Source organism: Paenalcaligenes hermetiae, from assembly GCF_039543645.1.
GTDB lineage: Bacteria > Pseudomonadota > Gammaproteobacteria > Burkholderiales > Burkholderiaceae_B > Paenalcaligenes > Paenalcaligenes hermetiae.
This window is the reverse complement of sequence record NZ_BAABKD010000008.1, coordinates 115,343-230,685: the sequence shown is the minus strand read 5'-3', so window position 1 is coordinate 230,685 and position 115,343 is coordinate 115,343. Positions and strand designations below refer to the sequence as shown.

The following is a 115,343-nucleotide window of genomic DNA, read 5'->3' as shown; positions in this document are numbered from 1 at the left end:
TAGGGAGCAAAGAGAGCGGCATAGTTAGGGCGCCGGTTGGCGATCTCCCCAGCGACCAAAAAAGCCATATCTAAAGCCCCGCTTTGTAGCTGCTGTAGCATTTGGGCTTCATTACCTAATTGTCCCGATGGATAGACCCGCACGCGTAGCTCGCCTTGTGTTTTTTCTTGGACTTCTTGTGCCAGTGCCTGGGCGGAAATCGACCATTGGTGAGAGGGAGGAGTAATTAGACCTAAACGCAGTTCCGCGGCGACGGCCGAGCCAACAAATAGCGAGCTACTAAGGCATAAGTAACCAAAAAAGGCATACCATTTTTTACGCATGAGATTTCCTTTGTGTTAGGGCGAGGGGATAAAGACTAAAGAAAGCGCTGGCAAAAGCACTAAAAGGGCTATCACAGCCAGAGCAGCAAATAGATACGGCAAGGCTAAACGAGCAATACGCTCCGCTTTAATGCCAGATAAGGAAGACGCCACAAATAGCGCCGAGCCAATCGGAGGGGTTAATAAGCCTAGGACTAAGCTTAAGCATAGTACGACGCCAAAATGAAACGGGTTGATGCCATAGTGATCCATAGCAACCGGTAATAGCACGGGCACAACTAAAATAATAATAGGAATAGGATCCATCACCATGCCCATGATAAGTAAAGCCAGCACCACTAAAAATAAAAAAACGGGTGGGCTACTTGTAACCTGTTGAATCCAATCGGCAAATTGGGCAGGTAGATTCTCAAACGTGATAACCCAACCAAAGACATGCGAGGCAGCAATGAGCAATAACACCACTGCTGCATTTTGAGCGGCACGGATTAATGCTGGACCAATAAATGCGAAATGCAGCTCTTTATAGATATATTTACCAACCAGAATGGAGACAATACAGGCAATTGCCGCGGCTTCAGTCGGTGTGGCAATCCCACCAAGAATACAACCAATAATGATAATAGGTATCATTACAGCAGGTAGGCTTTGAAAAAGCGCTTTACAGCGCTGTTTACTATTTTGGTGCTCAGTGTATGGATACTGATGCTTTTTTGCTAAAACACCAATAATAGCGAGAAAAGCAAGACTTAGCAGTAATCCAGGAACAATGCCAGCTAAAAATAAATCCCCAATCGAAATTTGTGCGATGACGCCATAGATAATAAAAAGCATCGAGGGTGGCATAATAGGGGCTAACAAGCCCCCAAGGGCAGTGATGGTAATAGCAGTATCTTTTCGATAGCCGGCTTGCTGCATTTGAGGAACAGCAATGCGAGCCATTATCGTGACTTGAGCCACAGTAGAACCCAAGATAGAAGCCAGCATCATATTGGCAAGCAGGTTGATATACGCTAAGCCACCTCGAACTGAACCAATGCATGCGGCAGCAGCGGCCATGAGACGGCGAGCTATCCCACCCTCGTGCATGCATTCGCCCAGCAAAATAAAAAGCGGCAAAGCCAGCAAACCATAATTTTCTAGTCCCCCAAAAAACTGCAGAGGGTAGGAGCTGAGCAGCACCGTATTGTCTGACGTATAAATAAATAAGAGCGCCGTTATCGCTAAGACAAAAGCCACGGGTACGCTTAGCAGTAACAGTGTAAAAAAACTAATTGCTAACATGGGAATGCTCTTGACGCAGTCGAGTCATGGTATGACACCAGTTAGCCAGACTATGGATGAAGCCGCTAACAGCAAAAATAGGTAGGATTAACCATGTCCAAAATTTTTTTATCCCAAGGGTCATGGTGGGCTCCTCATAGACAAAATTAAACTCTGTGCTTGAAAAAGCAGCCCAGTCTAACCGGTGTTTGACGATGAGCTGATAAGGCTCAAAGATCATGATCAGTAAAGCCAAAAATACCGCAAAAAAAAGCATCAATAAGGTATCTACGCACAGATCTAAACGATATTGCGCTGATTGGCTTAAGCGATCTTTTAAAAGGGTCATGGCAATAGTAGTGCGGTAGTGGATACCTGCTGCCGCTGCCAGTAGTGCCATCCAGACCATAGCGGTGACAGCCGCCTCGTCAATCCAATAAATAGGAATGTTATTGAGACGGGTAATGATATTGATTATCAATAACAAAAAAATAAAAGCCATAAAAGAGCCCGCTACGAATAACTCCGTGCGAGCAAGGCGCTGACTAAATCGATAAAGTGTGAGCATAGTCACATTGTAATGCGATGACAGATGAAAAAAAAGGTTTATGCCAAAGCATAAACCTTTTTTAGTAATGTGGTCGGGGCGGCGGGATTCGAACTCGCGACCCTCTGGTCCCAAACCAGATGCGCTACCAGGCTGCGCTACGCCCCGAAAGACTTAACTATAGCATGACTTAAAATAAAAAAGCAAGCCTTTTGTGAAAAAAGTTTTTTATCTGTCATCCCCCCCTGTTTCTGGGGGGAAAGACTATGGAATGATAGCAATCCCAAAGCGAACTTGTGATTGGCTGCGTTGGTTGTAATGCAAAAGCGTTTCGCCGTAACCTTTGTAGTATTGAGCGTAGAGATAACCATTCATATTAAGAGGGGTGCGCTTTAAAGGCCAAGAAGCATCCACTTGGGTGGTTTTACGGTTGTGCTTACCACGTTGATAGGTACCGGTTAAAGCAAGACCGTAATCTTGTTGCCAGCGTAGTTTCCATTCCACATTGCCCATATAGTCACGGTAGTCTGGGTTATCGCTGCTGACGCCAAAGTATTTCTTTACGCGGGGCATAAAGGTCAGCGTGCTGCCACCATCAAATAGGTAATTGAACTCGGGCTGAATATAGAAATCATTAATAGAGCGAGAGTCGTCGCCGCTTTTACCATTGGACTCATGCTCCGCCCCGGCATTTAAGCCCAGATAAAAAGGCGAATTATTATTTTGCCAAAGTTTTTCTTTATACCAAAAGACACTGGGGTTATACGTGGTATCGATAAAAGGCATGGAATCAGAACTTAAATCCCACAATGAACGTTGTGTGTAAGCTAGATATAGATGGTTATGAAAACCTGATTTTTTTTCATCCTCAGGGTTAAAGAGACGATATTTAAAGCTAATTTGGAAACGCGCGTTCGTTTCAGGTTTAGAGCCAACAATAAAATAAATAGGCTCATAAGAAGAAATCGCATTTCGGAAATTGTCAAAAACAACGCTGCTATGTGGATTTTGTGGGGCTTGCGCCACAGCAGGGCCATAGGTGGGGGAAATGCCTTGGGCAGTTAGTTGCTCTTGGGGGATTTCTGGGTCGGGTTGACCAATGGGGGCGGCACCCGCGTCGATAATGGGGGCAAGCGCAAGCTGATTGGCAAGCAGAGCACCATTGGGGCTGGTGTCTAAAGCAAACAGATCGGGTGCTCCTTCAATGCTAAGCACTTGGACGCCTTTGGCAGCGCTGGGTACCACGGCCTCCCACTCAACCAATGTAAAGCTATTGACGGGCACACGTAGCTCTTGGGCGGGCTGTTTTAAAGAGGCAAGACTACGCATCACATCGCCGTCCGCATGACGCCATTGCAGCACCAGATGCTCAGGGGGGGACCAAGTTAACGCATTAGCCTCATCATTAAATAAAAGCGCGCGCACGGTAATTTTTTCACCTGGCTGAGCGTGATTTTCAACTAAGGAATAGCTAATACCTGCGTGGGCACTGAACAATGGAAGCCAACAGAGAGTTAAAAAGCAAAGCGTTTTATATAGGACGTATCGCATAGCTGTTAATAGAGTAAAAAGAAAGGGTCGCTGCCAATGTAGCACTATTTGGCTTAAGATAGTGGGTGGTTTTTAGAAGAGTGGATAAGGAAGTTAACTATGATACCCATTTTAATGTATCACCAAATTGGTACGCCGCCCCCAAAAGGAACACGGCTGCGGGGGGCTACAGTGCACCCTAAACGTTTTGCGCAACAAATGCGTTGGCTAAAACGTTTCGGTTATACAGGATTATCATTACAACAGTTAATACCTTATTTAAAAGGAGAAAAAACAGGCAAGGTATTTGGAATAACATTTGATGATGGCTATGTAAACGTTTATGAAAATGCGCTGCCGGTATTAAAAGCATTAGGTTTTAGTTCTACCCATTTTATTGTCACTGCTGAAATAGGTGGGCAAAATCATTGGGCGCAAAAAAATGGCAGTTTACCTGCAGCAATGATGAATACGTCACAGCTTCGAGACTGGGTGGCTCAGGGGCAAGAGATCGGTTCGCATACGGTGGATCACGTGTACATGTCAAAAGTAGATCGTGTCGAGGGCATGCGACAGCTTATTGAGTCTAAAGAGACGTTGGAATCGCTATTACAGCAAGAAATAACCAGTTTTTGCTATCCCTATGGCGCCGAAAGCCTTGAGGCGCGACATTGGGTGCAAGAAACAGGCTATCAAGTAGCTGTAACCACAGAGCGGGGGTTAGCCACACACGAGGATGACCGCTATGCTTTGCCACGGGTAAATATTTTGCGTTCTACTCATCTATTGCATTTTTTGCGTAAAACCTTAACCTCTTACGAGGAGCAGAAACGGCGTGGCTATTCTAATCAAAGATAGGGTATAATGCTTTTTTTATGCGCGTCTGTAGCTCAGCTGGATAGAGCACCCGCCTTCTAAGCGGGCGGTCACAGGTTCGAATCCTGTCAGACGCGCCATGTCTTTTGTTGTATCAGCTCGTCATTTCTTCTATTTTTAATCCCCCAAATCGCTCATAAAAATACGGTGCCGCATCGGGTGCATCGGGGTCTTCGGTGCGCAGGGTTGCTAAGATATGCGTCTGCGATGGCTGCGCTAAATAGCGGTAGAGTTGCTGACAAAGCTCATAGGCTTGCTTGCCTATCCAGTTTTTAGGTAGGAGCGCCAGCGGTAACTGTGGGTCATGCAGTTGAGCCCGTCTAAACTCATGAATTAAGAGGGTGCGTGTCACAAAAGCCTGTTCTGCATCCAGGGTGGGGGCTTGCTGTAGATGCGCTAACACCGGCTTAAAATGAGCAATAAAGCGTTGATAGCGCTCGACAATTTCTTCAAGCTGCCAGCAGTCTTTAATCAACGTGGACAAAGGTAGGCTATGAGATAAATCAGTATCTTGGATCTGAGTGACGTACACAGCCTGACTGCATTGCGCGTCCTCGATTAATTGATCCAGTGTACTCAGATCAGGGTTAGGATGAATAAAAGCAAAGGGGGATAACGCCCCAAAGCCTTCCCATAAAAGGGCTTTGCGTAAGTCTGCGCGTTGTTTGGTGCTAATGTCAGCAGAAATAAAAAACAACTGCGTCCACTTGCCATCCCACTCCAAATAGTTAGGGGTGTAGATGCGTTGGTGAGCTTTTTGAAAGCGGACAGAAGCCTGGGGTCGTAGGGTATACATGCTACGGCGCCCCTCGCGCTGCGCACTTAACCAACCTTCTTCTGCTAGGCGGTAGACACTGGTGCGAACCAAGCGGTCATTAATACCAAAAGGAGCGAGCAATCGAATCAGACTGCCTAGCCATAGGGCTCCGCCATGTGGGCGGATGACATCACCAAATAAGGTCATGACCAGTGATTTGGTGCGTGGAGGTTGGTGGCTTAAATAGTCTTGGCTCCACTGCTTTAAAAAAAGATCGGACATGGAATCGTTGTTCTCGTTTTAGGAATCGTATATATACTACAAAATTTTCTACATAGAGGGGTAAATTGTATCGTTATTTGTATAGATAAACTCAAACTAAGTAGAAGCCCTAGGGTTAGAGATAGGGGCTGGCTAACCAAATAATACGATTGATAAGTCGTTGCTTAAAAGGGATTTGAGCGAGTTTTTCTAAGCTGAGTGCTTCAGCTGAATAGATCTCCTCATCAATCGCCTGCTCGATTTGTTGTGCGATATCACGACAATAAATTTCCACATCTAGCTCAAAATTTAGCCGTAAACTACGTGGATCCAGATTAGATGAACCCACATAGCTCCATTGGCCATCGATAGTGATTAGCTTAGAGTGGTTAAAAGACCCCGTTGCCATCCATACGTGGCAACCCGCTTCAATCACCTCGTTAATTTGCGCTAGCATAGCGCGACTGACAAGTTGCAAGTTATTTTTTTTAGGGATGACAATATCGACGCGTACTCCACGACGAGCGGCGGTATTGAGTGCCCCCATCAGTACTTGATCGGGTAAAAAGTAGGGGGATTGAATGCGTATGTGTCGTTGGGCAACAGCAAAGGCGCCTTGCAGCATCGAGTGAGTGCTGGCTAAAAATCGATCCGGCCCAGAGCGTACGCAACGCGCGGGAACCTGTGGCAAGGGAGTGTCCCAAGTACACGCACACCAAAAATCATAGTTTAAGGTTTCATTAGTGGTAAATTCCCAATCATGGGCAAAGGTGGACATCAGCTGCAGTACCACAGGCCCTTGAAAACTGAAATGGGTGTCTTTTGCTGGATTGTTATTGGTAAACTCACTGCAAAAACCCTCACGTATATTCATACCACCCGTAAAAGCAATACGTCCGTCAACGATCAAAATTTTGCGGTGACTGCGTAAGTTCGCATAAGGGCGTTTAAAAAAACTGAGCGGCAGCAAAGGGATAGACATAAACAGGGCACAAGTAATGCCGTGTTTACGCAGTAAGCGATGAACAGGGGGGTGGGAATAGCGTACGCCAATGGCATCAATCAGTACGCGTACGCTGACACCACGTTGTTTTGCTTTGACTAAGGCCTCAACAAACTGCTGACCGATACGGTCGTTGTCAAAAATGTAGCTTTGCAGGGCAATAGAGTGCTCGGCTTGGTGGATAGCGTCGAGCATGGCGGGGTAAGCCTCATCACCGCCTTGGAGCAGCTGGATGTGATTGCCACTGCGCAATTGAAAATAACTGATTTGATTCCCTAGTGTTTGCAGGGCTTCTAGATGTTCATCAAACTGTTGACGCAGGTTAGTGACCACCGGCGTATCATAGTTAATGTATTCTTTGATTTGCTTATCGCGCAGCTCGCTGATTTGCGTTTGGCGTACACGGTTGACGCCTGCAATGATATATAAGATAGAACCAGCAAAAGGAGATAAAAGAATGATCCCCACCCACCCAATAGCGGCGCGTACTTCTTTTTTATTCATGGCCGCATGAATAGCGGTGGGGATACTGATCACCAGACTTAGAATAAGAGCTATATGTGGCCAGTACTCTAGCCAGAAATCATGCAAAAGTTGAGACAAGTTAACCATCGCGTGGGCCAGAGGCTAAAGGACGTGTTTGAAGAGAGTGAATCCAGTTTGGGTTGGGGGAACCGCTGCAAGCAAACTGCTGGTGACGAGAGTTAGAGCGCCAGACGCCACCGCCTAGACTGGGTTCGGGTTTGACGCTATACCAATACCAATCCCCATTTTCGTCTTGAGCGCACCAATCCCAGCCCGCAGGGGCTAATTGCCAATCTGGTATGTTTGCCACAGTCATCCTATCGTATCCTTTTGTTAAACCAAAGACTACTATAAGGGTATTGGGCTAAAAAACAAAAAAGCCCGTATAAAATAATTATACGGGCTTTAAAATCTTGGGGTGATCGACGGGGCTCGAACCCGCGACAACCGGAATCACAATCCGGGACTCTACCAACTGAGCTACGATCACCATTATTTGCAAGTTTTGGGTAGTACCCCTTGCAAAGAAATATAACTATAACATAAAAAATAAAAAAATGCACCACTTGTGTTTTTGTTAAGCTACTATTTGGTGAGCAGCTGATGCATCACCCCTAGAGGAACACGTTTAACCCAAGGAGCATACCCATTATAGTATGGCTCCCGAAGAGATAAAGGACATCGCTTATGGCTCAATATTTTGAAGTGCATCCTCAAAATCCTCAGGCTCGTCTTTTAGCACAAGCAGCGGATTTATTGGCTAAAGGTGGCTTGGTAGCTGTACCTACGGATTCGAGTTATGCCGTGGTAGCACGCTTAGATGACAAGGCCGCCGCCGAAAGCTTACGCCGGCTGCGGGGGCTTGATGAGCGTCATCATTTAACACTGGTTTGTCGAGACTTAGCGGAAATCAGCACGTTTGCGCGCGTAGATAATAGCCAGTACCGTTTATTAAAATTAGCGACCCCAGGCCCATGGACTTTTATTCTTGAGGCGACCAAAGAGGTACCTCGTCGTGTGTCACATCCCTCGCGTAAGACCATCGGGATCCGCGTGCCCCAAAATCGGGTGCTGCTTGATTTAATTGATCAGGTTGGGGCTCCTTTACTATCTACGACCTTAATTCCCGAGGGTGAAGAGCAAGCACTTAATGATGCGCAAGACATTCTGGAACGTTATGAGCATCAGCTCGCAGCGGTCATTGATGGGGGAGCATGTCCTGCAGACTCAACAACAGTGATCGACTTAAGTAGCGGCCAACCCGAAGTATTGCGTGTGGGCTTAGGCGATCCGAAAAAATTAGGTTTAGAATAGACCCCAACAACTTAATGCAATAAACATGGCGTAGAGCCGTATACAGTTTACCTATGGAAAGTTTTATTCAAACACTGGCGGTCTACGCTATCCCGGTCTTATTTGGTATTACCTTACACGAAGCCGCGCATGGATATGTAGCGCGGTATTTTGGTGACCCAACGGCAGAGCAAGCAGGGCGAATTAGCCTAAATCCGACGCGTCATATCGACCCGGTTGGAACTATTGTGGTGCCTTTGTTCTTGTTGATTTCAACAAAACTACTTGGCGGGGCGGGGCTACTTTTTGGTTGGGCAAAGCCTGTCCCAGTGGATTGGTCTCGTTTACGTCATCCTAAAAGAGATATTTTGTGGGTGGCGTTGGCTGGTCCGGCATCTAATTTGCTTATGGGCATAGGCTGGGTTTTGATATTACGCATTTTATTAATGCTAAATATGGACATCAGTGATTTTTGGGGGCGCATGGCCATTGCTGGTGTTCAGGTAAATTTAGTCTTAATGGCTCTGAACCTAGTACCCTTACCGCCTTTAGATGGCGGGCGTATTGTATACAGCCTCTTGCCCCAGCCTTATGCCGATCAGTATGCTCGTATTGAACCCTATGGCATGTTGATTCTGATTGTATTAATGTTTACAGGGGTACTATGGCTGCTTTTGCAACCCTTTTTGCTCGCAGGGCAGTGGATTATTCGTTTATTCTTATGATTTTGCCGTGAATCCGGTAAACTTATACGTTACTTCTTTTATTTTTGGCTTTAGCTCGTCTTATCCAGGAGACTTTATCTATTATGGCTAGTTCGGATACTGCAACCCCTATTTTTCAAGGCAGCATGGTTGCCCTTGTTACGCCAATGCTTCCCGATGGAAGTCTGGATTTTGACGCTTACCGAAAACTTATCGACTGGCACGTTAACGAAGGTACGGATGTTTTAGTTGTGGTAGGCACAACTGGCGAATCGCCTACCGTCGATATGGACGAGCACGCCGAGTTGATTCAGGTGGCGGTCGAACACGCAAATGGGCGTATCCCAGTGATTGCCGGCGTAGGTGGTAACTCCACCGCCGAAGCCATCGAGCTGGCTGCGCATGCCCGTGACGTGGGAGCGCAAGCTGGGCTGTCGGTGGTACCTTATTACAACAAACCCACCCAAGAAGGTTTATATCAGCACTTTAAAAAAATTGTAGAAACCGTGGATCTCCCCACGTTTTTATACAATGTACCTGGGCGCACCGTAGCGGATATGTCCAATGAAACCATTTTACGTTTGGCACAAATTCCCAACATCATTGGGGTCAAGGACGCAACCGGTGATATTGGTCGATTAGGTCAGCTATTACGCGATAAGCCCGAAGACTTTATTGTGCTCAGTGGCGATGACCCCACCGCTGCCGCACTTATCTTATTGGGCGGCAAGGGCAATATTTCTGTCACGGCAAACGTAGCACCGCGCCTAATGAAACAGCTTTGCCAAGCCGCTTTAGATGGTGATTTGGCCACAGTACGTCAATTAAATGCTAAATTGGCGGATCTTAATCAGGCTCTCTTTATCGAGGCCAACCCCATTCCTGTAAAATGGGCGCTGGCTGAAATGGGCTTAACACAGCTTGGCTACCGTTTACCGATGACACCGCTTAGTGCACAACATCACGACGGTTTGCGCCAAGTTCTTAATGACGCAGGGTTGCTCGCATGAAATTAATCCCTAAATCCACCGCGTGGTTAGTAACCACGGGGTTAAGTCTCACGCTTTTAGGCGGCTGTTCTGCTTTAAATCAGATCACAGGCAAAGAAGAAAGTGTGGATTACAAAAGCACGGTAACGGGTGATCCACTCAGTATCCCGCCCGATTTAACCCAGGCTAATCAAAATGCACGCTTCCAAGCACCGGATGCGGGGGCATTATCCTACAGCCAATACGCACAAGCGCAAGCGGATCAGCCCGCTGCAGCGCAACCCGGTAACCGTATTCTGCCCGAACAAGAGGGCATTCAAGTCATGCGCGACGGGGATTTACGCTGGTTAGTGGTGGATAAGCCAGCCGAGCAAATCTACCCGCACATCCTCGAGTTTTGGAATAACCAAGGCTTTACTATCCATTCCGAGGATCCTAAAGCCGGCATGGTGCTGACGGATTGGGCAGAGAATCGGGCAAAAATCCCAGACAGTTGGATTCGTTCCTTGCTCAGTTCAGTAGTGGATCAGGTATTTGATAGCGGTGAGCGTGAGCGTTTCCGTACACGACTAGAGCGTGTAAATGGTAAAACGGAAATCTACATTAGCCACCAGCATATGTACGAAACCCCCACTACTGATGGCGCCGCCTTTAAATGGGTACATGGTAAAGAAGACCCGGGTTTGAATGCCGTGATGCTGGCGCGCTTGATGGTGTTCTTGGGCACAGATATCGAACAGGCTCAAGCACGGGTAGCACAGGCTGAAGCAGCCGATGGGGCACCAGTGGTACAGGTTCAAGACACATCCGATCAGCGCCAGCTCGTAATTAACGAAGGCTTTGATCGTGCTTGGCGTCGTGTTGGGGTGGCGATTGATTCGGCAGGCTTCTCTGTCGAGGATCGCGACCGCAGTGCCGGCGAATATTACATTCGTTACTTGGATGCGGATAGCGGCGAGAAAATCGAACAACCTAATATTATTGGTCGTATTTTCCGTGCACGTAACACCGCCGAGGCACAGCGCTTCCGTATTCGTGTCACGGCCCAAGGCAATAGCAGCTTGGTTCAAGTCGTGGACGATGCCGGTCAGGTGCAGACCACACCTACGGCGGGGCGCATTATTAATGTGTTGTCCAATCACATGACACGTTAAACCCGATACGCCAGAAAAAACCCTACTTTTCAGTAGGGTTTTTTTATATCTATAAGGCACCTATACGATAATGGGAATTATTCTCATTAACATTGGTTGGGAGGAATGACATGCCATTACCGACTCGTATGCCTAAAGACTCTCATGGATCCAATTATCAGTACCGACCGCGCTGGTGGCAGCTTGCGTTAAGCGCGGCGGCGTTATTTGTTGTGCCTGTAGGGCTGGCTGCCTATTGGTTTTAAACCGTGTAGGATTGGCGCCAACGATACAACAGGTCTAAAGCAGCCCGTGGGCTTAGCTCATCAATATCTAGGGACTGAAGGGCTTGTTGTAGCTCAAGTGCTAACTCTTGTTCCGCACTCAAGCTCGGCGCTGGAGCCGAAGCCGGGGCGGCAGAAAATAAATCCAGTTGTGGTTGATGAGCATGTTGTTGCTCCAGACGAGCCAGTTCAGCGCTAGCATTGTGAATGACGGCAGCAGGGATACCGGCCCGTTGAGCCACTTGAATACCATAACTACGGCTAGCGGGGCCTTCGCGCACCTCGTGTAAAAATGCGATACCGTCTTTGGTTTCGGCGGCAGCTAGATGGACATTTAATGCGGCTTTTTGCTCATCGGCTAAACGTGTTAGCTCAAAATAATGCGTAGCAAACAGGGTTAAACAACGATTATGTTGCAATAAACGCTGCGCAATCGCCCAGGCGAGCGATAAACCATCATAGGTAGAAGTACCGCGCCCAATCTCATCCATTAACACCAAACTGTGTTCGGTTGCGGCAGATAAAATGGCCGCCGCTTCGGTCATTTCCATCATAAAAGTAGAGCGCCCACCCGCCAGATCATCAGCCGCCCCAATGCGGGTGAAAATGCGATCCAGTGGACCAATGACGGCTTGCTCAGCCGGCACAAAGCTACCGGTTCTGGCCAGAAGCGCAATCAGCGCCGTTTGGCGCATATAGGTGGATTTACCCCCCATGTTCGGGCCGGTGATCATGAGCAGTCGTTGCTGATCATGGAGCTCGCAGCCATTAGCGATAAAGTGCTCTATGGTGTGCTCGACCACAGGGTGGCGCCCAGCCTGGATACGAATTTCAGGATGATCGCTCAACTCTGGTGCCACCCAGTGATTAGCTAATGCATGGTGGGCAAAACTGGCTAGGGCATCAATTTCAGCTAAAGCCGCTGCGGCGACGGAAAGCATGGCTGCATAGGGAGCAAGCTGCTCTAATAAGTCATCAAACAGGGCTTTTTCTCGGTTTAGACTGCGCTCTTTGGCCGAGAGCACCTTGTCTTCCCATTCTTTTAGCTCTGGCGTAATAAAGCGCTCCACATTTTTTAATGTCTGTCGACGACGATATTCCGTGGGGACTTGATCAGCTTGAGCGCGGCTAACCTCGATGAAAAAACCATGGACGCGATTGTATTCAACTTTAAGATTGGCAATGCCAGTACGCTCGCGTTCGCGTGCTTCTAGCTGCAGCAAAAAAGCACCACTATCTGTGGCCAGATGACGTAGCTCGTCTAATTCGGCATCATAGCCATCTGCAATCACGCCACCATCACGAACAAGCAAAGCCGGCTCAGGGGCAATGGCTTGTTGTAGGAGCTGCGTTAACGCCGGGTCTATGGCTAATGACTGCAGTTGTGTAGCAAAAGCCTGAGATTGCCCGGAAAGTAGCCGCAGGTGTTGTTCGAAGGCAGGCAAAAGCTGTAGCGCATCGCGTAAGCTCGCTAACTCCCGTGGGCGTACACTAGCTAAAGCAATACGAGTAGCAATACGCTCAATATCAGGAAATTGGCTTAACTGCTGCACCAGCTTGTTTAAAGGTTGCTCCAAGGGCTGGGCTTCTTGGGCTGCGATAAGCTGTTTAACGCCGGCTTGGCGCTGACGGATGGTGTCATTATGGCGCAATGGGTGATGTAACCAGCGTCGTAGCAGTCGGGAGCCCATTGGGGTGGCGCAGTGATCAATGGTGCTAAAGACGGTGGGTTTAGTTTCGCCGCTAATGGTTTCTGTGAGCTCTAGGTTTTTTCGGGTGATACCATCAAGCACCACAAACTCGCCCAGTTGCTCTACGCGCAGGGTCTGGATATGGTTGAGACTTTGGGATTGTGTGTGCTTAACATAGCGCAGCAAAGCACCAGCGGCATAGGTAGCCAAAGGTAGCTCGTCTAGCCCAAAGCCACTGACAGAGTCGACGTTAAAATGATCTAACAAAACCCCTAACGCATTATCCTGCGCAAAATGCCAATCGGGCAGGCCCACACAGCGCTGGGCGCTTTCGTAGTGGATTTGGCTGCTTTCTGGGTGCAGGAGCTCAGCCGGCTGTAAACGGCTAAGCTGAGCGTCAAGCAAGTGGTTATCGCACTCATAGACATTAAAAGCCCCACTGGCCAGATTCATCCAAGCGATACCTATTTTTTGTGAACTGGGCTTAGAGGACGGACAAATGGCCGTGATAATGCGATCCGCCTTAGCGGGCAATAACGCATCATCGGTTAAGGTACCAGGGGTGACAATACGCACGATTTTACGCTCAACCGGACCTTTGCTTGTTGCTGGGTCACCGATCTGCTCACAAATCGCCATGGATTCACCCATAGCCACTAAACGCGCCAAGTAGCCCTCTAGGGAATGAAAAGGCACCCCCGCCATGGGAATAGGCTCACCATTAGAATTACCACGCTTGGTTAGCGTCAAATTAAGAAGACGGGCACCGCGTTCGGCATCCTCATAAAAAAGCTCATAAAAATCCCCCATGCGGTAGAACAACAAATACGAAGGAACCTGAGCTTTCAGCTGCAAGTATTGACGCATCATGGGGGTGTGACCAGAAAGATCCGTAGAAGTCATGTTGGGTTATACAGGTTAAGCAAAATCTAAAGCGGAAGGGGCGTGACGTAAATGTTTTTGTGCCTCGGCTAACAGAGCATAGGAATGCAGTCGTGCGCGCTGATCATACATATTGCAGGTTACCATCAGCTCATCGGCACCGGTTTTATCAATAAAAGCTTGTGTTTGCTCGATGATGGCGGGTAAATCGCCAATAGCAGCGCAGCTAAGCGCATGATCCATCACAGCCTGACCTAAAGCGCCGGCGCGTTCAATGTAATTCGCCACGGGAGGTGGTAGCTGGATAGGCTTACCCTGACGCAAACTTACAAAAGACTGTTGCCACGAAGACGCTAAATAGTGGGCTTTCTCATTGGTTTCTGCCGCAAAAACATTGAACCCCAGCATCACATAGGGTTTTTGTAAATAGTGTGATGGCTTAAAGTGCTGACGATAAACAGCGATGGCATCCATCATTTGGGCTGGAGCAAAATGGGAAGCAAACGCATAAGGCAAGCCTAGCATGGCGGCTAACTGAGCCCCAAAAAGGCTAGAACCCAGAATCCATACAGGCACATTGCTCCCCTTGCCGGGGACAGCAGGCACGGGTTGTTGTGGATGGTCAGACATATAGTCCAGCAGCTCCAACACATCGTGCGGAAACTCGTTAGGATCACTTTGCAAATTACGACGTAAGGCTTGTGCGGTACGCTGATCAGAGCCGGGAGCACGACCTAAGCCTAAATCCACACGATCAGGAAACAAGGCCGCTAAGGTACCGAACTGTTCGGCAATTACTAAAGGGGAATGATTGGGCAGCATAATTCCACCGGCTCCAATACGAATACGGCGTGTGTGATGCCCAACATGAGCGATTAACACCGAAGTCGCCGCACTGGCAATGCCGACCATGCCGTGATGCTCAGCTAGCCAATAGCGCGTAAAAGCGGCTTGATCTGCTTGTTGAGCCAGTTGAATCGTATTTTTAAAAGAGTCGGCAGGGGTACTGCCCTGAACAATTGGCGCCAAATCTAAAACGGATAAGGGGTAGGTCGTTGGCATACAAATTACCTTGAGATGTGTGAGGGGTTGGCTATCAAAGACAAAGATGCCAACAAGGTTAACAAATTTAAGTTCGGCTGCGAACTTTAGCCAAAGTCGTTATGATGGGAATTATTTGTTTTTACGGAGCGTAATTTTATGTCGGAAAAGCTGGCTATTCCATTTGGAGCGATGCCATGGCTAGAGGCAATGGCAATCAATCTTGTGTTAGCAGTCTTGATTTTAATCGTAGGGTGGTGGCTATCGAATCTAGCTGGTAGCTGGGTACGCAAAATGGCCCAGCGTTCCCCCCACATTGATGTCACTATTGTACCGATTGCGCAAAGCGTTGTGGTGTGGGCCATACGTATTTTTGTGCTTATTGCTGTCTTAGCGCGCTTTGGGGTACAGACTGCCAGTATTATTGCGGTTCTTGGGGCGGCAGGTTTAGCTATTGGTCTCGCTTTACAAAGCACCCTACAAAATATCGCTTCAGGCATTATGCTACTGGTATTACGCCCGATTCGTGCTGGGGAATTTGTGTCTATTGTTGGCAAGGGCGATGGTACGGTGTATGAGGTTGGCCTATTTATGACCAAGTTTGTGCAAGTCGATGGTGTTAATTTTTGCTTACCCAATAATTTGATCTGGGGTAACCCAATTATTAACTATAGCCGTAACTCCACCCGACGCATGGATATTGGCGTAGGGGTACGCTATGGTGATGATCTAGATCGCGCATTAAACGTATTACAAGAGCTCTTGGATAACCACGCCAAGGTCTTAAAAGACCCCGCACCCATGGTTTTTGTGAGTGATTATAAAGACAGTACCGTGGTGTTAAATCTACGAGCCTGGACGGCAGTCGAGGATTTTTGGGACGTACGGTTCGAGCTAAACCGCTTGGCATTACAAACCCTAAGCGAAGCAGGCATGAACCACCCAGTACCTGTTCGAGCTGTGCTCAAAGAAGAGCAAGCTGCTTAAAAAAAAAGGGGAGTCGACCGACTCCCTTTTTTTACATTTTCTCTGCAATATGTTCCAGTGTTTGATGTAAAAGCCGAGCAATTTCTTTTTGCCGTCTTGCTGGCATGCGCTCGGTGATAGCCGTAACGCTTACCGCCAAAAGTGGGTGCCCCTGACTGCTGCATAAAGCACAACCAACACCAAGCGCCCCACGTACAGCATAATTTCCCACGACAGAATACCCCCGTGTGCGGGTATTAGTAATAAGCTGACGTAATTCGCGCTGTGTCATACCACCGTAGTGGTCCAGCTTGTGGCTATTGGCTTCGATAATTTGGTCGACGGTGTGATCATCCAACTTGGCCAAAAGCGCCATACCAGCAGAGCCTACCCCTAATGGCTGACGCTTATTCACATAGGTGCCTAAAATTTGCACAGGGTAGGGGCCGATCTCGCGCCAGAGTGTGAGCGAATCATTATTTTCCCGAATAACCAAAAACACCGCATCGCCAACCTTAAAAGCAAGCTCACGCATAAAAGGTTTGGCAATTTCCACTAAATGATGTTCATTTTCGGCATGAGGATGCGTGGGTTTGCTGGCCGCATAGCGTCGAGTTTTGCCGACCGTATGAACAAACTGACATTCAGTTAAAGCCGCTAAGAGACGGTAAATGGTAGGACGCTGTAGACCGGTGAGCCGAGATAGCTCGGTGACGCTAAGACCACTTTCATCATGAGCTTGCAAGGTTTGCAGTATTTGTAGCCCTCGTCGCAGAGTACGTGGTCCTGAACTATTCTCTGTAGTAGCGGCTGACATGTGAATCACTCCATCATTTTATTAAGACGTTCAACATCCAGCGGTTGCTGGCCGTTTTCTACCCGCTGTCCAAGCTCTTCGAGCGCTTTGCATAGCTGACTGATGCGTTGTTCTTGTTGGGCTGAATGATTAATTAGCTCATGGATAACTTGAACTAAGGGGTCGTTATTCGTGCTGTCTACGGCATAGGCGGGGAAAGCATCATTACTGGCTTGGTGCAAAGGACTTGCCGCTTTAGAGCGAGCGCTTTGTTCAAGCAGCTCCTTTAATGGTTTGCCCGTCCATTCCGCCTTGCAGGGGTGGTCAGTGGGGTGGCGCACGGCCTCTTCGGCCGAAGCAGGGGAAGGAGCAGGCGTAGTAGGCGCCGTGGTTTTTTTGTCTTCTTTAGTAATAATGCGCGCAGGATTGCCAACAGCGGTGGCATTGGCTGGTACTGGCTTAACAACGACGGCATTGGAGCCAATCTTGGCATTTGCCCCTACTGTAAACCCCCCAAGAATTTGGGCACCTGCGCCCACCACCACATTGTTCTCTAGGGTAGGGTGTCGTTTTGTGCCTTTATATAGGCTAGTACCACCCAAAGTCACCCCTTGGTAAATCGTACAGTCATCCCCGATTTCAGCCGTTTCACCAATCACAATGCCCATACCATGATCAAAAAAAACGCGTTTACCTATTTTAGCGCCGGGGTGAATTTCGATACCAGTAAAAATACGAGCTAAATGAGAGACAAATCGTGCTAACCATAAAAAACCGGTATTCCAAAGCTTGTGAGATAAGCGATGCGCTAAGATGGCATGTAGGCCTGGATAACAGGTGAGAATTTCCCAACGGCTACGAGCGGCAGGGTCTCTTTCGTAAATGCAGGCAATGTCTTCGCGTAACTGTTTAAACATAATCGGTGGTATTTGGTTTTTTAATTAAGTGGTGTGTTAAGAAGTCGTTGTTGGGTTTATTTTACGGGCCGTTTTCATCATAGCGGTACATACCCCACGCAACATAGCGACTTCTGCATGGCTTAACTGGCTACGAGTAAAAAGCTGTTGCATACGCACCATGAGTTTTTTAGGGTGATTAGGATCCAAAAAATCCACGGCCGTAAGGGCTTGCTCCCAATGCGTTAAAAAGGACTGGATTTCCGATTGTGTGGCCGGCAAATCGGCTTCGAGTATTTTGCCGGGGGTTTTGACCACTAAAGGAAAATCCAGCTGTTCTAAGAGAGCATAACGCAGTTCCCATGCGGCTAATTGTAGTGCTTGTGCCACATTGAGCGAACTATATTCTGGGTTGGCAGGGATATAGCATAAATACTGGCACTGGTTGATGGCGTGATTTTCTAGGCCCGTGCGCTCGGTACCTAATACAATGGCTATCTGGCCGGTAGGGTGCATGCGTAGGTGCTCGGCACCAATGCAAGCCGACTCGCGGATGGTTTTTGGGGGCGGGCCAATATAGCGTGGCCTGGCTGTGAGCGCAAAAGCTAGGGAGACAGGGGCGAGCGCTTGTTCTAAACTATCGGCAATGGTGGTGTTTTCAAGCACATCCGTGGCCCCACTTGCCATTGCAATCGCATTTTCATGCGTTATGATGGTGGGCGATTTTGGGTTCACTAAGCACAGTTGCTGAAAACCCATGGTTTTGATGGCTCTGGCGGCAGCACCAACGTTGCCTGGGTGACTGGGTTCAACCATAATAAAACGAATATGGTTGAATAAAGGCTCGTTTTGGGTCGTAGTCATTTAAAATACTAAATTGTTGTTAGCCCTTGTGATAAAACAGGGTTATTTTAGGGCTTGTTTTTACGAATTACGGAAATTTATGCACCCGATGCTATTTACCGCTATTAAAGCGGCACGCCGTGCAGGCGATATTATTACCCGCGCTAGTCGAGACCTTGAGCGTGTGCACATTGCACGTAAAGGACCTAGCGACTATGTTACCGAAGTCGATCAGGCAGTAGAAGAAGTCATTATAGAAGTTTTAGCCGAAGCGTATCCAGATCATGCCTTTTTGGGCGAAGAAACAGGCGAACGTCAACCCGATGCCGATAAAGTAGGGCGCGGTGGTGTGGAATACCAATGGGTGATTGATCCACTGGACGGCACGACTAACTTTATCCATGGTTTTCCCCATTATGCCGTATCAATCGCCGCTTTGCACCGTGGTCAGTTGGCGCATGCCGTCATCTTTGACCCCAGCAATAATGAGATTTTTGCTGCTAGCCGTGGTAGTGGCGCATTTTTAGACGATCGCCGTATTCGCGTCTCAGAGCAACGCCGTTATCATGATGCGTTGATCGGCGCTCATGTGGCTGGGTCGGCAGGCGCGCTTACCACGACCTCGCCTTTCACAGGGCTGTTGACCGAGTGCGCAGCGGTGCGTCGTACGGGTTCCACGGTACTGGATTTAGCTTATGTAGCGTGTGGGCGATTGGATGGTTTTTGTGCAGTTAACCTTAAACCATGGGATATGGCCGCAGGCGCATTGATTGCCATGGAAGCCGGTGCCTTGGTGGGCGACCTCGAGGGTGAACAAAGCTGGTACGAAACAGGGCAGATTTTAGCCGCCACCCCAAAAATCTTTCCCCAGATGATCATGCATTTACAAAACTAATTGTTTTTAAGCCACTGCTAGGGCGGTGGCTTTTTTTTCCTTTTTTCATGCTTTTTTGTTTAGACGGAGCCCCTTAAATGGAGTGGATGGCAGACCCGACGGCGTGGGCCGGGTTATTAACGCTAGTCATATTAGAAATTGTTTTAGGTATAGATAACCTGATTTTTATCGCCATCTTGGTGGACAAGCTACCACCAAAACAGCGAGACAAAGCGCGTATTATCGGTTTGTCATTGGCGTTATTAATGCGCCTGGGGCTGCTGACTATTATGTCATGGCTGATCACATTAACGGCGCCATGGATTACGGTGTGGGGGCACGATTTCTCTGGTCGGGATGTGATCTTGATCATTGGGGGGCTATTTTTGCTCTTTAAAGGCACCCTAGAGCTACACGAACGCTTAGACCCGCGCACTCAACATGCCTCTGGCTCGCGCATGCATGCTAGCTTTTGGGTCATTGTGACGCAGATCGTGATTTTGGATGCGGTGTTCTCGATTGACGCGGTGATTACGGCGGTAGGTATGGTGTCACACCTGCCTATTATGATGATTGCGGTGATTATTGCGATTGCTTTGATGATCGTGGCGTCAAAACCACTTACAAGCTTTGTGAATAAACACCCTACGGTCGTGATTTTGTGTTTGGGCTTTTTGCTCATGATCGGCTTTTCCCTATTAGCCGAAGGTTACGGTTTTGATGTACCCAAAGGCTATCTCTATGCTGCCATCGCCTTTTCTGTGCTGGTCGAGGTCCTTAACCAAATTGCGCGTCGCAACCAACGCAAAGCCGAAGCCAGACGCCCGATGCGAGAGCGCACAGCAGAAACCGTTTTACGCATGCTAGGTAAAAAACCCATTGCCGAAGTAGACGCGGACACAGAACAGAGCCCAGAGGCACCCCAAGACCCCAGCCTGGTGTTTGGTGATGAGGAGCGCAATATGGTCAGTGGCGTACTGACACTGTCTGAGCGTAACGTACGATCCATCATGACACCGCGTAATAATGTAGCGTGGGTTGATATTGAAGAGGATCCTGAAACCATCAAAGCTCAAATCGAACGGGAACCACACAGCTATTTACCCGTATGTCGAGGCGCTTTGGACGAGGTCATTGGGCTAGGGCAGGCTAAAGAGCTGATGGCAGATTTAATCACCGATGGACGAGTGCACTTAAATAAACTGCGTGAACCGGTCATTGTGCATGAATCCATTGGGATTTTGCAGCTGATGGAGCTATTTAAAGAGGCGCGTGGCCAATTGGCTTTAGTGACAGATGAGTTCGGTGCGATTGAGGGTGTGGTAACGCCGATTGATATTTTTGAAGCCATTGCCGGCGAATTCCCTGACGAAGATGAAATCCCCGACATTGTTGCCACAGCAGAAAACCGCTGGGTTGTGGATGGCGCGGCCGATTTACACCACCTTGAACAAATTCTAGAGATTGATGGCCTCGTTGATGAGGACGAGGAATACTCCACCTTGGCCGGGTATTTATTAGAGCGTTTTGGTACATTGCCTAAACCCGATGACCAGTGTGACTTAGTATGGGGCCCATATCGATTCCATTTCACAGTCAAGCAGCTCGATGGACGTCGTATTGGTACGGTAATTATCGAACGCGAGCGCATAGAAGCAGATTTTGACGAACAAGAGGACTAAAGCATCATGACGGACGGTTTGTATTTAATTAAAGCCCTGATCCTAGGGATAATAGAAGGGTTTACTGAATTTATTCCCGTATCAAGCACAGCACATTTATTGCTGTTAGCGGAATGGATTCAGTTTCCCTCGGATGAAAATAAAGTGTTCGAGGTCGTGATTCAGTTTGGTTCGATTTTGGCCGTGATCTGGTTGTTTAGAGCGCGTATTGTGCAGCTGCTAACAGGGGTAATCCAAGGGGACAAAACAGAACAGCTGTTTTTGCGCAACTTGATTTTGGCATTTTTACCGGCTGCGGTGATTGGGGCTTTAGCCATCAAATACATAAAAATGCTCTTTCATAGCCCGTTGGTTTTTGTATTTACTTTAGTTGGGGGTGGCTTAATCATGCTGTGGGTGGAACGCAAGCCCGCTTATGCCAAACATGCTCAGAACCCAAGCATCGACACAGCCACATCCGCCAAAGCAACGGCTTTTAGTATGGAAGAAATCACGTGGAAACAGGCCCTGGTGGTGGGCTTTGCGCAATGTTTAGCCATGGTACCGGGCACATCGCGTTCCGGAGCGACGATTATCGGGGGCATGCTTGCCGGTATCCAACGTAAAACCGCTACCGAGTTTTCGTTTTTCTTGGCCATGCCCACGATGCTAGCGGCTACCGTTTATGATCTATATAAAAACGGTGCCGCTCTCAACCCCGATCAAACAGTAGGGATAGTGGTCGGTTTTGTTGCCGCCTTTTTTAGTGCTTTGTTTTTAGTAAAAGCAGTATTACGCTTTGTGTCCAAGCACACCTATCGTCCTTTTGCATGGTATCGCATCGGGTTGGGAGCGGTCGTATTATTATGGCTTTACTGGCGTTAGGGTTTACGAATAAAGCGATTAAGTAATATGCTGATACCACCCACGATAGCGAGCACACGCAACATATGGTGGGTGGTGACCATCGCTGGATCAATATCCAAAGCCAGGGCCATCACACCAAGCTCGGGGGCGCCACCTGGTAAAAAAACCAACAGCAGGGGGGCAAAATCCATGCCTAACCAGTGGCTTAGTAGCAGCGCAGCGAGCATAGACAACAGGGCCAGAACCACACCAATAACAATAGATAACCAGCCATCGTATAAAATGTCACGCCAGCGATACCCCACAAATCGAATGCCCACGGTAGTACCAATGACAGCTTGAGCTAATGCCGCAACAGGGGCGGGGACTTGAATATTTACCCAGCCCGTAGCGTGAGCCAAAGCAGAAAAAATAATAGGAAACAACAACACCCCTGTAGCAAACCGTAATTGCTTTGCTAACCAGTAGCCACCCACACCACACAAAGCTAACAACATAAGCTCCACCCAGTTAATTGGGGTTGTGGTGCTAGTTAATGTAGGAAGATGACTGCTTGGTAGGGCGTAATTGCCCACATGGATTAGAATGATCGGGGCTAAAACCAATAAGGCAACCAAACGGGCCGAGTGGCTCAGGGCAATGCGTCGTGTGTCCGTTTGATATAGCTCGGATAAGGCGCTCACAATAGACAGCCCACCAGGTATAGCAGAAAACAACGCGGTCAAACGATCCATGCCAGACCACTTGAGCAAAATCCTATAGCTGCAAAGCAAATAAAGCCCGCTCATAAGCAGCATAAGACTAATCGTAACAGACCAGCTTGGTAAAGCGTGAACGGTCTCAATCGTAAAACTACTACCTAAAATCGTACCAATCACAGCAAGAGCATAAGAGCGCCAGCTTTTAGGTATGCTTAATTTGACCCCACATAAAGAAACCGTTGCACACGCCACCATGCTCCCTAATACCCATGGCAGTGACATGCCCAAATAAATAAATAAAACGGCCCCGCTTGCTCCGATTGACAGAGCAAGCAGGCCGCGAGCGACAGTGCGTAGATTAGTCATAAGGATTTAGACCTGCACTCGCATTTTCTTTTCTTTTTGCTTGCGTAAAAGCGGCAAAATAATAGCGGATAAAATAAATAACACTAAGAGCACAATGGCGATGGGGCGCTCGGCGAAATAACTTAACGGGTTACCACCGGATATCTGTAGGGTACGCACCATTTCGCCTTCGGCCATTTTGCCTAAAAGCAGCCCGATGACGGTGGCGGCGACCGGGTAAGCATGACGGCGCATAAGCCAGCCCAAACCCGCAAAAGCCATGACCGTGACCGGCCCTGCAATCGTACCCGTGATACCAAACCCACCCCAAGCACACAATGCCAACACAGAGGGAACCAAATAGGTCAGGGGAATGCGTACCACCATCCCCAGCAAAGGCAGAATCATTAAAGCAACCGCCCCAAGCAGTACCACTTGACCAAAGTTTCCTAAAATAATGGAATACACCAAATCCCGCTGGTCACGAATAAACGCCGGGCCACCAACCAGATTATGGAAAGAGAAAGCTGCCAGTAACACGGCTGTAGCCGCCCCCCCAGGGATCCCTAACGCCAGCAAAGCCGTCATGGAACCACCCTCGGAACTAGAGTTAGAGGACTCGGCAGCGATGAGGCCCTCTACGCTACCTTTGCCAAACTCCTCTTGGTTTTTAGAAGTGCGACGGATTTCACCATATGCCACCAGGTTAGCTACCGATGAGCCCACGCCCGGGACCGCACCAATCAGAGCGCCAATAAAACTGCCTTTGAGGATAATTTTGGGGTATTTAAAAACCTCAAATAACCCTTTGATAATTTTGCGCAAAGAAATTTTTCGCGCGCTCTCCTCTTCGACCAGATACGAACCAGCGCGTAAACGTAGCAGCTCAGAAGCCGCAAAAAGCCCAATCATAGCGGGCACAACGGAAATCCCATCGATTAAATACGGGTTACCAATGGTGGTACGCATTACACCCGTGGAAGACATGCCCACTTGGCTCAGAAGCAGACCAAGCACACCAGCTAGCAGCCCTTTGGCAACAGTACTATCGTTGAGTGTGGCAATAAGAGCCAGCCCCCACAGCACAATCATAACCATCTCTAGGGGACCCAACCGTAACACCATACCGGCTAGGGGTTGAATCAGCACCAAAAGCAGGGCGTAACCAATAAAAGTACCGATTACAGAAGCACCAAGACCAATACCAAGTGCTTCGTTATGCTTACCCTGACGTGCCATGGGGTAGCCATCAAAAGCCGTAGCGACACTGGAAGAAGAACCCGGGATATTCATTAAAATTGCCGTGACACCACCACCGTAGGCACCGCCTGTAAAAATAGCGGTCAAAAACAGCATGGCCTGGAGAAAATCCATCATCCAGGTAATAGGCAAAAACACGGCCATTGCCATGGAAATTTGCAAACCGGGAACAGCACCAAAAATTAAACCAATAATCAGCCCTGGCACCACATATAGCCACGGATCTAGAGTGGTAAACAGCAGAGTGATGGCTTGAGAAAATGCAACGGTATCAATCATTTAAAACACCATCAGTGGCATAGGAAAAGGAAATAAAGAACCAAAACCTTTAGTCAGAGCAAAGGTGAAAACAGCAGAATAAATTGGGGGGACGATCCAGTTACGTGCTCCGCCCAAAACCACACCTAGCCAAACAAATAAAAAGGTAGCGACATCAAAACCCACCGTAGTCAGGCTTAAGCAAAACACCGCAAAAACCGTGAGCAGCAAAAGGTCACCAAGCAATGCTTTTCTTTGTTTTTGTTTGGACGTGGCATCTGTATCAGCCGAGGTCGAATCCTTGGTGTTGAGCAAAATAAAAGCCGCCAGACCAAGGACAAGCGCACCACTGGGCACAATAATAATTAGGTTAAAAAGCGTGGCAGAGGCACTAATAGCGCTCCAGTTTAAATAAACGGCGCAAGCGCTCACCAAAACTAAAAAAACAAGATGGCTTGTTGATATACGTTGCATAGTAGGCTTTTATTTTGAAAAAAGAATCAGCAAGCGACACACGCCGCTTGCTGTGCGGGAACAAAATTAGATTTGATCTTTAAAGCGTTCGAGAATTTGGTAGTTGCTCTCGATAATCTCGGTAGTTTTGTCTGGACCTAGCCAGTCGGAACCAATACGCTGCTCTTTGAGCTGGGCTTTAAAACCCTCGTCACTGAGCACTTTTTGATAGGCTTGCGCGACTTTTTCAAAGCGCTCGGGGTGTTTTTGTTTAAATTCGGCATGAGCCGCAAGACCACGCATCGAGCCAACCAAAGGCGTGACCGCATCTAAACCACGTGCCGTTAATACTTCGTTTAGCGTTGGTGCATCCCAGTCCTCGAGACGCTCATCAGAAGCCACGGCCAATGGACGAATAAACTCTTTAATGGAAATACTGCCATCGGCGGCTAGCACGGTCATATCGACTTGGCCACCCGCGGCCGCAGTACGTGCCGCACCACCAGATTCATACGTCACGATATTAACGGCGTCGGCGGGTAAACCATAGGCTTCCAATAGCAAAATCGTATTGATATGGCCGGTAGACCCAGGGACAACACTAACACGGTATTTACCCGGCTCTTTTTTTACCGCATCCATAAACTCGTCTAAGGTTTGGAAAGGAAGCTTAGCGTTTAAGGCAAATAAGTCCGTATCAGTCCACTGCCCGTTAATAAAAGCAAAATCATCCAGCTTATAGTTGGCGTTTTTATTCAAAATCGCACTGCTGATGTAGGGGTGGATAGAGGTGAACAAGAAAAAGCTGCCGTCTTTGGGCATATTCATAAAATAGGTATGACCGACGTGACCACCGCCGCCTTGTTGGTTAATGGCACGAATAGGTACCCCAAGCTCATCTTGCATACGTTGAGCCACGAGTCGTGCGGTACGGTCAGCCGACCCGCCTGGACCCAAAGCAATCACAAAGGTGATTTGCTTATTTGGCCAGTTGTCAGCAGCCTGAGCCGGCATCCCAGCCAGTAAAAGAGCGCCCCCTAAAAACAGGCCCGATGCCCAAGATTTCATTTTTCTTAAAAACATAATCACTCCGATGCGTAGCATCCAAAGATGTTAACAATATATGGCTAATAACCTTATTTGAATGGTTATGGTGCCACAGAGACAATAAGGGTTTACCCATGGTTTGCTCAATTGTGTAGACAATAGTGCTATATTTTTGCTTTTGATCAGCATAATAAAGAGAAAAGGGGGTAGATTGTTGACAAAGCACGATAATCGGCATGGGGCCTCATCTCAGCAGATTGTAGACAATCTCTATAAAAACATTCTATGTGGGGCACTGAAACCGGGGGAGCGTTTAGCCGAGGTCGCCTTAGCAGAGCAGTTCAAAGTGAGCCGAGGCCCTGTCCGAGAGGCGCTACGCCATTTGGCGAGCATGGGCTTGGTAACGGTTACTCCCAATGTGGGAGCAAGCGTGCGGGTGATTACGCAGAACGAGGCGCGAGACCTGTATGAATTTAGAACCGCCTTAGAATCCGAGGCCGCGTTTTTAGCCGCTCAGCGTATCGATGACCTAGGCAAAGAGCGTATTGCACGCTTGGTAGCGGCGCATGCTGACACCATGTCATTACACCCCGTGGGGGCGTATGCCCCTCAGCATGGGGACAGTGACTTTCATAGTTTGGTCGCTCATTTGAGTGGGAATGCTTTATTAATCAAAGCCCTAACACAGGAGCTTTATCCCCAGCTCGTGTTATTGCGACGTCAGCATCAAAATGTGCAAGGGCGGGGGCAAGTGGCGTTGGTAGAGCATCAACGCATCACCGAAGCCATCCAAACAGGGGATGCTGAACTGGCCGCTTTGCTGATGCGCCGCCATTTACAGTTTAGCTGGCAGGCCTTGGTCAGTCAGCTTTGAGTGGGATTTTAGACCTACCTTATTTTTTAGGAGTAAATCATGGAACAACGAAATGAAGCCGCTGCGGTATGGTTAGAGCAACCAACACCCACGGGCTTAGGACAGCAATTAGCCGACAAATGGCAGAAAAAAGAGTTTATTTCCATTGCTGGTGCGTATGATCCGATCGGTGCGTTATTAGCCCGCCAAGCCGGGTTTGATGCCTTGTATTTATCCGGTGGTGCGCTCACGGCTTCGCTGGGCCTGCCTGATCTAGGCTTAATCACCATGGATGAGCTGGTCGACCGTGCGCGCGCCATTGTTCGTGCCGTACGCATTCCATTGGTAGTGGATGGCGACACAGGCTTTGGAGAGGCTTTAAACACCATGCGCTTGGTGCGCGAGCTTGAAGACGTCGGGGTCGCCGCCGTACAACTAGAGGACCAAGTTCTACCCAAAAAATGTGGTCACCTAAACGGCAAGCAGCTAGTCACCGCCGAGGAAATGGCACAGAAAATCGCTGCTGCCGCACGGGCGCGTCGCGACTTGCGTATTATTGCACGCACCGATGCCGTCGCCACCGAAGGCTTAGACGCTGCCATTGACCGTGCCCGTCAATATGTCGAAGCAGGCGCCGATGCGATTTTCCCCGAAGCCCTAACCGATGCCGAGCAGTTTAAAGCTTTTGCCGAGGCCATCGATGCACCGCTATTGGCGAACATGACAGAATTTGGGCGCACCCCACAGACGTCCGCTCAGGAATTTGAGCAAATGGGTTATGCCATGGCGATCTGGCCAGTTTCCAGCTTGCGCATTGCCGCCAAAGCACAAGAAGCGTTTTACAATGAGCTCAAACAAACCGGCACCGCCGCCGGGCAAGTCAAAAACATGCAAACCCGTGCCGAGCTATACGAACTGATTAACTATTTTGGTTATGAATCATTGGATAGCAGCATCCAGCGCACCATTGTGCCCGAAGCTTTAGACTAATTATTTTTTAAGCTTAAAGCGTAAGGTAGGGTGATGCAGGCGGTGAAAAGCGATCTGACCGTCTGCTTCCAAAGCGAGCCAGCCACTGCGGCTTGGTTCGCTGTGATCGTATTCCCAGTCGGGTAATACAATTCGACTTAAGCCATTTTCCAGGCGATGCAAAGCCGGCCGGTGCGTATGGCCATGGACTAACACCTGCTCGTGATGTTGCTGCAGTAAATCCATACAAGCTTGCTCGTTCACATCGGTGATGGACTGCGGCAAGTATTGTTGTTGTTTTTGACTTTGTTGACGTAGCCCACCGGCAATACGCTCACGCCAAGCTAACGGTAAACGCAAAAAAAAGCGTTGGAGCTTTTTATTACGCACACGCCGCCTAAAGCGTTGATAGCGCTGGTCATCGGTACACAGCTCGTCCCCATGGGTTAGCAAAAGACGGTGGTGATCCGTTTGTAAAATCAGCTGATCATCAAGCATCTGCGCGCCAACATAATGCGCAAAATGCCCATCCAGTAAAAAATCACGGTTACCACGCATAAAAAAAATCGGCAAATCCATTGCCGTATGCCGGAAGTGATACACCGCGTGCGCCAGCCAGGCAGGGGGATCAATGGCTTGATCTGCCCCTACCCAAGCATGGAAAATATCGCCGCAGAGAATAAGCGCGTCAGCGTGTTGTTTGGCTTGATCTAAAAACTGATAAAAAGCCTGTGACGTTTTGGGGCTATGCGGCCCCAAATGAATATCTGCGGCGATCCAGACCGTACCGTGAAGCTGCAGCTTACTCAACAACGGTAGCGTTTTCGATGATGACATCTTCGACAGGTACGTCTTGGTGGAAGCCTTTGTTACCGGTTTTAACCCCTTTGATGCTGTCTACAACGTCGGTGCCCTCGACGACTTTACCAAACACCGCGTAGCCCCAGCCATTGGGGGTAGGGTTGGTGTGGTTAAGAAAATCGTTATCGGCAACGTTAATAAAAAACTGTGCGGTAGCAGAGTGCGGGTCGTTGGTACGTGCCATCGCAATGGTGTAGCGATCATTTTTTAGACCATTGTTGGCTTCGTTTTCGATAGGCGCGTTGGTTTCTTTTTGTTTCATGCCAACCTCGAACCCACCGCCTTGGATCATAAAGTTATTGATCACACGATGAAAAATCGTACCGTTATAAAAGCCAGCATTCACATAGTTTAAAAAGTTTTGTGTGGTGTTAGGGGCTTTTTCGGCATCCAGCTCAAGCGTGATATCGCCTTTGTTGGTTTGAAGTAAAACTTTTGGATTTGTACTCATAGTATTACCTTGTGTGGTAGAAGAAGTAGTAGCTTGAGCAGAGAGAGACAGTGCCATCATCATCAGCCCAAGTAAAAAAAACACGACCGGTTGAAAACGTAAAACCTGTCTTATAGTGAAGTATTGTGGCATTGTAAAGTATTCCCTTTATGAAAATTAGTTTTCTAAGATGTATTGAGTGTCCTTAGAGCGTTCAGCGTTTCCGGCTTTCTGAAAAGCCTGATGCGCTAGCATAAGCTGTAGCTCGCCGTAATTTTGGAGCGCCAAAGCATAATTCGGGTTGGCTAACAATGCCATATCCAAGGCCTCTTGGGCTAGCTCTAATTGGTGTTGACGCATGTATTCGGCGGCAAGGTTGTTCCATGGTTCGGGGAGCTCAGGGTAAAACACGGTAAGCTGACGGTAGCTTTCGATGGCTTTGGTATGCTGACCCAGCTGCGAATAAGCCCGCCCCTGCAAAAACAGCAGCTGCACATCCACCCCGATCTCGCCACTGGCTTCGCGCTGCGCAAGACGCTTTTCAATGGCCTGTAGCGCTTGTTCATTTTGCCCTTGATTCAAAAGGGCTGTGATACGATTCGTAATGTCTTGTGGTGTTAACGGAATAGACGTGTCCACGCTGGGCGTTAGGGCATCCAGCGCGCGAACCAGCGGTTGCCAGCCCCGTGGTGTTGCCGGTGCGTCATTGAAAATGGCCCCCGTGCTTTGGGCATGAGCGACTAGCGATACACTTAGGCTCAAGCCCAGCACAGCGCAGAAAGAGGTAAAGAAAAAAAGTCGTTTGGACACCGGAATATTCCTATCAGACATAACGAATACATGATTCAGAGGGTTAAGACGCCACCTTTAGTGACAGCCTTGTTATACTAAACTATCACCTATTTTAGCCTTTTATTTATAGACAATAACCCCTTATGTTGCGTATATATAGCTCCCTTTCCCGTACCAAAGAAGAATTTAAGCCAATAGAGCCCGGTAAGGTTCGCATGTATGTGTGTGGTATGACCGTTTATGACTTTTGTCATTTAGGCCACGCACGGATGCTCGTGAGCTTTGATGTGATCCAACGCTGGTTGCGCACCATGGGGTATCAGGTCAAATACGTACGCAATATCACCGATATTGATGACAAAATCATCCGTCGTGCCGTAGAGCGAAATCAACGCATGCAAGATGTTACCGCCTTTTATATCGATGCCATGCATGCCGATGAAAAAGCGCTCAATGTTCAATCCCCAGATTTTGAACCACGTGCCACCGAGCATGTGGGTGATATGCTCGGCATCATCAAACTGCTCGAAGACAAAGGCTTAGCGTATCAGGGCGACGACGGCGATGTGAATTACGCCGTACGTCAGTTCAAAGGCTATGGAAAACTATCAGGCAAATCACTAGACGATTTACGCGCCGGCGAGCGCGTCGCGGTTTCTTCGGGCAAACGTGACCCCTTAGACTTCGTGCTATGGAAAGCCGCCAAAGACGACGAGCCTGCCGAATCCAAATGGCAGTCTCCCTATGGCTTGGGGCGCCCTGGCTGGCATATTGAATGCTCGGCCATGAGCCACGCCTTGTTAGGCATGCCTTTGGACATTCACGGTGGCGGGCCAGATCTGAAATTCCCCCACCACGAAAACGAAATCGCTCAATCCGAGGGGGCGTTTGGTGGGGAAATGGCATCGATTTGGATGCATTGCGGACCACTTATGGTGGATGCGGACAAAATGTCTAAATCCTTAGGTAATTTCCGCACGATTCGCCAAACCATCGCCGCCGACGTGGCCGATGATCAAGCCACCTACGAAGCCAACCCACGCGAAGCAGAAATGCTGCGCTTTTTCATTGTGCGTAATCACTACCGCAGCACACAAAATTACGCACCCGATAACCTATACGATGCCCAGCAAGCCATCGACAGGTTGTACCAGACCCTAGCCAATATCCCACCCGCCGCACAAAACGGCATTGACTGGGACAGCCCCTATGCCCAACGTTTCCGTGACGCCATGAACGATGACTTCAACACGGCCGGGGCAGTCGCCGTGCTTTTTGACCTAGCCAGTCAGGCAAACAAGGACAAATCCGCGGCATTATCGGCTGAGCTCAAGGCTCTGGGGGGGATCTTAGGTCTACTACAGCACGACCCCCAAACCTACTTACGCTCGCCCACCCGTTATTTGAAAACAGGGGCGCAGGCCTCATCCATCACCGATGCCCAAATCGAAGACTTGATCGCCCAACGCCATCAGGCCAAGCAAAACAAAGACTTTGCACAGGCCGATGCGATTCGCGAACAACTGCGCGCCCAGGGCATCGAGCTCGAGGACAAGCCCGGTGGGCTCACCCAGTGGCGTCGTGCTTAATACCGCAATAGATCAGGTGGTCGCACCCGCGTATTGGGAAAGAGCAAAAACCGAATTGATGAAAAATGATCGGATTCTGCGTAGAATAATCCCCCTATACGCTGATGATGCGCTAGGGTTACCGGCATCGCCGTTTGTCACCCTGGTGCGTGCTGTCTTATCGCGCCAAGCCAGCCGGCGCACCGCGCTAAGACAATGGCACCAGTTTGCGCGTCATCACGGAGAACAACCCAATCCAGAAAATATCGCTATACTTTCGTCTGCTTGCTTAGGTCAAATTGGTTTGCCTAGGCGTAAAGCAGAATATATTATTGGGATATCTCAACATTTTGTGGATGGCTATATTGATGTTTCGCGTTTACAGCACTTAGATAACGAAGCTGTAATCGAAACACTTTGTGCTATTCGTGGCGTCGGCCGCTGGACGGCCGAAATGTTTTTAATTTTTAACTTACGCCGTGCCGATGTTTTGCCACTGGATGATGCCGCTTTATTACAAGCCATCTCTACGCATTATTTCAGTGGCGAGCCGGTATCGCGTTTTGAAGCCCGCGAGGTTGCTCAGGCTTGGGCACCTTGGTGTACTGTGGCAACATGGCATTTATGGCGCAGCGTAGATGCTGTAGCTGTCCATTATTAATACGAGCTAAGACGACAATGCGAAATACTTTCCTAGAGTTCGAGCAACCCATTGCTGAACTCGAACAAAAAATAGACGAATTGCGATTTGTGCAGGCGGATTCCGCGGTAGATATTTCCGAAGAGGTCAGCCGTCTACAGCAAAAAAGTCAAACCTTGGCGCGTAGTATTTACGCTAAATTAACGCCTTGGCAAACGGCTTTGGTAGCACGCCATCCCCAGCGTCCTTACACTTTAGATTACGTGCGTGAAATCTTTACGGATTTTCACGAACTACACGGCGACCGCATGTATGCGGACGATAAAGCCATCGTAGGTGGGTTGGCTCGGTTTAACGGCACACCATGCATGGTCATTGGTCACCAAAAAGGCCGCGACACCAAAGAGCGCGCCAAACGTAATTTTGGTATGCCACGCCCCGAGGGCTACCGCAAAGCCTTACGCTTAATGCGCTTAGCCGAAAAATTCCAACTCCCTATCTTTACCTTTGTGGATACCCCTGGTGCGTACCCCGGCATCGGTGCCGAGGAACGCGGCCAGTCCGAAGCCATTGGGCATAACCTCTATGCCATGGCCGAACTCAAAGTCCCCATTATTTCCACCATTATTGGCGAGGGCGGCTCCGGCGGGGCGCTAGCCATTGCCGTGGGCGATGTGGTGCTCATGCTGCAATACGCCACCTATGCGGTGATCTCCCCCGAGGGCTGTGCGTCGATTTTATGGCGCAGCGCCGACAAAGCCTCTACCGCTGCCGAAGCCTTAGCGATCACGGCTGACCGCCTAAAAGATCTGAATCTTATTGATCGTGTGGTTAACGAACCCATTGGCGGTGCCCATCGCGACCCCGCCACCATGGCACGCCAGCTAAGCCGAGCCCTAGCCGACGCCCTGCGTCAGGTATCGGGGTTATCCGTAGATCAATTACGTCAGCAACGTTTAGAGCGCTTGTTGTCTTATGGTCGTTACCAAGAGTCACGTGCCTAATCCTGGTTTCCCACCCCTTAGCACCTCTTTTCTTGAGCAGGTAGCCAACCCTTTGGTGCTATCTGCTTTACAGCAGCTCACCCAACCGTTGGCAGCAGATGCGTTTGCCGTCGCCTGCAGCGGCGGGGTGGACTCTGCCATGCTGGCGTTACACGCAGTGGTATGGGCGCGCAAGCAGGGTAAAACCCTGCATTTTTTTCATGTGCACCATGGCTTACAACAGCGGGCAGAGGGCTGGGTGGACCATGTCCATGAGCTCGCCTTGTTTTTAGGTGTACCGTGCCACACCGTGCGTGTACAGGTGGATCTAACTCAGGGAGATGGCCTGGAATCCGCCGCACGCACCGCGCGCTATCAGGCTTTTACACAGCTTAGCCAGCTTACTGGTGTCAAGCATATATTCTTAGGTCACCATCTGGATGATCAGGCCGAAACCGTATTGCTGCGCTTATTGCGGGGGGCTGGGGTCACCGGCATGGGTGCCATGGCACCCATGATGCAAAGGGATAGCATCCATTATTTACGCCCCTTGCTTACCATCCCCCGTGCTAAGCTGATCGCTGTGGCAGAGCAATTTGCCGCGCAAAGCCACTGGAAACCCGTGTGGGACCCAACCAATCTTCAGGATGACTACACGCGTGGGGCGTTGCGTGATCGAATTGTGCCGCACTTAAATGAACGGTGGCGCGGCTGGCAGCACGTATTAAGCCGCCACGCCCAACAAAGCCAAGAAATCGCCGAGCTCTTAGATGAAATCGCCGAAGACGACTTGGCCGCGTTAGATGTGGACGCCGCCAGCCAAAGCTTTGATTTAGCGCGGTGGCGCCAGCTCAAGCCCACCCGTCAAGCCCTGGTACTGCGCCATTGGCTAGCCAAACAAGGGCAAAAAATGCCCACCCAAGCACGGTTAAATGATATGTTACGGCAGCTGCGTGAACTGCATGCGCTGGGCTTTGATCGCCAAATGCGCATTAAACATGGTGACGTCTATGTATGCTGTCGCCGCGGCCGCGTGTTTTTACATTTTGATACTAGCGTATCGTAGCCAAATAAAATAGTATTTTTTTTCGTGGCGTGAGCCATTTTATTTCAGTCAGTAATTATTATGTCCTTGATCGTACAAAAATATGGCGGCACATCGATGGGCTCGGTAGAGCGTATCAAAAATGTAGCGCGCCGAGTCGCCAAATGGCACAAAGCTGGACATCAGGTTGTAGTGGTTCCTTCTGCTATGTCTGGCGAAACCAACCGTTTGCTAGGCTTAGCAAAAGATATCTCCGCACATCCTAACTTGCGAGAGCAAGACATGCTCGCTGCCACGGGTGAACAAGCCAGTAGCGCATTATTAGCCATGGCATTGATCGAGCTTGGCGTGCCCGCTCGTAGCTATGCCGGTTGGCAAGTGCCGGTGAACACCGACTCCTCTTATACCAAAGCCCGGATTAAATCCATTGACCCCACACGTGTACAAGCCGATTTAGACGCTGGCCGTGTGGTGATTGTGACCGGCTTTCAGGGGGTTGATGACAAAGGCCACATCACCACCCTAGGGCGTGGTGGCTCGGACACCTCGGCCGTGGCCATGGCCGCCGCGCTAAACGCCGACGAATGCTTAATTTTTACCGATGTGGATGGGGTCTATACCACCGACCCACGCGTGGTCCCCGAAGCCCGTCGCATGCGCGTGATTTCCTTCGAGGAAATGCTAGAGCTCGCCTCTTTGGGCTCCAAAATTCTACAAATCCGCTCTGTGGAGTTTGCCGGTAAATACCGGGTCCCCGTACGCGTTTTATCATCTTTAACTGATCCGGATATGCCCATCGACGAGGAAGACTCCTCGGGCACGTTGATTACCTTCGAGGAAGACACAAAAATGGAAGCTGCTGTTGTTTCTGGTATTGCTTTTAGCCGCGACGAGGCCAAATTCACTTTGCGTGCCGTACCCGACACCCCCGGTGTGGCGTATTCGATCCTAGGCCCTATTGCCGAAGCCAATATCGATGTGGATATGATCTTGCAAAACCTATCGGTACAGGGCACAACGGACTTTTCCTTTACGGTAAACCGTGCGGATGCCGAGCGCACCCAAGAGATCCTAGAAAAACAAATCGGCCCAGCCATCGGCGCAGGCGAAATTGTAGCGGACTCTAAAGTGTGTAAAGTCTCTATCGTGGGCATTGGCATGCGCAGCCATGCGGGCGTAGCCAGTACCATGTTCCGCGCCTTGGCCGAAGAGGGCATCAATATCCAAATGATCAGCACCAGCGAAATCAAAACCTCTGTCATTATTGATGACAAATACATGGAGCTCGCTGTGCGCACTTTGCACCGCGTTTTTGAGCTAGACCAAGAGAAAAACTAAAGTCAGCTAGGGGCTAGCTTTTTTATTTAAAGTTATGCTATAGTTATGACTTTACGGAGATGTGGCCGAGAGGTTGAAGGTACTCCCCTGCTAAGGGAGCATGCGGCTTATACCCGCATCGAGGGTTCGAATCCCTCCATCTCCGCCAGATTTAAAAAGCCCTTGATTCATTTCAAGGGCTTTTTTGTTTCTGCGTGTCTTGTATCCCGTTCTCGCTAATCATCTACTAAAGCCCACATATCCTTTGCTTGCAGATTTACATACGGTTGGTAGTCACCAGTTGGGCAAGTATAGCCTTGAACTAAGCGACACCATTAAGCTAATGCAAGGTCGACAGTTTTAGTACAGAGAGTTCCTGTTAGCAGAAGGTACGAGCAAGCTTGAATTTGTAAGTGATTTCCAAAATAACTTAGATGTTCATGCACATGAGTTCGCCCACCTATGGATAGGCGCTGCCAGTGGATTATTGCTCGTCTTGCGCTTATGTGAATAAAAATGTAATTATCATTCTATTGAAACAACACTTTATGCCTATTTTTCGCTTAATTGGTTGAAGAGCGGTAGAATTGAGGGCGGTTTCTGAGTGGGTAATAATAAATGAAATGTTTATAGAGTGGTTGTAATGGTTGTAAATGGTACTTATAAAATATTAGTAACGGGCGGGGCAGGTTTTATTGGCTCAGCTGTGATACGCCATATTATTGAGAACACCCAAGACAGCGTAGTGAACCTTGATAAGCTAACTTATGCTGGTAATCTAGAGTCACTAGCTCCTGTCAGTAATAGTGATCGCTATGCGTTCGAACAAGTAGATATCTGCGACCGCGCTGAATTAGACCGTGTATTCAAACAGCATCAGCCTGATGCCGTAATGCACCTAGCCGCAGAAAGCCACGTAGACCGCTCCATTGACGGTCCAGCAGAATTTATTCAAACCAATATCGTCGGTACCTACACTTTATTAGAGGCAGCTAGGGCTTATTGGAATGGCTTAGACGGTCAGCGTAAAAAAGCTTTCCGATTCCATCATATCAGTACGGACGAGGTATATGGGGATCTACTACATCCAGATGAGGCTCCCGCCTTGGCCCCGCATGAGCTACCTTTATTCACCGAAACCACGTCTTACGAACCAAGCTCCCCCTACAGTGCAAGTAAAGCCAGCTCCGATCATTTGGTTAGAGCCTGGTTGCGTACCTATGGCTTTCCCACATTGATTACAAACTGCTCTAACAACTACGGCCCTTATCATTTTCCAGAAAAGCTGATCCCCTTGGTGATATTGAATGCCTTAGAAGGCAAACCGTTGCCCATTTACGGTAAAGGGGATCAAATCCGGGATTGGCTTTATGTAGAAGACCATGCCCGCGCTTTATATAAAGTCGTTACCGAAGGTAAAATTGGTGAGACCTATAATATCGGTGGCCACAATGAAAAGAAAAATATCGAAGTTGTCGAAACGATCTGTGAGATTTTAGATGAATTAGCTCCAAATAAAGATCAGCTGTTAGGACAAAAAGGACAAAGCTATAAATCGTTAATTACCTACGTCACAGACCGACCTGGTCATGATCGCCGTTATGCCATTGATGCCAGTAAAATAGCCAAAGAACTTAATTGGCAGCCACAGGAAACCTTTGAGTCAGGTATACGTAAAACTGTACAGTGGTATTTAGATAATCAACAGTGGTGTAAAAATGTTCAAGACGGCAGCTACCAACGTGAACGTTTAGGAGTCATAGAGTGAGCAGCAATACAAAAGGAATAGTCTTAGCAGGTGGATCAGGTGCGCGCCTGTATCCCATCTCGCCTAAGTTTTCTTTGGTCAATCGCTCGATAGAGCGCTTAAATACCGGTATTACCCAGCTGCGTGAAGACTTCGACTCCAACACCAACGTCATCGTACAGATGCTGATGTTTTTATTCTCAGTGGTGATGGTGTTTTGGGGCTTCGTGGTGTTTCTTGCTGATAAAGGCATGGGTGTTATTCCATACAAGTTCACCTTTCCCGTGCTTACGGGCGTAGGTGTGGCCGCGCTCGGTGTTATTTTTGTGGGCTATATGCTAGTAGCGCGTATGTATGCCAATCGCTCAGCCAAGGTTATGGAAGCAACCGTGCATACAGGTATTGAACGTTGCCTGGTTAACTGCTCACAGACCGAACAAATCGTCGAAGAGATGGTGCAGCGTTATATTGCAGGCACAGGCCCTAAGCGTAAGCTTGGTGCTTGGCACCAGTTTAAAATACGTAACAACCGCCCAGCGCAACAGTCGATAGCTTACCTGTTTAAGATTACCCAGTGCTTAGAAGTGTTTAGTACCTTGTTACCGGCTGTGGCGTTAGAGCAGTATTCGAGTGAGAAGGCGCAGCAGGCGTTGAAGGGGATAAATGATAAATTTGCAAATCGTAATTACACGTAAATCACTGAGCACGCTCAGGTAAGAGCAAATAAATAACACATCATGCTAAAAAAACTCACTTCCCACCGCTTATTTAAAAACACCTCTGCATTGATCATCATGCAGCTGTTTACCTATGTGGCACCGTTTATTGTATTACCATATTTGTCGCGTACCTTAGGGGCAGATGGTTTTGGTTTAATGATAGCGGCACTGAGCCTGACCGTTATTTCCAACGTCTGTACCGATTTTGGCTTTAACTTGTCAGCCACCTATTTAATTTCACGCAAACAAAATCAAATACGTTATATCTCTAAAGTCATTACGGCTATTTACAGCTTAAAGCTGTTGCTATTGGCTCTGGTGTTTTTCGGTATTGCTCTCTACCTCATTTTTGCAGTGAACTATACCGCGTTGGCTATTGCAGCCATTTACCTTACGGTGTTTTTTCAGGCCTTTATGTCGCCTTGGTTATTTCAGGGCATAGAAAAAATGAAGCTAATTACGTATTCCACCATTGCCTCACGCATGGTGTATGTGGTGATTGTATTCTTGCTTGTTAAGCACAAAGACGACTACGACCTCGCCCTTATGTGTAATGCCATAGCCACCATGCTGGCATGCCTCTTGGCCAACTGGCTGATCAAGCGCGAAGGGTTTTCTTTTGTGAAACCATCCAAACGATTAATTAAACTGATGCTTGTACATAGCAGTCAGTTCTTTGCATCGAGAGTATTTTATACAGGTTCTGCTTCTGTAGGGGTGCTTGTTTTGGCGGGACATGTGGCTTCTGCCCAGGTGGGGTTTTATGGTGCAAGTGAAAAGCTCTATAACGCATTCAAAAGTTTAATCTATCCATTCAGCCAAGCGCTTTACCCTTATATGGCCAACACAGGTAACTCCAAGCTTCTACTAAAAGTGGTGGCAGGCTTGTCGCTCGTTATGCTTGTACCTGCTAGCATTGGTTATATTTACGCCGACTGGGTGCTAACGCTGTTGTTTGGTGCCGAATTTACTCAGGGTAGTGAAATACTACGCGTTTTCATTCTCACTGGATTTGTTGGGTTTGTCTCGGTGTTTATGGGCTACCCCGCATTTGCCTCTTTAAGACGTGTGGATATCGCCAATAAAAGTGTGATGATTAGTGGCGGCTTCTTGTTTTTGACACTCATTGTCCTTTATTTTTTAGAAGGCATAACGGCCATCAATGTTGCTTATTCGGTATTGGTGGCCGAGTGCATTTCACTAAGCATTCGAGTCATTATGTTTATCAAATTAACTAGCAAGCTTAAATGGACAAAATAGTTAATGATTAGTTATTTAAAAAAATGGATGCCTGATTTTATAAAAGACGTATTACGTCCAATAAAACAGATAACGTATGACGCATGGCAATATAATCAGCTATTGCGGAATATTCCTAAAAAACATACGCAATTGATTAAAGCGCTGCAAGGAAAGCAAACACTAAGAGTTGCTTTCTTGGTATCAGAAAAAAGCAAGTGGAAAGTAGATGAGGTCTTTCGCTTGATGCAGCAGGATACGCTATTTAGTCCATTCATTATTGTAACGCCTTTTCATAAATGGGATCTGAATAATCAAATGGCTCGGGTGGCAGATATCACCCACTTTTTTCAGAGCAAAGGCTACGAGGCATATTCACACTTTTCAGATAGTCAAAGCGTTATAGATGAATTAGAAAAAGCCGACCTCATTTTTTTTTCCGAACCTTACGATGTGGCAAGAAATAAAACTTATTATTCCGACTTATTTAGTAAAAAACTGTGCTTTTATATCCCCTATTTTTTTATGGCAACAACTCATTTGAAAGGGAGTTCGCTTAAGTTTAATGGCATTTATTATCCATTCTTACTTTCGATGTGGAAAATATACTGGCCCCATAATGAAATAATGTCAGAGCTTAAAAAATTTGATAAACGAGCCATTAAAAGCAGTGTTGTAACCGGTTATCCTTCTGTGGAATATATTTATAAAGAAGCGCTTAAACCCATACGCGCTAGTTCCGTTTGGAAAGATAATGCGCAAGGTAAAATAAAGATAATTTATGCGCCGCATCATACAATTCTAAATAACATGATAGGTCTTGAAAAAATATCTACCTTTATAGAGAATTCAGAAGCTATAAAAGAGCTAGCCATTAAGTATCAAAAAAGTATTGCTTGGTCATTTAAGCCGCACCCTAATTTACTTGCCAATTTATATGTACATCCTGCTTGGGGCAAAGAAAAGGCTGACGCTTACTATCAGTTTTGGCTAGAACAAGAATACACCCAGTTTGATGATGGTGCTTACGATGATTTGTTTTTACAATCCGACGCCATCATTCACGATTGCAGCTCATTTATTGTTGAGTATGCCTTCACGCAAAAGCCGTGCTTATATTTGATTGGCGATACCGATATCAATAATTTTCTCAATGACTTTGGTAAGGGGGTTATTGGTGTGTATCAAAAGGCTCACTCGCCTGAACAAATAGAAGATTTTGTTAAAAGTCTCATTAATAATGATAAGAAAACAGCGCAAAACACCCAGTTTTTTAATCAATATTTAGAACAGTACTATCAATATCAGCTCCCATCAGAACGAATTATTCACGATTTAAAGCAGTCTTTAGGTTATAGAAATGACATCTAGTTTTATTATTCTTGCCGCCGGTGCGCCACACGAAGGTAAGTCACCTGCGTTACTTGCCGAGGTTAATGGCAAATCTTTATTTGATTGGCAGCTTAATGCCATGAGTGCTTATAACAAGCCACAAATTGTGATTGGTTATGCCGCTGATAAGTTTGAGTCACTTCGTCAGCACGCTCAATTACTCATTAACGAGCGTTGGGAAACCACCAAAAGTGCTTTTAGCCTGCTCTGTGCCGATTTAAATACAGAAAGTATTACAGCAAGCTATGCCGATATTCTGTATCGTCCAAACCTACTGCGTAAGCTTAATGACAGTACTGCCGACGTTACCCTGGTTTATGACAGTCTCTGGAAGCAACGTTTTGCTGATAGAAGTTCGGATGACTTGGCCGCATCAGAAAAAGTAATTGTGCATAACGGCCAGTTGCAGCGAGCTGGCCAAAACATTCCTGTTGAATGGGCTAACGGTGAGTTTATCGGTTTGGTTCGTTTTTCAGGCAAAGCCTTAAAATATATCCAAGAACTTAAAGCGATCCAATCAGATCTCGTCGAGCAATTAACACTTTCAGACTTAGTTGAGTTATTGCGCATACAAGGTGCTAGCACAGCCGTGATTGATGCGCAGGGTGACTGGGCAGAGTTAAGACAACCGCAAGACATTGCTCATTTTATTTTAGGTACTAAAGCTGAAACCCTGTTGCGTTTGAGCAGCATGGTGAAACACTCAACGGTGTTAGAGCAAGTTGCGTTTACTGTTGAAGAGTGGAAAGAAACGCCTGAAAAAATTCAACAAAAGATTCTAGCTAAGTTTTCTAAGCAACTCTTGGTGGTTCGCTCAAGCGCTAAAAGTGAAGACGCTTTTACCCACTCTAATGCCGGCGCATACACCAGTGTTTTAAACGTTAATCCTGAAACAGAGCTTGTGTCTGCCATTGAAACGGTTATTGCTTCTTACGCCGATTGCCAGTCTGACGATCAAGTATTAGTGCAGCCAATGGTGAAGGATGTAATGCTTAGCGGGGTGGCATTTACTCGTACCCTAGAACAGGGCGCCCCTTTTTATGTTGTTAATTACGATGAAAGCAGCGATACAGAAAGCATTACCTCAGGCTACTCAACTGGACACAAGTGCTTGGTGCTAAGAAAAGATGCTCAAACAGACGCGCTGCCCAGCGAAGCCCTAAAGGTTTTAGTTGCTGCCATTAAAGAAGTAGAAGCACTTTTAAATTACGATGCGCTGGATATCGAGTTTGCACTAGACAGTAATAACACCGTGTATTTGCTGCAAGCTCGCCCTATTGCCGCACTGAACAATAAAGCCAATCAAATTAGCACGAAGCACGTGTTGGAGTTACAACGCAACGCCGCCAAAAAATGGCAGCGCTTGCAAACACCTGCTCCGCAAGTAAAGGGGGCTCAAGGCTTGTTTGGCATTATGCCCGATTGGAATCCAGCCGAAATTATTGGCACCAACCCCGGGCAACTAGCAATTAGCCTCTACCAGCATCTTATTTTAAACGAAGTATGGGCAACCCAACGTGCAGAATATGGATATAAAGACGTGCGTCCACAGCCGTTGTTGCATGTGTTTGCAGGCAAACCTTACATTGATATTCGAGCAAGTTTTAACTCGTTTACGCCTAAAAATATTTCGGCTGAACTCACTGAAAAACTGATCAACTTTTACCTTGAATGGTTAGAAAAGCACCCACACCTTCATGACAAAGTGGAATTCGACGTGGTGCCCACTTGCTTTGGTCCCAAGTTTTCAAAATGGGAAGAGCGTTTAAGCAAGCAGGCGGGGCTAAATCAAGCTGAGCTTAACGAACTCAAGACCGGCCTGTTTGAGATTACACAAAACGCATTAAGCCGTACTCAGCAAGACTTGGATGTGCTTAACGAGCTTGAAACCCGCTACCAAGCCGTTATAAATAATCAGGCGTTAGACAATAAAGAAAAAATATTTCTGCTATTAGAAAACTGTAAAACCTACGGCACCTTACCCTTTTCACACTTGGCACGAAGCGGTTTTGTGGCAGCTACTTTCTTAAAAGAAGCCGTACAGCAAGGCTGGTTAAGTGACACTGCACAAGAAGGCTTTATGGAAACCGTTGAAACTGTGTCTCATGAGTTAAGCGTTGATGCTTGGCTAACAGCGCAAGGTCAAAAGACATGGGATGAGTTTGTACAAACTTACGGCCATTTACGCCCAGGCACTTACGACATCACATCGCCCGCTTATTGGGATGATGCCGAGCGCTTCTTGAAGCCCATTGTTGAGCAAGCCGTAGAGCCTGTACGTGAATCCCCTAAAATTGAACAATGGCATAAAGAAAAGACAGTGTTTTTTACTAAATTAAGAGGGTTGGGTTTTAAAGCAACCGATGAGCAATTTGAGCGCTTTATGACTCAGGCCGTAGAAGGGCGTGAAAAAGCAAAATTTATTTTTTCTCGTAGCTTATCAGCAGCACTCAGCCTAATTGCCAAAGAAGGTGAAAAGTACAATTTAAGCCTTAAAGAGTTAGCAAACATCTCCTATTTTGATTTACAAGCCGCGTTTAATTCCGATTTACCCATAGCTAACTTAAGCGAACAACTTAAGCACGTGGCCGCTAAAAATACATACGAACGCAGCGTGAGTCGCGCTTGCCAGTTACCTCCATTAATTACCAGTGAAAAAGATTTTGACGCCTTCGTGCTAACAGCAGATAAGCCCAACTTTATTGGCTCGTCGAGGGTAACAGCAAAAGTTGTATTACTAGAAAATAATGAAGAACAGCATAATGTGGCAGGTTGTATAGTGCTTATTCCCCAAGCTGACCCTGGTTATGACTGGCTTTTTGGCCAAAAAATAGCAGGACTAATTACCATGTATGGTGGTGCAAACTCGCACATGGCAATCCGCTCAGCCGAGTTTGGTTTGCCCGCAGCCATTGGCGTGGGCGAACAGCTTTACAACAAAGTGAAACATGCAAAAACCCTAGAGCTTGATGCAGCCAACCACACCATGAAGGTCATTCACTGATGAAAAAAATACTTATCAGCCAGCGGCGTGATCCTGTTCCCGGCCGCGATGAAGAGCGCGATGGCATGGATGTACGTCTAGCAAAGATATTTTTTGATTTAGGTTACTTGCCGATACCCTTATGCAGCGAGTTATACGAAGCTGAGAACTATATTGAGGCTTTTCAAACGGATGCCATACTTATTAACAGCGGTAACGATATCGGTGAGTACCCACAGCGTGACCAATTGGAAGTGCGCCTACTAGATTATGCAAAAACTCACAGCATACCCGTGTTAGCAATATGCCGTGGTACACAAATGCTCAATCAATATTGCGGCGGCAGTTTGGTGTCAGTCACTGGCCATGTGGCAACAAGGCAAACACTCCAAGGTGAATGGGCAAAAAACCAAGGCTATACCGATGTAAACAGCTACCACAACTTTGCTATCACCCAAGAAACGTTAGGCGAGGGTTTAGAAGTATTGGCATGCACGCAAGATGGTGTCGTTAAAGCCATCAAGCACAAAAGATTTCCTTGGCTAGGAATAATGTGGCACCCAGAGCGTGAAGCTAACCTGCCTGAAACAGATAAAAAGCTATTGTCTGAGTTATTCAATTCAAGAATTTAGGTTTTATTATGAAAGTAATTATTTTAGCAGCAGGGCAAGGTACCCGTTTACGCCCTTTAACAAACAATCGTCCAAAGTGCATGGTGGAGCTAAAAGGCAAGCCTTTACTGCACCACCAACTGGACGCATTAAAGCAATGCGGGGTAGAAGATAAAGACATCGCACTTGTCGCAGGCTATTTACAAGAAAAATTGGTGGCGCCTGGTTTAGCTCAATACAGAAACGACTTATACGACCAAACCAATATGGTTGCTACGTTATTTGCTGCCGAAGAATTTATGCAGCCCAATGAAGATTTAATTATTAGCTACGGCGATATTGTTTTTGAGCCGAGAGTGTTCCAAAAGCTGCTAGCCACAGAGGGCGATATTGTGGTGGCTGCCGATTTAGATTGGTATGACCTGTGGAAAATGCGCATGGAAAACCCACTCGATGACGCAGAAACCTTCAAAATGACTGATGAAGGAAAAGTACTGGAGTTGGGAAAAAAACCACAAACGCCCGAAGACGCACAAGCACAATATATAGGCTTAATTAAAATATCAGCTAATAAAGTTGCTGACTTTATTAACCATTATAAAAAAATGGATAAAACAGCAACCTACGATGGCAAAGATTACAACAATATGTACATGACCAGCCTGTTACAGCATTTAATTGATAGTGGCTGGCATGCCCAAGCAGCGCTTATTAATAATGGTTGGTTAGAAGTGGATAGTGTGGAAGATTTGAAGGCCTATGAAGCACAAGAAGACTTGTTTCTATAAAAGAGTTTTAGTTTAAAACAACCCGCTACTAGCAAAATTTACGAGCAGTTAACTATAAAAACAATGGAATGAAGATGAATCGTACCCAAGCCCTTCAATTACTACAAACCGCGCTGGCGAATCCTAATGCCGAATTTCGTGATGGCCAGTGGGAAGCTATTGATGCCCTAGTGAACCTGCGGCAGAAGTTGTTGGTGGTGCAGCGTACCGGTTGGGGTAAAAGCTCGGTTTACTTTATTAGTGCAAAAATCTTTCGTGATCGCGGAATGGGGCCAACTATTATCGTCTCGCCTTTGCTGGCCTTAATGCGCAACCAGATTGAATCGGCGCAGCGTTTGGGTATTGTCGCTGAAACCATGAACTCCACCAATCAAGATGACTGGCAGGCGGTAACTCAGCGTATTCTTAAAAATCAGGTCGACTGCTTGCTGATTTCCCCTGAGCGCTTGGCTAACGACAGCTTTATCGAAACAGTCTTGCAGCCCATTGCCGACCGTATTGCGCTGATGGTAATTGATGAAGCACATTGTATTTCTGATTGGGGCCATGACTTTCGCCCCGATTATCGCCGCATAGTTAGTATTCTTCGTCAATTACCTGCTAATACACCGGTGCTGGGGACCACAGCAACAGCTAACAATCGCGTAGTTGAGGATATTCAGGCACAGTTAGGCGACATACAGATTCATCGCGGTTCACTAGTGCGTGAAAGCCTTGCGTTACAAACCATGGTACTGCCAGATCAGGCGTCTCGTTTGGCTTGGTTGGCACAAATAATACCCACTTTGCCGGGCACTGGCATCGTTTATACCTTAACGGTACGAGACGCCGAACAAGTTGCGAAATGGCTAAATGCTAATGGTATAGATGCAAAGGCTTATTATGGCAGTGTTGAGGCCGATGGTTTTGAAAATAGTAATGCTTACCGCCAGCATCTGGAAGAATTGCTGCTCAATAACCAGCTAAAGGTGCTCGTGGCTACGACAGCTTTGGGGATGGGTTATGACAAGCCCGATTTAAGTTTTGTGATTCACTACCAGGCACCGGGCTCTATCGTTGCCTATTACCAGCAGGTGGGCCGTGCTGGTCGCGGTATTGAGCATGCGGTGGGCGTGTTGATGTCAGGTGTGGAAGATCAGGACATTCACGAGTTTTTCCGTGATTCAGCCTTTCCTCCTGAGGCGCAGGTTAATGAGATTTTAAGGACTCTGGAGCAGAGTGAAGGTTTGTCAATTCGCCGCCTTGAAGAGCAAACCAACCTACGCTATGGGCAGATTGAGAAAGTATTAAAGCTGTTGAGTGTGGAGAACCCAGCTCCCGTTATCAAAGCTGGCAATAGCTGGTTAAGAACGCCCGTGCATTATCAAATGGATCGCGCTCGAATTGCTCACCTAACAGAGCAGCGGGTACAGGAGTGGCAGGAAGTCCAAGCTTATTTAGAAGATACGGGATGTAAGATGACTTTTTTGCAGCAGGCGTTAGACGATCCTGACCCAAATCCTTGCGGCAAATGTTCATCTTGTTTGGGTGAATCAATTATTAGTACATACGTAGACCCCACCTTGGCGTATCGTGCAGCTACCTTCCTAAAGCACGCGGAAATGGTAATTACTCCAAAAGCGCAGGTGGCAGCCAATGCATTTCCTGAATATGGGTTCAGAGGCAATTTGCCCCAGCAGCTTCGTGCTCAAGAAGGCCGTGTTTTATCGCGTTGGGGAGATGCTGGCTGGGGTCGTACGGTTGCTGATAACAAGCATGCAGGGCGTTTTAGTGATGACTTAGTTGAAGCCATGGCAGAAATGATTCAACAACGTTGGCAGCCTAATCCTGCACCTCAATGGGTATGCTGTGTGCCATCGCTTAACCACACGGAGTTAGTGCCAGACTTTGCCCGTCGGTTGGCTGCGCGATTAAAACTGCCTTTTTTAGATGCTGTTCATAAAGTTAAAAATAATCAGCCGCAAAAAGCCCAACAGAACCGCTTTCACCAGTGCCGCAATTTAGATGGTGTTTTTGGTATTGAAAACGGCATTCCAAGCGAGCCAGTTTTACTAGTGGATGATATTATTGATTCAGGCTGGACACTTACGGTTATTGCGGCACTTTTACAGCAAGCAGGCAGTGGAATAGTCTATCCCGTTGCACTTGCTTCTTCATCGGTTAAAGATTCATGAATGTATCCAATTTGTTGTCACCTACAGCGCAAGCAACATTGTTGCTGACGAGTCACTTTTCAAAAGTCAACCGTGAAGCTGCTAAGCCACTAACTAATGCTGAGTGGGAGCGCTTTGCTTTGTGGCTAAAAGAAAAATCAATTACACCAGCTGATTTGTTAGCGAACGACTCAATAGCACTGCTGCAAGGTTGGCATGATGCGCGTATCAGTGTGGAACGAATTAGTGAGCTATTAGGTCGCGGCCATAGTCTCGCTTTGGCTATGGAAAAATGGCAAAGAGCCGGCCTTTGGGTTATTACTCGCTCTGATCCTGAATACCCAAGGCGTTTAAAACAGCGCTTAAGAACCGCTTCACCACCGGTACTGTTTGGCTGTGGCAATAAAGCATTATTGAACGCTGGCGGCCTAGCTGTAATTGGCTCACGCAATGCCAGCCAACTTGATTTGGATTTTACCGACCAAATAGGGGCGAAAGCAGCAAGCGAAGGCATAACCATTGTTTCTGGTGGCGCACGAGGCGTGGATGAAACGGCAATGCTTAGCGCTTTAAAACAAGGCGGTGCGGTAATTGGTGTAATGGCCGACAGCCTGCTAAAAGCGGCGACCAGCAGCAAATGGCGCAAAGGTTTAATGGATGGCCATGCAGTATTGGTATCGCCTTTCTACCCCGAGGCTGGCTTTAATGTTGGCAATGCCATGGCGCGTAACAAATATATTTACTGCCTGGCAGATAGCTCACTGGTCATTCATTCAGGTAAAAAAGGCGGTACAATAAATGGAGCCGAAGAAAACCTAAAAAAAGCATGGGTGCCGTTGTGGGTGAAGCAAACAAACGACAAAGATGCAGCTAATGCTGATTTGGTAGCAAAAGGCGGGCGCTGGCTAGAAGCAAATATTCGAACCTTTAATATTAGGGATCTAATTAACGATGAAAGTGTGCGCACCAATCAAGTCGGGGATCAAATAGAGGACCTTTTTTCTTCGCCCACACAGTCTGAATTGTTTGCTGAGCCAGAACCAAATTTAACATTAGGTTTCACGCCAGAAAAAGACAGTGGGCAAGAAATAAACGAACCAGCTGTCAGCGCAGACGCTATAGATTTTTATCAGTTATTCGTATCTGAACTCCAACATTTAGCCAAAAAACCTGTGACCGTTGATGAGCTGATTGAAAAAACTGACCTTCATAAAACACAAATCAATGCTTGGCTGAAACGTGCAGTTAATGAAGGAGTAGTGCAGAAGTTGCATCGCCCTGTGCGTTATCAGGCTGTATCCCTCAATGCCGATAGGTGAAGCTTTTGATACATATAAAAAATAAAGGGAGTAAACGATGCAATTTATATCTTTAATAAAGGTTAAAAACTTTAAATCTATTCAAGATGCAACTTTTAGACTAGAAAAATATACACCTATTGTGGGGCAAAATAACGCAGGAAAATCTAACATCATTGCAAGTTTAAAGTGGCTTTTAAAAAAAGAAAAATTAGGTGAAGAGGTTTTTTACGACAGAACTCAGCCGATAGAAGTTGAAGGTGTAATTACTGGTATTACTGAAGATATCCTTAACTTATTAGGCACGACTCACAGAGAAAAAATTGTAGAGTTTATAGAAAACCAGAATATAAAAATTAAACGCATCCAAGATGTGCCAAACGCCGCAGTAGCACAACAGAAGTTAATGGTTTTTCATCCAGCAGATAAAGAATGGAAGCTAAACCCAACGGGAATAGAAAATGCTATTAAGGCAATGTTTCCAGAGTCTATTGAAATTGGTGCAATGGTAGATGTTGCCGATGATGTTTCTAGGTTTAAGAAAAGCAATACTATAGGGCGTTTAGTTGCAGAAATTTTAACAGAAGTCGAGGAAGCACATGCAGGTACAGTTAAAGCAACCCTACAAGGAATTAAAGATAAATTTTCCGCAGATGGTTCTAGCCGAGCTGATGAGCTAACAGCTTTTGATGAAGCTGTTAGTAAAAAATTACAGGATATTTTTCCTGGAATTGATATAAAGCTTCATGTTCCAACTCCAGAGCTTAGTGACTTATTTAGTTCAGCAACGATTCGCCTTTTTGAGAACCAGTACGATCGTGATATTTCGCTATTCGGGCACGGCACACAGCGCTCAGTTCAAATGGCTTTAATACGCCATCTGGCTGAAATTAAACAAACAAGTGAAACGAAAACCCGCACATTGCTATTGATAGATGAGCCAGAATTGTATTTGCACCCTCAAGCAATGGAGCAGGTAAGGGCTAGCTTAAAGTACCTGTCTGAAAATGGATATCAGGTAGTGTTTTCAACACATTCTCCGCAAATGATTCCAGCTGAAGATATAAAAAACACTTTGTTAATTAGAAAAACTGAGCAAGGCACTCACGCAAGAAAAACCCTAAAAGAAGCTGTTGAGCAAGTGGAAAAAAGCTCATCAAGCCAATATCAACTTTTGTTCTCACTAGAAAATGCTAATCAAATTTTATTTTCAGAGTCGGTTGTTTTATCTGAAGGTAAAACGGAAAAACGTCTATTGCCATATATTTTTGAAAAGCATTTTGAGCAAACACTGGGACAAAAGAAAATAGCTTTTATTGAACAAGGTGGCGTGAATAACACAGTCAAGGCTTTAGAAATTTTGAAGGAAATGGATATCCCTTGTAAAGCAATTATTGATTTAGATTTTGCTTTCCAAGGTGCTATAAAACAGGGTTTGATTGGTAGTGATAACGAATCAATATCTAAGTGCAAAACTATATTTTCTAGTAACAATGAGGTTAAGTTAAACAACGGTTTGCCAACTAAGGGTGGGAACTTAACTGCTGCTCAGGCTTATGAGTGGTTAGCTAAACAAGATGATGCTAAAGAGCACATTCAAGTTTTACATGATGAGTTAAAAGAGAAAGGTATTTGGCTTTGGAAGCTTGGTGCCATAGAGCCTTACTTAGGAATAGATGCAAATACAAAAAGAGAGCAAGCTTGGGCAGGCGTCAAGCAGCAAATTGAAACATCTGGTTTAGATGCCGTAATAAAAGATGTTGAGTTGACTAAGATGTTGGAGTGGTTATGCGAGCCAGTGGCTTAGTATGTGGTTTTTTAGCTTTAACTCTTCCACCTAATCTCACAAGCTCCCACTGAAACTCCTGCATGACGCTGATAGAATGCACGTTAAAACCAGCGCAGGCTGAATATTTATTTTAAGAGGCACAACATGGTTTTTTGCGATATTAATAACTTACAGCTCGACCATGCCAAGTGGATAAGAGCCGACTTTCATTTGCATACTCGTGCAGATAAGGAGTTTAAGTATTCAGGTGAAGAGAATAGCTTTGTAGCAGCTTATGTGGATGCGCTAGAGCAGGCGGGTATTCGTTTGGGTGTGATTACCAATCATAATAAGTTTGATTTCAACGAATTTAAGGCTTTGCGTAAGGCCGCCAGAAAGAAAAACATAGCTTTACTGCCTGGGGTTGAGCTATCAGTCAATGATGGCGCTAATGGCATTCACACACTAGTAGTGTTTTCTGATGAGTGGATTACAGGTGGGCATGATTATATCAATCAGTTTTTAAATGTTGCTTTTCAAGGCAAAGTGCCTGCTCAGTATGAACAAGAAAATGGCCGTTCTTCGTTATCTCTTATCGAAACAATTAAAAAACTAGAAAGCTATGATAAAGATTTCTTTTTGGTTTTCGCTCATGTTGAAGATCCAAGTGGCTTATGGAAGGAGTTAGATGGCGGGCGAATACAAGAGCTAGGTGCGAATGAGAGTTTTCGCAAATACACCTTGGGCTTCCAGAAGGTTAAAACCTATAACAAGCAAGAAGCGGGTATTGTGGATCAATATAAGGTTAAACAATGGCTGAAAGATTGGTATCCAGCCGAGGTGCAAGGTAGCGACCCTAAAAAAATAGAAGAGATAGGCCGTGGTAAGCATTCTTATATCAAATTGGGCGAATTAAGTTTTCCTGCGTTGAAGTTCGCTTTAAGTTTGCCGCATTCAAGAGTGGCAGCAGAGCCAGAGAAGCACCAGGGCTCTTATATTACGAGCGTTAAGTTTGAGGGCGGTATTTTAAGTGGTAAAGAGATTAGTTTTTCGCCTGAATTAAACACGTTGATAGGTATTCGCGGCAGTGGCAAATCATCCATTCTAGAAGCTATCCGTTATGCCTTAAATATTCCTTGGGGTGATAAAGCACAAGATACTAAATATAAAGAGGGTTTGATAAAGCACCTGTTGGGCAGTGGTGGCAAGGTAACGCTAACCGCAAAAGATATATATGGGCAAGATTTTCAAATAAGCCGCATTTTAGGCGAATCGCCAAATGTATATGTACAAGGGAAATTGCAGCCCGGCATTTCTATTAAAGAAACCATCATTAGGCAGCCTATTTATTTTGGTCAGAAAGATTTATCCAGCACGGGTGAAGGTTTTGAGGCGGATTTAGTTGAAAAACTGACTGGTGAAAAGTTGTTCTCTATACGGGCTGCCATTCAAGAGCAAATTGCAGTAGTAGAAAGCGCAGCAAAGCGCTGGGTGGATTACAGTAATACCGCCGAGCAAAAGCAGGAATATAAGCAGCAGTTGTTGGATGCTAATTTTCGCTTAGAAAGATTTGAGCAATTAGGCGTTGCAGAAAAGTTACAAAAACGCTTGAGCTTTCAACAAGATGCAAATGCGCTCGCAGCACTGCAAGAAAAAGCCGAAAACTTCGCTATTAGCCTAACCAGCGTGTTGGCCGAGCATGAAGACAGCTTGCGTAATGCAAAAAGTCATGTTTCCAAGGAAAATGCCGAGTTTTTTAATGAGTGTTTTCAATTGTTTGATAAGTTAATAAATAAACTTGATGCGCTTAAAACCATAGAAAGTGAAGCACATTCGGTTAGTGCCAGCCTTAAAACCAAACAAGAAAGCTTTGGCCAACTACGCAACAGCTTACAGGAAGAGTTTGCCCAAATTGAGCGCCAATTAGCAACAGAACTAAAAGAAAATGATGGCGTAACAATACAAGCTAGTGATTTTTTAACTTTGCAGCAGAAAAAAAGCATGGCAGAGCAAATGTTGGCTGTATTAGAAAAGCAAGATTCGCAAAAAGATACTTTATATAACTCTTTGCTTGTCGAGCTAGATAAGCTAAACCAGTTGTGGCTGCAAGAATTTCAAGCAATTAAACAAGAGCTGGATAAGGTGAATCAAGGCTCCAACTCTTTGCAGATTGAAGCAAGCTTTAAAGCCAATAAAGAGGCTGCTGTTCAATTTATTCAGCAGTTATTTAGAGGCAGTAATTTACGCGAAAGCACCTTTATTAAGCTGTTGGAAGAAAAGCAAGATTTTGCTGAGCTATTGCGCGACTTACCGCAAGCGCTAGAACAACTGGCTGGCAGCAAAGAAGTATTTACGCGTTACTTCATGGAAAACTTATCAACCTTGCTTGTTTGGCAAGTGCCTAATGTGTTTTCAATTAAGTACCGTGGTAAAGAGCTAAGCCAGCATTCGTTAGGGCAAAGAGCTTCGGCTTTATTGCTTTATGTGCTCAGTCAAAATCAGCATGATGTGGTATTAATCGATCAACCAGAAGACGATTTAGATAACCAAACCATCTATGAAGATGTAATTAAGTTACTGCATGAAATGAAAATAAATACTCAATTTATTTTTGCCACGCATAATGCCAACTTCCCTGTGCTAGGTGATGCTGAACAAGTCATAGCCTGCACCTATGAGAATGATCATATCAGCGTAAATTATGGCAGCGTTGATGCGGCACTGATACAAAACGCCATTATTAATATTATGGAAGGCGGGCAAGAAGCATTTAATCGCCGTAAAGAGGTATACCGACTATGGAAACCTTAGAGCTAATAGAAATACTAAGCCGTGGTGAAGACAGCCAACACCAGTTTAAACAAGATTTTTCTAATGCAAATGCCCTAGCTGCAGAAATGGTGGCGTTTAGTAATTCAACGGGCGGGCGTATATTTATTGGTGTGTATGATTCTGGCGAAGTGCAAGGTCTTTCCACTGAGGATATTGGGCGCTTAAATCAGATGATTGCCAATGTAGCAGGTAACAATGTGCGCCCAGCCATTACACCCACTACCGAGAACATAAGCCACCCAAATGGCTTGGTTATGGTGGTGAGCATTCCCGAAGGTATTAGCAAGCCTTATATGGTGGCTCAAGATGGCAAACTTTCAATTTGGGTAAAAAAGGGTGCTGATAAACGCCGAGCCAATGACAGAGAAGAAATTCAGCGTTTATTCCAACAGGCTGGCTTAGTACATGCGGACGAAATGCCAATTTCAAAGTTGGGTGTGGCTGATTTGGACCTACCTTATTTTGAAAGATTTTTTGAGCAGCAATTTGGCGAGCAATTAGCAGACACCCAACAAGCGTTGCCCCAGCTTTTAACCAACATGAATTTAATGCACAACAACAGGTTGAACTTGGCAGGGGCTTTATTGTTTGCCAAGCGGCCAGAGTTTGCGTTACCTGCTTTTATCGTGAAAGCCGTGGCCTATGTGGGTAATGATATCGAGGGCGAAGAATACACAGATAGCCGAGATATCAAAGGTAAAATGGCCGATGTTTTCCAACAAACTTTAAGCTTTGTGTTGGCCAATACACGAGCCGTGCAGGGTGAGCAAGGCTTTAATTCCTCGGGGCAACCCGAAGTACCACGCATTGTCTGGGAAGAGTTAATCGCTAACGCGCTAATCCACCGCGATTACTTTATTAGCGCCCCTGTGCGAGTGCTTATATTTGCCAACCGTGTTGAAATTATTAGCCCAGGCCATTTACCGAATAACCTAACAGTAGAAAACATCAAAGCGGGCAACTCCAATATACGTAACTCTATTATTGCCTCATTTGCCGCCAAGCTTTTGCCTTATAAAGGCTTGGGCAGTGGTTTACTACGCGCTCTTCGTGCGTGGCCAGATATTGAGTTAATTGATGACCGTAACGGTAATTTGTTTAAAGCTATTGTTAAACGGACTAGGTAAGCTAATTAAAGACATTAGTGAAGATTTAGAATTTTGTTAACTCCGCGCTTAAAATTTTACGGGCTATCGGAGTCAGAGTTAAAAACCAAACCCATGCTATCTCTCGCCACCCACACCACCAACCCACACTTTGCACGTTTATTTGCCGCAGCGGAAAAGCCCTGTGCAATACAGCTATGGGTTTTAATTGCTGGCAGTCAGTCAGAAAAAATAGTTAAACGAGTTGTTTATGGTCGGGTAGTGCCTTATTCCTTTGACAGTGATAGCTGGATTTTTAGCAAAAATGATAAAACTCAAACGATAGAAGGGGAGAGGGTAAAGTTAGGACGCTTAAATTTGTTTACCAGCAGCCAAAAAACTAAAGAATTTTTCGAGCACTTTTGTACTGGGAAGACTCTTGATGAAATAAGCCAGCAACTTAACCTAACAGCTGATGATTTTTTTAACAAAAACTTTGGTGATCTAGCTTTAAACCCAGCTGAGTTAGTTTTTCAACCAGCTGAATATCTGTTCAACAAATCAGCTTATGAACATAATGCATTACATAGCCCATACGAAAGTGCGGGTGCTATATCTTCGTCTATAGCGCAAAGCAACAAACTAAATCTTTTTGCGGAAACCCCTAACCAAAATAATAGCCTACTAGCCTATATCGCTGAAAAGCTAAAAGAAGATACTGGGTTAGATTTTCTAGGCTATGACAAAGAGCGTTTAGGCAATATTGAATTTCTGGTTTTTCCTTCATTGGATGATAAAGAAAGAGCCAAGCTAGAAGTTAATCATCAGCGAGAAGAGCAAGCGATTAAGGTTGAGCTAGCCGAAGAACGGCAGACCAATGTTAGCTATCAGTTTTTGATTAAGCTGTTTAACCTCGAAAAATTAATTTATTCAACACTGCAAACAGCTAGTTATTGCGAGGCTAAACAAACGTATGTAACTGATTTTCAGCTAGATGCCATCACTAATGAAATCTATGACTGCATCGAAGTTGAAATCTACTTGAATAAAAAAGGCAAAAGTTTTGAACTGCAAGACCGCTGGCGTATGTCTTACATTCGAGAAATTAGCATGAATATGCACTTAATTGGCACCGAGCAGCAGCCTGTTAAGATGGATTGGTTAGAAAAAAAGATTTTGCCTAAATATTCAGCTAGAGCACAAGCTGTTTTAACGCCGAATAAATCAAAACCAGAAACTACAACTATTGGCGGCAGAGACAAAGAACCGTGGGTAGCGCTTAACCGCGAGCTCAGTGAAAAATTTAAATTGTTGAAGCCACAAGCATCTAAAGGAAAATTCTTTTTACGCTATGGGGTATCGCAAGGTGAAGGTGCATTAGAGTTTTTAGAATGGTTCCAAAAGCTATTTAGTAAGTATCAAAATCATCATATCGCTATTTTTGATCCTTATTTTGAAGCATTGGGTTTAAGTTTGCTCAAGCTGTATGGCACTAGAAAAGGTAATTATTCAGTCTTTACCAGTTACCCAACTGAAAAAGATGAAAAGGGTAGGGAACAAACTCGGTTCAATACCTTGCTTCAACTCTGCGAACAAAATCAAAAATCCCTTAGTGAACTAAATCTAACGATTTATGGTTTAAAGCAAGGCGAGCTGCATGACAGATATGTTTTGGTGCTCAATAACGAAAGCATACCTGTGCAAGGATTTCACCTTTCAAACTCTTTGCAGTCAGCGACGATTAACCACCCACTATTAATTACACCTATTCCACAAGATGTATTGCTAGCAGTGAGTGCTTATATACAGGAGATAATTCAGGAATCCAATAGCAAAGAAAACACAAATGCAGGAACAAAAATTTTATTTGACTCACAACAACCCGTTGCAGAAAGTAAGAAAATACATCAGCAAACTAAGAAGCCAGAAGATAACGACCCGCTCAGCAACCTGTCACCTAAAGGAATTGTGAATTGGATAAACACCGAAACAGAACAAAACAGCTTTGCAGCAGAGTGGCTAAAAGTGGCTACTTCTTTAGCTAATACCTCCAGCATCAGCTTTAGCAAGTTGAAAGAGTTACCCAGCAGATTCCTAAATCAGTTAGAAAGCTTTTTAATTCAAGCGACACAACAAACCGAAACGGAGCATGAAGAAATATCAACCATCGCTCCCAGTTTTTACACAACCAAATTGGATGAACTTTTAAACTTAGATATCGAATTATCCTTGCGACATTCATATAACAAAGCCAATAGTCTGACTTGGGCAGAATATTACGCCATTATTATACTGTGGCAGCACAGGCCAAAAGTGCTGTTCGACTTAATAACCACAGCAGGTAAGAAAAACTTAACCGATGATTTTAAAATAGACGCAAGCAATGCCAAATTTTACACCCTGCTTGGTCAGGCGCTGTCTGCAATGCAGCTTTCAGTGATATTAAACCCAACAAACAAACAAGCGCAACTATTACTAAATAACGATAATGCCGTGCTCCAGTGGTTTGGGTTGAACATGCTTAGTCAATTGGTGGTTAAAGCGAACAACCCACAATTGTTTTTTACAGCCATTCAGGATTTTCCAAAAAACGAACAAATTACTTTTTTTGGCTGGTTAGTGTTGCAACTCAGGGCACAAGAAAATCAAAGTGCTTTGCGCGAAACCATTAATAAACTCTTTGAATTACTACCCAATGCACTAAGCGAAAAAGATGTAAAACACCTACTGAATGCAATGCGTGGTCGGCTAAAAAACTTATCCAACAATGGCACTTGGATTAATGAAAAAGTTCTACAACCGTTGTTAGAGCAAGAAAGAATAGATATAAACGACCTAGCTGAAATTTGGTTCTCCGACTTAAAACAAAAACTTCCTTTGTGTAAAAAAACTAGCTTAGCGGCGTTCAATAATAAGTATGAGGGTGCGTTAACCAATCTAGCAGCTTATTTTTATGCACATTCAAGCGCAGCCATGCAAAGAGAATTGGAAAAAGAAATAGCCACGCTGCATAAAACAATACAACGCACAGTACAGCAACCACTTGCCAGCACCGCCAACTATAAAAAATGGAGTGGCGCATTATCGACAGCACTGTGGTTGGAAGCTTTTGTAAACCTAGCAAAGCACTATCAAATACAGCACCAAGGCAAAGCAACGCTAGGGTTAGAGCAACTGAAAAGCGAGCTAAACGAAACGACCCAACTCAAAAGCCAAATAGAATGGCAGCAATACCCGAACGCACTGTGGAATTTCTATTACCAAACCCAACAACAACTCGCTGAAACAACAGCATGAAGCTGATAGAATGCGGTTTTTATTTTTAGCAAACCAATTATGGCAACTGTAATTTTTTATAACTTCATTTTGTTCAGCAGCACGTTTTTTGTGTGGTTGAGTGAGAAGGGTAAAGGCAATTTAGAACGCTATTTTTTTCTTGGAGTGGCTTTCTTGCTTGTGTTTGTGCCTGCAGCGATACGGTTTGACGTAGGAACGGATTATTTAAACTATCTTAGAATTTTTGAAAGTAGTTGGGAGATTGAAAGTTATAAATACAAAGAGCCATTATTTTATTTTATAAATTGGTTTTACCAAAGTATAGACGCTCATTTTCAATGGATGTTTGCCACATTTGCTTTTATGTTTACGGCCGTTGCATTTAAAGCTTATCCACGCAAACAAACATGGTTGTTGCATTTTCTGTTCTTTTCCATGCTGTGGTTTTTTAGTTTCAATGGCATGCGGCAAGCTGTGGCATTAGCTTGGTGTTTATTGGCTTTATTTCGGTTTTTTGAAAAACGATATTTCTGGTTCTTCTCCTTAACGATTATAGGAGCAATGTTCCATCAAAGTGCTTTGTTTATTTTAGCCGCAGGTGTAGCCGCTTTGGTTCCACTTGGTATGCACCTAAAAACTCGCATAATTCCCATCTTTTTTATTGGCTTTATAGTTTTTACTTTTGTTTCAATGAATCTTGTTTTGTTGTATATGGAACAAATATTACAAATCGTTGGCCTAACTAAGTACGCGAGCTACTTTTCTAGTACAAAGCACTTTGTTTCACGAGAATTTGGCTCTGGTATAGGCGTGTTAGCCAAGGTTTTGTTTGCCATGTATATAATATGGAATAGTAAAGCTTATATACAACAAAATAAAAACTATTGGCTGCTAATTATTTTAACCTTTGCTTACGCTGTTGGGGTGGTGCTTGCCAATGAAATTATTATTTTTGGTAGAATGGCTGATACTTTTGTAATCGCACCTATTATGGCTGGTTATCTATTGCTCCAATTACCTAAAAATAGACAGCTAAACAGGTTGGTTTTAGGGTGTTTTGTGGTGTTTTTAACACTGTCTTTTGTCAAAGATAGCATGGGAGTTGAAACTAGTTATGCAGACCCTAAACGTAACCCTTATCAAACAATTTTTTCAAAGTAGCTATGCCTAGTAATCCTGAAATATCAATAATTATTCCCGTTTACGGTGTTGAAAACTACATTGCCAAATGCATTGAAAGCATTAAGGCGCAAACATTCAAAAACTTTGAAGCAATTCTTATTAATGATGGCACAAAAGATAATTCTATGGCAGTTGCTGAGAAAGCTATAGCAGGTGATGAGCGATTTATTATCTTGCATAAAGAAAATGGCGGACAAGGTTCAGCACGCAATCTGGGTTTAGATAACGCACGCGGTGAGTATATTGCCTTTATAGATAGCGATGACTGGGTAGAGCCTGATTATTTAAAAGCGATGTATGAAAAAATAATTGCTGAAAATGCAGATGTGTGTACTTGTGATGTGAGGATACTTTCTCCATCGGGTAAATTAGAAAAAGTATTTAAAAGTAATCCTGAAAAATACGTTCTTTATAATGATTCTTTAAATGTGTTTTTTTATATTTCAAACTGGATGTGCGACAAGCTTTTTAAAGCTGAAATTTTCAGAGGAATGAGATTTGACCCAGCGGTAAGAACTTTTGAAGATGCGCACTTTGTTTTTAGATTGATCTACAAAAAGAAAATTACATCAGTAGATAAACCACTATATAACTACATTCAACATGTGGGTTCTACGAGCAATGATGTTAAACCAAGTTATTTGGAAGATAGGTTAGCTGTATATCAAACACAAATGGATTTTTCTAAACAAATTGGTATAAGTGATGGAAACTATTTGCTCCATCTCTACTTAAAAACATTTTTATTTTTTTGTATTACAACACTTGCAAGATATTCAAAAAACTATAAAACAGATATTAAAAAATTAAAGATGGTGATTGATGGTCAACAATTCACCTTTAAAAATATCCTTTTTATGATTAAAAAGGAAAAGAAAGTGGGACTGTCTTTACTCTTATTCAAACTTTCTCCTACCGCTTTTCGTGCATTTGCACGCTTTTGGTTTAGAAATAAAGCTGCATAAGGATTACTATGAAACGCATTATCACCTATGGTACGTTTGATTTACTTCACTACGGGCATATCAACCTGCTACGTCGTGCCAAACAGCAGGGCGATTATTTGATTGTGGCTCTTTCTACGGATGAATTTAACTGGAAATCTAAGCAGAAAAAATGCTTTTTCGATTATGAAAAGCGTAAGCATTTGCTAGAAGCCGTACGTTATGTAGACTTGGTTATCCCTGAAAATAGTTGGGATCAAAAAGTTGAAGATGTGAAAATGTATCACGTAGATACGTTTGTAATGGGCGATGATTGGCAAGGTAAATTCGATTTCTTAAAGGATTATTGTGAAGTGATTTACCTTCCAAGAACTCCTGAAATTAGTACAACACAAATAAAAGCTGATATCAAAGGCTAATAATGGATGCTGAAAATATAATAAAAAATGCTTTAATAGAAACAATGGATGAGTTTCATAGAGTATGTGAAGAGAATGACCTCAAGTATTATCTAATAGGAGGTTCACTTATTGGGGCTATTAGACACAAAGGGTGTATTCCATGGGATGATGATATTGATGTCATCATGCCTCAAAAGGATTTTGAAAAACTTCTTTTGTTAAGGCCCCATTTTGCTGAGCCCTTTGAGTTGCAACATCGGTCTTTTACCGATTCATTAATGCTTCCCATTGCACGAGTAGAAAATAAAGCAGTAATTATTGATGAAGGATATTATTCAGGTATGCATACAGGCGTATTCATTGATGTGTTCTGTTTTAATGATACTTTTAGCTCTAAATTACTACAAAGAATGCACTTTAAAATAGCCGCGGGGGCTAGGCTATTATTAAGATTTAAAGATCGAACATATTCAAAAGGAAAATACAGCACTTATTACTTAAAACTTTTTGAACTAGTTAGTCGTATTTTTTTACTTTTCCCTAGAGCATTATTAAATCTTCTTGTAAACAAAGCAGAAAAATTAGGACAATTTGGCGGGAGAAAAAAATATCTAGCTAATCTTCATGGTGTGTGGAAAACCAAAGAGATAGCTCCCAAGTCTCTTTTTCATAAAAGAAAACTTTATGAATTTGAGGGCCGTCAGTATTGGTCAATAGAGGATGCGGATGCTTGGCTAAGACCTATTTATGGGGATTATATGCAACTTCCTCCTGAAGAAGATAGAGTCCCCAAACATATAGAGAAAATTATTAGCATTAATGGAGTTAAAGTAGATTCATGAAAGAAGATATAGCCTTGGTTCTCGTTACTTTTAATCGAAGTGAATTACTCATAGAGATGTTAAATTCCGCGATAAAGCAAACAGTATTACCATCCATAATTTATGTAATAGATAATAATTCTAGTGATAATACAGCCCAACTAGTATCCGATTTTTCTAAGAAATATCAAGATACTATTAAAGTCAGCTACCATAATACAGGAGCTAATTTAGGGGGGGCTGGTGGCTTTGAGTATGGAAGCCGACTAGCTTATGAAAAGGGGCATGAATGGATATGGTTAGCAGATGATGATGTTGAACTAGATCCAAATTGCTTAGAAAACTTAATTAAACATAAAGATGAAGCTGCGATTTTACAACCTATGCGAGTCAATATGGATGGTAGCTGTGCTGAAATTTCAGGAACAGACTATGAAATAAATAGCATCACACGATTAAATCCCAAACAAAACACTGTGCAAGACATTCAACAAGATTGGGAAACTGTAGAGCTAAAAACAATCCCTTTTGAGGGACCTATGATTCATAGGGATGTTTTTGCAAAGATAGGATTTCCTGATCCTCGTTTTTTTATATTTGACGATGATCTAGATTTTGCTCTACGAGCTCAACAGGCAGGTTTTAAGATTCTCTGTGTACGACAAGCCGTGATGAAGCGTAAGATTCCATTTGTACAAAGTCGCGCTTTAAGTGGTTGGAAAGGCTATTTTATGTACCGTAACTTCTTTTATGTACAATTAACTTATGGAAATAAAGCAATTGCATATATTAGAGTATGGTTAATATTTATTTTAGTGACTGCTCATACTCTTGTAACAGGCAAAGCCAAATCTTTACCAATGTTATTTGATGCATTTAAACATGCATTAAAAGCGGATTTCTCTGCAAATGACAAATATAAGCCATCTTAAAATTAAAGGGTTTTTTATGAATTTTGCTATTGTAGGCGCTGGATTCTCAGGCGCTGTTATTGCTCGTGAACTAGCTGAAGCAGGCCATAAAGTTACTATTTTTGAATCTCGCAATCATATTGCTGGTAACTGCCATACTGAGCGTGATGCAGAATCAGATGTAATGCTACATGTTTATGGTCCACACATTTTTCATACAGATAATGAAGAAGTATGGAAATACGTGAATCAATACAGTGCTTTTATGCCGTACGTAAATAGAGTTAAAGCTGTTACTGGTAATCGCGTTTTCTCTTTACCTATTAACCTACTTACAATTAACCAGTTTTTTAACAAAACACTTTCTCCTAATGAAGCAAAGGAGTTTATTGCTCAAAAAGGGGATAGCAGTATTACTAATCCTGAGACTTTTGAAGAGCAAGCCTTAGCATTTTTAGGTGAAGAGTTATATGAAGGATTTTTTAAATACTACACCATCAAACAATGGGGAATGAGTCCAGCAGAACTTCCGGCAAGTATTTTAAAACGCTTACCTGTTCGTTTTAACTATGATGACAATTACTTTTCCCATAAATATCAAGGGATGCCAGAACATGGTTATACCGTACTTGTAAAGAATATTTTAGATCACGATAATATTACTGTTCACCTCAATACCGAGTTCAACAAATCTCAAGCTGTCGAGTATGATCATGTTTTCTATTCAGGAACATTAGATGGCTATTTTAACTATGAATTTGGCCGTTTACCTTATAGAACTTTAGATTTTATAAAAGAAAATCATGAAGGGGACTATCAGGGATGTGCTGTCATGAACTATTGTGATAACAGTAAGCCTTTCACTCGTATCACTGAACACAAGTACTTCTCCCCTTGGGAGAATCATGAAAAAACGGTAATTTATAAAGAGTATAGTCGTGAGTGCGAACCTGAAGATATTCCCTACTATCCAATTCGCCAAGTAAAAGAAAAAGAGTTGCTACAAAAATATGTTGAAAGAGCAAATCAAGAAAAAGGGATTACATTTGTCGGCCGACTAGGGACCTATCGATATTTAGATATGGATGTAACGATTGCAGAAGCACTAAAAGTCGCCCGTCAATTTATACAACTTACTAATGAAAAAAAAGAGATCCCTTCTTTTTTTGAACAAGTTGTATAGAATATCCATTCACAAGGTAATCCCTCCACAAATCTGCAGTGATTCGGGGTAGAATTTTCTATAAAGGAAATTCTATGCGTAAATCCAGATATACCGACAGCCAGATTATGGCCATTTTAAAACAAGCTCAAGCAGGTACCCCTGTTCCAGAGCTGTGTCGCGAGCATGGCATGAGTAGTGCCGTAGACTTACCCTAAAAAGGCACAAGCGAAAACCAGAGATTTCTGCCATGATTCTTTACATGGAGGAAATCATGAAACCGTAACATTGAAAAATTAAATTATTTCAAATCAATATATTATTTTTCTCATTATGCTGTACGTGGGGGGTTGCGTACTAAGCTGCCTTCTTTAGCTCGCTGGTTAGGTATTTGAAAAGGTTTAGTTTAATGCTAAAAGTAAATATGAATAAAAAAATTCTTGTTACTGGCGGAGCAGGCTACATTGGCTCTCATACTACTCTTCAGCTGCTTGAGGCTGGTTATCAGGTAGTTGTATTAGATAATTTAAGTAACAGCTCAGCGAAGTCTTTAAAACGAATAGAGGCTATTACGGGTGAGTCGGTTGATTTTATCGAGGGCGATATTAGAGATGCCGCTTTATTAGATAGGCTGTTTCAACAGTATGATTTTAAAGCTGTTATTCATTTTGCTGGCTTGAAAGCGGTGGGTGAATCTGTGCAGCAGCCGATACGTTATTACCAAAATAATATTGTGGGGACACTAAACCTAGTAGAGGTAATGAATAAATTCGGCTGTAGAAATATGGTGTTTTCTTCATCTGCTACAGTTTATGGGGATCCTGCTCGTTTGCCTATTACCGAGGATATGCCTCGATCGGCAACTAATCCCTACGGGCGAAGCAAGCTGATAATCGAGGAAATATTAGAGGATATCTTCGCGGCTGACTCACGTTGGAAAATTATTAATTTGCGTTATTTTAATCCAGTTGGAGCACACCCTTCTGGTTTAATTGGCGAGGACCCTCTCAACATCCCGAATAATCTTATGCCCTTTATTAGTCAGGTGGCTTGTGGAGAACGAGATCAGTTATCTGTATTTGGGGATGACTATGAGACGGTGGATGGAACGGGTGTGCGCGATTATATTCATGTGATGGATTTGGCAGCGGGGCACTTGGCCGCCTTAGAGTATTTGCAACAGCAGAAAAACGGGGTGTGTTTACCGGTTAATTTAGGTACAGGCCAAGGGGTTTCTGTATTACAAATGGTGCATTTTTTTGAAAAGGTGAACGGTGTTCGGGTGCCTTATGAAATACAGCCTCGACGCCCTGGGGATGTGGCGACTTGTTATGCGGATGCGACTAGGGCTGAGCGCTTATTTGGCTGGCGTGCAAAATTAGATGTGCAAGCCATGTGCAGGGATACTTGGAACTGGCAAAAGTTAAACCCCAAAGGCTACGAGCCCTAGCTGCTTACCTAGCACCAAAACCTGTAAGCACGGTTCTGATAGTGAGCAGAATGATGAATATATCAAGCTGTAATGAGTAGTTTTTGATGTAGTAAAAATCGTGTTCTATTTTTACTTGGGTTTCGTTTACATCTGCAGCGTAACCCTGACGAACTTGGGCCCAGCCTGTGATACCTGGCTTTACTACATGTCTATAACTATAAAAAGGAATTTTTTCATCAAACTCTTTGACGAAATCAGGTTGTTCGGGGCGGGGGCCAATCAAGCTCATATCCCCCTTAAGAATATTAAAAAACTGGGGCAGCTCGTCTATACGAGTTTTACGTATAAATTTTCCTATGCGTGTAATGCGTGGGTCCGCCTCGCCAGCAAACTGTTGGGGAGCATCAACATCAAATCGCATACTGCGAAATTTATAAATAGTAAAAGGTTGGTTGCCCTTTCCAATACGGGTTTGTGTATAAATAACAGGACCTGGGCTTTCTAAGCGAATTGCTAAAGCTGTTATTAAACACAGCGGTATTACGATGGGGGCTGTGATGATGATAAAAGCACAGTCCATTAAGCTTTTTATTCGCTCTAAGGCAGGAGAGGGCAGTAATGCTCCGATATTGTTTTCCGACATATGGTTAATGCGAACGCGCCCACTGATAGACTCGTAAATGTTTTTTGCATTATAAACAGGGATGCTTTTTAGAGCGCAACGTGTTAGAAAGCGCTCTTCGTCAGGGGTTAAGGTATTAAAGTCAGCCACAATACCATCGTAACGCTTATCGTTAAGATTTAAGTTGTGGAGTACATTAATCCTAACTCCTTTTAGGTTTTTTAAATTAAGAATTTCTTTTGAGAAACCCTTGTTTATAACAGCGAGTTTTGTGCTTTTGTATGCAATAAATATTTTATATTCTATAAAAAACCATACAAAAGCTAATGCACCACTTGTAATAAAAAATAACCTTGAAAATTCAAATCTTAAGAATAGAAAAATAAAAAATATGAGGGCATAGCTAGAGAATACCTGGGTGGTTAAAAGTATTAATGACTTTCCACCAGGATAAGCTTGTAATAAATGTTTGACCCCATAGTTAGTTAGAATAAAAGCCAAACAGCTAATATAGAAGGCATGCATTGTGCCTGTATCTGTCCTTCCCATTTGTTGTAAGACTAGCAGTGGCATTAAAGCAACAATCAACCAGCCGCTAATAAAAGAAAATGTTTGGGAAAGTAAAACTTGTTCGTGGATTTTATTAAACCGTCGGATTGGTAACATGTCGTAATAGCGTCTTAGTTATGGTTTTTTGTTTTGGTGGGGCAAATTATAGCAGGCTAATCTGTGGTAATCCCCCCCCCACTTTTGACAGCACTTCATAGTAGAATAAGTAAGATGTTGCTGTAATTTTTGTTTAGGGGTGATGCATGCCTATTGCCATATTGGAACGTTCATGATTGTATGTCCAGAGCCAAGCAGTAGCTTCTTGCTGTACTTCCTCTAGGTTTTCGAAGAGGTGTTGAGCTAATCAATCATAATGAATCGTTCGATTATAGCGCTCGACGTAGGTATTTTGTTGTGGGTTTCCTGGTTAAATATGGATTAACGTGATTTGCCGTTGAGCTGTCCACTCAAGGTGTGCTTTACCTGCATACCCCGGCCATTCGCGAGCTGGTCATACATAAAATTCATCGACAAGACATTGGTTAATGTCTGTAACAGTACTCAAGGGCTCAGGACGCTCACGGACTAAACGCTTTTTCGGTTTGATGCGCAAATTGAGTTCGAGTTGCCGATAAATTCGATACACCCGTTTTTGATTGTATGCAAATACTTTGATATTACATAGATAGGCGTAGCATAAACCGAAGCCCCTGTTGCGCTGAGCTGTCGTTAATCGAATTAACCAATCCGCTATCACGTCATTTTTTTGAGCCTGCTCTGGCTAATACTAAATACCGTACAGGCCAGACGAATGCACACGTTGTAGTGCTGTACAGCACGTTGCGCCATTTTTTTTCGCACGCCACTTATAAAATGTCGCATTGCTCATGCCGTGCTCACGGCACAGCTTTGGAATCGGCCTACCGGCTTCAGCTTGTTCCACAATAGCTATGATTTGGCTATCGGTGTAACAGAATTTTTTCATCGAATTTCCTTTTCGAGAAATTCTACTTTAAAACACTGTGGTTTAGTGGGGGATTACCGAAGCGCAATACGATCAGGTTGTGATTGATACCGCGCCCTTGTTGCCGGTTGCTGATACCTTAGCGATCATGCCTTATGTAGACGCAGCGTTTATGGTGGTACGTGCCGAACAAAGCACCGTACGAGAGGTCCAGGATGCAGTGGCGCGTTTACGCACTGCTGGGGTAGCCGAGCCATTAAAAGGGGTTGTGTTTAATGGTGTGCGCCGATTCCGGTTGGGGTATGGGGCTTCGTATAACTATTACTACACCTATAAATAAACTCGCTGCTTACCCCCCAAACCGCTAAAATCAAACACTCAGATAACCATCAGCGATGGTAGGTTTTGAAAGAGGTTGACGACATGATCGTAGAGTGGAGTGGGGGTGTGGTGGCTGCGGTCGCAGCCATCGCAGTCGTATTGGGTTATGGCATAGCCGCCTTTGTGTTTAAACGCAAAGAGCGGCTTTATGTATTACAGCAACACGAAAAAGCGCTGACCCTAAGCCGTCAGCAAGAGCAGTTGTTAGCCTTGCAACAACAGGTGCAGCGTTGGCAAGATGATTTTGATGTGCAGCGTGACGAAGCCCAAAGCTGGCGACAGCAATGGCAAGCATTGCAGCAGCAATATCAGCAGGTGCTGAGCTCAGAGAGCACGTTAAAAGCCACCTTAGCAGAAAAAGAAAAACATTTTCAGGCGCAAATCGAGCAATTAGAGCTGGCTAAAAGTACGCTACGCCAGGAATTTGAAAATCTTGCAAATAAGATTTTTGCGGAAAAAAATCAGCGTTTTCATCAAGCCAGTCAAATGAATCTGGATCAGTTATTAAAACCCTTTAGAGAGCAAATCGAGGGTTTTCAGAAGCGCTTAAACGAAGTCCACGATGCGTCATTACAGGGGCAAACGCATTTATATGCGGAAATTCGTAAAATTTTAGACGTGGGGTTGCAGATGAGCACCGAAGCCAATAATTTGGCTGCAGCTCTAAAAGGGGATGCCCAACAACGTGGTGCTTGGGGCGAGGCCCAATTACGACGGACGCTGGAAATGAGCGGTCTTGTGGAAGAGGCGCACTTTTCTGTACAAAAAGGCTTTAAGGATCAAGAGGGCAAATATAAGCAGACGGATTATGTGATTCATTTGCCTGACAATAAGCATATTATTATTGATAGTAAAGTCACGCTAAATGCGTATGACCGAATGGTTGCGGCGTCTAGCCCAGAGCAGTATCAGCTAGCGCTTGCCGAGCACATTCAAGCGGTGCGACGCCATATTGATGATTTGGCTAGCAAGGATTATTCCAATTTAATTGGTGTGCGTAGCCCAAATTTTGTGTTGATGTTCATGCCTATCGAGCCCGCTTATATTGAGGCATTAAAACACAATAAAGATTTATTTGAATATGGTTATAAAAAAGGGGTGGTGTTGGTATCCCATACCACTCTGATTCCTATTTTACGAACCGTATCCAATTTATGGATGTTAGAGCGCAGCCATGCCCAAGCGCGTGAAATCAGTGAGCGTGCTGGCGATATTTATAATCAGGTGTGCGTAGTCGCTGAACGCTTAGCCAAGCTGGGTAATACCTTACAGACGGTAAGCCGTCACTATAACAGCACGGTTACAGCTTTGGCTGGGCAACAGGGGTTGTATGGCAAAGTCGAGCGCTTTAATCAGCTTTCTACTCGGGTCACAAAAACGCTTCCCACCATGGAGCCCTCCCATCTAGATTTTGAAAATGAGCGTCTTAGTTTAATTGTAGAGCCTGTATCAAACCCAGAGGAAAACGAATCCTAAGAGCAGATCTTTGGTCTGGTTTGATTTATGATAAGTATTCTTATTGGAGACAAAAATGAATCATATTTATGCAATTGATGGGATTGTGCCGGTTGTTCACGAAACAGCGTTCGTGCACCCGACGGCGGTTTTAATTGGTGATGTGATTATTGGCCCAGGGGTGTATATTGGGCCGCTTGCCAGTTTGCGGGGTGATTTTGGGCGTATCATCATGAAAGAGGGCTCGAATATTCAAGACACCTGTGTGATTCATGGTACGCCCGAGCAAGACACGGTGGTCGAGGTAGATGGCCATATTGGGCATGGTGCCGTATTACATGGCTGTACCATTGGTAAAAACGTGCTGGTGGGTATGAATGCCGTGGTGATGGATCAAGCCGATGTCGGAGCCGACAGTATTATTGGCGCCATGGCATTTGTGAAAAAGGGGATGCTTATCCCTGAACGAAGTCTTGTGGCTGGTGCACCTGCTAAAATTATTAAAACGCTGACGGATACGGAAATCGATCATAAGCGTCTGGGGACGCATATGTATCAGCGTTTAGCCCAACGTAGCTTGGCCACCATGGAAAAAGTCACGCCCTTGCGTCAGGTTGAGCCGAATCGCCCCCGTTTAACACCGGATATGATTTATCCAGATTATTACCGTCCTTGATGCGGCTAAGCAATACGCAGGTCGACTCAAGGTACAATGGCATGCATAGCTAGTTAAAAGGAAAGAGTATGCGTATTGCTTTATTTATTTTTGGGGCGTTAGCCGCCGGGTATTTAATTGTTAAAGGCTTTAAGCAAATGCTGGCAGAAAGCCGACAAGATTCTGAAAAAAACAAAGCCTTGCCCCATGACGAGGACTAAATATTAGGCATGTTTAATCAATGCCGGCTGGAAATGAAAAGCGATTAACGTAGGGCGGTAAAATAAATTAATGCTAGTAAAGTCGCGCCCCCTGCTACAAATACTATAGGCAGGAATTCCAGTAAGTAAGTGTATTCTATTAGCATGGCCGTCTCCATAAGGATTGATGACAGTAAATAACATACTACTTACATTTTTACAGATTGTGAATAATCCCGTACGAATTTAACGTTAATCGATACACTTAAGGCGAATTATTGCTTAGCCTGTTTCTGCTAAGTCGTTGTTACCGGCCTCAGAGCCGGTATTTTTGTGCCTAAAAAGCAACATACACAAATGTTTGTTATAGTAGTAGAGTGGTGTTTTTCATTTTTGCACCAAAAGTGCTTGCATTTTTTGCTTTTTTTAGGTGGCGTTGCCTCATTACCCATGAGGAAAACGAAAGGAACAGAAACGACGCCATTTTGTGATGATTAATAATGAATAGGAGTTGTGTTTTGACACAAAAACGAATCGCGATTTTAGGTGCGGGTCCCAGTGGTTTAGCTCAATTGCGTGCTTTTGAAGCCGCACGTGCCGCTGGTGTAAAAGATCTGCCAGAAATTGTTTGTTATGAGAAACAAAATGACATTGGTGGCATGTGGAATTACACATGGCGCACCGGCCTGGATCGTAATGGCGAGCCCGTACATGGCAGTATGTATCGTTACTTATGGTCGAATGGACCTAAAGAATGTTTAGAGTTTGCGGATTATTCTTTTGATGAGCATTTTGGTCGTCCTATCCCATCGTATCCGCCGCGCGAGGTACTTAAAGATTACATCATGGGGCGTATTGATAAGCGCGCTATTTTTAATTACATACGTTTTGAATGTCCTGCTCGTTGGGTGACCTTTGATGATGAGACGAAAAAATTCACTGTTACGGTGATGAATCACAAAAAAGGCGAACAAGAGGTAGAGGAGTTCGACTATGTGGTGGTGGCAACAGGGCATTTCTCTACGCCTAATATGCCTTATTACGAGGGCTTAGAGCAGTTTCCTGGTCGGGTATTGCATGCACATGATTTTAGAGATGCCTTAGAGTTTGCAGATCAAGACGTGTTGCTAGTGGGCGGAAGTTTTTCTGCAGAGGACATTGGAACGCAGTGTCATAAATACGGGGCGAAATCCGTGACGATTAGCTACCGTAGCGAGCCTTTGGGTTTTGAATGGCCAGAAGGCATCGAGGAGCGCCCACTATTAACTCGTTTGGATGGGAATACGGCTTATTTTAAAGACGGTAGCAGCAAGCAGTTTGATGCGGTCATTATGTGTACTGGCTATCAGTTTCATTTCCCATTTTTGCCAGACGAGTTACGCTTGCAAACCAATAATTGTTTATATCCAGATAATTTATATAAAGGGGTGTTTTTCCAAAGCAACCCACAGTTGATTTATTTGGGTATGCAAGATCAGTATTTCACATTCAATATGTTTGATGCGCAGGCTTGGTATGTACGAGACGTGATTTTAGGTCGTATCCAATTACCGAGTGCGCCTGAACGTGCAGCGGATATTAAAGCGTGGCGTGATCGTCAGGATGCGTTATCCAGTCCAAATGAGTGTATTGATTTTCAAGCACAATATATTCGTGACTTAATGCAGCCTACCGATTACCCGGATTTCCCTATTGAAAAACAGGCCGAGCTTTTAAAGCAGTGGTTATTAGATAAAAAAGAAAACATTATGACTTTTAGGGATAAGTCCTATCGCTCTACCATTACGGGAACCATGGCGGCGCGTTTGCCTAAGCCATGGTTAGAAATCAAAGATGACTCCTTAGAGGGCTTTATGTCTTTGAAGTTTGTCGAGGTAGAGGAAACCGCTGACGTCTAATCACTGTGCGTTTTTCAGCCCCAAGCGGTGTGGTGCCGCTTGGGGTTTTTTTGTGCTTTTAACGTCTTTTTTGGATCAATAGTATAGCTACGAGGGTAGCGGTGCCGCATAAAGCAATGACAGCGCTCCAGCCCCCGTGCTGCCAAAACCACCCCCCAGCAGAACCAGTCACGCTTGAGCCTAAATAATAAAAAAGCAAATAAAGCGAGGTCGCGTGGGCTTTGGTGCTTTTGGCTTCGAGCCCCACATAGCTGCTGGCTAGCGCATGGGCAACAAAAAAGCCAAAAGTCATTAGCGCAATGCCCACCACAATCCAGAGAAGCTGGTTGGATAGCGTTGTGATCAGACCAAAGAGCATCAGCGCCAGGCTGATTAACACCGCTGTTTTTGAACCTAGGCGCTGGCTGAAGTTACCCGCTAAAGACGAAGACATAATGCCTAAGCTATAGCATAAAAAGATAAGGCTGATTTGAGTCGGGCTTAAATCAAAGGGGGATTGGGATAAGCGGAATGTGACGTAGTTAAAAGTCGTCACAAAGACGCTCATAATCAGAAAAGCAAACGCATAAAGATTAAGTAAACGGGGATTAGCTAAATGTTGGCGCCAAGCATGCAAGTGAAATTGTAGTGGGCTGCCACGTTGTGGACGAAAATGTTTAGAGGCGGGCAATAAATACATAAAGCCGAGTGCGGCAAGTACGCAGAGCCCGCCTAATGCAGCCATGGCAACGTGCCAAGAAAAGTGTTCTACAACAAGTCCCATGCCCACTCGCCCTATCATGCCCCCAAATGCGGTACCTGCAATATAGACCCCCATGCTTTTGCTGAGGTCGGCAGGGTGGATTTCCTCGGCGATCCATGCCATGGCAATCGCTGGCACCCCACCCAGCACAAAGCCCTCAATAGCGCGGATACTAAGCAGCAGCGGCCAATTACTAATAAATGCACAAGCGATGTTCAGTAATGCCGCAATCAACATGGAGCCAAACATTAGGTGCTTGCGTGCTAGGCCTTGAGAAAAAGCACCGGATAGCACAATAGAAAAAGCCAAAAAGCCCGTGGTAAGCGACAAAGCCAAAGCACTGTTGGCTGGGCTAATAGCAAAGCTAGTGGTGAACTCTGGCAAGAGTGGTTGCACGCAGTAAATCAAAGAGAAGCTAGCAAAGCCTAGTAAGAACAAAGCCAGCGTGGCGTGCTGGTAAGCGGGGGTGCCTCGAGTAACCCAGGATGTGGCATCCGTGTGGGGGCGAGGTTGTGGCGTGGAAGATTCCATAAAACCAAAGAGAGAAGCAAAAACATCAAATTAGCAAAGCTTGCAGCGCTTGTCTAATCCTGTGGGATTGTCGTGTTTATACAAAAAATAGGGTGCAAGCGATGTTTTTTCATATTTCGAGACGATTTGGCTTGATAAGTGGATTTTTTGTCGTAGAATAAGCTTATTTATGTTCGTCATTAGGAATCGCCATGGTAGCAACTACCGTCCATTCTTCTACTTCCGTGTCAGAGGTAGCACCAATAAAAACGAAGCAGGCTGGGCATGAGATGCCACGCAAACCCTCTTTATGGCAGGGGCTTGTCTTAGCGGCTGGGTTGGCTGTTGTGGCGATGGCGTTGGGCCGATGGCTGCCTACCGTAGGCGGTCCCGTTTTTGCCATTTTATTAGGCTTGTTGATTCGTAATACGCTGGGGATGATGCCTGTTTTTCAACCTGGCTTAGCCTTTGCTTCTAAAAAAGTATTGCAGTGGTCAATCATTGCTTTGGGCTTTGGGCTCAGTTTTTCGCAAGTGGTGCAAACGGGTTTGGAGTCAATCTGGGTCACTGTGGTGACAATGATTGCCGCTTTTGCTACGGCTGCTATTTTAGGAAAGGTGTTGGGCGTACCGGATAAGCTTAGAACCTTGATCGGGGCAGGTACCGCGATTTGTGGTGGTTCGGCGATTGCGGCGGTGGCCCCTGTGATTAAACCCGAAGAACACGAGACCGCGTTTGCGATTTCTACTATCTTTTTATTCAATGTGGTGGCGGTATTGGTGTTCCCTTTTTTGGGGCATTGGATGCAGATGTCGGATGCGGGTTTTGGGCTTTGGGCAGGCACGGCAATTAATGATACCTCATCGGTTGTGGCTGCTGCGTATAGCTATAGTACCGAAGCCGGTGACTATGCCACGGTGGTCAAGCTGACACGAGCAACCTTTATTATTCCAATTTGTTTATTTTATGTGGTGTTAGAGATTCGTCGTCAAAAACAAGCGGGTACTGGCTTTAGTCTGATGCGTTTAATCCCTTGGTTTATCGTTTGGTTTGTGGTGGCGTCGGCGGTACGCTCAACTGGGGTATTGCCGGATGAGCTTTTACATGTGTTGCAGGGGCTAGCCAAATTTTTAATGGTTTTGGCTCTGGCTGCCATCGGTTTATCAAGTAATATGCGGATGATGGCGCGTACGGGCTGGCAGCCTGTGGCACTTGGCCTTGGGGTGTGGTTAGCGGTTTGTATTACCAGTCTGGGCGTGCAGCTCTATAGTGGGGCGTGGTAATCAAGACGAGGATTCCAATAAAAAAGCCGAGCTTATCAGTGCTCGGCTTTTTTATGTTGTCTCTTGGCTGAGTTCAGTCTTAGTTGTTGGCTGCGCAGCGAATCATTTCCTCAAGGATGCGTTCAGCCACTTTGTGATCATCATCGGGCTTTCTGCCACTGATCCCGATACCACCGACAAGTGCGTCGTCGATACGAATAGGGATCCCACCAGCAATAGAGGTGAGTTTTAGATCCTGAAAATCAATGATCGTGACACGCTCATTGTGTAGACGAGTATTGAAATCCTTTGTGGAGGATAGCATTTTCACCGAGGTGTACGCTTTGGAGATAGAAATATTAATGGTTCGGGAAGGGGTGGCATCCATTTTGTAAAAATAGACTAGGTTCCCTTCTTTATCAACGATAGCAACGGTAATAGGGGGTAGGCCGTCGTTTTTGACTTCGTTGATAACGGTTTCTATGGCTTGATGGAGGGAGGCTATATTAAAGAGGTTATGTTTCATAAATAGGTCGTAACGGGTTGATTTATAATAAGTTGTAATAATAGGTCGCTGTATTTTGAATAGCAAGCGTAGGCGCCTGTTTTTCTCTGGGGGTTTTCCCCATATGAGGTCTTCTATATGAAAGTTAGATAGTCAATGCTTAGTTCTATTTTTTGGTATCATGTGTTTTAAATAATGGGGTTTGGTGGCGTGAATGCGTGAAAGAAAAACAAATATCGAGTCAGTTGAAACAGTAAAAATCGCAGGTGATACGCCGGCTTTGCGTTTATTTAGCTTATTGGAGCTAATCGCTAGCCAGGACAAGCAGTTTTCCTTACAGGATTTAGTCGATAGCACAGACTTGCCTAAGCCAACGGTGCATCGCATGTTGCAGCAGCTTGAGTCTGCAAATATGCTGATTCGTGATACTGACGGCCGTCATTATTGTGTCGGCGGTCGTTTACGGCGTTTAGCAGAGGATTTGTTGTTAAATGACACAAAATATGGTGCACGCCATGCGGTATTACGGGCACTGGGAAATGAGCTTGGCGAAAGCTGCAACCTAACGGCGCTGTCGGGTAACGAGGTCTTATATTTGGATCGAGTGGAAACCGATGCTCCCCTACGCTTTTATTTGCGTCCAGGCTCGCGTGTGCCGGTGCATTGTTCAGCAAGTGGCAAAGTGCTATTAGCTCAATTACCCCCCGCGCAGCGTCGACGCTTATTAAGCAATGTGCCTTTTGATGTTTATACAAAAAACACGATTCGCTCTTTAGAGGAGCTCGAGGTTGAGCTGGAAAAAGTCAAAGAGCAGGGCTATGCATTTGATAACGAGGAATTTTTGCCTGGCTTATTTTGTGTAGCTGTATTGGTGCCAAGAGCGAATGGGAGTCGTTCGAATATGGCGGTGGCGACTCAGGCGCCTATTATGCGGATGACGCCTGATAAAGCGCTGGCCGCATTACCGGCTTTGCAGCGTGCGGCCCAAGCCTTAATGCAAATCGAAGCAGAACGCTATGCAGACTAAGAGCGGGGGCGTTGAAGACTACGGATAAAATCATCGATAAAGTGGTTATCTAAGCTTTAATACAGAAATAACTCTTTTCACAGGATTAGGATGACATTACGCCATCATCAAGCTCGCGCTTCATTCACTCGCTCCGAAAAAGCTGTGAGCCCGCCATCCACGCCCCGTTTATTATTATTTAATAAGCCTTACGATGTTTTGACGCAGTTTACGGATGAGCAAGGGCGAGCCACCCTAAAGGACTATATTCCCGTGCCTGATGTGTATGCCGCAGGTCGCTTAGATCGCAATAGCGAGGGCTTATTGCTGCTTACGAATGACGGGCGTTTACAAGCTCGTATTGCTGAACCTAAATACAAAATGCCTAAAACTTATTGGGCTCAGGTCGAGGGCATGCCACAAGCGCATCAGTTACAACAATTACGCCAAGGGGTCATGCTAAAAGATGGATTAACCCAGCCGGCTCAGGTAGAGCTCATACCCGAGCCGGATTTATGGGAAAGGGATCCGCCGATACGCTTTCGAGCACATATTCCCACTGCTTGGCTGCGCTTAACGATTACCGAGGGTAAAAACCGCCAGGTGCGGCGAATGACGGCAGCTGTGGGGTTGCCAACGTTACGCTTGGTTCGCGTGCAGGTTGGGCCGTGGGAGCTGGGTGACTTACTGCCGGGGCAGTGGCGCGAGGTGCCTATTCATGCTCGTCGATAGCGTATTTTGCCCCAGCTGCTGGCTGAGGCGGGCTGAAAATCAGGCGAAGCGGCGTACCGCATCAAGGGCTGCACGGTATTCCGCTTCGAGTTGGTTAACAATCTCGGCAGTAGGCAAAATATGATGAATCGCCGCCACGCCTTGTCCTGCACCCCAAATATCTTTCCACGCTTTGGCCCCTTGCTCTTTGCTGTATTCTATTTTTCCTTTTGGGCCTTGGTTTAAGTTCTCAAGATCCAGCCCCGCACGCTCTAAGCTTTGGCGAAGATAATTACCGTGGACCCCAGAGATTTTGTCGGTATAGATAATATCAGAGGCGCCTGCTTGGAGAATGCTTTGTTTATAGTCAGCGCTGGCTTGTGCTTCGGTGCTGGCAATAAAACGCGTGCCCATGTAAGCCAAATCTGCACCCAGTATTTGCGCAGCGAGAACGGCTTCTCCGGTAGAGATGGCGCCGGCTAAAGCAATAGGGCCATCGTAATGAGCCCGAATCTCTTTGATCAGAGCAAAAGGCGATAGGGTTCCAGCATGTCCGCCTGCTCCTGCTGCAACTAAAATTAGCCCATCCACACCGGCCTCAATCGCTTTTAATGCATGACGTAAATTGATCACATCGTGCAGCACAATCCCCCCATAGGCATGTACGGCTTGAATCATTTCAGGCATTGGGGCGCGCAATGAAGTAATAAAAATGGGCACCTCATGGCGTAGGCAGATTTCTACATCTTCTTCTAAGCGTTGATTTGAGTGATGAATAATTTGGTTAACCGCTATGGGGCCTACAGGCTTATCGGGGTGTTGTGACTGATACTCGCTTAGTGTCTGTTTAATCTGGGTTAGCCATTGGTCAAGCAGCTCAGGGCGGCGAGCGTTTAGTGCAGGAAAAGCACCTGCAATACCCGCTTGGCATTGGGCGATGACGAGCTCTGGATAGCTAACGGTAAACATGGGGGCGGCAATAACTGGGAGCCGCAAGCCTTGTAGAACTGAAGGTAGCGTGGTTTGCTCTCGCATAATGTGTCCTTTAATTATTTCACGTTAACACGAAACAACGATAGAATTGATTCTGTCATGAGCACGTCAAAAAACAGAAGTAGGGGTTTTTCTGTATTGGCGCGCTTTTTCTTTTTTACCATAATTCAAACAAACGTTTGATTTATTTTTTGTGGTTGTTGAGTATTCATGCTTAAAGAAGTTGTAAAGAAAAATGATGATTCCATGCGTCAGGACGCGTTAGCAACACGCGAGGCGTTATTGGATGCGGCGGAATATTTATTCACGCAGCAAGGGCACGATGCCACTTCATTGCGCCAGATCACCACGCGTGCCCAAGCGAACTTGGCAGCAGTGAATTATCACTTTGGCAACAAGGAGGGCTTGATAGAAGCAGTATTTAAACGTCGTCTCGAAATCTTAAATCAGGAAAGATTGTTACGTTTAGAAGCGCTGGAGCAGCAGGCTAAACAAACCGGTGAGCCGATAAAAGCTTCAGCAATTGTGGATGCGTTTTTTGGCACATTAATTCGTATTGCTAACGAGGGCAATGATGCCGCGTGGTCATTATTAGAGCGTTCCATGATGGATCCAGCACAGTTTACGCGCACTTTATTTGCAGAGGAATGTGCTGAGGTCTTAGAACGCTATAAGCAAGCGCTATTCAAGGCGTTACCTCATGTACCGCACGAAGAAATCGTATGGCGTTTTCAGTTTATGTTGGGCGCAACAGCGTTTGCTTTAAGTGGCACGCATGCATTGCGAGAGGTATTAGGGCTGGAGCAAAGCGCGGCAGAGGATCCTACGCAAGCCGCAGAGCGTTTATTGCCTAGATTAATGGCTTTTTTATTAGGCGGGCTTCGGGCTCCGCTCTAGTTATTTTTAAAGAGGGGTAGGGCAACATGATAGATGTCATAGGATGGACCGCATTAGGGGTAGCAGCAGTAGGGGGCGCTTTGGTAGGGATACCAAGTATTCGTCGGCCGCTGTTAAGCCAACCGATTCTAAATACTTTTAAAAAGATACTGCCAGCCATGTCCGATACGGAGCGAGACGCGCTGGAATCGGGCACGGTCTGGTGGGAAGGGGAATTATTCCGTGGGCGCCCTGATTGGGATCGTTTGCTTTCCTATCCTAAACCCCGTCTTAGCGCCGAGGAGCAAGCTTTCTTAGATAATCAGGTGGAAACCGCATGTGCGATGGTTGATGACTGGCGTGCTTCGCACCATGATGGCGATTTGCCAACCGAGGTCTGGGAATACCTCAAAAAAGAAGGCTTTTTTGGCATGATTATTCCTAAATCTTATGGGGGTTTAGGGTTTTCTGCTTATGCGCACTCACAGGTTGTGACGCGGCTTTCCACACGTTCTTCTGCGCTAGCCGTTACGGTGATGGTACCGAACTCTTTAGGGCCAGCAGAGCTGTTGATGCACTATGGCACCCAGGAGCAAAAAGATCATTACTTGCCACGGCTTGCTAGCGGTAAAGATATCCCCGCTTTTGCTTTGACTAGCCCCTGGGCCGGTTCTGATGCGGCGGCAATTCCAGACTATGGCATTGTTTGTAAAGGGCAATGGCAGGGCAAAGAAGTCCTGGGTATGCGTGTAACCTGGGACAAACGTTATATTACTTTGGCTCCTGTATGTACCGTGGTGGGGCTTGCTTTTCGTCTCTATGACCCCGATGGCCTTATCGGGGATGAAAAAGACATTGGTATTACATGTGCTTTGGTCCCAGCGGATCACCCTGGCGTAGATATTGGCCGTCGTCACTTCCCTTTAAATGCCGTCTTTATGAACGGTCCTACGCGTGGTAAAGATGTATTCATTCCTATGGAATACATCATTGGTGGTCAAAAAATGGTGGGTAAAGGCTGGCGTATGCTCATGGAGTGTCTAGCAGTAGGGCGCTCGATTTCTTTACCAGCATCCAATGCAGGTATGACGGCGTTAACCTCGCGTGCTGTGGGGGGTTACTCACGAATCCGCAACCAGTTTGGGGTATCGATTGGTCAATTCGAAGGGGTGGCCGAAGCCTTAGCTCGTATTGGCGGGAACACGTATGTGGCCGAAGCGGCTCGGACAATGACCGCAGGCGCCGTGGATTTAGGCGAAAAACCAGCGGTTGCTTCTGGTATCGTGAAATACCACATTACAGAGCGTGCGCGTCAGGTGGTAAATGACGGCATGGACGTTGTAGGGGGCAAAGGGATTTGTTTAGGGCCCTCTAACTTTCTCGGTCGCGCTTATCAGCAAATTCCTGTCGGTATCACCGTTGAGGGAGCCAATATTCTTACCCGTTGTCTGATTATTTTCGGGCAGGGGGCTACACGTTGCCACCCATTTGTGCTGGCCGAGATGCAAGCCGTCTTAGAAAAAAATCAGAAAAAAGCGCTTCATGATTTTGATCAGGCGTTTTGGGGGCATGTGCGCTTTGTTTTTGGAAACGTGTTCCGTACAGCTGGGCATAGTCTGACCGCAGCGCGCTTTGCGCGTAAACCGCAGCAAGCCGATAGCGATACGGCACGTTATTACCAGCTTCTTGGGCGGGTATCCAGTGCGTTTGCCATGTTGGCCGATGTGTCTATGTTTGTGTTGGGTGGCAGCTTGAAGCGCAGAGAAAGCATTTCGGCTCGTTTGGGTGATGTGCTGTCACAAATGTATTTAGCCAGCGCCGTTTTAAAACGCTACGAAGACGAAGGTCGTCAAAAAGAAGACTTGCCTCTTGTTCACTGGGCTGTACAGGATGCGTTATTTAAAGCACAAACAGCGCTTGAGGGCGTGTTAGAAAACTTCCCTAATCGCTTTGTGGCTGCGCTTGTTAAACGTTGGATTTTCTTATGGGGCAAGCCTTTCCGTCAGCCCTCGGATCGTTTGGGTTTGCAAGTCGCACAGCTGCTCTTAGAGCCCAGTGCTGCACGAGATCGTTTGACCAGCAGTTGCTACATTCCACGCACTGAAAATGAACCCGTGGGTGCCATTGAGCTCGCGCTACAGGCCACATTAAAAGCCGAGCCATTACAGCGTAAGCTACGTCAATTGGTAAAAAGTGGTCATTTGCAAGCCAACCCCTTGGCGAATGTACGTGATATGACCGAGGCGGCTAACCAGGTGGGCGCATTAAGCCCCGAGGAATATCAAACCCTAAAACAATATGATCGTTTACGCGATATCGTAGTGCGTGTTGATGACTTCCCCTTTGAGATTTTTGCTAAAGAGGAAAAAGCACCTTCAACCACCACAACTGCTACGGTGTTGCCGCCCAAAGAGGGAGTGCCGGCATGAGCTTAAAAACGGTGTACGTGGTTGATGGTACCCGAACCCCTTTTCTTAAAGTAAAAGGGGCCCCAGGGCCATTTAGTGCCGCTGACTTAGCCGTGCAGGCAGGGCGGGAACTACTTTTACGCCAGCCTTTTGCTCCCAGCGATTTGGATGAGGTCATTATCGGGTGCGCTGCCCCCTCACCCGACGAGGTCAACATTGGTCGGGTGATCGCCCTGCGCTTAGGGTGTGGAAATCAAGTCCCAGCTTGGACAGTGATGAGAAACTGTGCATCAGGCATGCAGGCATTGGATTCGGCACTCGCTAATATCCAGCGAGGCAAAGCGGATTTGGTTCTTGCGGGTGGAACCGATGCGCTGTCGCACGCGCCCTTGCTGTTTTCTGATGCGATGACCTTATGGTTTTCACGTTGGATGGGAGCCAAAACGCTGACGCAACGTCTTGGCTTAATTAAACAGTTTAAACCTGCTTATTTAAAGCCGGTGATTGGCTTATTAAAAGGCTTAACGGACCCTGTTGTGGGCTTGTCGATGGGGCAAACAGCAGAAAACCTGGTTTATGAATTTGGATTAACCCGAGAGCAGTTAGATAGTTATTCTGTACGTAGTCATTTACGTGCCGTAGAGGCAAGACAGCGTGGGGCTTTTTCTGCTGAAATGGCGCCTTTAGTTGATAAGTCAGGTCAATACTACACCGAGGATGACGGGGTTCGAGCAGATTCCAGTCTAGAGCGCTTGGCACGATTAAAACCCGTTTTTGATCGTCCAGGTGGTTCAATTACCGCTGGGAATAGTTCGCAGGTGACAGATGGGGCAGCGGTCTTGCTTTTGGCCTCAGAAGAAGCAGTGCAGCGTTGGCAACTAACACCTTTAGGGAAAATTGTAGATAGCGAATGGGCTGGCTTAGATCCCTCTGTGATGGGGCTAGGTCCTGTACACGCTTCAACGCCTTTGTTGCAACGACAGCGTTTGGGCTTAGAAGACATCGATCTGTGGGAAATCAACGAGGCTTTTGCGGCACAGGTATTAGCCTGCTTGGCGGCTTGGAACGATGAGCAGTACTGCCAAAAGCATTTTGGTATTTCTGCCATGGGGAAACTGGATGAGCAGCGTCTTAATGTAGATGGGGGGGCAATTGCTTTAGGACATCCAGTAGGCGCATCGGGAGCCCGTATTGTTTTGCACTTATTACAAGCCTTGCGGCAGCGTGGTTTACAGCGCGGTGTGGCTACTATTTGTATTGGTGGCGGCCAAGGGGGCGCTATGCTTGTCGAGGCCCTATATGACACGGATCAGGAGATAACGCCATGATGAGTCATAGCAGCAAGCACTGGTTTTTACGCTTTGATGAGACTGAAGTGGCATGGCTCTATCTGGATAAAAAAGAGACTGCCGTGAATGCGCTTTCGGCCGAAGTGATGGCCGAGCTAGCACAGATACTAAATTTATTAGAAAAGCATCCACCTAAAGCCTTAGTGATTAGCTCCGCAAAAAAAACGGGTTTTATTGTAGGGGCAGATATTAATGAGTTTTCTGAATTAACCACACCAGAGGCTGCTAAAGAAATGGTCAGCCGTGGTTGGTATTTATTCGAGCGCCTAGAGCGTGTGCCTTACCCTACCTTAGCCCTCATTAATGGTCATTGTTTGGGGGGGGGTTTAGAGCTCGCCTTAGCTTGTCGTTATCGTTTGGTTGTTGAAAGTAGCGAGACTCGCTTGGGCTTACCCGAGGTCATGTTGGGGATATTTCCAGGTTGGGGTGGGATTTTACGTTTGCCGCGCCAAGTCGGAGCGATTGATGGTCTAGATATGATGCTGACAGGGCGTCGTATCAATAGTAAACGTGCCCTAAAAATGGGGTTAATTGATGCTATTGTTCCCTTAAGGGTTAGCGAGCAAGTTGCCCGTGAGTGGGTGGTTTCGGGTCGTAAGCCCCGCCAAATAAAAGGCTGGAAAAAATGGCTAAATATGAAGCCATTGCGCTCATTAGTGGCTAAAAAGGTCACGCAGCAGTTACAGCAGAAAGACCCACATCAACATTATTTAGCCCCTCGCGCTATTTTGCAGTTATGGCAGCACCACGAGGGGAATGCGCTAAAGAACCCTAAGCTTTTGAATCAGATCTTAAGCTCGGAGACGGCAAAAAACTTATTGCGTGTGTATCACCTTCAGGAACGTCTAAAAAACGAAGGTCGGCCAGAACAATACCAGCCCTTGCAGCAAGTGCATGTGATCGGGGCGGGAGTAATGGGTGGTGATATTGCGGCATGGTGTGCCTTACAAGGCGTAAAGGTAAGCCTGCAGGATCAAAATCAAGCAGCGATCGAAGCCGTTATGCAGCGTGCCGCCACGTTATTTAAAAGGCGCCTCAAAGAGCCACGTGCTATTCAAGCGGCATTAGATCGATTGATTCCTGACCCCCATGGGCACGGTGCAGCACAGGCGCAACTGGTACTCGAGGCCATTAGTGAAAATATCGATGCGAAACGTGGGCTTTATGCGTATTTAGAGCAGGTGATGCGCCCTGATGCTGTATTGGCTACGAACACTTCTAGCTTGGCGTTAGAGGATCTGAGCCGGGATCTAAAACAACCAGAGCGTTTGGTGGGTATCCATTTTTTTAACCCTGTGGCATTGATGCCTTTAGTAGAGGTGGTACATCAGAATGTATCGAGTCCAGCGCATCAGCAGGTTGTGGATCAAGCCCGCGGCTTTGTGGGACAGATAGGAAAGCTGCCTTTGGTTGTAAAAAGCGTACCTGGGTTTTTAGTTAATGCGGCTTTAACCCCTTATATGTTGGCCGCGATGCGCCTGGTGGACGAGGGGTATAAGCCTGAAGCGATTGATGCTGCGATGGAAGCTTATGGCATGCCGGTTGGGCCGATTGAGCTGGTAGATATGGTGGGCTTGGATGTGGCTTTAGCGGTGGGAAAACAATTAGTTACTGATGCTTTAGCCCCAGTTTGCCTACAGGAAAAAATAGAAAAAAACCAATTGGGCCGTAAAACCGGTCAGGGCTTTTATCAATGGAAAGCCGGCAAGGCGATTAAACCAAAAGCAGAGCCGGTTGCCAATAAGCTTGCGCAAGAGCTGGCAGATTTATTGGCCTCAAGCGCTAAGCAACAGCTTGACCAACAAGTAGTGAAAGATGCGGACTTGGTCGATGCTGGGATGATTTTCGGAACTGGCTACGCACCGTTTACGGGCGGGCCGTTGTATCAACGAGGAGTGCAGTAGTGAAGTAGTGAAATAGGCCTATTCCTAGGCCTAAAACCAAAGGAAATAAGGAGACAATGATGAAAATCAAAAAACACAGTGTGATGGTATTGCCATTGGTATTGAGTGCCGTTTATGCCAATACCGCATTAGGAGCAGGTTTTCAGTTATTAGAACAAAACGCCAGTGGGCTGGGAAATGCTTATGCTGGATCAGGCGTAGATACTGAAAATGCAAGTGTTTTGCATTTTAACCCTGCTGCGATGACGTATTTACCTGGTATCCATGTAACGGGTGGGGTGACAGCTATTCGCCCTTCCTTTAAGTTCACGGATAACGGGCAAAGTGTGACACCATTTAACACGAAAGGCACTTCAGGTGGCGATGCAGGAGGTTGGGGGGTTGTGCCTAACTTGGCCGCAACATGGCAGTTGAATCCACGCTGGTATGTTGGGCTGGGCGTAGGCGTGCCGTTTGGTTTAAAAACAGAGTATGAAGACGATTGGGTAGGACGTTTTCATTCCCGTGAGTTCGAAATTAAAACTATCAATATCAACCCGACTATTGCTTATCGGGTGAATGACCAATGGTCCATTGGAGCGGGAGTGAACTGGCAGCGCATTGATGCCAAATATAAGTTGGCTGTGCCGGTAGTACATCCCTTGTTACCTTTCCCCATAGAGGGCGATGCCAAAGTTGATGTCAATGGCGATGCGTGGGGGTGGAATGTGGGTGTGGTTTTCCAACCAGTAGAATCGACACGCATTGGTTTGTCTTACCGTTCACGTATCAAACATACAGGTAAAGGCGATACCAATATTGCAGTCCAAGGCCAGCATATGGTGGCGGCGGACGCGCGTGCTACGGTCAAGCTCCCAGATACAGCAATTTTAAGTGTTTCACATCAGCTAAACCCGCGCTGGACTTTATTAGGCGATGTGTCTTGGACCGGATGGAGCAGTATTCCTGAGCTCACGATTGAAAACCAAGGGCTGCCTAGCAATGCCCTCGATCTACAGTTCAGAGACACCTGGCGTTTTGCTTTAGGTGCGAAATACAAAATCAATGAGGACTGGACTTGGAAAGTCGGTGTAGCCACTGACCAGGCACCGATTCGTAGCGCAGAAAAGCGTCCTACCTCTTTGCCTGATAACAATCGTCGCTGGTATTCCACAGGTGTGCAATATCAACACAAAAACATGAGCTTTGATGTTGGCTACACCTATTTGTACCTGAAAAAAACACCAATTCATAACCTTGAGCCAGGCCGAGGCTTAGTCTCTGGCGAATACAAAAGCAAAGGGCATGTAATTGGTATGCAAGTATCCGCTTCGTTTTAGTCGTTACCCATTTTGAGGGAAGGAGAGAGCATTGAGTACTTTTAATATTACGCGTGTAGCGGTTTTGGGAGCCGGAGTAATGGGCGCCCAAATCGCAGCACACTTGGCCAATGCGGGAATTTCTGTGCTGCTCTATGATCTTGCTGCGCAGACGGGAGATCCGAATGGAGTTAGTGTTAATGCAATCAAGCGTTTACAAAAAGCTGAACCGGCACCTCTAGCCAGTAAAGAGGTACTCACTTCCATTGAGCCTGCTAACTATGACCAGCATCTAGATCGCTTAAAAGAGTGTGAGGTAGTGATCGAGGCGATTGCTGAGCGTATGGATTGGAAGCAAGATCTGTACAAAAAAATAGCGCCAGCACTAGGAGCAGAGAGTATTTTTGTTTCCAATACGTCAGGGCTATCCATCCAAGCCTTGGCGGAGTCTTTGCCCGAGGCATTACGCTCACGTTTTTGTGGAGTGCATTTCTTTAACCCTCCTCGGTATATGAAGTTGGTTGAGTTGATCGCCACTTCGTATACCTCAAGCGAGGTATTAGATAAGCTTGAAACATGGTTAACCACCACCTTAGGTAAAGGTGTGATTCGAGCCTTAGATACGCCTAACTTTATTGCGAACCGTATTGGTGTGTTTTCCATGTTGGCGGCAATGCATCATACGCAGCGTTTAGGCTTAGGCTTTGATGAGGTGGATGCGATTACCGGGCCACTTATTGGTCGTCCTAAAAGTGCTACGTATCGCACCGCTGACGTGGTGGGCTTAGACACATTAGCTCATGTAATTCGTACCTTGCAAGAGAACGCAACGGAGGACCCTTGGCATGCTTACTTTAAGGCTCCAGCTTGGTTACAGGTGCTAATTGAGCAAGGGGCATTAGGGCAGAAAACGCGGGCAGGGGTTTATCGTAAGCAGGGTAAGGACATCCAAGTTTTGGATCCTGAAACGGCCAGCTACCGCGCACGAGCAGGTCAAGCCGCAGACGAACTAGTACAGATCTTAAAACAAAAAGATCCTGCTGCTCGCTTATTGGGATTGCGTCAAAGCTCACATCCGCAAGCCCAGTTTTTGTGGGCGGTACTGCGCGATACATTCCACTACAGTGCTGTGCATTTAGGCGACATTGCACAAAATGCTCGTGATGTGGATTTAGCGATGCGCTGGGGATTTGGCTGGTCTCAAGGTCCTTTTGAGCAGTGGCAGCAAGCAGGCTGGCAAACCGTAGCTAAAGCGATTCAAGAGGACATTCAGGCGGGTCTCACGATGAGTGACGCGAAGCTACCTGATTGGGTGCTAGAGTCAGGGCGCGAGGGAGTACATCAGTCCGATGGGTCGTTTTCGGCACGTACGAAGCAGATTGAGGCTCGCTCTGCCTTGCCTGTGTATCAGCGTCAATTATTCGGTGAGCGCTTGTACGGAGAGGCGCGCTCAGATCAAGTGCTTGAGCAAGAGACCATATGGCAAAACGAGGGGGTACGCTTATGGCGCTTACCCACGGTGGATGCGGGCATCGCCATTTTATCGATTCAGTCCAAAATGCATACCATTGGCAATGAGGTGCTAACTGGTATCTTAGAAGCCGTAGCCATAGCAGAGCAGTCTTACGAAGGGCTTGTTATCTGGCATGAGGCTCCTTTTGCGGTGGGAGCAAATCTACAGCAGGTAGCCGATGCGGTGGAAGCTCAAGCTTTTGATGTGTTGGAAGCCGAGGTAGCTAAATTCCAGCAAACGGCTTTGGCTTTGCGTTATGCACGTGTGCCAACAGTGGCTGCGGTTCAAGGTCTAGCGCTAGGTGGTGGTTGTGAGTTTGCGATGCATGCACACTCGCGTGTGTTAGCACTAGAAAGCTATATGGGGCTTGTCGAGGTTGGTGTAGGGCTTATTCCAGCTGGGGGTGGTAGCAAGGCTTTTGCTGTACGTGCCGCAGAATTAGCGCGTACCACTGAAACACCTGCTGAAGTGTTCCCCTATTTGGTTAAGCCTTTCCGACAAATTGCCATGGCTCAAGTGGCAAAAAGTGCGCTCGAAGCTCAGCAAGTGGGCTTTGCACAAAAGCATGACAAGGTTGTGTTCCATGCGGACGAATTGTTATGGACAGCGCTTAAACAAGCTCGTGCCTTAGCCGATATGGGGCATCAGCCGCCAGCTGTACCTAGTCGTATTCCCGTTGCCGGTAGAAATGGCATTGCTAACTTTGATTTGCAGCTAACCAATATGTTAGAGGGCGGCATGATTAGCGAGCATGATTATCGCGTTGCCCATGCTGCAGCGGTTGCTTTATGTGGAGGAGATATTGATAGTGGCACAGAGGTTGACGAACAATGGCTATTAGCCGTGGAGCGGCGCGAATTTGTGCAGTTGTTACGTACACCAGAAACACTAGCGCGCATCCGTCATATGTTGACCACAGGCAAACCACTACGTAATTAAAAGGAAGGATTATGAGCAGTCAAAAACAAGAGGCGTATATTGTTGCAGCCACTCGGCTGCCTGTGGGTAAGCGTGGGGGCGTATTTGGAAAAACTCGTCCTGATGATTTACTTGTTGGTGCCCTACAGGCAGCATTAGCTCAAGTACCCGAGTTGGATCCTGCGCTGATTGGTGATGTTATTGTTGGGTGCGCTATGCCCGAGGCCGAACAGGGGATGAACGTAGCACGGATGGGGGTATTGCTTGCAGGTTTACCTGCTCAGGTACCAGGCGTGACGGTGAACCGTTTTTGCGCTTCGGGGCTACAGGCGGTTGCTGATGCGGCCGCGAAAATCCGACTCGGTGAGGCGGACGTGATGATCGCGGCGGGTACAGAGTCCATGAGCGTGATGCCCCAAATGATGGGTAATAAAATCGCCATTAACCCTCGAATTTTTGAAAACCCTGATCTAATTGGCATGGGATATGGCATGGGCCTAACTGCCGAGAAAGTCGCTGAGCGTTGGCATATTTCGCGTGAGGATCAAGACGCATTTGCATTGCAATCCCACGAGCGGGCTATTGCTGCCCAAAAGGCTGGGTTGTTTGATGCGGAGATCACTCCTTACGAAACAACCTCTTATGTGCCCTCTGGCCAAGACAATGGTGAGGTCATCGAGCGTCAACATGTTGTGCGTGTAGACGAGGGGCCGCGACCTGATAGTAGTTTAGAGGGGTTAGCACGTTTGCGTCCTGTCTTCTCGGCTAGAGGTTCTGTGACAGCCGGAAACAGCTCTCAGGTTTCTGATGGTGCTGCTGCTGTGGTGCTGGTTTCAGAAAAAATCCTCAAGCAGCTAAATTTACAACCGTTGGCCCGCTTTGTAGGCTATGAGGTTGCTGGGGTTCCGCCAGAGGTGATGGGGATTGGTCCAGTAGAAGCCATCCCTAAGGTTTTAAAACAAGCTGGTTTGACACTCGATCAGATGGATTGGATTGAGTTAAATGAGGCTTTTGCAGCTCAGGCTTTAGCTGTGATGCGCCAGTTGGATTTAAATCCAGAAAAGGTGAATCCATTAGGCGGAGCGATCGCTCTTGGTCACCCCTTAGGAGCAACCGGGGCGATTCGTACGGCTACATTGGTGCATGGGTTGCGCCGTACCGGAGCCAAGTACGGCATGGTGACTATGTGTATCGGTACGGGTATGGGCGCGGCTGGGATATTTGAGGCGCTCTAACGTATGAAGCTACGGTGGATTTATCGCATACCACCTAAGTGGCGAGCACGGGTACTGAGAGCTGGCTTCAACTTGCATCCAGGCTTTCGCAGCATGGGAGGCAAGGTGATCGAAGTCACTCCAGACCTGTCCGCCATGAAAATACGTCTCCCCTTGCATTGGCGGACACGTAATGCATTGGGGTCTATATTTGGTGGATCGTTATTTGGTGTCACTGATGGACCGCATCCTTTGTTATTGATGGTGAGTTTAGGCGAGGATGTGATTGTATGGGATAAGCAGGCTTCGATCCGCTTCCGACGACCAGCCTATTGCACGTTATATACATGGTGTCGTGTTACGGCTGAAGACAAGGATCGTATACAAAGCGCTTTAGAAGAACACCAAGAAGTCACTCATGATTTTGTTATATCTCTTGAAGATCAGGCCGGAGAGGTTTATGCCATTGTAGAAAGGACGTTATATATTGCGCATCGTCGGCACTATAGTCAAAAAAAGAAAGCCCAGAGCGAGCGTAAGCAAGAAGGTTAAGCAGAGTTCAAGAGTAAGGAGAGAGAGGATATGGAGAAAATTTGGCTGAAAAGCTACCCAGAAGATGTTCCAGAAACAATTAGTACCTCCGGTTATACCTCATTGGTAGACGTGCTAGAGCAAAGTTGCGAGCGTTTTGCCAAGCAAACTGCTTATGTGTCTTTAGGGCGTGAGATGAGTTATGCCGAGCTGAATCGCCAGAGTAGTTATTTTGCAAATTGGTTGCGTCTGCAAGGGTTTAAAAAAGGCGATGCTGTGCTACTGATGATGCCAAACATTTTGCAATATATGGTTTGTATGTTTGGTGTATTAAAAGCGGGTTGTGTGATGGTGAATTGCAATCCATTGTATAAACCGCGAGAGCTGGAATACCAGCTTAATGACTCTCGGGCTAAAGCTATTGTTGTGGCTGAGAACTTTGCTCATGTACTAGAAAAGGTTAAGCATCGTCCTTATTTACAAAGCGTAGTTGTTACAGGGGTTGGGGATTTATTAGGAGCAGTAAAGGGTGGGTTAACGAACTTTGTATTACGTCGTGTAAAAAAAGCCGTACCTAAATGGGAGCTGCCCGGGCACGTGCGTTTAAAGCAGGCTTTACGCCTTGGCTCACGCCAGTCGTATCAGCCAGTCAATATTCAGCAAGAAGATTTGGCTTTTTTGCAGTATACAGGGGGAACCACAGGGGTGCCCAAAAGCGCAATGCTTTCTCATGGCAATATGCTGGCTAACTTAATGCAAGCTTATGTTTGGGTGCGAGCGGTGGTACGCGATGGTAAGGAGTGTGTGATTACGGCATTGCCGCTCTATCATATTTTTGCTTTAACGGCGAACTGCATGCTTTTTATTAAGCTGGGCGCACGTAATGTCTTAATTCCTGATGCGCGAGATATCCCAGCACTCATTAAGACCATGAATAAAGAAAAAATGACGGGTTTCACGGGGGTGAACACGTTATTTAACGCATTACTTAACCATCCTGATTTTGCTAAAGTGAATTTTTCATCATTGCGTTTGGTTTTAGGTGGCGGGATGGCTGTGCAGAAAGCGGTGTCTGAGCGCTGGGAAAAAGTAACAGGGCTACCACTGGTTCAAGCTTATGGTTTAACCGAAACCTCTCCTGCAGTAACGATCAATCCTTTTGATGGTCGGCATGTAGAGGGATCTATTGGCTTGCCATTACCTTCGACTGAACTCGTTATTCGTGATGATTCAGGACAAGATATGGGCGTGGGTGAAGTGGGTGAGATTTGCGTGCGTGGTCCTCAGGTGACTTCTGGCTACTGGCAAAAGCCAGAGGAGACGGCACAGGTTTTTTATGCTGATGGTTTTTTACGAACAGGGGATATTGGTTATATCGATGCAAATGGTTTTGTATTCTTGGTAGATCGAAAAAAAGACATTATTTTAGTATCGGGCTTTAATGTCTACCCCAATGAAATCGAAGAGGTCGTCGCGATGCATCCAGGGGTGCAAGAGGTGGCAGCAGTAGGGGTTCCCGATGAGCGTACGGGTGAGGCGGTTAAATTATTTGTACAACGTAAGGATCCAAATTTGACGGAGCGAGAGTTGATTAAGTATTGTCGTCAACATTTGACCGGCTATAAAATTCCGCATTATGTGGAGTTTAGGGATGAGCTGCCTAAATCCAATGTGGGGAAGATCCTACGCAAAGCCCTGCGATAAAAATAAAACCATTAATAAAAAAGCCTCGTTCAAAAATGAACGAGGCTTTTTAGTGTATGGCGCGGCTGGCAAGATTCGAACTCACGACCCCTTGGTTCGTAGCCAAGTACTCTATCCAACTGAGCTACAGCCGCTAAAAGCGTTATTGTTATTGTATCTTTGTTTTTTGTATTAAGCAATAACAAAGATAATAATCCTGTTTTGATTAACAGAATTAAAATGTATGGCGCGGCTGGCAGGATTCGAACCCACGACCCCTTGGTTCGTAGCCAAGTACTCTATCCAACTGAGCTACAGCCGCTAAAAAATAAAATTTTATTAAAGATTTAAGTCGTTGTCAAGGATTGTTTAACAACGAGATCAAATAAATCAATAATAAGACGTAAGCAACCCTGTGCTTTAACGTCTAAAAAGTTATTATAGCACTCTGAAGCAAAAAAGGGTGAAAAACAATTGCATATTGTCGATTATTTTTCGGCGAGCTCCATCTGTTCGCGATGATGGGGTTGAGAAAAATCGATAATAGGGCCCAGGGGAACAATCCCAGTGGGGTTGATCGTGGGGTGGCTAGCGTAATAATGGCGCTTAATGTGATCCATGTCGACTGTGGCAGCGATACCTGGCTGCTGGTATAAATCGCGCACATAGCCCCAGAGGTTGGGATAATCCACAAGCCGACGCAGGTTGCATTTAAAGTGGCTGTAATATACGGCATCAAAACGAACTAGAGTCGTAAAAAGCCGCCAGTCGGCTTCTGTGATTTGGTCGCCGCAGAGATAACGGTGTGCCTGCAGGCGCTGCTCCAGAAGATCTAAATGAGCGAATAGGGTCGTAACAGCTTTTTCATAAGCGTTTTGGGAGGTGGCAAAGCCTGCTTGATAGACGCCATTATTAATGGTTGTGTAGATCTGTTCATTGATAGCGTCGATAGTGGATTGTTGCGCTGCTGGGTAATAGTCATAATGATTTGGTACCAGTTGATTAAACGACTGGTTGAACATACGAATGATGTCGGCCGACTCATTGCTAACAATGGTTTGCTGCATGCTGTCCCAGAGCATGGGGACGGTAACCCTGCCTGTGTAGTGTGGATCTGCTTTTTGATAGAGCTGGTAGAGATAATTAGCCTGAAGCACCGGGTCGGGATCGACTCCAGGTCCAGGTTCAAAGCTCCAGCCGTGCTCTTGCATTAAAGGGTTTACCACCACTACGGCAATATGGTCTTGCAAGCCTTTTAATTCGCGCAAAATAAGGGTGCGATGCGCCCATGGGCAAGCTAGACTCACATATAGAATATAGCGTTGGCTAACAGCGGGAAAACCGCCTTTACCCGTGGGGCCTGGGCTACCGTCAGGGGTGATCCAGTTTCTAAATTGCGAGATATCGCGCTGAAACTCACCTTGGGTGCTATCTGTGTCATACCATTGATCCACCCATTGTCCATTGACGAGCAAGCCCATTGTTTTCTCCTATTTGCCGTGTAGCTGCTGTGTAATACGTGCTACATGATGGCCTTGATAGCGGGCACCGGCAAGCTCATTGGCGCTTGGCTGGCGTGAGCCGTCGCCGCCGGCGATAGTGCTGGCACCATAGGGGGTGCCACCAGTGACTTCATCCAGACGCGACTGCCCATCAAAGCTGTAGGGTAACCCCACAATGACCATACCAAAATGTAGCATATTTGGAATTAAGCTCATCAAGGTGAGCTCTTGGCCACCATGCTGGGTGGCCGTAGAAGTAAATGCACTTCCTACTTTACCCTCAAGAGCGCCTTTTGCCCAGAGCCCACCACACTGATCTAAAAAATTGGCCATTTGAGAGCTAAGCCGCCCAAAGCGCGTACCGGTGCCAAAAATGATCGCATCATAAGCGGAAAGCTCCTCGACGGTTGCGATGGGGGCCGCTTGATCCATTTTGTAGCCGGAGCGCTGTGCTACGTCCGCGGGGACGAGTTCTGGCACCCGCTTAATGTCGACGTGGGCGCCAGCTGAGCGTGCGCCTTCAGCTACGGCTTGTGCCATGGTTTCGATATGCCCGTAAGCGGAATAATATAAAACCAGTACTTTAGCCATATAAGCCTCCTAGAGATAAAAAAAAAGTATGGCTTTATGCTAAAGAAGGCGCAAAAAACGGGTGGGTTTTATTGGTAACCCTTCGTTATTTTTGTAAGCGATACTGCTTTAGGGCGGCAATGACGACGCTGACCCAACCGCCCAGCATCAGTATGCCGCCTATGGGGGTGATCATGCCTAGCCAGCGCTGACCACTGAGCACGAGTAAAAACAAGCTACCTGAAAATAACAAGGTCCCGCAAAGTAATAGGCTAAATGCGAGCGTTTGGAGTTTGGGTTGCAGGTGTGACTGTGCGACAGCCACGGCAAACAAACCTAAACCATGTACGAGCAAATATAAGACGGCAGTATGCCAAATAGCCATTAGGCTCATATCCACCAGGCCAGTTAGAGCATGAGCACCAAAAGCGCCCGTACCCACCCCGATAAATAATAAAAAAGCAGCAATAGCGATTTGAAGTGATGCGTTCATGAGGCAATCCGTGTTTTCTACAGGGGAAAGTGTATTGTGAGAGCTTAGCACTTATAATTGTAGGCGTTAAGATTAATCCCTAGGAATAAGTAGGCGCATATGGCAAGTAGGCGGCCAAAGTCATCATTAGTTAACTCTGTAAAAAAGCAACTCAACAAAGAGGTAAATACTGTTGTTAATGCCAAACTCAAACAATGGTTACGCACGCCTTTGGGTAAGATCATTGGCGCGGTCATTGTTTTAGCAGCGGCAGTAGGTGGGTTTTGGGCAGAGGACTCCAGCACAAGTACCTCCACGACCACCGTGACGCGGGCCAAAGGCCCTTTTGTGCTTGAGGGGCCGATCACTCATGTGGCCGATGGCGATACCATTAATATTCAAGTCAATGGGCAACGAGAACGGGTGCGCTTAGCAAATATTGATGCCCCCGAAAGCGAGGGGCGTTCCGATCGTCCGGGGCAGCCTTTTGCCGAGGAATCACAACAAGCTTTGGCAAAAATGGTATTAAATCAACATTTGCGTTTAGAGTGCTTTGAGCAAGATCATTATGGGCGTAATGTTTGTAATGTGATCTTACCTGACCAGCGTGTGGCGAATCGGGTGATGGTAGAGCAAGGGTGGGCGTGGGCTTATACAGGGAGCAATGGTCGCTACTTGCGAGATAAGTCTTTGATACAGGTTCAAGAGCAAGCACAAAAAGCAAGGCGTGGGCTTTGGCAGGATAAAAACCCGACGGCACCGTGGGTCTGGCGGGTACAATGTTGGCAGAGAAAACAATGCGATTGATATTATTTTTGATTGGGGCTGTTTTGTTAGCTGCGTGTGGACAACAAGCCGTTAACAGCCCTTATTTAACGGATCAAGCGCAAGAAAATATATTGTTTACGGCTTTTACGCAGCGTTCTCCTAAATACCTGGATCCGGCTAGCTCTTATTCTTCGGATGAAACCCCTTTTACTTATTCCATCTATGAGCCGCTTTATGGTTATCACTATTTAAAGCGGCCTTATGAGCTCATCGCTCGCACTGCAGAGCGCGTGGTTGAGCCGTATTATTTGGATGCCGCGGGTCAACGGCTTGCGGCAGATGCTCCTGTCGAGCAGATAGCGCAAAGCGTGTATGAGATTCCTTTAAAAAAAGGCATCTTATACCAACCTCATCCCGCTTTTGCTAAAGATGAAGCTGGGCAATATCGGTATTATCCCATTACCCCTGAGCAGCTTAAAAATAAATACGCCATCACGGATTTTCAGGAAATGGGGACCCGAGAGCTGACCGCGCATGATTATGTGTATGGCCTACGGCGTTTAGCGAGCCCGCGGGTGGTCTCGCCCATTTATGCTTTTTTAGCCGAGCATATCGTAGGCATGCAAGCCTATGGCGAGGCCTTAAGAGAAAAATCAAAACAGCTCGATAAGACCCAATGGCTCGATTTACGTCAAATAGGATTTGAGGGGGTGGAGGCTGTGGATGATTTCACCTTACGCATTCGTGTGCAGGGTAAATATCCCCAGTTTTCTTATTGGTTGGCGATGACGTTTACGGCGCCTATTCCTTGGGAGGTGGATCGGTTTTATCACCAGCCACAGATGGCAGAACATGATTTATCTTTGAACACGTGGCCTGTGGGCACAGGACCGTACATGTTGACGGAGTCGATACGCAATCGGCGTCATGTATTGAGTCGCAACCCCAATTTTAGGGGGGAGCCTTACCCCTGTGAGGGCGAGCCAGGCGATGAGGCCGCCGGGTTACTGAAAGACTGTGGTTTGCCTACCCCTTTTATTGATCAAGTGGTTTTTCAGCTAGAAAAAGAATCCGTGCCTTTACTAGGGAAATTTTTACAAGGTTATTATGATATTCCGCAAATAGAGCGGGGTGAGTATGGTGTGGCGATGACCGTGGCAGCCGAGGACTCACCAGAAAAAGCGGCGTTGTACAAAGAAAGGGGGTTGGACTTACGCACGTTGGCAGAGTCACAATTATTTTATTTTGGTTTTAATTGGCTAGACCCTGTGGTGGGGGCGGGCGAGACACCAGAGCAAGCAGAAAAAAATCGTTATTTGCGTCAAGCACTTAGTATTGCTTTTGACTGGGAGCAGTTCGTTACCATTTTCCAAAATGATCAGGCTCAAGTGGCCCATGGCCCTTTACCCCCCGGGGTGCGGGGTTATCAACCTTTACCTCAGGGATATAACCCTTATGTCTATGAGCTAGAACAAGGGGTAGTAAAAAGAAAATCCCTTGATCAGGCAAAAGCTCTATTGGCGAAAGCGGGTTACCCTGACGGGCGCGATGCGCAAACAGGTGCTCCTTTAATTTTGTATTTTGATTCTGCTGGGGGCATGGGCTCGAGTGCTATGCTGGATTGGATGCGGCGCCAATTGCAGCAGCTGGGGGTCCAGTTAGAAATTCGAGCCACGGATTACAACCGCTTCCAAGATAAAATGCAGCGGGGGGTTGCACAAATGTTTATGTGGGGGTGGGTGGCGGATTACCCTGATGCGGAAAACTTTTTATTTTTGCTCTATGGGCCGCATGCTCGTGCCCATGGGGGGGGTGAAAATGCAACGAACTACCAAAGCCCCGAGTATGATGCGCTGTTTGAACAAATGCGCTATTTGGATGATGGTCCAGAAAAAGATGCTGTGATTGCAAAAATGGTTGCTGTTGTACAAAAGGATGCGCCGTGGATGTTTGGCTATGTGCCTAATTCAGGGGGGGTGTATCAACAGTGGGTAGCCAATGCCAAACCAACACAAATGGTGCGCAACACGCTGCAGTATTTGCGTATCGATGCTTCGTTGCGTGCACAAAAGCAAGCCGAGTGGAATCAACCTGTTTGGTGGCCTTTGTGGGTGTTGGGCGCAGTGTTATTCATCATAGTAGGTATAGCGTGGCACTTAGTACGCCAGCGAGAAAAACAAATCGCAAAACAGGAGCACTAGAACATGGCACGATATATATGGCGACGCTTGGGCTATGGGGTATTGGTTCTATTAGGGGTTAATTTATTAACCTTTGTGTTGTTTTTTGCGGTAAATACCCCTGATGATATGGCGCGTTTAGCAATAGGGGGGCAGCGTATATCACCCGAAGCCATTGAACAGTGGAAAGAGCAGCACGGGTATAACAAACCTTTGTTTATCAATACCGCACAAAGTGGTTTGGCGGTTGTTCAAGACACTATTTTTTATGAACGCTCTGTGCCCTTATTACGCTGGGACTTTGGTTTTTCGGATAGTGGTCACGATATTAGTCAAGAAATTAAAAATCGCATGGGGCCAAGCTTAGCATTGGCCGTGCCTACATTTATCTTAGGCTTAGCTGCATCGGTAAGCTTTTCGTTATTTTTAGTATTTTTTCGGCATACCCGTATCGATTTTTATGGTGTGGTGTTGTGTGTGATATTACTGTCGATTTCGGGGCTATTTTATATCATTGCAGGGCAGTGGCTATTTGCCAAAGTATTGCGCTGGGTACCGTATTCAGGCTGGACGCAGGGCATGGATACCACACGGTTTTTGATTTTACCCATCGTAATAGGTGTGATATCACGTTTGGGGGCGGAGTCTCGCTTTTACCGTAGTTTGTTTTTAGAAGAAATCGCCAAAGATTATATCCGTACGGCCAGAGCTAAGGGGTTATCCGAGCCCTATGTTTTATTCAAGCATCTGCTGCGTAATGCGCTTTTGCCCATTTTAACTGGCACGGTTTCAGCAATACCGCTCCTATTTATGGGTAGTTTAATTTCTGAGTCTTTTTTTGGTATTCCTGGTTTAGGCAGTTACACCATCGAAGCCATTAATGCTCAAGACTTATCCATCGTGCGAGCAATGGTATTTTTAGGCTCTGCCTTATATATTGTGGGGTTGATTCTAGCTGATGTGTCGTACACCGTAGCTGATCCCCGCGTTCGCTTTGAGTGATGTCTATGCCTAAATTTATTCTGTTATGGACCGATATGTTTGTATGGCTGATGGTCGGTCTGGTGGCGGTGTATATCTGGCATGTGCGCCGTCATCCTGCTTTAGCGCGTGCCTGGCGAAGTGTGTTTTATACGCCATCGGCGTTAGCGGCGGCGATCATATTGGGTTTTTTTATCACTATTGGGCTGCTGGACTCGATACATTATCGGCCGGTATTGCCCGCAACAGAGAACCAGACTCAGGTACGCCATGCACCTGTGGCGCGCTCCGTACTGGATGATGTATTGGCTTGGGCGGCTTTAGCGAAAAAAGAGCGCAGCTACTCGGCTCCTTTGGCGACGCACTTGTTTTTTAAAGAGAGTCAGATTCAAGATGGGCAGGTGATACGTGATTTCCCGCGTTTAGAGCATGCTGCTTTGCAAATTCAAAATACAGAGCAACATCATTATGAGCTCATGCAGCTGGCGGCTTGGAGTGCGGCGGCTATTGTACTTACGGCCTTAGTTTTATATGGGCTGTGTCAGCAAGGAAGACGGCGTCATGCGGCTTTTCCGTGGCGAAGCTTATATTGGAGCTTAACGCTTTTATTTAGCTTAATCATTGTGGTGCTGATTTATAGTCGCTTTTATTATGTATTAGGCACGGACCGATCAGGTAATGATGTGATTTTTCAATCATTAAAAAGCATACGCACGGCCTTAGTGATTGGGACGTTGACAACATTAGCCATGTTGCCGCCAGCTTTGGGTTTTGGGATCGCGGCAGGGTATTTTAAGGGCTGGGTTGATGATGTGATCCAGTATATTTATACCACGTTGACTTCCATTCCCGGGGTGCTGCTGATTGCTGCATGTGTACTGATGATGCAGGTCTATATAGATACGCATCCTGAGCTTTTTGATACGGTTGCAGCACGGGCTGACTTGCGTTTGGTGGTGTTATGTTTGATTTTGGGGCTAACAGGCTGGTCGGGTTTATGCCGATTATTACGCGCGGAAACCTTAAAACTGCGTGAACTGGAATACGTACAAGCGGCGCGCGCCTTTGGGATTAGCTCTTGGGGGATCATGCGGCGACACCTTTTACCCAATTTGATGCATTTGGTTTTAATTACCTTGGTGTTGGAGTTTTCAGGCTTGGTACTGTATGAAGCGGTGCTGTCTTATTTAGGCATAGGGGTGGATCCAAGCATGCCTTCTTTTGGCACCATGATTGACGCCGCACGTTTGGAAATGTCGCGTGATCCCATGATCTGGTGGAATCTGACTGGAGCTTTTTTGTTTTTGTTGGCATTGGTTTTAGCTGCCAATTTATTTGCCGATGCCGTACAGCGTGCTTTTGATCCCCGCTCACGTCGTATCGCTGTGGAGGTAACCCATGCTTGAGGTTACGAACCTGACTTTGCGGGTGGCCGCGACTGGGCTAAAGGTCGTTGATGGTATCCATTTTTGTGTAACTAAAGGGGAAACCGCCGCCTTAGTAGGTGAATCCGGAAGCGGAAAAAGCCTAACCGCTTTAGCGATGCTGCGGTTATTGCCTGCGGGCATACAGATCGAAGAGGGACACGTCTTTTTAGATAAAACGGATCTTTTTGCACTTAGTGAAGCCCATATGCGCCGAGTTCGAGGTGGGCGTATGGCGATGATTTTTCAAGAGCCAGCGACCGCCTTAAACCCGATTCTGCGAGTCGGCGATCAAATCATAGAGAGTTTACGTTTGCATACCTCATATCGGGGGCGAGCCTTACGTGAGCGAGCCATTTGGTGGCTAGATAAAGTAGGGATCGAGCAGGCAGCGCAACGCATTGATGACTATCCATTCCAGTTTTCAGGGGGGCAGCGCCAGCGCATTATGATCGCCATGGCGCTGGCATCAGAGCCTGATATCCTCATTGCCGATGAGCCAACCACCGCCTTAGATGTAGCAATTCAAGCGCAAATTCTAGAGCTGCTTGCCCAAATTCAAAAGGAACTCAACTTAACGGTGCTATTGATTACGCATGATCTAGCAGTGGTTAAGCATGTGGCGGATCGAGTCGTATTAATGCGCGAGGGCAAAATCGTAGAGCAGGCGACTACAGAGGCTTTTTTCCAGCGCCCTAAACATCCTTATGCTAAACAGCTTTTAGATGCTGTGCCTAGCTTTGCCAAAAGACCACAAAAAGCCCCGACAGAAACCAACCAAACTCTGCCTTTGTTGCAGGTTAATAATCTAAGCGTAGCCTATAAGCAAAAAAAGCGTTGGTTGGCTCCCCCTGTTTTGACACCGATTGTGAAGGATGTGAGCTTTGATCTCTATAAGGGCGAAACCTTAGCTTTGCTTGGTGCATCGGGGTGTGGAAAAAGTACGGTAGCCAAAACCTTAGCGCGGTTATTGGATGATCAAACGCAAATAAGCGGGCGGGCACGTTTACATCACCAGGATTTGCTTACGTTACAAGGGGCTGCCTTAAAGCCACAACGACGAGCACTACAAATTGTGTTTCAAGATCCGTTTGCCTCGTTAAACCCTCGTATGACGGTGGGGGAGATCCTGGCCGAGGGGTTGATCAGCTTGCGTCCGCATTTATCTGCTGTGCAGCGTCAACAGCGTATAGAGCATCTTTTGGATGTGACGGCTTTGCCTAGAGACAGTGCCCAGCGTTATGCGCATGAGTTTTCAGGTGGACAACGTCAGCGTATTGCAATTGCTCGTGCTTTGGCTGTTGAGCCAGAGGTATTAATTTGTGATGAGCCCACTTCGGCGTTAGATGTCTCGGTGCAGATCCAAATCTTAGACTTACTATTGGATTTGCAACAGCTTACGGGCTTAGCATATCTTTTTATTACCCATGATTTTAGTGTTGTGGAATATATTGCGGATCGTGTAGCGATCATGCACGAGGGGCGTATTGTAGAAAAGGGGGAAACCAAGCAGGTGTTGTTGCAACCGCAGCACCCTGTTAGCCGGCGCTTAATTCAGGCTGTGCCTAAGCTCTAGGGTGTTTTTCTTTGTTAAAATATACCATTTGGTCTTTATAAATATAGTCGTGTATGGCATTAAAAGTATTTGATTTGCAATGTGAATCGGGGCATGTCTTTGAGGGCTGGTTTGCATCGCATGAGGATTATGATCAGCAAGTGGCCAAAGGTTGGCTAAGCTGCCCGGTGTGCGATAGCAAGACAATTACAAAAAAACTCTCGGCTCCACGTTTAAATTTACGTCACGCTTCTGCAGCAGAGGCGGCTCCCGCCAAGGTTGATGTAGCAACCATTCAGGCCAAGCTTCTTCAACAACTCAAACAGGTCATCAAAAACACAGATGATGTGGGTGATAATTTTGCCCAAGAGGCAAGAAAAATGCACGAAGGAGAAAGCCCTGAGCGTGCCATACGCGGATCAGCAACGGTAGAGGAATATCAGTCTTTGCGCGAAGAGGGGATTGCCGTATTACCTATACCGGAATTTTTGGATGAAGATAAATTAAATTAAAAAAGCCGTCGTGATAAGACGGCTTTTAGGGATACTCCACTATCGTGCACAGGGGTTAAACGCGACTACGGTATTCGTTGGTGCGTGTATCAATTTCGATTTTGTCACCGATCTCGCAGAACATGGGGACAGAAATGGTGTAACCTGTGGCAAGACGCGCAGGCTTCATGACTTTGCCCGAGGTATCACCGCGTACTGCTGGCTCGGTGTATTCGATTTCACGAACAATGGTAGTAGGCAGCTCTAAAGAAATCGCACGGCCCTCGTAGAATACGACTTCGGCGGTCATACCGTCCTCGAGGTAGTTGAGCGCATCGCCCATGCTATCGGCTTCGATTTCATACTGGTTGTAGTCGGCGTCCATGAATACGTACATGGGGTCCGCAAAGTACGAATAAGTACATTCTTTTTTCTCAAGCAGAACGATTTCAAATTTTTCGTCAGCTTTGTGAACGGCTTCGCTGGCGCTGCCAGTCAGCAGGTTTTTGAATTTGAGTTTTACAACAGCACTGTTGCGACCCGATTTGTTGTATTCGGCACGCTGCACCACGAGCGGCTCGCTGCCCATCATTACCACGTTACCAACGCGTAATTCCTGTGCGGTTTTCATAGATATAAAAACTCCAATGAATAAAGCTCCGCACGCAATAGGCACAAGTATTGGCTAACAAAACCACCCAATGGGTGTTGTTCTTTGCTAAAGCGGAGTGGAAAAAAAGTTATTTTACCTTGTTCTGAGCAATTTGCGAACAAAAAGCCACCAATTGTCGAGCTAAATCCGTTTGTTGTGCTAAATCAGAAGCGTATTGCCGACATTGTTGCTGCCATGTTGGGTATTGATCTAAGGCCGTGTCTAGGGCTGAAGCCAGTGGCAGGCTCTGATTCCACGCCTCGATAAGCTGTTGGATGGTTGGCGTAAAAGGCGTGCGTTCTAGCCAGGCTTGGAGCTTAATTAAATGGGTGTTTTCCTCTTGAATATAAGGTTGCCAAATAAAGGGTTTGGCGGCCCAGATCGCTCGCACAAAGGAATCTTCACCACGTACAATGTTCAGATCGGCCAGATCGAGTAGTTGATCAAATTGTGCTTGTGCTAAATAAGGTAGCGTATGCACTGTTAAACCTGCCGGTGCAGGCACGGCAGGGGTGGTTGCCGCGGTATATACGGTCCATGATTCTGGGCGTTGCGCCAGTGCTTGATAAAGCATGGAGATTGGCGCATTGGGATAGCTAAAAACAAAAGCAACGCGATCTGAGCGTGGGGCGGGAACGCCAATGTCCTCCCATGAGAATGGCGTAGTATGTTGAAAAGGGCGTAGTAAGCCCCCCGTGCGTGGGGTAAAGCCAGGAAAGAAGAAATACTTATCGACCCGATTGGGCTGGGGCGAGGGCAAACCATGGACGGCTTCGACCCAATCTTCTGCGCTCAGGTATTCTAAATTTACCCAGACGCTGGTGTGGAGTGGCATCTGTTCGATATAAGGGGAAGGCAGATCACAACCAAAGCTTTCAATCACCCATTGCGCGGGGCTAAGCGTATGCGCTTGATCCCAATGACATATTGTGATGCGACGATAGCTTTGCACCATTTTGTGGGGATTAATGAGAGGTTCAATGCGTGCAAAGGCGGCAAGGTCGTCAATAAATAAGCGTACGGGACCATAATCAGAGAGCTGTCTGACTAAACGCCAACAAACACCAATATCGCCGTAGTTATCGACGACACGACAGAACACATCAATGGAGTACATAAAAACTAGTGCAAAGCATCAGGGGTAAAGTGTAAATCCTCGGGTAGGTAAGGGTGTTGTAGTTCCCCTTCGGTCGTAGGAAAAGACGGCGCCTCGCAGTCATCACAGAACTCGGGGGTAAATAATCCGGCTAAAAACAAAATAGATTCTACACCTAGCTCAGTTAATAAGTTTTGAATTTCAGTCGCATTATCTTGATAATGTGGGCTAGAAAGATCCACTTCTTCTTTGCTAAAAATGGGCCAAACACAGCCGTATAAGATTTCTTTTTGATCTTGCACACTTAGACCGATGCGAAACTCTTCGGTGTGATGATCCCCACAGCGAGCAATGGTTGCCGTCAGATCTTTAGGCTCTTTGTGCATGACGGTGGCTAGCCACTGCACCGCCGCTTTAAGCGCTAGCGGTCGCATGTATTTATCACTCATCCGATTATTATAAAAATACCCGTTAGGGGGTAAGTAGTGACTTTGGCAGCCAGCGAACATGGTGCTTAGAATCGCCTCACATTGTATTTGCCATTGCTCTTGTGCGCAGCGCATGGCTTGAACGGGATCAGACTGTTGTTGCCAAGCAAAAAGGGGGGAGCCTACAGGAACCGCAATTGCACTGACGATAAATTTTGTATCTGCCAATAAGTTGATACCGTCGTCACGCTGGTCGATTTCGATGGTAGCAGGCTGGGCAGCTAAGGCGAGTTGTCCTAGTTGCTTACATAAGGCTTGAGTTTGTGCAAAGCTTTTGGGTAGCTGATCAAAACTAAGTAGCTGACCTAATAGCGCCACTTTTGCTTGGGGGCTTGCATAGTCTTTGACAAGACTAAGAAGTTTTTCGTGCTGAGTATGGCTTAGGATGCCTTCGGGCAACTGGTAACGTGTCCATGTGGTGATGGGAGCCGTAACAAGGAGCACATGGTAGTCTTGGCCTTGATGAGAGAGAACGGCGCTCTCCGCAATGGACTCAATCAGGCTTGCTAGGATGTCGTAGAGATCCGATTGGGATGTGGTAGCGAGATAATCCAAAAGCTGTTCGAGGATAAGACTATCCACATCATCGAGTAAAAGCTGTACGGTTTGATTAAGCTGATCTTCCCAAAATTGGTCTTCTAGGCGCGATCCGGAATGATTGAGTGCTTCGATTAAGTTCAGCAAATCATGTGCTTTATGATGGAGCACAGAGGAAGAGTCGGTAGAGTCAGCCATGAAGATTCCTAACAGAACAAGCAAAACCTACAGTGTACCTGTACTACATGCTTGTGGCGATAAAAAAACCCCTTGGGGCCGAAGCAACCAAGGGGTAATCACAAAACAGAAGGAGATTATTCTACGCTGTCAGCGATTTCTTTGAATTCTTCGATTTGGTCGAAGTTCATGTAGCGATAAATGTCATCGCTGTTGGCTTGGAGAATGCCCATATCAGCCAGGTATTCTTCTTTGGTGGGGATACGCCCTAAACGAGAACAAATAGCTGCCAGTTCCGCTGAACCTAAGAAAACGTTGGTGTTTTTACCAAGGCGGTTAGGGAAGTTACGGGTACTGGTCGACATCACGGTAGCGCCCTCACGTACCTGGGCTTGGTTACCCATACAAAGTGAGCAGCCTGGCATTTCCATACGAGCACCGGCTACGCCTAATACCCCATAATGGCCCTCTTCGGTAAGCTGGGCTTGATCCATTTTGGTTGGGGGCGCGACCCAGAGACGGGTTGGGATATCACGCTTGCCCTCGAGCAGCTTGGAGGCGGCACGGAAGTGACCGATGTTGGTCATGCAGCTACCAATAAAGACCTCGTCAATGGGGGTACCCGCCACATCCGAGAGGGTTTTGACGTCATCGGGGTCGTTCGGGCAGGCCACAATTGGCTCGTGGATTTCTGCAAGATCGATTTCGATAACAGCCGCATATTCGGCGTCGGCATCAGGCTCAAGAAGCTGTGGGTTTTCTAGCCACTCTTCCATGGCTTTGATGCGACGGCGTAAGGTGCGCTCGTCTTCGTAGCCATTGGCAATCATCCATTTCAATAGCGTGATGTTGCTGTTGAGGTATTCGATAATTGGTTCTTTGTCTAAGCGTACCGTACATGCGGCGGCAGAGCGCTCAGCAGACGCGTCGGAAAGCTCAAAAGCCTGTTCGATTTTGAGATTGGGTAAGCCCTCGATCTCAAGAATGCGACCAGAGAAAATGTTGACCTTGCCGGCTTTTTCTACAGTGAGTAGGCCTTGCTTGATGGCGTAGTACGGAATGGCATTGACCAGATCACGTAGCGTAACGCCAGGCTGCATTTCGCCTTTAAAGCGTACTAATACGGACTCGGGCATGTCTAAGGGCATAACACCAGTTGCCGCAGCAAAAGCGACCAAGCCGGAACCAGCAGGGAAGCTAATCCCGATTGGGAAGCGGGTGTGCGAATCACCACCTGTACCTACGGTATCAGGTAGCAACATGCGGTTGAGCCAAGAGTGAATAATACCGTCACCTGGGCGTAGCGATACGCCACCACGAGTGCTAATGAACTCGGGTAGCTCATGGTGCGTTTTCACATCGATGGGCTTGGGGTACGCGGCCGTGTGACAGAAGGACTGCATCACTAAATCGGCAGAGAAGCCTAAGCATGCTAAGTCTTTGAGCTCGTCGCGTGTCATTGGGCCAGTGGTGTCTTGGCTCCCTACGGTGGTCATGCGTGGCTCACAGTAAGTACCGGGGCGTACGCCTTGGCCTTCGGGTAGACCACAGGCACGACCTACCATTTTTTGCGCTAAGGTAAAGCCTTTGCCTGTATCCACAGGGGCTTGGGGCAGACGGAAGAGGTCGGTAGGACCAAGACCTAGGGCTTCACGAGCACGAGTAGTTAAACCGCGACCAATAATGAGGGGGATACGGCCACCGGCACGGACCTCGTCAAAGAGTACATCGGATTTGACTTTGAATTCGGCGATGACTTCGCCGTTTTTCAAAGCTTTGCCTTCGTAAGGGCGTAATTCGATCACATCGCCCATTTCCATTTGAGACACATCCAGCTCGATGGGTAGAGCACCGGCGTCTTCCATGGTGTTATAGAAAATAGGGGCGATTTTACCGCCTAAACATACACCGCCAAAACGTTTGTTGGGTACGTAAGGAATGTCCTCTCCGGTAAACCACAAGACCGAGTTGGTTGCGGATTTACGAGAGGAGCCAGTACCGACTACATCACCCACATAGGCAACAATATTGCCTTTGGCTTTAAGGGACTCGATTAATTTGATCGGGCCGACTTTACCTGGCTCATCGGGTTCAATGCCAGGGCGTGGGTTCTTAAGCATGGCAAGCGCATGCAGTGGAATATCAGGACGGCTCCAAGCATCAGGGGCGGGTGATAAATCATCGGTATTGGTTTCACCCGTGACCTTGAATACCGTAATGGTTAGGCTTTCTGGGACCTCGGGACGAGAGGTGAACCATTCACCGTCGGCCCAGCTTTGTAGAATTTCTTTGGCGTATTGGTTGCCTTGATCCGCTTTGTCTTTAACATCGTGGAAAGCATCAAACATTAATAAAGTATGTTTGAGACCCTCGGCAGCAACCGGAGCTAGCTCGTCATCGTCAAGTAACTGAATGAGAGGCGAGATGTTGTAACCGCCTAGCATGGTGCCGAGTAATTCGGTAGCACGTTTTTTATCAAATAGTGGGTTAGTTTCAGAGCCAAGAGCAACTGCCGCTAAATAGGAGGCTTTGACTTTAGCAGCATCGTCTACACCGGCAGGAACACGGTGTGTGAGGAGCTCAAGTAAGAAGTCTTCTTCGCCCGCAGGAGGGTTTTTAATGAGCTCGATTAAATCAGCGGTTTGTTGCGCAGTAAGAGGAAGCGCAGGGATGCCTAACGCAGCGCGTTCGGCAACGTGTTGGCGGTAAGTTTCCAGCATGTTGCAGGCCTATTTAGGTAAGTTGAATAAACGAAGCGATAGTGCTTGCCCTTATTGTAAGAGTAACTGTAGGGCGGTGCAACAGTCTTATATAAGACATAAGACTTATTGGGCTAACAGTGATTGATATTCTGGGTGACGTTGAAAATACGTTGCCGTATAACTACATACGGGGTTGATCTTGAGTTCATTGTTTCTGGCAAAGGCAAAAGCGGCTTCGGTTAGTTGCCCGGCTATACCTCGTCCACCTAAGGCTTTGGGGACAATGGTGTGGGTAATGGCCATAATATTATCTTGAATTTGATAATCGAGATGGCAAAGCAGTTGGTTCTCGTGGTATTCGAAACGGGAGGCCTCGGTATTATGCTGAATATCAAGTTTCATAAGCACACCTTAGAAAATGGCGGCCAGGCCGCCGTAGCGTTATCGTTGATGTAAAGGCGTAAAAGCACGTGGCTCAGGGCCGGTATAATTAGCGGTAGGTCGGATGATTTTACCGTCAGCGCGCTGCTCTAGAATATGCGCTGCCCAGCCCGCTGTCCGTGCTATCACAAAAAGTGGGGTAAACATAGAGGTCGGCACCCCCATACGATGGTAAGCGACGGCAGCATACCAGTCGAGGTTAGGGAACATCTTTTTCTCATTCCACATTAGCTGCTCAATGCGCTCAGCAATTTCAAAAAGCGTCATGTTTTGGGATTTGCTCGAAAGCGATTGGGCAACCTCTTTGATTACCTGATTGCGTGGGTCTGATACGGTATAAACTGGGTGCCCAAAACCAATAATGACTTCTTTGTTTTGTACACGAGCGCGGATATCGTTTTCTGCCTCGTCGGCGCTGTCGTAGCGCTGTTGGATTTCAAGCGCGACCTCGTTGGCTCCCCCATGTTTGGGGCCACGTAATGCGCCAATAGCACCAGCAATAGCGGAATACATATCTGAGCCTGTGCCTGTGATGACACGGCTGGTAAAGGTAGAGGCATTAAACTCGTGCTCTGCGTAAAGGTTCATGGAAACATTCATGGCATGAACCCACTCTTTGCTTGGGGTTTTCTGATGCAGTAAATGTAAAAAGTGTTCTGCCATGCTGTCATCATCGGTTTGCACGTCGATCATCTCACCGCGATGACTGTAGTGGTACCAATATAAAAGAGCGGACCCTAATGAAGCCAGAAGACGGTCGGCAATATTGCGAGCTTCGGCAACGGGTTGTGATTCTTTTTCTGGGAGTACGCAACCTAAAACCGACACGGCCGTACGTAAAACATCCATTGGGTGACTTGCCGCGGGTAGGTATTCGAGCACTCGTTGTAAGTCGTTGGGTAAACCACGTAGGCTGGCTAGCTTTTGTTTATAAAGGGTTAGTTCGCTGGGGGTGGGGAGTTTGCCATAAATCAGCAGATAGGCAATTTCTTCAAATTCGCAGCTGGGAGCAAGCTCTAAAATATCGTATCCGCGATAAAACAGTGCATTGCCACTAGAGCCCACAGCACTAAGTGCCGTATTGCCGGCTACGATACCGGACAAGGCAACGGATTTTTTAGGGCGGGGGGTCATTTCTGTTGTCATTGTCTCTCCTCCTGATAGAGATAACTAATAGATATCTCGTTTTATGCTATAGAAAAAATGGATATAAAAAAAGCCCGAATTAATCGGGCTTTAGTTGTAGCATTAAGCGAGCAAGTCTTTAATGCCGTCGCGTTCTTCTAAAAGCTCGTTGAGCGTATGATCCATGCGCTCACGAGAGAAATCATCGATCTCTAGTCCTTCTACGAGCTTGTATTCGCCATTTTCAGTGGTTACGGGGAAGCCATAAATAATGCCTTCGGGGATGCCGTAGGAGCCATCAGAAGGTACACCCATGGTTACCCATTTGCCATTTGAACCTAAAACCCAATCACGGATGTGATCAATGGCGGCGTTAGCTGCTGATGCGGCAGAGGATAAACCGCGCGCTTCAATGATGGCAGCACCACGCTTGCCTACCGTTGGGATAAAGGTGTCTTTGTTCCACGCCTCGTCATTGATTTTGTCTTTGAGGCTTTGGCCATTAACCGTAGCAAAACGGATGTCAGGATACATGGTGGGGGAGTGGTTACCCCAAACAATGAGGTTCTCGATATCCGCGACGGCGACCTTAGCTTTGTCCGCCAGCTGAGACAACGCACGGTTGTGGTCTAGGCGTAGCATAGCGGTAAAGTTTTTCGCCGGTAAATCCGGAGCGGATTTCATGGCGATGTAAGCGTTTGTGTTGGCAGGGTTACCTACCACTAGTACTTTTACATCACGGCTGGCGACGTCGTTGAGTGCCTTGCCTTGCTCGGTAAAGATCTTGGCGTTAACGGTTAGCAGGTCTTTGCGCTCCATACCTGGACCGCGTGGACGGGCGCCGACTAATAGGGCAATGTCCGCATCTTTAAATGCTTCGCGTGGATCGCTGTGTGCTGTCATGCCCTGCAGTAAGGGGAAAGCACAATCGTCGAGTTCCATCATGACACCCTGTAAGGCTTTTTGTGCTTTTTCATCAGGGATTTCAAGAAGTTGTAAGATAACAGGCTGATCTTTGCCTAGCATTTCGCCGGAGGCGATACGGAATAAAAGTGCGTAACCGATTTGGCCAGCGGCGCCAGTAACGGCAACGCGCATTGCGGGTTTGCTCATGAGTGTTGACTCCAAATAGTTGGAAAACAGGGTACTGCTATAGCATCGAGTGTAATGCTTTTTGAACCCTAGACCAAACTCAATTATACGTCAAACCTCTTATATCTTATATAAGACACAAGAGTGTTAGACAGAATGGACTTTGCGTGTCAAAATAACGGATATTCTTTTTCTAATTTGCCAGGGTCTGCCTTTATTCAGATGCTTGGCCTCTCATATCGACTATGTCTGAATCTAACTCAGTCAATGTAACAAATTCTGAGCGCGGCACGGCGTATAGTCCGCTTTATCAGCAGATTAAAGCGCTGCTGCTTAAAAGCTTAGATCAGGGCGAATGGAAACCCGGCGAGGCCATTCCGAGCGAACTGGATCTGGCAGCGCGTTTTCAGGTCAGCCAGGGTACTGTGCGCAAAGCCATCGATGAGCTTGCCGCCGAAAATTTGTTAATACGTCGTCAGGGCAAAGGCACGTTTGTCTCCACACACAACGAGGCCAAGGTTCGATACCGTTTTTTACGCTTGACGCCCGATGACGGGCATCAACCAACGACCCGTAGCGAAATCATTGGCTGCTATCGAGTCAAAGCCCCCGCTAAGATCGCCGCTTTGTTGGCGTTACGCCCTGTGGACACCGTGATTAACATTCAGCGTGTTTTATCGTTTGATGATAAGCCCACTATTCTGGATAACATTTGGTTGCCTGCACAGGTATTTAAGGGCATGACTACCGAGGCTGTTATGCAGAATCGAGAGCCACTTTATGCGTGGTTCGAGGGTCAGTTTGGGGTCAGTATGTTGCGTGCAGATGAAAGCATTCGTGCCGTAGCGGCTACAGAAGAATCCGCGCAACGGTTACAGGTTTCTGTGGGTTCACCCCTGTTACAGGTGGAAAGGGTTGCTTATACTTATGGGGAGCGACCCATGGAGGTTCGCCAAGGCTTGTATATTACCAGCCATTTCCATTATAGAAATAGCCTAAACTAAAGGGTCAGCTCATGGATTGGTTTTGCTGATTATCAGCAGGCGTAGTTCTGAGCATTTAATTTGTTGTAATACTGTTTTATTTTTAACTTCGAGGCCATCATGTCTGATACCGCCCAAAAGCAGCGTCCGCAGTATCGCAATGTCAGCGTGCCGCAGATATTGTCATACCGTATGCCACTGGCTGCTAGAACGTCGATCTTGCATCGAATCAGTGGTGCTTTGTTATTTTTAAGCTTACCCGTCATTATTTTACCGTTGCTGGCAATGAGCCTAAGCTCCGAGGCGGGCTTTGCCGCATTGAGCAATGTGTTTGGTAGCCCGATCATGAAGCTCATTGTGTTGGCGCTGGTTTGGGGCTATCTCCACCATTTCTGTGCAGGCATTCGTTATTTAGCCCTAGATTTAGGCAAAGGTAACGATAAATACACCGCAAATAAAACCGCGGCATCGGTATTAGTTGTGAGCTTGGCATTAACTGTCGTATTTGCACTTAAATTGTTCGGAGTATTCTAATGGCTCAAGAACGTATTGGAACAAAACGTTTAGTAGTTGGTGCGCACTACGGCACAATTGATTTTATTGCCCAGCGTCTGACTGCTGTAATTATGATTCTCTATACCCTAGTGTTGCTAGTAGGGGTGCTGTTTACCTCTGAGCTCAACTACGAGGGGTGGCGTAATCTGTTTGCTTTTAAGTGGTTTGGTGTCTTTCCTGCGGGCCAACTACTCGCCACATTATTCTTTATGTCCTTAGCGTGGCATGCCTGGATTGGTGTGCGCGATATTTGGATGGACTACATTAAGCCAACTGGCATTCGTCTTGCACTACAAGCCTTTACGGTCTTGTGGTTAGTTGGTTCTATTGTTTATTTTGCACAAATTATCTGGAGCCTGTAACCGTGGCTGCTATTAAAACTTCTTTACCACGCCGCCAGTTTGATGTGGTGGTAGTTGGCGCCGGCGGTGCCGGTATGCGTTGTTCCCTACAATTAGCCGAAGCGGGCTTGTCTGTAGCGGTCTTATCTAAAGTCTTTCCTACGCGTTCTCATACTGTAGCTGCCCAAGGCGGTGTTAGTGCTGCACTTGGTAACATGAGCGAGGACCACTGGTATTGGCATATGTACGATACCGTCAAAGGCTCTGACTGGTTAGGCGACCAAGACGCGATTGAGTTCATGTGTCGCGAGGCACCACATGCTGTGTATGAGCTAGAGCACTTTGGGATGCCTTTTGACCGTAACCCCGACGGTACGATCTATCAGCGTCCATTTGGTGGACATACAGCTAACCATGGTGAAAAACCTGTACAGCGTGCCTGTGCCGCTGCTGACCGTACTGGGCATGCGATGTTACACACGCTTTACCAGCGTAACGTAGCGGCTCGTACTAACTTCTTTGTTGAGTGGATGGCACTAGACCTATTGCGCAACGAAGAAGGGGATGTGCTTGGGGTAACCGCCCTCGAGATGGAGACGGGTGAAATTTACGTGCTTGAGGCCAAGCGTACGGTATTAGCTACAGGTGGAGCAGGGCGCATTTGGGCGGCTTCGACAAACGCCTTTATTAACACCGGCGATGGCTTAGGTATGGCAGCCCGTGCAGGTATTCCTTTACAAGACATGGAGTTCTGGCAGTTCCACCCCACTGGGGTTGCGGGCGCTGGGGTTCTTATCACTGAAGGGGTCCGAGGCGAAGGCGGTATTCTTTTAAATAAAGACGGTGAGCGTTTCATGGAGCGCTATGCACCAAACCTAAAAGACTTGGCGCCACGTGACTTTGTGTCTCGCTCTATGGACCAAGAAATTAAAGAAGGGCGTGGTTGTGGACCAGATGGTAGCTATGTTGTCTTGAAGCTAGACCATTTAGGTGCGGAAACCATTAACAAGCGCTTACCTTCTATTCGTGAAATTGCTATTAAGTTTGCGAACGTGGATCCGATTAAAGATCCGATCCCAGTGGTACCGACCATTCACTATCAGATGGGTGGTATTCCCACTAACTACTATGGCCAGGTCACTACCTTAGACGCCGAAGGCAACACGCAAATCGTGAAAAACCTTTACGCTGTGGGCGAGTGCGCGGCTACAAACGTCCACGGGGCAAACCGTTTAGGTACGAACTCCTTGCTCGACTTGATTGTCTTTGGTCGTGCGGCAGGTAATCACATTGTTGAGTCGCGTCCTGATAACGAGCACGCGCACCAAGACATTCCTGAGTGGTCGATTGAGCAGTCGATGGATCGTGTCAACCGCTTAGAATCCCGCACTTCAGGACAGCGCTCCCAAGAGGTTGCAGAAAAGATTCGTCAAACCATGCAAGCTCACTGTGGGGTGTTCCGTACCTTGGATCTCTTGAAAAAAGGCGAAGAGCTGATCGAAGGCTTGGTTCCCGAGGTAGATGAAATTTACTTCCAAGACAAATCCAAAATCTTTAACACCGCTCGAGTGGAAGCACTAGAGGTCGCTAATATGATTGAAGTGGCACGTGCTACGACAAAATCGGCAGCGAACCGTACAGAAAGCCGTGGTGCGCATGCACTAAACGACTATCCAGAGCGTGATGATGAGAACTGGTTGAAGCACTCGGTGTGGTTCTCCGAAGGCAGCACTTTGCGTTACAAGCCTGTACAAATGCAGCCTATCTCCGCTAAATCTATCGCTCCACAGCCACGCACTTTCTAAGCAGGTATTACGATGAGCAAACGTATTGTTAAATTTGAAATTTATCGCTACGACCCCGATAAGGATGAGCGTCCTTATATGCAAAAGCTCGAGGTCGAGCTTGAGCCCAACGATAAAATGTTGTTGGATGCTATTGTTCGCATCAAAAACACCGTAGACGATAGTATTTCTATTCGTCGTTCTTGCCGCGAGGGCGTATGTGGCTCGGATGCGATGAATATCAATGGTAAAAACGGTCTGGCCTGTACCACTAACTTAAATGACTTAAAACAACCCATCGTTTTACGTCCCTTACCCGGTCTGCCTGTTATTCGTGATTTGATCGTTGATATGACGCATTTCTTTGATCAGTATCATTCGGTTAAACCGTATCTGATCAATGACACACCACCGCCAGAGAAAGAGCGTTTACAAACCCCCGAAGCCCGCGAGGAGCTAAATGGTTTGTACGAGTGCATTTTGTGCGCGTGCTGCTCGACATCCTGCCCCTCTTTCTGGTGGAACCCAGATAAGTTCGTCGGTCCTGCCGGTTTATTACAGGCGTATCGCTTTATTGCGGACTCACGTGATGAGGCCACGGGCGAGCGTTTGGATAACCTAGAGGATCCGTATCGACTTTTCCGCTGTCATACCATTATGAACTGTACTGATGTCTGTCCTAAAGGGTTAAACCCTTCTCATGCCATCGGTAAGATCAAGGAGATGTTGGTACGTCGTACTGTTTAAAGGTTGGAAATGAGAACGTTAACGCAGTTAGAACGTGCGCGCTTGCGTTGGCGCGCACGCCGAGGCTTACTAGAAAACGACTTAATTATCACGCGGTTTTTAGATAAATACGAAGCGGAGCTAACTGACGTTGACGTCGCCGCTTTAGATCGCCTGTTTTTAATGGGCGATCATGATCTTTTGGATGTGTTGTTAGCCCGTTCTGAGCCACAGGGCGAGTACGACAGCCCCGATATTCATCGTTTGGTCGCAATTATGCGATCGCTATGATTTTTAAGGAAAAGCAAAATGGAACTGTCAGATAAAAAAGCGACTTTGTCGTTTTCCGACGATACCCCAGCAATAGAGCTTCCTGTATATAAAGGAACCATTGGCCCAGATGTGATTGATATCCGTAAACTATACGGTCAAACCGGTATGTTTACTTATGATCCGGGTTTTATGGCAACGGCATCCACTGAGTCCGCTATTACCTATATTGATGGTGATAAAGGCCAGTTGCTTTATCGTGGTTACCCTATCGATGAGCTCGCTAAAAACTGCGATTTTCTCGAGGTTAGCTACTTGATTTTAAATGGCGAGCTACCTACACCAGAGCAAAAACAAGAATTTGATAATTTGGTGATGCAGCACACCATGGTTAAAGAGCAAATGCATAGTTTTATGCGCGGATTCCGTGCAGATGCTCACCCCATGGCGATTTTGACGGGTATGGTTGGGGGGATGTCTGCTTTCTATCATGACTCCACCGATATTACGAACCCAGAGCATCGTCGCATTTCAGCGATTCGCTTGATCGCCAAAATGCCAACACTTGTAGCAATGGCTTATAAGCATGGCATTGGTCAGCCTTTTATGTACCCCAAAAACGACTTGTCGTACACAGGCAACTTCTTGCGAATGATGTTCGGTACACCTTGCGAAGATTACAAGGTTAACGAAGTGGTTGAGCGCGCTTTAGACCGTATCTTCATTTTGCATGCGGATCATGAGCAGAACGCTTCCACATCTACCGTTCGTTTATGTGGTTCTTCTGGCACAAACCCCTATGCGGCGATTTCTGCTGGGATTGCATGTTTGTGGGGCCCTGCACACGGTGGTGCCAACGAAGCTTGCTTGAATATGCTTGAAGACATTCAAGCCAACGGCGGGGTAGAAAAAGTGGGCGAGTTCATGGAAAAGGTGAAAGACAAAACCTCTGGCGTGCGCTTGATGGGTTTTGGTCACCGTGTCTATAAAAACTATGACCCTCGCGCTAAGCTGATGCAAGAAACATGTAAAGAGGTACTCGAGGCTTTAGGTCTAGAGAATGATCCTTTATTTAAACTTGCTATGGAACTAGAGCGTATTGCTCTCGAGGATCCTTACTTTGTAGAGCGTAAACTCTATCCAAACGTTGACTTCTATTCCGGTATTGTACAGCGTGCAATCGGGATTCCAACCGAACTATTTACCGGTATTTTTGCCTTAGCACGTACGGTGGGTTGGATTGCACAGTGGGATGAGATGATTTCTGATCCTAACTACAAAATTGGTCGTCCACGCCAGCTCTACACTGGTTACACCGAGCGCCATATCTAATATTATTAGATGTATAGTAAACCCACCAATTGGTGGGTTTTTTAATGGGTGATTTTATGATTCGAGCGGTGCTCCGCAGGAGGGGCTAACGGAGAACGTTTCAGCAAAGAGGGGTGTTGCTGTTCTAAATAGCGTATACAGCTCACACGTAAAAAGGACGCAAAATTGGGCACCTCGCCCTGTAGTGCATACACTTCGTTATATAGGGTGGCAATGAGCTGATTTGTTGTTAGGTTTTCTTCGGCAGCAATCTGACTGAGTACATCCCAAAATAAGTTTTCGAGCCGAATGCTCGTGACAACCTTATCGATTCGGATCGAGCGGCTTCTGGATTCGTAGAGGATGGGGTCGGTTTTAGAGTATATTTCGCACATGGCTTTCCTAGATCAAGCCGCATGGGCTTTACCAATACGGCTTGTATATCATCGATATCTATTTAAATAGATTGAAGTTTCATTTGTTGGCTAATATATTCAGCTTGTCGAATGGCTAGGGCAACAATTGTTAATGTTGGATTTTCTGCAGCGCTAGTTGTGAATTGGCTGCCATCTGATATAAATAAATTCGCAATATCATGGGTTTGACCGTACGAGTTACAGACGCCATCCTCTGCCTTTAAGCTCATTCGGCAGGTTCCTAGGTTATGGGTTGAGGGATATGGTGGAGTTTTAAAAGTACGTT

The 115,343-nt window shown here is 46.4% G+C and carries 102 protein-coding genes, 6 tRNA genes and 2 pseudogenes (2 of these 110 running past the window's edge); 70 read left to right on the top strand and 40 right to left on the bottom strand.

Annotation, left to right across the window (positions count from 1 at the left end):
- From ABD980_RS05505 to ABD980_RS05485, 5 genes are all read right to left on the bottom strand, one after another.
- A protein-coding gene (locus ABD980_RS05505; protein ID WP_345370200.1) for a TRAP transporter substrate-binding protein crosses the window boundary here: on the bottom strand, positions 1-323 show its 5' portion. Its footprint begins 667 nt before the window's first position; 323 of the gene's 990 nt are visible here — the first part of the coding sequence; its start codon is at positions 321-323; its stop codon lies beyond the left edge, outside the window.
- A 15-nt stretch (positions 324-338) separates the two neighbouring features.
- Positions 339-1,607, bottom strand: a complete 1,269-nt coding sequence (locus tag ABD980_RS05500) for a TRAP transporter large permease (RefSeq protein WP_345370198.1) — start codon at positions 1,605-1,607, stop codon at positions 339-341.
- Positions 1,594-2,154, bottom strand: coding sequence for a TRAP transporter small permease (locus ABD980_RS05495; protein WP_345370258.1), 561 nt, complete (start codon positions 2,152-2,154; stop codon positions 1,594-1,596). The genes ABD980_RS05500 and ABD980_RS05495 overlap by 14 nt, the downstream gene beginning before the upstream one ends.
- A 70-nt stretch (positions 2,155-2,224) precedes the next feature.
- Positions 2,225-2,301: transfer RNA gene (locus ABD980_RS05490), tRNA-Pro, on the bottom strand.
- A 96-nt stretch (positions 2,302-2,397) separates the two neighbouring features.
- Complete coding sequence (locus ABD980_RS05485) at positions 2,398-3,630, bottom strand: phospholipase A (RefSeq protein ID WP_345370196.1); 1,233 nt, start codon at positions 3,628-3,630, stop codon at positions 2,398-2,400.
- A 153-nt stretch (positions 3,631-3,783) separates the two neighbouring features.
- Here ABD980_RS05485 and ABD980_RS05480 point away from each other — a divergent pair, with 153 nt between their 5' ends.
- Together ABD980_RS05480 and ABD980_RS05475 are read left to right on the top strand one after the other, a co-directional pair.
- Complete coding sequence (locus ABD980_RS05480; protein ID WP_345370194.1) at positions 3,784-4,521, top strand: polysaccharide deacetylase family protein; 738 nt, start codon at positions 3,784-3,786, stop codon at positions 4,519-4,521.
- A gap of 21 nt (positions 4,522-4,542) precedes the next feature.
- Positions 4,543-4,619 (top strand) — tRNA-Arg (locus ABD980_RS05475).
- Positions 4,620-4,633: 14 nt separating this feature from the next.
- On the opposite strand, the gene paaX is transcribed toward ABD980_RS05475, so the two are convergent.
- The 4 genes from paaX to ABD980_RS05455 form a co-directional block, all read right to left on the bottom strand.
- Positions 4,634-5,578 carry a phenylacetic acid degradation operon negative regulatory protein PaaX gene (gene paaX, locus ABD980_RS05470; protein ID WP_300647597.1) on the bottom strand — a complete coding sequence of 315 codons (945 nt, stop codon included), beginning with the start codon at positions 5,576-5,578 and terminating at the stop codon, positions 4,634-4,636.
- A gap of 115 nt (positions 5,579-5,693) precedes the next feature.
- Entirely contained in the window at positions 5,694-7,172 is a 1,479-nt protein-coding gene (locus tag ABD980_RS05465) for a phospholipase D-like domain-containing protein (protein ID WP_345370191.1), read from the bottom strand.
- A complete protein-coding gene (locus ABD980_RS05460) occupies positions 7,165-7,401 on the bottom strand; it encodes a hypothetical protein (RefSeq protein ID WP_345370189.1) in 237 nt (78 codons plus the stop codon). Before ABD980_RS05460 ends, ABD980_RS05465 begins: the two co-directional genes overlap by 8 nt.
- 98 nt (positions 7,402-7,499) lie before the next feature.
- Positions 7,500-7,575, bottom strand: a tRNA-His gene (locus ABD980_RS05455).
- Between the two features lie 197 nt (positions 7,576-7,772).
- Between ABD980_RS05455 and ABD980_RS05450 the strand changes: the two genes are divergently transcribed.
- From ABD980_RS05450 to ABD980_RS05430, 5 genes are all read left to right on the top strand, one after another.
- Positions 7,773-8,399 (top strand): L-threonylcarbamoyladenylate synthase, encoded by a 627-nt coding sequence (locus ABD980_RS05450; RefSeq protein ID WP_260649148.1) that lies wholly within the window; start codon positions 7,773-7,775, stop codon positions 8,397-8,399.
- Positions 8,400-8,452: 53 nt separating this feature from the next.
- Complete coding sequence (locus ABD980_RS05445; RefSeq protein ID WP_260649147.1) at positions 8,453-9,103, top strand: site-2 protease family protein; 651 nt, start codon at positions 8,453-8,455, stop codon at positions 9,101-9,103.
- 83 nt (positions 9,104-9,186) lie between these two features.
- Positions 9,187-10,092 carry a 4-hydroxy-tetrahydrodipicolinate synthase gene (dapA, locus tag ABD980_RS05440; protein ID WP_260649146.1) on the top strand — a complete coding sequence of 302 codons (906 nt, stop codon included), beginning with the start codon at positions 9,187-9,189 and terminating at the stop codon, positions 10,090-10,092.
- Positions 10,089-11,225: an NlpB/DapX family lipoprotein gene (bamC, locus tag ABD980_RS05435; RefSeq protein ID WP_345370185.1), complete on the top strand. Its 1,137-nt coding sequence runs from the start codon at positions 10,089-10,091 to the stop codon at positions 11,223-11,225. The genes dapA and bamC overlap by 4 nt, the downstream gene beginning before the upstream one ends.
- Positions 11,226-11,335: 110 nt before the next feature.
- Entirely contained in the window at positions 11,336-11,470 is a 135-nt protein-coding gene (locus tag ABD980_RS05430; protein ID WP_345370183.1) for a hypothetical protein, read from the top strand.
- Here the strand turns inward: ABD980_RS05430 and mutS are convergent.
- The gene (mutS, locus tag ABD980_RS05425) at positions 11,467-14,082 is read right to left on the bottom strand and encodes a DNA mismatch repair protein MutS (protein WP_345370181.1); all 2,616 of its coding nucleotides are present in this window, start codon (positions 14,080-14,082) and stop codon (positions 11,467-11,469) included. The two genes, ABD980_RS05430 and mutS, sit on opposite strands and share 4 nt — an antisense overlap.
- Before the next feature lie 15 nt (positions 14,083-14,097).
- Positions 14,098-15,123 (bottom strand): LLM class flavin-dependent oxidoreductase, encoded by a 1,026-nt coding sequence (locus tag ABD980_RS05420; RefSeq protein ID WP_260649141.1) that lies wholly within the window; start codon positions 15,121-15,123, stop codon positions 14,098-14,100.
- A 138-nt stretch (positions 15,124-15,261) separates the two neighbouring features.
- Here ABD980_RS05420 and ABD980_RS05415 point away from each other — a divergent pair, with 138 nt between their 5' ends.
- Positions 15,262-16,089: a mechanosensitive ion channel family protein gene (locus ABD980_RS05415; RefSeq protein ID WP_260649140.1), complete on the top strand. Its 828-nt coding sequence runs from the start codon at positions 15,262-15,264 to the stop codon at positions 16,087-16,089.
- A gap of 31 nt (positions 16,090-16,120) precedes the next feature.
- On the opposite strand, the gene ABD980_RS05410 is transcribed toward ABD980_RS05415, so the two are convergent.
- From ABD980_RS05410 to ABD980_RS05400, 3 genes are read right to left on the bottom strand one after another with little or no spacing between them, the layout of a single operon-like run.
- Positions 16,121-16,885: an IclR family transcriptional regulator gene (locus ABD980_RS05410; protein WP_345370178.1), complete on the bottom strand. Its 765-nt coding sequence runs from the start codon at positions 16,883-16,885 to the stop codon at positions 16,121-16,123.
- A 5-nt stretch (positions 16,886-16,890) separates the two neighbouring features.
- Positions 16,891-17,781, bottom strand: a complete 891-nt coding sequence (cysE, locus tag ABD980_RS05405) for a serine O-acetyltransferase (protein WP_345370176.1) — start codon at positions 17,779-17,781, stop codon at positions 16,891-16,893.
- Between the two features lie 36 nt (positions 17,782-17,817).
- Complete coding sequence (locus ABD980_RS05400; protein ID WP_345370174.1) at positions 17,818-18,624, bottom strand: RNA methyltransferase; 807 nt, start codon at positions 18,622-18,624, stop codon at positions 17,818-17,820.
- Positions 18,625-18,703: 79 nt separating this feature from the next.
- Here ABD980_RS05400 and ABD980_RS05395 point away from each other — a divergent pair, with 79 nt between their 5' ends.
- From ABD980_RS05395 to ABD980_RS05385, 3 genes are all read left to right on the top strand, one after another.
- Positions 18,704-19,498 carry an inositol monophosphatase family protein gene (locus ABD980_RS05395; RefSeq protein ID WP_260649135.1) on the top strand — a complete coding sequence of 265 codons (795 nt, stop codon included), beginning with the start codon at positions 18,704-18,706 and terminating at the stop codon, positions 19,496-19,498.
- 77 nt (positions 19,499-19,575) lie between these two features.
- On the top strand, positions 19,576-21,159 hold the full coding sequence (locus ABD980_RS05390) for a TerC family protein (RefSeq protein WP_345370172.1): 1,584 nt from the start codon (positions 19,576-19,578) through the stop codon (positions 21,157-21,159).
- A 6-nt stretch (positions 21,160-21,165) separates the two neighbouring features.
- Positions 21,166-22,023 carry an undecaprenyl-diphosphate phosphatase gene (locus tag ABD980_RS05385; RefSeq protein WP_345370170.1) on the top strand — a complete coding sequence of 286 codons (858 nt, stop codon included), beginning with the start codon at positions 21,166-21,168 and terminating at the stop codon, positions 22,021-22,023.
- On the opposite strand, the gene ABD980_RS05380 is transcribed toward ABD980_RS05385, so the two are convergent.
- The 4 genes from ABD980_RS05380 to ABD980_RS05365 form a co-directional block, all read right to left on the bottom strand.
- Positions 22,020-23,072 (bottom strand): AbrB family transcriptional regulator, encoded by a 1,053-nt coding sequence (locus ABD980_RS05380; RefSeq protein ID WP_345370168.1) that lies wholly within the window; start codon positions 23,070-23,072, stop codon positions 22,020-22,022. The two genes, ABD980_RS05385 and ABD980_RS05380, sit on opposite strands and share 4 nt — an antisense overlap.
- 6 nt (positions 23,073-23,078) lie before the next feature.
- Entirely contained in the window at positions 23,079-24,590 is a 1,512-nt protein-coding gene (locus tag ABD980_RS05375) for a tripartite tricarboxylate transporter permease (RefSeq protein ID WP_345370166.1), read from the bottom strand.
- Entirely contained in the window at positions 24,591-25,043 is a 453-nt protein-coding gene (locus tag ABD980_RS05370) for a tripartite tricarboxylate transporter TctB family protein (RefSeq protein WP_345370164.1), read from the bottom strand.
- A gap of 66 nt (positions 25,044-25,109) precedes the next feature.
- Positions 25,110-26,105: a Bug family tripartite tricarboxylate transporter substrate binding protein gene (locus ABD980_RS05365; RefSeq protein ID WP_300646686.1), complete on the bottom strand. Its 996-nt coding sequence runs from the start codon at positions 26,103-26,105 to the stop codon at positions 25,110-25,112.
- A gap of 175 nt (positions 26,106-26,280) precedes the next feature.
- Between ABD980_RS05365 and ABD980_RS05360 the strand changes: the two genes are divergently transcribed.
- Positions 26,281-26,943 (top strand): GntR family transcriptional regulator, encoded by a 663-nt coding sequence (locus tag ABD980_RS05360; protein ID WP_300646687.1) that lies wholly within the window; start codon positions 26,281-26,283, stop codon positions 26,941-26,943.
- 39 nt (positions 26,944-26,982) lie between these two features.
- The gene (gene prpB, locus ABD980_RS05355) at positions 26,983-27,912 is read left to right on the top strand and encodes a methylisocitrate lyase (protein ID WP_260649132.1); all 930 of its coding nucleotides are present in this window, start codon (positions 26,983-26,985) and stop codon (positions 27,910-27,912) included.
- On the opposite strand, the gene ABD980_RS05350 is transcribed toward prpB, so the two are convergent.
- From ABD980_RS05350 to ABD980_RS05340, 3 genes are all read right to left on the bottom strand, one after another.
- Entirely contained in the window at positions 27,913-28,728 is an 816-nt protein-coding gene (locus ABD980_RS05350; protein ID WP_300646688.1) for a UDP-2,3-diacylglucosamine diphosphatase, read from the bottom strand. It abuts the gene before it with no gap.
- Entirely contained in the window at positions 28,694-29,203 is a 510-nt protein-coding gene (locus ABD980_RS05345; RefSeq protein ID WP_345370160.1) for a peptidylprolyl isomerase, read from the bottom strand. The genes ABD980_RS05350 and ABD980_RS05345 overlap by 35 nt, the downstream gene beginning before the upstream one ends.
- 156 nt (positions 29,204-29,359) lie before the next feature.
- Entirely contained in the window at positions 29,360-29,992 is a 633-nt protein-coding gene (locus ABD980_RS05340) for a tetratricopeptide repeat protein (RefSeq protein WP_345370158.1), read from the bottom strand.
- 125 nt (positions 29,993-30,117) lie between these two features.
- Here ABD980_RS05340 and cysS point away from each other — a divergent pair, with 125 nt between their 5' ends.
- The 27 genes and pseudogenes from cysS to galE all read left to right on the top strand — a co-directional run bounded on the left by cysS (position 30,118) and on the right by galE (position 64,289).
- Positions 30,118-31,563: a cysteine--tRNA ligase gene (gene cysS / locus ABD980_RS05335; RefSeq protein WP_260649129.1), complete on the top strand. Its 1,446-nt coding sequence runs from the start codon at positions 30,118-30,120 to the stop codon at positions 31,561-31,563.
- Entirely contained in the window at positions 31,535-32,203 is a 669-nt protein-coding gene (locus ABD980_RS05330) for a DNA-3-methyladenine glycosylase family protein (protein ID WP_345370156.1), read from the top strand. Before cysS ends, ABD980_RS05330 begins: the two co-directional genes overlap by 29 nt.
- 17 nt (positions 32,204-32,220) lie before the next feature.
- Complete coding sequence (locus tag ABD980_RS05325) at positions 32,221-33,186, top strand: acetyl-CoA carboxylase carboxyltransferase subunit alpha (protein WP_300647848.1); 966 nt, start codon at positions 32,221-32,223, stop codon at positions 33,184-33,186.
- The gene (tilS, locus tag ABD980_RS05320) at positions 33,179-34,231 is read left to right on the top strand and encodes a tRNA lysidine(34) synthetase TilS (RefSeq protein WP_345370154.1); all 1,053 of its coding nucleotides are present in this window, start codon (positions 33,179-33,181) and stop codon (positions 34,229-34,231) included. Before ABD980_RS05325 ends, tilS begins: the two co-directional genes overlap by 8 nt.
- Before the next feature lie 60 nt (positions 34,232-34,291).
- Complete coding sequence (locus tag ABD980_RS05315) at positions 34,292-35,548, top strand: aspartate kinase (protein WP_260649125.1); 1,257 nt, start codon at positions 34,292-34,294, stop codon at positions 35,546-35,548.
- A gap of 55 nt (positions 35,549-35,603) precedes the next feature.
- Positions 35,604-35,696, top strand: a tRNA-Ser gene (locus ABD980_RS05310).
- Positions 35,697-36,170: 474 nt separating this feature from the next.
- Positions 36,171-37,295: a dTDP-glucose 4,6-dehydratase gene (gene rfbB / locus ABD980_RS05305; RefSeq protein WP_345370150.1), complete on the top strand. Its 1,125-nt coding sequence runs from the start codon at positions 36,171-36,173 to the stop codon at positions 37,293-37,295.
- Entirely contained in the window at positions 37,292-37,969 is a 678-nt protein-coding gene (locus ABD980_RS05300; protein ID WP_345370148.1) for a hypothetical protein, read from the top strand. Before rfbB ends, ABD980_RS05300 begins: the two co-directional genes overlap by 4 nt.
- A gap of 42 nt (positions 37,970-38,011) precedes the next feature.
- Entirely contained in the window at positions 38,012-39,253 is a 1,242-nt protein-coding gene (locus ABD980_RS05295) for an oligosaccharide flippase family protein (protein WP_345370146.1), read from the top strand.
- Positions 39,254-39,256: 3 nt separating this feature from the next.
- Positions 39,257-40,603, top strand: a complete 1,347-nt coding sequence (locus ABD980_RS05290; RefSeq protein WP_345370144.1) for a CDP-glycerol glycerophosphotransferase family protein — start codon at positions 39,257-39,259, stop codon at positions 40,601-40,603.
- Positions 40,593-43,628, top strand: coding sequence for a PEP/pyruvate-binding domain-containing protein (locus ABD980_RS05285; protein ID WP_345370142.1), 3,036 nt, complete (start codon positions 40,593-40,595; stop codon positions 43,626-43,628). The genes ABD980_RS05290 and ABD980_RS05285 overlap by 11 nt, the downstream gene beginning before the upstream one ends.
- The gene (locus ABD980_RS05280) at positions 43,628-44,239 is read left to right on the top strand and encodes a gamma-glutamyl-gamma-aminobutyrate hydrolase family protein (protein WP_345370140.1); all 612 of its coding nucleotides are present in this window, start codon (positions 43,628-43,630) and stop codon (positions 44,237-44,239) included. The genes ABD980_RS05285 and ABD980_RS05280 overlap by 1 nt, the downstream gene beginning before the upstream one ends.
- A gap of 8 nt (positions 44,240-44,247) precedes the next feature.
- On the top strand, positions 44,248-45,006 hold the full coding sequence (locus ABD980_RS05275) for a phosphocholine cytidylyltransferase family protein (RefSeq protein ID WP_345370137.1): 759 nt from the start codon (positions 44,248-44,250) through the stop codon (positions 45,004-45,006).
- Positions 45,007-45,080: 74 nt separating this feature from the next.
- Positions 45,081-47,180, top strand: coding sequence for a RecQ family ATP-dependent DNA helicase (locus ABD980_RS05270; RefSeq protein WP_345370135.1), 2,100 nt, complete (start codon positions 45,081-45,083; stop codon positions 47,178-47,180).
- A gap of 263 nt (positions 47,181-47,443) precedes the next feature.
- The gene (locus tag ABD980_RS05265) at positions 47,444-48,478 is read left to right on the top strand and encodes a DNA-processing protein DprA (RefSeq protein WP_345370133.1); all 1,035 of its coding nucleotides are present in this window, start codon (positions 47,444-47,446) and stop codon (positions 48,476-48,478) included.
- A 37-nt stretch (positions 48,479-48,515) separates the two neighbouring features.
- Positions 48,516-50,264, top strand: a complete 1,749-nt coding sequence (locus tag ABD980_RS05260; protein WP_345370131.1) for an ATP-dependent nuclease — start codon at positions 48,516-48,518, stop codon at positions 50,262-50,264.
- 126 nt (positions 50,265-50,390) lie between these two features.
- Positions 50,391-53,036 carry a TrlF family AAA-like ATPase gene (locus ABD980_RS05255; protein ID WP_345370129.1) on the top strand — a complete coding sequence of 882 codons (2,646 nt, stop codon included), beginning with the start codon at positions 50,391-50,393 and terminating at the stop codon, positions 53,034-53,036.
- Entirely contained in the window at positions 53,024-54,184 is a 1,161-nt protein-coding gene (locus ABD980_RS05250; protein ID WP_345370127.1) for an RNA-binding domain-containing protein, read from the top strand. The genes ABD980_RS05255 and ABD980_RS05250 overlap by 13 nt, the downstream gene beginning before the upstream one ends.
- Before the next feature lie 93 nt (positions 54,185-54,277).
- Positions 54,278-57,439, top strand: a complete 3,162-nt coding sequence (locus tag ABD980_RS05245) for a VPA1262 family protein (protein ID WP_345370125.1) — start codon at positions 54,278-54,280, stop codon at positions 57,437-57,439.
- A 39-nt stretch (positions 57,440-57,478) separates the two neighbouring features.
- Positions 57,479-58,579 (top strand): EpsG family protein, encoded by a 1,101-nt coding sequence (locus ABD980_RS05240; protein ID WP_345370123.1) that lies wholly within the window; start codon positions 57,479-57,481, stop codon positions 58,577-58,579.
- A gap of 2 nt (positions 58,580-58,581) precedes the next feature.
- Positions 58,582-59,565, top strand: a complete 984-nt coding sequence (locus ABD980_RS05235; RefSeq protein WP_345370121.1) for a glycosyltransferase family 2 protein — start codon at positions 58,582-58,584, stop codon at positions 59,563-59,565.
- Between the two features lie 8 nt (positions 59,566-59,573).
- Positions 59,574-59,963: a glycerol-3-phosphate cytidylyltransferase gene (gene tagD / locus ABD980_RS05230; RefSeq protein ID WP_345370119.1), complete on the top strand. Its 390-nt coding sequence runs from the start codon at positions 59,574-59,576 to the stop codon at positions 59,961-59,963.
- Positions 59,964-59,965: 2 nt separating this feature from the next.
- Entirely contained in the window at positions 59,966-60,787 is an 822-nt protein-coding gene (locus tag ABD980_RS05225) for a LicD family protein (protein ID WP_345370117.1), read from the top strand.
- Positions 60,784-61,698: a glycosyltransferase family 2 protein gene (locus ABD980_RS05220; protein ID WP_345370115.1), complete on the top strand. Its 915-nt coding sequence runs from the start codon at positions 60,784-60,786 to the stop codon at positions 61,696-61,698. The genes ABD980_RS05225 and ABD980_RS05220 overlap by 4 nt, the downstream gene beginning before the upstream one ends.
- A 16-nt stretch (positions 61,699-61,714) precedes the next feature.
- Positions 61,715-62,860 carry a UDP-galactopyranose mutase gene (gene glf, locus ABD980_RS05215; protein ID WP_345370113.1) on the top strand — a complete coding sequence of 382 codons (1,146 nt, stop codon included), beginning with the start codon at positions 61,715-61,717 and terminating at the stop codon, positions 62,858-62,860.
- Positions 62,861-62,934: 74 nt separating this feature from the next.
- Positions 62,935-63,042 (top strand): annotated as a pseudogene (locus ABD980_RS05210) (transposase); the annotation flags it as partial.
- A 221-nt stretch (positions 63,043-63,263) separates the two neighbouring features.
- Positions 63,264-64,289 carry a UDP-glucose 4-epimerase GalE gene (gene galE / locus ABD980_RS05205; protein ID WP_345370111.1) on the top strand — a complete coding sequence of 342 codons (1,026 nt, stop codon included), beginning with the start codon at positions 63,264-63,266 and terminating at the stop codon, positions 64,287-64,289.
- Between the two features lie 4 nt (positions 64,290-64,293).
- Here the strand turns inward: galE and ABD980_RS05200 are convergent, their stop codons facing one another.
- Positions 64,294-65,559, bottom strand: coding sequence for an exopolysaccharide biosynthesis polyprenyl glycosylphosphotransferase (locus ABD980_RS05200; RefSeq protein WP_345370109.1), 1,266 nt, complete (start codon positions 65,557-65,559; stop codon positions 64,294-64,296).
- Between the two features lie 18 nt (positions 65,560-65,577).
- Positions 65,578-66,427, bottom strand: a pseudogene (locus ABD980_RS05195) (integrase core domain-containing protein).
- 79 nt (positions 66,428-66,506) lie between these two features.
- Between ABD980_RS05195 and ABD980_RS05190 the strand changes: the two are divergent.
- The 5 genes from ABD980_RS05190 to ABD980_RS05170 all read left to right on the top strand — a co-directional run bounded on the left by ABD980_RS05190 (position 66,507) and on the right by ABD980_RS05170 (position 70,995).
- Positions 66,507-66,746 (top strand): P-loop NTPase family protein, encoded by a 240-nt coding sequence (locus tag ABD980_RS05190; RefSeq protein ID WP_345370107.1) that lies wholly within the window; start codon positions 66,507-66,509, stop codon positions 66,744-66,746.
- 83 nt (positions 66,747-66,829) lie between these two features.
- A complete protein-coding gene (locus tag ABD980_RS05185; protein WP_345370105.1) occupies positions 66,830-68,263 on the top strand; it encodes a DNA recombination protein RmuC in 1,434 nt (477 codons plus the stop codon).
- A 55-nt stretch (positions 68,264-68,318) separates the two neighbouring features.
- Positions 68,319-68,918, top strand: coding sequence for a phenylacetic acid degradation protein PaaY (locus ABD980_RS05180; RefSeq protein WP_345370103.1), 600 nt, complete (start codon positions 68,319-68,321; stop codon positions 68,916-68,918).
- 68 nt (positions 68,919-68,986) lie between these two features.
- Positions 68,987-69,118, top strand: coding sequence for a hypothetical protein (locus tag ABD980_RS05175; RefSeq protein ID WP_345370101.1), 132 nt, complete (start codon positions 68,987-68,989; stop codon positions 69,116-69,118).
- Positions 69,119-69,615: 497 nt separating this feature from the next.
- Positions 69,616-70,995, top strand: coding sequence for an NAD(P)-binding domain-containing protein (locus ABD980_RS05170; RefSeq protein ID WP_345370099.1), 1,380 nt, complete (start codon positions 69,616-69,618; stop codon positions 70,993-70,995).
- A 58-nt stretch (positions 70,996-71,053) separates the two neighbouring features.
- Here ABD980_RS05170 and ABD980_RS05165 read toward each other — a convergent pair whose 3' ends face one another.
- Positions 71,054-72,268, bottom strand: a complete 1,215-nt coding sequence (locus ABD980_RS05165) for an MFS transporter (protein ID WP_345370097.1) — start codon at positions 72,266-72,268, stop codon at positions 71,054-71,056.
- A 191-nt stretch (positions 72,269-72,459) separates the two neighbouring features.
- On the opposite strand from ABD980_RS05165, the gene ABD980_RS05160 reads away from it, so the two are divergent.
- On the top strand, positions 72,460-73,530 hold the full coding sequence (locus ABD980_RS05160) for a YeiH family protein (protein ID WP_345370095.1): 1,071 nt from the start codon (positions 72,460-72,462) through the stop codon (positions 73,528-73,530).
- Between the two features lie 79 nt (positions 73,531-73,609).
- Here the strand turns inward: ABD980_RS05160 and ABD980_RS05155 are convergent, their stop codons facing one another.
- Positions 73,610-74,035, bottom strand: a complete 426-nt coding sequence (locus tag ABD980_RS05155) for a GlcG/HbpS family heme-binding protein (RefSeq protein WP_345370093.1) — start codon at positions 74,033-74,035, stop codon at positions 73,610-73,612.
- Positions 74,036-74,228: 193 nt separating this feature from the next.
- Between ABD980_RS05155 and ABD980_RS05150 the strand changes: the two genes are divergently transcribed.
- Both ABD980_RS05150 and ABD980_RS05145 read left to right on the top strand, forming a co-directional pair.
- Entirely contained in the window at positions 74,229-75,041 is an 813-nt protein-coding gene (locus tag ABD980_RS05150) for an IclR family transcriptional regulator (protein WP_345370091.1), read from the top strand.
- 90 nt (positions 75,042-75,131) lie between these two features.
- Positions 75,132-75,752: a pseudouridine synthase gene (locus ABD980_RS05145; protein WP_345370089.1), complete on the top strand. Its 621-nt coding sequence runs from the start codon at positions 75,132-75,134 to the stop codon at positions 75,750-75,752.
- Positions 75,753-75,791: 39 nt separating this feature from the next.
- Here the strand turns inward: ABD980_RS05145 and ABD980_RS05140 are convergent, their stop codons facing one another.
- The gene (locus ABD980_RS05140; RefSeq protein ID WP_345370087.1) at positions 75,792-76,766 is read right to left on the bottom strand and encodes an NAD(P)H-dependent flavin oxidoreductase; all 975 of its coding nucleotides are present in this window, start codon (positions 76,764-76,766) and stop codon (positions 75,792-75,794) included.
- A 168-nt stretch (positions 76,767-76,934) separates the two neighbouring features.
- On the opposite strand from ABD980_RS05140, the gene ABD980_RS05135 reads away from it, so the two are divergent.
- From ABD980_RS05135 to ABD980_RS05095, 9 genes are read left to right on the top strand one after another with little or no spacing between them, the layout of a single operon-like run.
- A complete protein-coding gene (locus tag ABD980_RS05135) occupies positions 76,935-77,621 on the top strand; it encodes a TetR/AcrR family transcriptional regulator (RefSeq protein ID WP_345370085.1) in 687 nt (228 codons plus the stop codon).
- Between the two features lie 26 nt (positions 77,622-77,647).
- Positions 77,648-80,029, top strand: a complete 2,382-nt coding sequence (locus tag ABD980_RS05130) for an acyl-CoA dehydrogenase (protein ID WP_345370083.1) — start codon at positions 77,648-77,650, stop codon at positions 80,027-80,029.
- Complete coding sequence (locus tag ABD980_RS05125; RefSeq protein WP_345370081.1) at positions 80,026-81,336, top strand: acetyl-CoA C-acetyltransferase; 1,311 nt, start codon at positions 80,026-80,028, stop codon at positions 81,334-81,336. Before ABD980_RS05130 ends, ABD980_RS05125 begins: the two co-directional genes overlap by 4 nt.
- The gene (locus ABD980_RS05120) at positions 81,336-83,261 is read left to right on the top strand and encodes a 3-hydroxyacyl-CoA dehydrogenase NAD-binding domain-containing protein (RefSeq protein WP_417629216.1); all 1,926 of its coding nucleotides are present in this window, start codon (positions 81,336-81,338) and stop codon (positions 83,259-83,261) included. The genes ABD980_RS05125 and ABD980_RS05120 overlap by 1 nt, the downstream gene beginning before the upstream one ends.
- Positions 83,262-83,320: 59 nt before the next feature.
- Positions 83,321-84,580, top strand: a complete 1,260-nt coding sequence (locus ABD980_RS05115; RefSeq protein ID WP_377536211.1) for an OmpP1/FadL family transporter — start codon at positions 83,321-83,323, stop codon at positions 84,578-84,580.
- A 31-nt stretch (positions 84,581-84,611) separates the two neighbouring features.
- Complete coding sequence (locus ABD980_RS05110) at positions 84,612-87,011, top strand: 3-hydroxyacyl-CoA dehydrogenase/enoyl-CoA hydratase family protein (protein ID WP_345370077.1); 2,400 nt, start codon at positions 84,612-84,614, stop codon at positions 87,009-87,011.
- Positions 87,012-87,022: 11 nt separating this feature from the next.
- Complete coding sequence (locus tag ABD980_RS05105; RefSeq protein ID WP_300646635.1) at positions 87,023-88,225, top strand: acetyl-CoA C-acyltransferase; 1,203 nt, start codon at positions 87,023-87,025, stop codon at positions 88,223-88,225.
- A 3-nt stretch (positions 88,226-88,228) separates the two neighbouring features.
- Positions 88,229-88,756 (top strand): DUF4442 domain-containing protein, encoded by a 528-nt coding sequence (locus ABD980_RS05100; protein ID WP_345370074.1) that lies wholly within the window; start codon positions 88,229-88,231, stop codon positions 88,754-88,756.
- Between the two features lie 30 nt (positions 88,757-88,786).
- The gene (locus ABD980_RS05095) at positions 88,787-90,439 is read left to right on the top strand and encodes an AMP-binding protein (RefSeq protein ID WP_345370072.1); all 1,653 of its coding nucleotides are present in this window, start codon (positions 88,787-88,789) and stop codon (positions 90,437-90,439) included.
- Positions 90,440-90,496: 57 nt separating this feature from the next.
- On the opposite strand, the gene ABD980_RS05090 is transcribed toward ABD980_RS05095, so the two are convergent.
- The 5 genes from ABD980_RS05090 to ABD980_RS05070 form a co-directional block, all read right to left on the bottom strand.
- Positions 90,497-90,573: transfer RNA gene (locus ABD980_RS05090), tRNA-Arg, on the bottom strand.
- A 90-nt stretch (positions 90,574-90,663) separates the two neighbouring features.
- Positions 90,664-90,740 (bottom strand) — tRNA-Arg (locus tag ABD980_RS05085).
- Between the two features lie 166 nt (positions 90,741-90,906).
- A complete protein-coding gene (locus ABD980_RS05080) occupies positions 90,907-91,899 on the bottom strand; it encodes a glutathione S-transferase family protein (RefSeq protein ID WP_345370070.1) in 993 nt (330 codons plus the stop codon).
- A gap of 9 nt (positions 91,900-91,908) precedes the next feature.
- On the bottom strand, positions 91,909-92,511 hold the full coding sequence (gene wrbA, locus ABD980_RS05075) for an NAD(P)H:quinone oxidoreductase (RefSeq protein WP_345370068.1): 603 nt from the start codon (positions 92,509-92,511) through the stop codon (positions 91,909-91,911).
- Positions 92,512-92,596: 85 nt separating this feature from the next.
- Positions 92,597-92,983: a DUF423 domain-containing protein gene (locus ABD980_RS05070; protein ID WP_345370066.1), complete on the bottom strand. Its 387-nt coding sequence runs from the start codon at positions 92,981-92,983 to the stop codon at positions 92,597-92,599.
- A 99-nt stretch (positions 92,984-93,082) separates the two neighbouring features.
- Between ABD980_RS05070 and ABD980_RS05065 the strand changes: the two genes are divergently transcribed.
- Genes ABD980_RS05065 through ABD980_RS05040 form a run of 6 tightly spaced genes read left to right on the top strand, consistent with a single transcriptional unit; the run spans position 93,083 to position 100,382 of the window.
- Positions 93,083-93,769 carry a thermonuclease family protein gene (locus ABD980_RS05065; protein WP_260649082.1) on the top strand — a complete coding sequence of 229 codons (687 nt, stop codon included), beginning with the start codon at positions 93,083-93,085 and terminating at the stop codon, positions 93,767-93,769.
- Positions 93,760-95,931: an ABC transporter substrate-binding protein gene (locus tag ABD980_RS05060; protein WP_345370063.1), complete on the top strand. Its 2,172-nt coding sequence runs from the start codon at positions 93,760-93,762 to the stop codon at positions 95,929-95,931. The genes ABD980_RS05065 and ABD980_RS05060 overlap by 10 nt, the downstream gene beginning before the upstream one ends.
- 3 nt (positions 95,932-95,934) lie before the next feature.
- Positions 95,935-96,912, top strand: a complete 978-nt coding sequence (locus ABD980_RS05055) for an ABC transporter permease (protein ID WP_345370061.1) — start codon at positions 95,935-95,937, stop codon at positions 96,910-96,912.
- Between the two features lie 5 nt (positions 96,913-96,917).
- Positions 96,918-98,297, top strand: coding sequence for an ABC transporter permease (locus ABD980_RS05050; protein WP_345370059.1), 1,380 nt, complete (start codon positions 96,918-96,920; stop codon positions 98,295-98,297).
- Complete coding sequence (locus ABD980_RS05045) at positions 98,290-99,891, top strand: ABC transporter ATP-binding protein (protein WP_345370057.1); 1,602 nt, start codon at positions 98,290-98,292, stop codon at positions 99,889-99,891. Before ABD980_RS05050 ends, ABD980_RS05045 begins: the two co-directional genes overlap by 8 nt.
- A gap of 53 nt (positions 99,892-99,944) precedes the next feature.
- Entirely contained in the window at positions 99,945-100,382 is a 438-nt protein-coding gene (locus ABD980_RS05040; protein WP_345370055.1) for a DUF1178 family protein, read from the top strand.
- Positions 100,383-100,437: 55 nt separating this feature from the next.
- On the opposite strand, the gene efp is transcribed toward ABD980_RS05040, so the two are convergent.
- The 7 genes from efp to ABD980_RS05005 all read right to left on the bottom strand — a co-directional run bounded on the left by efp (position 100,438) and on the right by ABD980_RS05005 (position 108,692).
- A complete protein-coding gene (efp, locus tag ABD980_RS05035; RefSeq protein ID WP_260649076.1) occupies positions 100,438-100,992 on the bottom strand; it encodes an elongation factor P in 555 nt (184 codons plus the stop codon).
- 109 nt (positions 100,993-101,101) lie between these two features.
- Positions 101,102-102,130 carry an elongation factor P maturation arginine rhamnosyltransferase EarP gene (locus ABD980_RS05030; RefSeq protein ID WP_345370052.1) on the bottom strand — a complete coding sequence of 343 codons (1,029 nt, stop codon included), beginning with the start codon at positions 102,128-102,130 and terminating at the stop codon, positions 101,102-101,104.
- Positions 102,131-102,135: 5 nt separating this feature from the next.
- Complete coding sequence (locus ABD980_RS05025) at positions 102,136-103,332, bottom strand: DUF2863 family protein (protein ID WP_345370050.1); 1,197 nt, start codon at positions 103,330-103,332, stop codon at positions 102,136-102,138.
- A 116-nt stretch (positions 103,333-103,448) separates the two neighbouring features.
- Positions 103,449-106,031 carry a bifunctional aconitate hydratase 2/2-methylisocitrate dehydratase gene (gene acnB / locus ABD980_RS05020; protein WP_300648084.1) on the bottom strand — a complete coding sequence of 861 codons (2,583 nt, stop codon included), beginning with the start codon at positions 106,029-106,031 and terminating at the stop codon, positions 103,449-103,451.
- Positions 106,032-106,136: 105 nt separating this feature from the next.
- Positions 106,137-106,415, bottom strand: a complete 279-nt coding sequence (locus ABD980_RS05015; RefSeq protein WP_260649072.1) for a GNAT family N-acetyltransferase — start codon at positions 106,413-106,415, stop codon at positions 106,137-106,139.
- 39 nt (positions 106,416-106,454) lie between these two features.
- The gene (gene prpC / locus ABD980_RS05010; protein WP_345370047.1) at positions 106,455-107,600 is read right to left on the bottom strand and encodes a bifunctional 2-methylcitrate synthase/citrate synthase; all 1,146 of its coding nucleotides are present in this window, start codon (positions 107,598-107,600) and stop codon (positions 106,455-106,457) included.
- 102 nt (positions 107,601-107,702) lie between these two features.
- Positions 107,703-108,692: a malate dehydrogenase gene (locus tag ABD980_RS05005; RefSeq protein ID WP_260649070.1), complete on the bottom strand. Its 990-nt coding sequence runs from the start codon at positions 108,690-108,692 to the stop codon at positions 107,703-107,705.
- Positions 108,693-108,916: 224 nt separating this feature from the next.
- On the opposite strand from ABD980_RS05005, the gene ABD980_RS05000 reads away from it, so the two are divergent.
- From ABD980_RS05000 to gltA, 7 genes are all read left to right on the top strand, one after another.
- On the top strand, positions 108,917-109,675 hold the full coding sequence (locus ABD980_RS05000) for a GntR family transcriptional regulator (protein ID WP_260649069.1): 759 nt from the start codon (positions 108,917-108,919) through the stop codon (positions 109,673-109,675).
- Positions 109,676-109,774: 99 nt separating this feature from the next.
- A complete protein-coding gene (sdhC, locus tag ABD980_RS04995) occupies positions 109,775-110,188 on the top strand; it encodes a succinate dehydrogenase, cytochrome b556 subunit (protein WP_260649068.1) in 414 nt (137 codons plus the stop codon).
- Complete coding sequence (gene sdhD / locus ABD980_RS04990) at positions 110,188-110,571, top strand: succinate dehydrogenase, hydrophobic membrane anchor protein (protein WP_260649067.1); 384 nt, start codon at positions 110,188-110,190, stop codon at positions 110,569-110,571. The genes sdhC and sdhD overlap by 1 nt, the downstream gene beginning before the upstream one ends.
- A 2-nt stretch (positions 110,572-110,573) precedes the next feature.
- Entirely contained in the window at positions 110,574-112,355 is a 1,782-nt protein-coding gene (sdhA, locus tag ABD980_RS04985) for a succinate dehydrogenase flavoprotein subunit (protein ID WP_260649066.1), read from the top strand.
- A gap of 12 nt (positions 112,356-112,367) precedes the next feature.
- The gene (locus ABD980_RS04980) at positions 112,368-113,081 is read left to right on the top strand and encodes a succinate dehydrogenase iron-sulfur subunit (RefSeq protein WP_260649065.1); all 714 of its coding nucleotides are present in this window, start codon (positions 112,368-112,370) and stop codon (positions 113,079-113,081) included.
- 9 nt (positions 113,082-113,090) lie between these two features.
- Positions 113,091-113,351, top strand: coding sequence for an FAD assembly factor SdhE (locus ABD980_RS04975; protein WP_260649064.1), 261 nt, complete (start codon positions 113,091-113,093; stop codon positions 113,349-113,351).
- An 18-nt stretch (positions 113,352-113,369) separates the two neighbouring features.
- Positions 113,370-114,662, top strand: coding sequence for a citrate synthase (gltA, locus tag ABD980_RS04970; RefSeq protein ID WP_260649063.1), 1,293 nt, complete (start codon positions 113,370-113,372; stop codon positions 114,660-114,662).
- Between the two features lie 41 nt (positions 114,663-114,703).
- Here the strand turns inward: gltA and ABD980_RS04965 are convergent, their stop codons facing one another.
- The gene (locus tag ABD980_RS04965) at positions 114,704-115,036 is read right to left on the bottom strand and encodes a ribbon-helix-helix domain-containing protein (RefSeq protein WP_300647194.1); all 333 of its coding nucleotides are present in this window, start codon (positions 115,034-115,036) and stop codon (positions 114,704-114,706) included.
- Between the two features lie 62 nt (positions 115,037-115,098).
- Positions 115,099-115,343, bottom strand: the 3' portion of a protein-coding gene (locus ABD980_RS04960) for a GMC family oxidoreductase (RefSeq protein ID WP_345370041.1). Its footprint extends 1,330 nt past the window's final position; 245 of the gene's 1,575 nt are visible here — the last part of the coding sequence; the start codon falls outside the window, past its right edge; its stop codon occupies positions 115,099-115,101.

Excerpts from the sequence above, each read along its gene's own strand:
- ABD980_RS05500 (WP_345370198.1), bottom strand. The coding sequence starts at position 1,607 with ATGTTAGCAATTAGTTTTTTTACACTGTTACTGCTAAGCGTACCCGTG.
- ABD980_RS05495 (WP_345370258.1), bottom strand. The coding sequence starts at position 2,154 with ATGCTCACACTTTATCGATTTAGTCAGCGCCTTGCTCGCACGGAGTTA.
- ABD980_RS05480 (WP_345370194.1), top strand. The coding sequence starts at position 3,784 with ATGATACCCATTTTAATGTATCACCAAATTGGTACGCCGCCCCCAAAA.
- paaX (WP_300647597.1), bottom strand. The coding sequence starts at position 5,578 with ATGTCCGATCTTTTTTTAAAGCAGTGGAGCCAAGACTATTTAAGCCAC.
- ABD980_RS05465 (WP_345370191.1), bottom strand. The coding sequence starts at position 7,172 with ATGGTTAACTTGTCTCAACTTTTGCATGATTTCTGGCTAGAGTACTGG.
- ABD980_RS05460 (WP_345370189.1), bottom strand. The coding sequence starts at position 7,401 with ATGACTGTGGCAAACATACCAGATTGGCAATTAGCCCCTGCGGGCTGG.
- ABD980_RS05450 (WP_260649148.1), top strand. The coding sequence starts at position 7,773 with ATGGCTCAATATTTTGAAGTGCATCCTCAAAATCCTCAGGCTCGTCTT.
- ABD980_RS05445 (WP_260649147.1), top strand. The coding sequence starts at position 8,453 with ATGGAAAGTTTTATTCAAACACTGGCGGTCTACGCTATCCCGGTCTTA.
- dapA (WP_260649146.1), top strand. The coding sequence starts at position 9,187 with ATGGCTAGTTCGGATACTGCAACCCCTATTTTTCAAGGCAGCATGGTT.
- bamC (WP_345370185.1), top strand. The coding sequence starts at position 10,089 with ATGAAATTAATCCCTAAATCCACCGCGTGGTTAGTAACCACGGGGTTA.
- ABD980_RS05430 (WP_345370183.1), top strand. The coding sequence starts at position 11,336 with ATGCCATTACCGACTCGTATGCCTAAAGACTCTCATGGATCCAATTAT.
- mutS (WP_345370181.1), bottom strand. The coding sequence starts at position 14,082 with ATGACTTCTACGGATCTTTCTGGTCACACCCCCATGATGCGTCAATAC.
- ABD980_RS05420 (WP_260649141.1), bottom strand. The coding sequence starts at position 15,123 with ATGCCAACGACCTACCCCTTATCCGTTTTAGATTTGGCGCCAATTGTT.
- ABD980_RS05415 (WP_260649140.1), top strand. The coding sequence starts at position 15,262 with ATGTCGGAAAAGCTGGCTATTCCATTTGGAGCGATGCCATGGCTAGAG.
- ABD980_RS05410 (WP_345370178.1), bottom strand. The coding sequence starts at position 16,885 with ATGTCAGCCGCTACTACAGAGAATAGTTCAGGACCACGTACTCTGCGA.
- cysE (WP_345370176.1), bottom strand. The coding sequence starts at position 17,781 with ATGTTTAAACAGTTACGCGAAGACATTGCCTGCATTTACGAAAGAGAC.
- ABD980_RS05400 (WP_345370174.1), bottom strand. The coding sequence starts at position 18,624 with ATGACTACGACCCAAAACGAGCCTTTATTCAACCATATTCGTTTTATT.
- ABD980_RS05395 (WP_260649135.1), top strand. The coding sequence starts at position 18,704 with ATGCACCCGATGCTATTTACCGCTATTAAAGCGGCACGCCGTGCAGGC.
- ABD980_RS05390 (WP_345370172.1), top strand. The coding sequence starts at position 19,576 with ATGGAGTGGATGGCAGACCCGACGGCGTGGGCCGGGTTATTAACGCTA.
- ABD980_RS05385 (WP_345370170.1), top strand. The coding sequence starts at position 21,166 with ATGACGGACGGTTTGTATTTAATTAAAGCCCTGATCCTAGGGATAATA.
- ABD980_RS05380 (WP_345370168.1), bottom strand. The coding sequence starts at position 23,072 with ATGACTAATCTACGCACTGTCGCTCGCGGCCTGCTTGCTCTGTCAATC.
- ABD980_RS05375 (WP_345370166.1), bottom strand. The coding sequence starts at position 24,590 with ATGATTGATACCGTTGCATTTTCTCAAGCCATCACTCTGCTGTTTACC.
- ABD980_RS05370 (WP_345370164.1), bottom strand. The coding sequence starts at position 25,043 with ATGCAACGTATATCAACAAGCCATCTTGTTTTTTTAGTTTTGGTGAGC.
- ABD980_RS05365 (WP_300646686.1), bottom strand. The coding sequence starts at position 26,105 with ATGTTTTTAAGAAAAATGAAATCTTGGGCATCGGGCCTGTTTTTAGGG.
- prpB (WP_260649132.1), top strand. The coding sequence starts at position 26,983 with ATGGAACAACGAAATGAAGCCGCTGCGGTATGGTTAGAGCAACCAACA.
- ABD980_RS05350 (WP_300646688.1), bottom strand. The coding sequence starts at position 28,728 with ATGTCATCATCGAAAACGCTACCGTTGTTGAGTAAGCTGCAGCTTCAC.
- ABD980_RS05345 (WP_345370160.1), bottom strand. The coding sequence starts at position 29,203 with ATGAGTACAAATCCAAAAGTTTTACTTCAAACCAACAAAGGCGATATC.
- cysS (WP_260649129.1), top strand. The coding sequence starts at position 30,118 with ATGTTGCGTATATATAGCTCCCTTTCCCGTACCAAAGAAGAATTTAAG.
- ABD980_RS05325 (WP_300647848.1), top strand. The coding sequence starts at position 32,221 with ATGCGAAATACTTTCCTAGAGTTCGAGCAACCCATTGCTGAACTCGAA.
- ABD980_RS05315 (WP_260649125.1), top strand. The coding sequence starts at position 34,292 with ATGTCCTTGATCGTACAAAAATATGGCGGCACATCGATGGGCTCGGTA.
- rfbB (WP_345370150.1), top strand. The coding sequence starts at position 36,171 with ATGGTTGTAAATGGTACTTATAAAATATTAGTAACGGGCGGGGCAGGT.
- ABD980_RS05295 (WP_345370146.1), top strand. The coding sequence starts at position 38,012 with ATGCTAAAAAAACTCACTTCCCACCGCTTATTTAAAAACACCTCTGCA.
- ABD980_RS05290 (WP_345370144.1), top strand. The coding sequence starts at position 39,257 with ATGATTAGTTATTTAAAAAAATGGATGCCTGATTTTATAAAAGACGTA.
- ABD980_RS05285 (WP_345370142.1), top strand. The coding sequence starts at position 40,593 with ATGACATCTAGTTTTATTATTCTTGCCGCCGGTGCGCCACACGAAGGT.
- ABD980_RS05280 (WP_345370140.1), top strand. The coding sequence starts at position 43,628 with ATGAAAAAAATACTTATCAGCCAGCGGCGTGATCCTGTTCCCGGCCGC.
- ABD980_RS05275 (WP_345370137.1), top strand. The coding sequence starts at position 44,248 with ATGAAAGTAATTATTTTAGCAGCAGGGCAAGGTACCCGTTTACGCCCT.
- ABD980_RS05270 (WP_345370135.1), top strand. The coding sequence starts at position 45,081 with ATGAATCGTACCCAAGCCCTTCAATTACTACAAACCGCGCTGGCGAAT.
- ABD980_RS05265 (WP_345370133.1), top strand. The coding sequence starts at position 47,444 with ATGGAAAAATGGCAAAGAGCCGGCCTTTGGGTTATTACTCGCTCTGAT.
- ABD980_RS05260 (WP_345370131.1), top strand. The coding sequence starts at position 48,516 with ATGCAATTTATATCTTTAATAAAGGTTAAAAACTTTAAATCTATTCAA.
- ABD980_RS05255 (WP_345370129.1), top strand. The coding sequence starts at position 50,391 with ATGGTTTTTTGCGATATTAATAACTTACAGCTCGACCATGCCAAGTGG.
- ABD980_RS05250 (WP_345370127.1), top strand. The coding sequence starts at position 53,024 with ATGGAAACCTTAGAGCTAATAGAAATACTAAGCCGTGGTGAAGACAGC.
- ABD980_RS05245 (WP_345370125.1), top strand. The coding sequence starts at position 54,278 with ATGCTATCTCTCGCCACCCACACCACCAACCCACACTTTGCACGTTTA.
- ABD980_RS05240 (WP_345370123.1), top strand. The coding sequence starts at position 57,479 with ATGGCAACTGTAATTTTTTATAACTTCATTTTGTTCAGCAGCACGTTT.
- ABD980_RS05235 (WP_345370121.1), top strand. The coding sequence starts at position 58,582 with ATGCCTAGTAATCCTGAAATATCAATAATTATTCCCGTTTACGGTGTT.
- tagD (WP_345370119.1), top strand. The coding sequence starts at position 59,574 with ATGAAACGCATTATCACCTATGGTACGTTTGATTTACTTCACTACGGG.
- ABD980_RS05225 (WP_345370117.1), top strand. The coding sequence starts at position 59,966 with ATGGATGCTGAAAATATAATAAAAAATGCTTTAATAGAAACAATGGAT.
- ABD980_RS05220 (WP_345370115.1), top strand. The coding sequence starts at position 60,784 with ATGAAAGAAGATATAGCCTTGGTTCTCGTTACTTTTAATCGAAGTGAA.
- glf (WP_345370113.1), top strand. The coding sequence starts at position 61,715 with ATGAATTTTGCTATTGTAGGCGCTGGATTCTCAGGCGCTGTTATTGCT.
- galE (WP_345370111.1), top strand. The coding sequence starts at position 63,264 with ATGAATAAAAAAATTCTTGTTACTGGCGGAGCAGGCTACATTGGCTCT.
- ABD980_RS05200 (WP_345370109.1), bottom strand. The coding sequence starts at position 65,559 with ATGTTACCAATCCGACGGTTTAATAAAATCCACGAACAAGTTTTACTT.
- ABD980_RS05185 (WP_345370105.1), top strand. The coding sequence starts at position 66,830 with ATGATCGTAGAGTGGAGTGGGGGTGTGGTGGCTGCGGTCGCAGCCATC.
- ABD980_RS05180 (WP_345370103.1), top strand. The coding sequence starts at position 68,319 with ATGAATCATATTTATGCAATTGATGGGATTGTGCCGGTTGTTCACGAA.
- ABD980_RS05175 (WP_345370101.1), top strand. The coding sequence starts at position 68,987 with ATGCGTATTGCTTTATTTATTTTTGGGGCGTTAGCCGCCGGGTATTTA.
- ABD980_RS05165 (WP_345370097.1), bottom strand. The coding sequence starts at position 72,268 with ATGGAATCTTCCACGCCACAACCTCGCCCCCACACGGATGCCACATCC.
- ABD980_RS05160 (WP_345370095.1), top strand. The coding sequence starts at position 72,460 with ATGGTAGCAACTACCGTCCATTCTTCTACTTCCGTGTCAGAGGTAGCA.
- ABD980_RS05155 (WP_345370093.1), bottom strand. The coding sequence starts at position 74,035 with ATGAAACATAACCTCTTTAATATAGCCTCCCTCCATCAAGCCATAGAA.
- ABD980_RS05150 (WP_345370091.1), top strand. The coding sequence starts at position 74,229 with ATGCGTGAAAGAAAAACAAATATCGAGTCAGTTGAAACAGTAAAAATC.
- ABD980_RS05145 (WP_345370089.1), top strand. The coding sequence starts at position 75,132 with ATGACATTACGCCATCATCAAGCTCGCGCTTCATTCACTCGCTCCGAA.
- ABD980_RS05140 (WP_345370087.1), bottom strand. The coding sequence starts at position 76,766 with ATGCGAGAGCAAACCACGCTACCTTCAGTTCTACAAGGCTTGCGGCTC.
- ABD980_RS05135 (WP_345370085.1), top strand. The coding sequence starts at position 76,935 with ATGCTTAAAGAAGTTGTAAAGAAAAATGATGATTCCATGCGTCAGGAC.
- ABD980_RS05130 (WP_345370083.1), top strand. The coding sequence starts at position 77,648 with ATGATAGATGTCATAGGATGGACCGCATTAGGGGTAGCAGCAGTAGGG.
- ABD980_RS05125 (WP_345370081.1), top strand. The coding sequence starts at position 80,026 with ATGAGCTTAAAAACGGTGTACGTGGTTGATGGTACCCGAACCCCTTTT.
- ABD980_RS05120 (WP_417629216.1), top strand. The coding sequence starts at position 81,336 with ATGAGTCATAGCAGCAAGCACTGGTTTTTACGCTTTGATGAGACTGAA.
- ABD980_RS05115 (WP_377536211.1), top strand. The coding sequence starts at position 83,321 with ATGAAAATCAAAAAACACAGTGTGATGGTATTGCCATTGGTATTGAGT.
- ABD980_RS05105 (WP_300646635.1), top strand. The coding sequence starts at position 87,023 with ATGAGCAGTCAAAAACAAGAGGCGTATATTGTTGCAGCCACTCGGCTG.
- ABD980_RS05100 (WP_345370074.1), top strand. The coding sequence starts at position 88,229 with ATGAAGCTACGGTGGATTTATCGCATACCACCTAAGTGGCGAGCACGG.
- ABD980_RS05095 (WP_345370072.1), top strand. The coding sequence starts at position 88,787 with ATGGAGAAAATTTGGCTGAAAAGCTACCCAGAAGATGTTCCAGAAACA.
- ABD980_RS05080 (WP_345370070.1), bottom strand. The coding sequence starts at position 91,899 with ATGGGCTTGCTCGTCAATGGACAATGGGTGGATCAATGGTATGACACA.
- wrbA (WP_345370068.1), bottom strand. The coding sequence starts at position 92,511 with ATGGCTAAAGTACTGGTTTTATATTATTCCGCTTACGGGCATATCGAA.
- ABD980_RS05070 (WP_345370066.1), bottom strand. The coding sequence starts at position 92,983 with ATGAACGCATCACTTCAAATCGCTATTGCTGCTTTTTTATTATTTATC.
- ABD980_RS05065 (WP_260649082.1), top strand. The coding sequence starts at position 93,083 with ATGGCAAGTAGGCGGCCAAAGTCATCATTAGTTAACTCTGTAAAAAAG.
- ABD980_RS05060 (WP_345370063.1), top strand. The coding sequence starts at position 93,760 with ATGCGATTGATATTATTTTTGATTGGGGCTGTTTTGTTAGCTGCGTGT.
- ABD980_RS05055 (WP_345370061.1), top strand. The coding sequence starts at position 95,935 with ATGGCACGATATATATGGCGACGCTTGGGCTATGGGGTATTGGTTCTA.
- ABD980_RS05050 (WP_345370059.1), top strand. The coding sequence starts at position 96,918 with ATGCCTAAATTTATTCTGTTATGGACCGATATGTTTGTATGGCTGATG.
- ABD980_RS05045 (WP_345370057.1), top strand. The coding sequence starts at position 98,290 with ATGCTTGAGGTTACGAACCTGACTTTGCGGGTGGCCGCGACTGGGCTA.
- ABD980_RS05040 (WP_345370055.1), top strand. The coding sequence starts at position 99,945 with ATGGCATTAAAAGTATTTGATTTGCAATGTGAATCGGGGCATGTCTTT.
- efp (WP_260649076.1), bottom strand. The coding sequence starts at position 100,992 with ATGAAAACCGCACAGGAATTACGCGTTGGTAACGTGGTAATGATGGGC.
- ABD980_RS05030 (WP_345370052.1), bottom strand. The coding sequence starts at position 102,130 with ATGTACTCCATTGATGTGTTCTGTCGTGTCGTCGATAACTACGGCGAT.
- ABD980_RS05025 (WP_345370050.1), bottom strand. The coding sequence starts at position 103,332 with ATGGCTGACTCTACCGACTCTTCCTCTGTGCTCCATCATAAAGCACAT.
- acnB (WP_300648084.1), bottom strand. The coding sequence starts at position 106,031 with ATGCTGGAAACTTACCGCCAACACGTTGCCGAACGCGCTGCGTTAGGC.
- ABD980_RS05015 (WP_260649072.1), bottom strand. The coding sequence starts at position 106,415 with ATGAAACTTGATATTCAGCATAATACCGAGGCCTCCCGTTTCGAATAC.
- prpC (WP_345370047.1), bottom strand. The coding sequence starts at position 107,600 with ATGACAACAGAAATGACCCCCCGCCCTAAAAAATCCGTTGCCTTGTCC.
- ABD980_RS05005 (WP_260649070.1), bottom strand. The coding sequence starts at position 108,692 with ATGAGCAAACCCGCAATGCGCGTTGCCGTTACTGGCGCCGCTGGCCAA.
- ABD980_RS05000 (WP_260649069.1), top strand. The coding sequence starts at position 108,917 with ATGTCTGAATCTAACTCAGTCAATGTAACAAATTCTGAGCGCGGCACG.
- sdhC (WP_260649068.1), top strand. The coding sequence starts at position 109,775 with ATGTCTGATACCGCCCAAAAGCAGCGTCCGCAGTATCGCAATGTCAGC.
- sdhD (WP_260649067.1), top strand. The coding sequence starts at position 110,188 with ATGGCTCAAGAACGTATTGGAACAAAACGTTTAGTAGTTGGTGCGCAC.
- ABD980_RS04980 (WP_260649065.1), top strand. The coding sequence starts at position 112,368 with ATGAGCAAACGTATTGTTAAATTTGAAATTTATCGCTACGACCCCGAT.
- ABD980_RS04975 (WP_260649064.1), top strand. The coding sequence starts at position 113,091 with ATGAGAACGTTAACGCAGTTAGAACGTGCGCGCTTGCGTTGGCGCGCA.
- gltA (WP_260649063.1), top strand. The coding sequence starts at position 113,370 with ATGGAACTGTCAGATAAAAAAGCGACTTTGTCGTTTTCCGACGATACC.
- ABD980_RS04965 (WP_300647194.1), bottom strand. The coding sequence starts at position 115,036 with ATGTGCGAAATATACTCTAAAACCGACCCCATCCTCTACGAATCCAGA.